Here is a 114059-nt window from a genome sequence, read left to right on the forward strand (position 1 = left end):
GGCCATGGGCGGGTGCCTCCTCGATCGCGGCGGGGGAAGTGGAGCGGCCCCGGCGCCCGCACCGAGGTGCTGGGCTCCGGGGCCGGTCCGGCGTGCCGAGACTACGCGGAGAAGCGCGGGAAGGCGGAGCGACCCGCGTAGGTCGCCGCACCTCCCAGGATCTCCTCGATGCGCAGCAGCTGGTTGTACTTCGCGACGCGGTCCGAGCGGGCCGGGGCGCCGGTCTTGATCTGGCCGCCGTCCACCGCGACCGCGAGGTCGGCGATGGTGGTGTCCTCGGTCTCGCCGGAGCGGTGCGAGAGGATCGCGGTCATGCCGTTGCGCTGGGCGAGGGCCACGGCGTCGAGCGTCTCGGTGAGCGTGCCGATCTGGTTCACCTTGACCAGGATCGAGTTGCCGGCCTTCTCGGCGATGCCGCGGGCGAGCCGCACCGGGTTGGTGACGTACAGGTCGTCTCCGACGAGCTGCACCTTGTCGCCGATGGCCGCGGTGAGGTGGGTCCAGCCGGCCCAGTCGTCCTCGTCCAGCGGGTCCTCGATCGAGACCAGCGGGTAGTTGGCGACGAGGTCGGCGTAGTAGGACGAGAGCTCCTCGGCCGAGAGCTTCTTGCCCTCGAACGTGTAGGCGCCGTCCTCGTAGAACTCCGAGGAGGCGACGTCGAGCGCGAGCCCGATGTCCTTGCCGGGGGTGAAGCCGGCGGCCTCGACGGCCTTGAGGATGAAGTCGAGCGCCTCGCGGTTGGTGGGCAGGTCGGGGGCGAAGCCGCCTTCGTCGCCGAGGCCGGTGGCGAAGCCGGCCTTCTTCAGCTGCGCCTTGAGCGCGTGGTAGATCTCGACGCCCCAGCGCAGGCCCTCGGAGAAGGACTCGGCGCCGAGCGGGACGGCCATGAACTCCTGGATGTCGACGCCGGTGTCGGCGTGCGCGCCTCCGTTGATGATGTTCATCAGCGGCACGGGCAGGGTGTGCGCGTTCGGGCCGCCGACGTAGCGGAACAGGTCGAGGTCCGACGACTGCGCGGCGGCCTTGGCCACGGCGAGGCTGACGCCGAGGATCGCGTTCGCGCCCAGGCGGGACTTGTTCTCGGTGCCGTCGAGCTCGATCAGCTCGGCGTCGACGAGGCGCTGGTCGGTGGCGTCGAAGCCCTCGATGGCCGGGCCGATCTCGTCGATGACGGCGTCGACGGCCTTCTGCACGCCCTTGCCGAGGTAGCGGTCGGAGTCGCCGTCGCGGAGCTCGTACGCCTCGAACGCGCCGGTGGAGGCGCCGGACGGGACGGCCGCTCGCGAGGACGCGCCGTCCTCGAGCAGGACCTCGACCTCGACCGTGGGGTTGCCACGGGAGTCCAGAATTTCTCGGGCGACGACTGCCTCGATAAGGGCCACAACTATCTCCTCTTGACGGGTGGGCTCCCGGAGACGGGAGCGGTCGGGAAGGAGTCTACTGACCGCCTCCGAAGCGCAGGAGACCGCGGCCGGTCGTAGACTCCCAGGGCCCGATCGCCGGACGGCCCGGGCGCACCCGCCGACCCGGAGGTTCCCCGTGACCACGACCGCCGCCGACCACGTCGACCGTCTCACCGCCGTCGTCCCGGACTTCCCGAGCCCGGGCATCCTGTTCCGCGACCTCACGCCGGTCTTCGGCGACGGCGAGGCCCTGCGGGCGGTGGCCGACGCGCTGATCGAGCCCTACCGCGGCCGGATCGACGCGATCGCGGGCGTGGAGGCGCGCGGCTTCCTGCTCGCCGCAGCGGCCGCCTACTCGGCGGGTCTCGGCGTCGTCACCATCCGCAAGCCCGGCAAGCTCCCGCGGGCCGTGCTGCGCGAGCAGGCGACCCTCGAGTACGGCGAGACGATGCTGGAGGTGCACGAGGACGCGGCGCCCCGCGGCTCGCGGCTGCTGCTGGTCGACGACGTGCTGGCGACCGGGGGCACGCTCGACGCGAGCCGCCGCCTGATCGAGCGCGCAGGGTGGAGCCTCGAGGGGATCGCGGTGGTCATGGAGCTCGACGGGCTCGGGGGCCGCGAGGTGCTGGCCGGCCACCGCGTCGACGCGATCGTCACCGTCTGACCGGGCCCCGTCGCTCCGCTCCCCCTGCCCTCCCCTTCCCGCGAGACGCCACCCGGGTATGCGACCCACCGGGCGAGCCGCACTCGAGTGGCGTCCCGCGGAAGGGGGAAAGCGACGGGGTCAGGTGAGGGAGAGGGACATCCGGGAGAGGACGAAGGTCTCGAGCACCTGCACGAGCATGTAGAGCACGAGCGAGACGCCGGTCACGAGCACGACCGCCGACCAGACGTCCGCGAACCGGGCCTGGGCGGACCAGGCGTTGATCGCCCCGCCGATGCCCGCACCGGTGGAGAGCCACTCGGCGAGCAGCGCGCCCGTGATCGCTCCGGGCACCGAGATGCGGATCGCGGCGAAGAGCGAGGGCAGCGAGCCGGGGATGGCCACCTTGCGGATCGCGGTGAGAGTGCTGCCGCCGTAGACCGCGACCACGTCGAGCATCTGCGGGGAGGCGTTGTTGAGGCCGAAGGCGATCGTCACCAGCGCGGGGAACAGGACGACGATCCCGCCGATGACCGCGACCGAGGCGATCGAGCCGGTCCCGAAGACCAGGATGATCAGCGGCGCCATCGCGATCAGCGGCACCGAGCGCAGCAGCATCGCGAACGGCATCAGCGCGTGCTCGATGCCCTTCGACAGGCGGAACAGGATCGCGCCGAGGATCGCCACGACCAGGCCGGCCGCGAAGCCGATCAGTGCGTCGCCCATGGTCACGGCGAAGAGGCCGCCCAGCTCGGCGCGGTGCTCCGCGGCCTTCGCATCGGTCACCAGGTGCTGCCAGACGTCCCACGGGCCCTTGACCACGTAGGGCGAGACCCCGCTGAAGAGGACCACGCCGATCCAGATCGCCAGCACGATCACGATCGTCGACAGGGCGACGAGCAGGCTCTTGCGCAGGCTCTTGAGAGTCGCGCCGAGGGCGGCCGTGCGCAGCTGGCGGCGCAGCTCGTCGACCGCGAGGATCGACGTGGCCGTGGACTGCTCCGTGCGGTCGGGAACGGTGGTCGTCATGGTCATGCCCGCTTTCCGGAGGACCAGGGCGCGATGAGGCGCCCGATCAGTCCGACGATGCCGTAGCCGAGGAGCGCGACGCCCGCGCAGAGGAGGAAGAGCGCCCAGACGCGGGGCGAGTTCAGCGAGACCTGCGCCGCGACCAGGATCGGGCCCACGCCCGTCTCGATCTTGCCGAAGTACTCGCCGAGGATCGCGCCGAGGAAGGCCGCGGGCACCGCGATCTGCAGCGCCGACAGGATGTTGGGCAGCGCCGCGATCAGACGCACCTTGCGCAGCTGGGTGAAGCGCGAGCCCCCGTAGACCGTGACGACGTCGAGCGCCGCCTTGTCGGCCGCCTTCAGCCCGAGGAGGCTGCCGACGACCGTGGTGAAGAACACCGAGAGGCCGGCCAGGAAGATCGCCGTCGCGCTCGCCTTCCCGGGAGCGTCCGCACCACCGAGGATCAGCAGCACGATCGCTCCGATGGCGACGATCGGCACGCAGTAGGTGATGACCGCGAGCTGCGAGACGACCCCCTCCAGCCAGGGCAGGACCAGCACGAGCGCCGAGAGCACCAGCGCGAGGAGGTTGCCCCAGAAGTAGCCGACGGCCGCCTCGCCGATCGTGACGGAGAAGTTGCGCCAGTAGAAGCCGGCGCCGTCCTCCATCGCGGTCTGCACGACCTGCACGGGAGTGGGGACGGGCGCGTAGGTCGCGGCGCCGGTGGGCGCGGTGACGAGCGCCACGATCCACCAGACGGCGACGATCGCGGCGACGCCGATCAGCCCGGTGAGCCACGGAGGCAGGGACAGGGCGCGGCGCGGGGCCGCGGGGAGCGTGGTGGCCACGGTGCCTCCTAGACGCGGTCGTCCGCGGCCGCGCCGCCGTCGCCGAACAGCAGCTCGGAGGCCTGGTCGACGTAGGCGTGGAACTCGGGGGTGCGCTGCATCTCGGGGGTGCGCGGGCGGGGGAGGTCGATGTCGATGATCTCCTTCACCCGTCCCGGGCGCGGGCTCATCACCGCGACGCGGTCCGAGAGGAAGATCGCCTCCGAGATGCCGTGCGTGACGAGGAGCGTCGTGGCGGGCTTCTCGGTCCAGATCCGCAGCAGCTCGAGGTTGAGCTTCTGCCGCGTCATGTCGTCGAGGGCGCCGAACGGCTCGTCGAGCAGCAGGACCTCGGGCTTGAGGATCAGGCACCGCGCGATCGACACGCGCTGGCGCATGCCGCCCGAGAGCTGGGCCGGCTTGGCCTTCTCGAAGCCGCGGAGGCCGACGAGGTCGATCAGCTCGTCGATGTAGGACTGGTCGACGCTCTTGCCCGCGATCTCGAACGGCAGGCGGATGTTCGCCATCACGCTGCGCCACGGCAGGAGCGCGTGGTCCTGGAAGGCGATGCCGAGCTTGTTGTCGCGGCGCAGCTCCTGGGGGGTCCGGCCGTCGACCCGGATGGAGCCGGACGTCGGCTCCTCCAGTCCCGCGAGGATGCGCAGGATGGTCGACTTGCCGCACCCCGACGGGCCGAGCAGGGCGAGGAAGCTGCCCTGGTCGGTGTGGAGATCGGTGTCCTGCAGCGCCGCGACGCTGCGCGAGCCCATCCGGAACGTCTTCGACAGGCCGTGGATCTGGATGCCGGTGCCGCCGGCACCCTGGTCGCGCAGGGTGCCGGCGTCGGTCGTGTCGGTCACGAGTGGTGCCCTTCGTGGATCAGGATCAGGCCGCGTACTTCAGCAGCTCGGGGTTCTCCTCGTAGACCTCGTCCAGGAGGGTCAGATCGAAGAGGTCCTCGGCCGTGACGTCGATCCCGGCGCCCGCGAGGGACGCGATGGTCTCGGACTGCAGCGTCTCGGAGATGGTGAAGAGGCCGTTCGAGACCGTCTCGTCCGAGACGACCAGTTCCTCGGCCTGGATGGTGGCGCCCTTCTTGGAGGACTCCTCGTTGAGGCCGAGGTCCTTGCCGTAGTTCTCGACGGCGAGCATCGCGCCCGCCTCCGGGTCGTTGACCGCGTCGGTCCAGCCCTTGATCTCGGCGACGAGGAACGCCTTCAGAGCGTCGCGCTTCTCGGCGATCGCCTGCTCCGACACCGAGAAGGTCTCGGCGACGAAGGGGAGGCCGTTGTCGGCGAAGGGCAGGTTGACGACCTCGTAGCCCTCGGCCGCGACCGTGATGGCCTCGTTCGTCAGGTAGGCGATGAAGCCGTCGACGGTGCCGTTGACGAGGACGGAGGGGTCGTACTCGACGGGGACGACCGTGAGGTCGGACTCGGAGAGGCCGTTCGCGGCGAGCAGCGCCTGGAACAGGGACGTGTTCGAGGCCTGGACGCCGATCTTCTTCCCGGCGAGGTCGGCCGGAGTGGCGATGTTCCCGGCGGTCTTGATCGAGAGGACCGTGAAGGGGTTCTTCTGGTAGGTCGCGCCGATGATCTTGAGCGGGGCCTCCTGCTGGGCGATCGCGGTGCCGATCGAGACGGCGTCGCTGAGCGCGACGTCCGCGCTGCCCGAGAGGAGCTCGGCCACGCCCGTCGAGGGGCCGGGGGTGAGCGTCACTCCTGCCAGGCCGGCCTCGGTGAAGTAGCCCTTCGAGTCGGCGAAGAACTCGCCCGCGAACTCCTCGTTCTTGATCCAGGAGAGCTGGACCTTGAGGGTGCCGAGGTCGCCGCCGTCCGCGGCGGACGCGCCGGAGGAGTCGGAAGCGCAGGAAGCGAGGACGGAGGCGCCGCCGATCGCGAGGCCGGCGACACCCGCCAGGCGGAGGAGGCTGCGGCGGTCGAAGGCCGGGAGGGAGCGGAGGGGCGACAGGGTCAAGGGGACTCCTCGGGTGGGGATCGTCAGGGCTGCTGCGGTGCGGTGCGCGGGGGTCGCGACGGGGTGCCCGTGCAGGCGCGCCAAGCCGCGCCGATCGGGTGCCTCGACGCTATCCGGGGGAGATTTCTCGGGTGTGTCCGCAGATTTCGCGGGTATTAAGGCTCTCACGGATCCGACAAGGATCCGACCAGATCGACATGATCCGCTGACGGATCATCTGAGACCCTGTTCAGGCCCGATGGGACGGCCCCGTCAGCACCCGGTCCCTCCCGCGGACATGGCCCAGCGCCGGCAGCCGGCGACGCTCATCCGGAACAGCCGGTGCGGCTCAGCCGAGGTCCTTGAAGGAGAGGTCGGCGGCGGAGGCGGCGTCCCGCGGGACGAGCGCGAAGCGGGTGAAGCCCGCGGCGGCCGCGCGGTCCAGCAGCGGGGTGAGGTTCTTCGCCCGGCGCTCGAGGCGCACGCGCGAGCCCCGGGCGATCAGCTCCTGCTTGAGCGCGAGCAGCAGCTCGGGCGCCGCGTCGCGCTCGTGGACGAGGACGACGGCGTCGGGACGCTCGACGACGGCACCGCCGATCAGCTCGACGATCCGCTCGAAGCCGATCGAGAAGCCGCAGGCCGGCACGTCCTGACCGAGGAAGCGGCCGATCATCCCGTCGTACCGCCCGCCTCCGCCGACCGAGGAGCCCGAGGACGGGTGCGCGATCTCGAAGATCGTGCCGGTGTAGTAGCCCATGCCCCGCACGAGCGTCGGGTCGAAGCGGAGCGAGACGCCGGCGGGCAGCGAGCGCAGCGACCGGGCCAGGGTCTCGAGCGCGAGCACCGCCTCCGGGTCGATGCCCTCGGGCAGCACGTCGAGGATCGCGGACTGCTCGAGCGCCACTCCCCCGGCGGCGACCGCCTGCTCGATCCGCGCGAGGTAGCCCCCGAGGACCGCGGCCGCGTCCGGCCCGTCGGCCTCGAGCTCGGCGACGACACCGGTGGCGCCGATCTTGTCGAGCTTGTCGATCGAGATCAGCGCCGGGCCGAAGCGCTCGGGGGCGAAGCCGCAGTGCTCGAGGATTCCGGTGAGGATGCGGCGGTCGTTGATCCGGATGGTGCAGTCCTCGAGGCCCAGGGCGTCGAGCGCCGCCGCGGTCGCCGTGATGAGCTCGACCTCGGCCAGCTGCCCGGGCTCGCCGATGATGTCGATGTCGCACTGCACGAACTGGCGGTACCGCCCCTTCTGCGGGCGCTCGGCGCGCCACACCGGCGCGATCTGCACCGAGCGGAAGACAGCCGGCAGCTCGGCGCGGTGCGAGGCGTAGAAGCGGGCGAGCGGCACCGTGAGGTCGAAGCGCAGGCCGAGGTCGGCGAGGGCGGACGCGTCGTCGACCGCCGCGAGGTCGTCGCGGGTGAGCCCGCGGCGCAGGACGCTGAAGGCGAGCTTCTCGTTGTCGCCGCCGAGCCCGGAGTGGAGGCGGTCGAAGTCCTCGACCACGGGCGTCTCGATCTCGTCGAACCCGTGGGAGGCGTACACGCGGCGGATGACGCCGAGCGCGTGCTCGCGCTTCGCCTTGTCGGCGGGGAGGAAGTCGCGCATGCCGCGGGGCGGGGTGATCGGGGAGGCCATGACGGCGATTCTCCCAGATCGGCCGGGGCGGGCCGGCGGACGCCTCAGTCCGCGCGCCGCTCCTGCTCCACCGCGCGGATCTCGTCCTGCAGGTCGCGCGTCGCGGTGCGGAGCGCACGCTCGGCGTCGAGCCCCCGGGCGCGGGCGGAGGCGACGATGGCCAGCAGCAGCGGGCCGAGGTCCTCCTCCGACTCGATGGGAAGCGGGCCCTGGCCGGCGTCCACGACGCCCAGCGAGGTCGCCTTGCCGATCACCTTGTCGGCGAGCGCGAGGGCGGGCATGCCCTGCGGGATCCCGTCGAGCACGCTGGTGCGGTGCGGCTTCTCGGTGCGCTTGAGCTCGTCCCACACCGCGATGACGTCGTCGGCCGTCTCGGCCGTGGCGTCGCCGAACACGTGCGGGTGGCGGCCGATCATCTTGGCGTTCATGTGCGCCGCGACGTCCTCGATGGTGAAGGGCTCGGCGCTCTCGGCCGCCAGGTCGGCGTGGAAGAGCACCTGGTAGAGGACGTCGCCGAGCTCCTCGATCAGGTCGGCCCGGTCCCCCGCCTCGATGGCGTCGACGAGCTCGTGCGACTCCTCGGTCAGGTAGCGCACGAGCGACTCGTGGGTCTGCTCGGCGTCCCACGGGCAGCCGCCCGGGGCGCGGAGGACGTGGACGGTGCGGATGAGCTCGTCGAGCCGGGGATGCGCGGTCACCCCGCCATCCTCGCATCCGGTCCGGCCGCCTCCGCGGACATCCGGGCGGCGCGGGCGCCCGGGAGCCTCAGGCCCGCGCGAGACGCCGCCGCGCGACGAGGAGGCAGCCGCCTGCGACGAGCGGCACCGCGGCGAGGAGCCCGGGTGACGCCGCGACGGACACCGCGGTCGAGGCGCTGACCAGTGCACCCGCCAGGTTCCAGAGGACCACCGCGACTCCCGCGCCGTCCCCGATCGGGAGCGGCACCGGGCTGAGCAGCTGCGGCGGCAGCGGACCCCGGGTCGCATCCATCGCCCGCGCGGCGACGGCGGCGACGGCGGTCGCGGCGGCCACCGGCACCGCCGCGCCCGGGAGCAGCAGCGAGGCGGCGAGGGCGCCGAGCACCGCGACTCCGACCGCGAGCACCAGCGGGAGGACGGCGTGCAGGAGGAGCAGCTCGAACGGGCCGGGGGCGAGGAGCGCCGGCTGCCCCGCGGTCGCGGCGGCGTGGCGGAAGCCGTCGCTCCAGACGCCGGCGCCGAGGTAGGCGAGCACGCCCGCCGCGGCGGCCGGGAGCGCGAGGAGGGAGGACGGCACGACCGCGGCGAGCACGGCGGCGGCGCCGGCGGCGGCCAGCGCGACGACCGCGACCGCCGAGCGTCCGGGAGTGCGCAGCGCGCCGATCGCGTCGCGCACCGGCACCGCGAGGGCGAACGGGGAGAGGCGGACCGCTCGGAGCCCCCGCCCGATCGCCGGGAGGGCGCGGTACCCGTCGAGCGACTCGGCGAGGTCGCCCGTCGCTCCGAGCCGGGCGGTCGCCGACCACTGCCGGGCCTGGGCGAGGAGGCGAGGCCCGCGCGCGGCGTCGAGCAGCCGGGGCGCCGCGGCCAGGAGGACCGCGGCCGACGCGAGCAGCACGGTCGCGGCGCGCACCTCCTCCGCTCCGCTCACGGCCGAGGCGAGGAGGCCGCCCGGCGTGGGCGCACCGGGCAGGAGGGCCCCGAGGACCGCGAGGGAGGCGAGGATGCCCGCCGCGAGCGCGGGGAGGCGCGAGGGCAGGCACTGACCGGCGAGCCAGGCGACGGCGAGGAGGCCGGCGAACGCGGCACCGCCGGCGACGGCCGCGAGGAGCGGCGCGGAGGCGGCGAGGGCGAGGAGCGACGCGCCGGCGGAGCAGCCCGCCACGAGACCGGCCGACGCCCGGACCACGGGTCGGCGGAGCACCGACCAGCGGCGCAGATCGGTCGCGAGCAGCACGGCCGTGGTGTGCGGCTCGCCCACCGCGGGTCCACGCACCCGGCCCAGGAGCACGGCGGCGGGCAGGGCGAGACCCGCGGCGAGGGCGACCAGCGGCTCCGGAGCGGCTCCCGCCTCGGCGGCGAGGAGTGCGAGGGCCCGGGCGACGGGGAGGACGACGACGAGGACGGTCATCGCGGCGAGGTAGCCCGCGTAGGCGCGCGGACTCGGCGGAGCCGCGGCGCGGTGCCGGTGCAGAGCCCGCACCTCGGCGACGCGGGCCCCCTCCGCGCGCGTCACGCCCGCTCCAGCTCGACGACCCGCGCGCCCAGGCCCTCGATCAGCACGGGGCTGTGGGTCGCGACGACGAGCGCCCGGGACGCGGCTGCGCGCCGCAGCACCTCCGCGACCAGCGGCACCCGCTCGACGTCGAGCCGCTGCTCCGGCTCGTCGAGCAGCAGCACCGCGGAGGGGCGGGCCAGCACGAGCGCGAGGGAGAACAGCTGCGTCTGCCCGGAGGAGAGCTCGTGCGGGAAGCGTCGGGCGAGCGGAGCGAGCGCGAGCGCGTCGAGACCTGCCGCGGCCTCGCGGCGGGCGTCGGCGACCGGCGCGCCCCAGGAGACGGCGACCATCGCGAGGTGCTCCTCGAGGGTCAGGTCCCGCTCGAAGGGAGGGGTGCCGATCAGGGCGGCGACGGCGCGGCGGTGGGCGGCGGAGCGCTCCTCCGGGGCGCGCCCGGCCACCGCCACGACTCCCTCGCTCGGAGCGGTGAGGCCGGCGATCACCCGCAGGAGCGTGGTCTTGCCGGTGCCGTTGCGGCCCGTCACCGCGACGCGCTCCCCCGCCTCCACCTCGAGCGAGCACGGCGCGAGCAGCTCGACGCCCGAGGCGCGCACCGCGACCCCGCGGACGGCGACCAGCGGGCCGGCGAGCGGCTCCGGCTCGCGGGGGCGTCGGGCGGCGAGGAGCGGCATGCCCTCCATCCTGCCAGCGGGCCCTCCCGCAGCGGCGACGGCCGCCGGAGCGGGACGGCGCTCCACCGGGGAGCGCCGCCCCGAGGACCTCAGACGGTGACCGGCTCCGGGAACAGCGCGTCCAGGAGCGACGCCACCCACTGGATCAGCGCCCGGTCGCCGAGCGGGACGCCGTCGAGCACGGGCATCGGCACGACGACCGCGTCGGCCTGCTGCAGGTACTTCGCGGTCGGGTACATCCGGCGCAGGCGCACCTGGATCGAGTCGGGCAGGTGAGCGGGAGCCACGCGGACGTTCGAGCCCATCGCGACCACGTCGCTGAGGCCCGCCTTCTGCGCGCGCATGCGCAGCCTCGACACCAGGATGAGGTTCTCGACCGCCTCGGGCAGCTCGCCGTAGCGGTCGGTCAGCTCCTCGACCACGAGGTCGATGCTCCCCTCCTTCGCCGTCGGCGACGACGCGGCCGACAGCTTCTGGTACGCCTCCAGGCGCAGCCGCTCGCTGTCGACGTACTCCTCCGGGATGCGCGCGTCGACCGGCAGCTCGAGCCGCAGCTCGGTCTGCCCCTCGGCGACCTCGCCGCGGAAGGTGTCGACGGCCTCGCCGATCATCCGCAGGTAGAGGTCGAAGCCCACGCCCTGGATGTGCCCGGACTGCTCGCCGCCGAGGAGGTTGCCCGCACCGCGGATCTCGAGGTCCTTCAGCGCGATCTGCATGCCGCCGCCGAGGTCCGAGTTGGCGGCCAGCGTCTGCAGCCGGTCGTGCGCGGTCTCGCTCAGCGGCTTCGTCTCGTCGTAGAGGAGGTAGGCGTAGGCGCGCTCGCGGCCGCGGCCGACCCGCCCGCGCAGCTGGTGCAGCTGCGAGAGACCGTACTTGTCGGCGCGGTCGACGATCAGCGTGTTCGCGTTCGGGATGTCGAGGCCGGTCTCGACGATCGTCGTCGACACCAGGACGTCGAACTTGCGCTCCCAGAAGTCGACGATGATCCGCTCGAGCTGCGACTCACTGAGCTTGCCGTGCGCGACCGCGATCCGCGCCTCGGGCACCAGCTCGGCGAGCTGCGAGGCGACGCGGTTGATCGTCGAGACGCGGTTGTGCACGAAGAACACCTGGCCCTCGCGCAGGAGCTCCCGGCGGATCGCGGCCGACACCTGCTTCTCGGAGTAGGGGCCGACGAAAGTGAGGATCGGGTGGCGCTCCTCCGGCGGGGTCGCGAGGGTCGACATCTCGCGGATGCCGGTCACCGCCATCTCGAGCGTCCGCGGGATGGGCGTGGCGCTCATCGAGAGGATGTCGACGTTCTTCTTCAGCGCCTTGAGCTTGTCCTTGTGCTCGACGCCGAAGCGCTGCTCCTCGTCGATCACGAGCAGGCCGAGGTCCTTGAAGACGATGTTGTCGCTGAGGAGCCGGTGGGTCGCGATGACCATGTCGACGGTGCCGTCGGCCAGGCCCTCGATCGTCTCCTTCGACTCCTTCGCGCTCTGGAACCGGCTGAGCGCCCGCAGGTGGACGGGGAAGCCGGCGAAGCGCTCTTTGAACGTCTCGAGGTGCTGGCGGACGAGCAGCGTGGTCGGCACGAGCATCGCGACCTGCTTCCCGTCCTGGATCGCCTTGAACGCGGCGCGCACGGCGACCTCGGTCTTGCCGAAGCCGACGTCGCCCGAGAGCAGGCGGTCCATCGGGATCGGCCGCTCCATGTCGGCCTTGACCTCGTCGATGACGGTGAGCTGGTCGGGGGTCTCGGCGAACGGGAACGCCTCCTCCAGCTCGCGCTGCCAGGGGGTGTCCGGCGGGAACGCGTGCCCGCGGGAGGCCATCCGGGCGGAGTAGAGCTTCACGAGCTCGACCGCGATGTCGCGGACCGCGCGGCGGGCCTTGCTCTTGGCCTGCGCCCAGTCGCTCCCGCCCATCTTGCTCAGCGCCGGAGCCTCGCCGCCGACGTAGCGGGAGAGCAGGTCGAGCTGGTCCGTGGGGACGAGCAGCTTGTCGCCCGGGAAGCCGCGCTTGCTGGGGGCGTACTCGAGCACGAGGTACTCGCGGCGGGTCTTGATCGCGTTGCGGCCCCCGCTTGAGACCTCGCGCTGAGAGAGCTCCACGAACCGGCCGATGCCGTGGGTGGCGTGCACCACGAAGTCGCCGGGCGTGAGCTGCAGCGGGTCGACGACGTTCTTGCGGCGCGAGGCGAGCTTCTTCACCGCTCGGGAGTCGTAGCCGACGGTGCGGCCGTAGAACTCCGTGTCGGTGAGCAGGGCGAGCTTCGCCTCCTCCACCTCGAAGCCGTGATCGACGGAGGCCTGGACCACGTAGGCCAGACCCGTCTCGAGCCCGGCGGGGAGGTCGGCGACGATGCGGGCGGCGACCTCGTGCTCGGCGAGGACCTGGTCGGTGCGCTCGACCGTGCCGGTGCCGGGCGCGGTCAGGACCACGGTCCAGCCGTCGGCCAGGCGCGCGCGGACGTGGGCGAGGGCGCCCTCGACGCTCGCTCCGAATCCGGGGACCGGCTCGCCCTCGACGCGGACGGCGAGGATCTCGTCGATCCCGAGCTCCTCCGGCAGCACCTCGGCCTCGCCCGCGGCGGGGCCCTGGCGGAACGTGCTCATCGTCCACCAGGGGTGGTCGGGAGCGTCGGCGCCCGGGGCGCTGAGCTTCACGGAATCGCGGAGCGCGCCGAGCGAGATGAACTCGCCCGAGGCGAGGTCGATGGGGGCCTCGGCGCCGGCGGTCGCCGCGCTCCAGGCCGCCTGCAGGAACTCGCGGTTCGTCTCGGCGAGGCTGATCGCCCGCGTCGCCACGCGCTCGGGGGCGAGGACAGCGACGGCCGCCCCCTCGGGGAGGTAGTGCGAGATCGGGACCAGCCGCTCCAGCAGCGCGGGGGCGAGCGACTCCATGCCCTCGACCGGGATGCCCTCGGCGATCTTCGCGAGCATCGCCGACAGGCTCGGGAACTCGTGCAGCATCTCGCGGGCCCGCTGCCGCACCGCGGGCACCAGCAGCAGCTCGCGGCTCGGCGGGAGGACCACCGAGTCGGCCTCGCCCGGAAGCGAGCGCTGATCGGCCACGGAGAAGCCGCGGATGGAGTCGACCTCGTCGCCGAAGAAGTCCACTCGGCTCGGATGCTCGGCCACCGCCGGGAAGACGTCGAGGATGCCGCCGCGCACGGCGAACTCGCCGCGGCGCGTGACCATGTCGACCCGGGCGTAGGCCAGGTCGACCAGCTCGGAGGAGATGCGGCCGAGGTCGTAGCCGCGGGCGCCCTTCACGAGTCGGATCGGCTCGATGTCGGCGAGGTTGTCGGCGACCGGCTGCAGCGCCGCGCGCACGGAGGCGACCACCACGAGGGGCCGCTCGCCGGACCACTGCTTCATCCGCCGCAGCGCGTCCAGGCGCCGCCCCACGATCTCGGCGCTCGGGCTGAGGCGCTCGTGCGGCAGCGTCTCCCACGCGGGGAACTCGACGACGTCCGCGTCCGGCAGCATGCAGCCGAGGGAGGCGCGCACGTTCTCGGAGTCGCGGCCCGTGGCCGTGACCACCAGCGCCGCCTGCGGGCGTCCCGCCTCCGCGCGCCTCTCGATCAGGCCCGCGAGCAGGGGGACCCGGAGGCCGTCGGCCACCGAGAAGTCGGCGTCCCGCACCGCGTACGCGAGAGCATCGTCGAACGTGGAGGCGCGCGACAGCGCCGAGATGATCTCGTTGAGGGGCACGGATCCAGTTTACGGCCGCCCCGCGGGCCGACCGCCGAGGGAAACCCGAACCGTCGAGGAAGCCCGGGGCTGCGGTCTCCCTCGCCGTCCGGGGTCCCCTCGGTGGAGGGCGGGTCAGGCGCTGGTGTGGAACTTCAGCTGGGCGGCGGAGAGGCCGGAGTCGGCGATGAGCTCGACGGCGTCGGCGGCGTCCGAGACCAGGATCGGGAGCGCCTCGCGCTCCGGGCCGGCGAAGTCCTTCAGCACGAAGTCGGCGGCCTGCTGGCGGCCCGGCGGGCGGCCGATGCCGACCCGCACGCGCAGGAACTCGGCTCCTCCGGTCGCCGCGAGGATGTCGCGGATGCCGTTGTGCCCTCCGTGACCGCCGCCCTGCTTGAGGCGCAGGGTGTCGAAGGGGATGTCGAGCTCGTCGTGCACGACGATCAGGTGCGCCGGGTCGACCGAGTAGAAGTCGAGCAGCTGCGCCGTCGGCCCGCCGGAGAGGTTCATGAAGCTGTTGGGCTTGCCCAGCACGAGCTTCGGTCCGCCCGGGCGGAGGAAGCCCTCGGCGACCACGGCGTTGGCGCGGTTGTGCCGGCGGAACGAGCCGCCGATCCGCGTCGCGAGCTCGTCGAGCACCATCTGGCCGACGTTGTGCCGGTTGCGCGCGTACTGCGCGCCCGGGTTGCCCAGTCCGACGACCAGCCAGGTGTCACCCATGTCGTTCCTCTTCCTCGGGGGCGGCGGAGGGGCTCCCCCGCCGGACGCGGAACGGGCCCGCCGCGGCTGCGAGCGGGCCCGTTCCCGGGGTGGTGCGGACTACTCCGCGGTCTCGGCGACGACGTCGCCCGAGGCCGGGGTCTCGTCGTCCTCGCCCAGGTCCTGCTCGACCTCGGCGGTGACGTTGACGATGAGCACCTCGGCGTCGGTGACCAGCGTGGCGCCCTCGGGGAGCGTGACGTCGGCGGCGGTGATCTGCGTGCCGGCCTCGAGGCCCTCGACGGAGACGACGATGTTCTGCGGGATGCGCGTGGCGTCGACCTCGAGCGAGAGGGTGTTCGACTCGATCGAGACGAGGGTGCCGGGAGCGGCGTCGCCCTCGACGTGCACGGGGATGTCCACCTCGACCTTCTCGCCCTTGTTGATGACGACGAGGTCGATGTGCTCGATGATCTGGCGCACCGGGTCGCGCTGGATGTCCTTCACCAGCGTCGTCTGCGCGGTGCCCTCGATGTCGAGCTCGAGGATCGCGTTCGCCTTGCGGGTGAGCAGGAGCACCTGGTGGCCCGGGAGGGTGAGGTGCTGGGGCTCGGTGCCGTGGCCGTAGAGGACCGCGGGGATCTTGTCCTGCGCGCGGATCTTGCGGGCGGCGCCCTTGCCGAACGAGGTGCGGACCTCGACGACGACCTTGTTGGTCAGTTCAGCCATGATGTTCTCCTTGGGCGGCGCGCACGCCACCGGATCGGGTCGTGGCCTGCGGCCACGGACGGTTTGTCGACTCGAACGCATGTCAGCGTGAGGAGAAGTCCGTGGCGCCCCGTGGGGGCCTCGCCTGCTTCCACCGCGTCGATCACGGATGCACGTGCATCCCTCGCCGAAGTTCAGCTGCCGATCCTACCCGGCATCGCGGCCGCCCGCCAGCAGGCGGTCGCCGCCGGACTCGGAGCCGGACGTCCAGGCGGACCGCCTACCGTGCGGGTATGACGAGCGACGACTTCGGCTCCTACGTCGAGAAGAACGGCTTCCACCGCGACACGAACTACATCCCGACGCGGATCACCGCCGACGGCCGCGACGGGTACCCGGTGGAGGCGGGGCGCTACCGCCTCGTCGTCTCCCGCGCCTGCCCGTGGGCGAACCGCGCCGTGATCGTGCGGCGCCTGCTCGGTCTCGAGGACGCCCTCTCGATGGGCATCTGCGGGCCGACGCACGACAAGCGCAGCTGGACCTTCGACCTCGATCCGGGCGGCGTCGACCCGGTGCTGGGCATCCCCCGCCTCCAGGACGCGTTCTTCGCCCGCTTCCCCGACTACCCGCGCGGGATCACCGTCCCGGCCCTCGTGGACATCCCGAGCGGCCAGGTCGTCACCAACGACTACCCGGTGATGACGCTCGACTTCTCCACCGAGTGGACCGCGTTCCACCGCGACGGCGCCCCCGACCTCTACCCCGAGGAGCACCGCGAGGAGATCGACGAGATCGCCGAGCTGGTCTTCCACGACGTGAACAACGGCGTCTACAAGTGCGGCTTCGCCGGCTCGCAGCGCTCCTACGACCGGGCCTACGACCGCCTCTGGGCGCGGCTGGACTGGCTGGAGGAGCGGCTGAGCACCCGCCGCTACCTGGTCGGCGACACCATCACCGAGGCGGACGTGCGGCTCTTCACGACGCTCGCCCGCTTCGACGCCGTCTACTACAGCCACTTCAAGGCCAACCGGAACCTGCTGTCGGCGATGCCCGCGCTCTGGGGCTACGCGCGCGACCTGTTCGCCACTCCGGGGTTCGGCGACACGATCGACTTCACCCACATCAAGTCGCACTACTACGAGGTACAGCGGGACATCAATCCGACCGGCGTCGTCCCCAAGGGCCCGGACCTCTCCGGCTGGCTCGTCCCCTCGCACCGCGGGGAGCTCGGCGGCCGCCCGTTCGGCGACGGCACTCCCCCGCCGCCGCCGATCCCGTCGGAGCGCGTCCCCCTCGGCCACGGCGCCTGACCGGTTCCGGTCGCGGTCGTGCGGCGCGCGCAAGACCGTGCGCGCGCCGCACGACCGATGTGCAGCCGGGAGACGGCTCGGACCCGGGCTCCCCGGAGCGACCCGGGGCTAGCCTGGGCTCGCCCCTGAACGCGAACGTCGAGGAGAACCGTGTCTGACAAGCCCACCGCCACAGCCAACATCGGAGTCGTCGGTCTGGCGGTGATGGGCTCGAACCTCGCCCGCAACCTCGCCAGCCGCGAGGGCAACACGGTCGCGGTGTTCAACCGCTCCTACGGCCGCACCGAGACCCTCATCACGGAGCACCCGGAGGCGGGCTTCGTCGCGTCCGAGACCATCGAGGACTTCGCCGCCTCGCTCGCCACCCCGCGCACCGCGATCATCATGGTCCAGGCCGGCCGCGGCACCGACGCCGTGATCGAGCAGCTGACGAAGGTCTTCGAGCCCGGCGACATCATCGTCGACGGCGGCAACGCGCTCTTCACCGACACCATCCGCCGCGAGAAGGCCGTCCGCGAGACCGGCATCCACTTCGTCGGCACCGGCATCTCCGGCGGCGAGGAGGGCGCGCTCAAGGGCCCGTCGATCATGCCCGGCGGCTCGGTCGAGTCCTACAGGACCCTCGGCCCGATCCTCTCGTCGATCGCCGCGGTCGCCGAGGGCGAGCCCTGCGTCACGCACATCGGCACCGACGGAGCCGGCCACTTCGTCAAGATGATCCACAACGGCATCGAGTACGCCGACATGCAGCTCATCGCCGAGGCGTACGACCTGCTCCGCACCGTCGGCGGACACGAGCCCGCCGCCATCGCCGAGGTCTTCGACGCCTGGAACAAGGGCGACCTCGAGTCGTACCTCATCGAGATCACCGCCGAGGTGCTCCGCCAGGTCGACGCCGACACCGGCAATCCCTTCATCGACGTCGTCCTCGACCAGGCCGGCTCGAAGGGCACCGGCGTCTGGACCGTGCAGAACGCGCTCGACCTCGGCGTCCCCGTCGGCGGCATCGCCGAGGCCGTCTTCGCCCGCGCCGTGTCCTCCCACCCGGAGCAGCGCGAGGCCGTGCAGGCCCGCGTCACCTCGCGCCCGACCCCGGTCGAGAAGTACGAGGGCTTCGAGGACGACGTGCGCGCCGCGCTCTACGCCTCCAAGGTCGTCGCCTACTCGCAGGGCTTCGACGCGATCATCGCCGGAGCCGAGAAGTACGGCTGGGAGATCGACAAGGGAGCGGTCGCCAAGATCTGGCGCGCGGGCTGCATCATCCGGGCCCAGTTCCTCAACCGCATCGTCGACGCCTACGACGAGAACGCCGGCATCACGACCCTCCTCGAGGACCCGTACTTCGCCGAGGCCGTCGCCAACGGCGAGGCCGCCTGGCGCCGCATCGTCTCGACCGCCGCGCTCTCGGGCGTGCCGATCCCCGGCTTCGGCGCCGCGCTGTCGTACTACGACTCGCTCGCCTCCAAGCGCCTCCCGGCCGCTCTCGTGCAGGGCCAGCGCGACTTCTTCGGGGCGCACACCTACAAGCGCGTCGACAAGGAGGGCACCTTCCACACGCTGTGGTCGGGCGACCGCACCGAGGTCGAGCAGGACCCCTCCACGCACTGACCCGCGTCGCACGGGAAGGCGCCCCCGCCCGCAGGATCCACGGATCCTCGGGCGGGGGCGCCTTCCTCGTCGCGGAGGGAGCTCCCCTGTCGTCAGCGCACCCAGGCGGTGGCGTCCGGCCCTCCGAGCACGCGCTCGACGCCCGGGCCGGCTGACCCCTCAGGTCCGGAACGCCCGCGCGATCAGGAGCGCCGCCAGGAGCACCGCTGCGGCGGCCGCCGTGGCCGCCGGGAGGGCGAGCAGGAGCAGCAGCGAGACCGCGGCCGACGCGAGGGCGGGGCCGCTCGCCCCGGCCGCTCCGTGGTCGAGGCGCCGCACGATGGTCGCCACCAGCAGAGCGGCCACGGCGAAGGCGAGCAGCGCGTCGGCGTCGAGGATCACGACCGCGAGCACGGCGACCAGGCAGAGGACGAGCTGGGCCGCCGCGGGCACGCCGGTCCTGCGGTTCCTGGCGGCGAGCACCGCCGGGATCTCCCCCGCGTCGGCGAGACGGACGAGGGCGCGCGCATCCCTCCTCCCGAGGTCGAGGAGCGCGAGCAGGACCGCAATCACCGCGGCGGCCCCGACGAGCCCGGACGCTGGCGAGCCTAGGGTGACAGCGCTCAGGGGGGCCTCCGAGGACGCGAGGACCTCGGGACCGGCCGCCAGGAGCAGACCGGTGCCGAGCGCGGCGGCGGCCGCCGTGGCGATCCCGATGCGCAGCAGGGCGGGGTGGAGAGCCGTCACCGCGCCGGAGCGGGACGTCGGCAGGAGGATCAGGAGCAGCGCCGCGGCGGTGCCGGCTCCCAGCGGCCCTCCGTCGCGCAGAGGGTCGAGCGGCGCGGGGTCGGGAGGGGATACCAGCACGAGCACGGCGGCGGCGGCCAGCAGAACGACGACCGCACCGACGAGGAGCAGGACCGGGCGGACGGGGAGGCGCCCGCCGCGCAGGCCGAAGAGCGCGACGGCCACGAGCAGCAGGACGGCCAGGGGCCGGGCCGCTCCCCCGAGGACCGACTGGGCCGCGGTCAGGGCCAGCGCGGCCGAGGCGAAGGCGCGCCCGACGATCCCGAGCCACTCGGAGGAGGGGCCGTCGTGGACGGTGCGCCCGGCATCGGCGACGGCGCTCAGGGCCGCGGCGGCCGCAGCGACAGCGAGCCCGAGGAGCAGCCACCAGCCCGCCGCGGCGGCGGCCGGCGACCAGACCAGGAAGACCGCCGCCAGGGCGAGGGTCGCATCCGAACGCTGGGGCACGGCCTCACCCTAGGCGGTGGAGCCGGGGCGGGACCCGGGGGCGCGGTGCAGGACGCACCCGGGGCGCGGGGTCCTACGCGTCGCCGTCGAACATCGACGTCACGGAGCCGTCGTCGAAGACCTCGTGGATGGCGCGGGCCAGCAGCGGAGCGATGGGCAGGATCGTCAGGCGGTCCCAGGTCTTCTCCGCCGGCAGCGGCAGGGTGTCGGTGACGACGACCGAGTCGATGAACTCGGAGCTCAGGAGCTCGACCGCCGGGTCCGAGAAGACGGCGTGGGTGGCCGCGACGACCACGCCGATCGCGCCCGCCTTCTTCAGCGCCTCGGCCGCCTTCGCGATGGTGCGCCCGGTGTCGATGAGGTCGTCGACGAGGAGGCAGACGCGGCCCTTCACCTCGCCGACGATCTCGTGGACGGAGACCTGGTTGGCGACCTTCGGGTCGCGGCGCTTGTGGATGATCGCCAGCGGGACGCCGAGCTTGTCGCTCCAGATGTCGGCGACGCGGACGCGGCCCATGTCGGGCGAGACGATGGTGAGGGTCGAGGGGTCGAGCTTCTCGCGGAAGTGCTCGAGCAGCACCGGCATCGCGAAGAGGTGGTCGACGGGGCCGTCGAAGAAGCCCTGGATCTGCGCCGCGTGGAGGTCGACCGACATGATCCGGTCGGCTCCCGCCGCCTTGAAGAGGTCGGCGACGAGGCGGGCCGAGATCGGCTCGCGGCCGCGGCCCTTCTTGTCCTGGCGCGCGTAGGGGTAGAACGGGGCGACCACGGTGATCCGCTTGGCGGAGGCGCGCTTGAGCGCGTCGACCATGATCAGCTGCTCCATCAGCCACTCGTTGATCGGGGACGTGTGCGACTGGAGGACGAACACGTCGCCTCCGCGGACCGACTCGCCGTAGCGGACGTAGAGCTCGCCGTTGGCGAAGGTGCGCCCCTCGGTCGTGACGAGCTCGGTCCCGAGCTCGGCGGCGACCGCTTCCGCCAGTGCCGGATGCGCCCTCCCCGAGACGAGGACCAGGCTCTTCTTGTTGCTGGCGGTGATGCCGGTCACTGTGCTCCGCTTCCTCCGGTGGGCGCCTGGTCGGATCCGGTGGGATCCGACGCCAGGGCCGCCTCGGCGGCGTCGGCCGCTGCGGTGCCCGGACGGTGGGTCTGCACCCACCCGGCCATGTTGCGCTGCGGAGCGACGGTGATCCCGAGGGCTCCGGCGGGGATGTCCTTGCGGATGACCGTGCCGGCGCCCGTGTACGCTCCGTCACCGATTCTAACGGGGGCGACGAAGACGTTGTGCGACCCCGCACGCACGTGCGAGCCCACCACGGAGGACGCCTTGCTCACCCCGTCGTAGTTGGCGAAGATCGAGCCGGCGCCGATGTTCGACTCCTCGCCGATGACCGCGTCGCCGACGTAGGAGAGGTGCGGGACCTTCGATCCCTCGCCGATGACGGCGTTCTTGGTCTCGACGTAGGTGCCGATCTTGCCGCGGGCGCCGAGCACGGTGCCGGGGCGGAGGAACGAGAACGGGCCGACCTGGGCCTTCGCGCCGATCACGGCGAGCGTCGCGTCGGAGCGCTTCACGACCGCGTCCTCGCCGACCTCGCAGGAGTCGAGCGTGGTGTCCGGGCCGATGACCGCGCCGGTGGCGATGACGGTCGGGCCCTTGATCTGCGTGCCCGGGAGGATCTCGACGTCCGGGGCGAGGACCGCGTCCACGTCGATCCAGGTGGTCGCCGGGTCCTGGATCGTGACGCCCTCGAGCTGCCAGCGGCGCACGATGCGCGCGTTGAGCTCGACCGCCGCGTCGGCGAGCTGGGCGCGGTCGTTGATCCCGGCCACGAGCCAGCGGTCCTGCACGGGGACGGCCTCGATCGCGCGGCCGGCGGCCTTGAGCGCGGCGGCGGCGTCGGTGAGGTACTTCTCCCGCTGGGCGTTCTCGGTGCCGATCGCGCCGATGACCGAGCGGAGCGCGGCGGCGTCGAAGGCGTAGACGCCGGCGTTGATCTCGGTGAGGTCGAGCTCGTCGGGGCTGGCGTCCTTCTGCTCCACGATGGAGGCGAAGGCTCCGTCGGCGCCGCGGACGATCCGGCCGAAGCCGGTCGGATCCTCGAGCACGCAGGAGAGCATGGTGAGCGCGTTCGCCGCGGCGAGGTGCTCGTCGAGCAGGCGGCGGAGGGTCGGCGCGTCCAGCAGCGGGACGTCGGCGCTCAGCACGACGACCGTGCCGGCGAAGGTCTCCGGGAGCGCCGCGAGGCCCTGCTCGACCGCGCGGCCGGTGCCGGGCGTCTCGTCCTGGTCCACCACCAGCGCGGAGGGCGTGTGCTCGAGGACGGCCTCGGAGACCCGGTCGCGCTCGTGGCGCACCACGGTGACGACGTGCGCCGCGTCGAGCGAGGCGGCCGTGTCGAGCACGTGCCCGAGCAGCGGCCTCCCGGCGAGGCGGTGCAGGACCTTCGGGGTGCGGGACTTCATGCGGGTGCCCTGGCCTGCCGCCAGGATCACGACGGCGAGCGTGCTGTCTGCCATGTTCTTCGCGTTCTCCTCCGTGAGCGCACCGTCCTGGTGCCGCTCCGCCACCAGGATTCGAACCTGGACCGGACAGCTCCAAAGGCTGCCGTGCTGCCGTTACACCATGGCGGACCGCGCGATCGCGCGCCGTCCATCCTGCCATCCCCGCGCCCCCGGCCCCGCCTCGGGCGCGGGCGGCCGCCGCTCGGGCGGGCGACGGCGGCCCGGGAGGCGGGGGCCTCCCGGCCCGTCCGCCTCCCGGCGTCCCCCGAGCCGCCCAGCCGCCACAATGGACGGGTGAGTGCGAATGACGAGGTCGACGGGATCGTCGACGCCTGGGTCCGGGAGCGGCCCGATCTCGATTTCACGCCGCTCCAGGTCTTCTCGCGGATGCGCCGGCTGGCCAAGCAGCTCGAGCGCGCGCGCGGCAGCGCCTTCGGCCGGTCGGAGCTCGAGACGTGGGAGTTCGACGTGCTCTCCGCGCTGCGGCGCGCGGGCGCGCCCTACCGGATGAGCCCCAAGCAGCTCCTCCAGGCGACCATGGTCACCAGCGGCACCATGACCAACCGCATCGACCGGCTGGTCGAGCGCGACCTGGTCGAGCGCCTCGACGACCCGAACGACGGGCGCGGCGTGCTGGTGCAGATGACGCCGTCGGGACTCGCCCGGGTCGACGCGGCGATCACCCGCCTGGTCGACGCGGAGCAGGAGCTGCTCGGCGCGCTCACCCACGCCCAGCAGGAGCGGCTGGCGCAGCTCCTCCGCAAGCTCTCCCTCGACTTCGGCTGAGCCGGTCGGCCCAGGCTCACGACAGCGTCCCGCCCAGGCGGTACGGGACAGCTGCCGGCGCCGCGGAGGAGAGCGGCGTCAGCCCTCGAGCTGCTCCGAGAGCTCCAGCCAGCGCATCTCGAGCTCTGCCGCCTCGTCCTCGTAGGCGCGGAGCGAGGCGTTGAGCGCCAGGATGCCGTCGTAGTCGTCCTGGTCGTGCGTCGCCATCTTCTCGTGCACGGTCTTCGTCAGCTGCGTGAGCTTGTGCAGGCGCCGGTCGATCGCCGACACCTCCTTCTCGGCGGTGCGGCGCTCGGCCCCCGCGAGCCCGCTCGACGCCGGCGCGGCGGAGGAGGAGCCCGACGAGGCCCCCGCGGGCGCGCCCTTCTCGAGCGCGCGGCGCAGATCGAGGTACTGCTCGACTCCGCCGGGCAGGTGGCGGAACGCGCCGTCCATCACGGCGTACTGCTGGTCGGTGACGCGCTCGAGCAGGTACCGGTCGTGCGAGACGACGAGGAGGGTGCCCGGCCAGGAGTCGAGCAGGTCCTCGATCGCGGCGAGCATGTCGGTGTCGAGGTCGTTGGTCGGCTCGTCGAGGATCAGCACGTTGGGCTCGCTGAGCAGGATGAGCAGGAGCTGGAGCCTCCGGCGCTGACCGCCCGAGAGGTCCTTCACCGGCGTCGAGAGTTGCGCGCTCGAGAAGCCGAGCCGCTCGAGCAGCTGGCCCGGAGTCATCTCCTTGCCGCCGATGGAGTAGCTGGTGCGCTGCTCCGCGATGATCTCGCGGACGGGCCGGTGCTGGACACCGGTCAGCTCGCGCAGCTGCTGGTCGAGAATCGCGACGCGCACGGTGGTGCCGCGCTTCACCCGGCCGCTCGTCGGCTCCACGCTGCCCGCGACCAGGCCGAGGAGGGTCGATTTGCCGGCGCCGTTCACGCCCAGGATGCCGGTGCGCTCGCCGGGCGCGATCCGCCACTCGATGCGGTTGAGGACGGTCCGCTCGCCGTAGCGGACGGTGACGTCGAGCAGGTCGACGACGTCCTTGCCCAGGCGCGAGACGGCGAGCTGCGAGAGCGAGACCGAGTCGCGCACCGGGGGCTCGTCCTCGATCAGCTGGTTCGCGGCGTCGATCCGGAACTTGGGCTTGGCCGTGCGGGCGGGGGCGCCGCGCCGGAGCCAGGCGAGCTCCTTCTTCATCAGGTTCTGGCGCTTGGCCTCCATGGTCGACGCCATCCGGTCGCGCTCGACGCGCTGCAGGATGTACGCCGCGTACCCGCCCTCGAACGGCTCGACGAGGCGGTCGTGCACCTCCCAGGTGGCGGTGCAGATCTCGTCGAGGAACCACCGGTCGTGGGTGACGACCGCGAGCCCGCCCGACGACGCCGCCCAGCGGCGCTTGAGGTGCTCGGCGAGCCAGGCGATGCCCTCGACGTCGAGGTGGTTGGTGGGCTCGTCGAGGAAGACGACGTCCCAGTCGCCGACGAGCAGCTTCGCGAGGGCGACCCGGCGCCGCTGGCCGCCCGAGAGGGAGCCGACCACTCCGTCCCAGGGGACGTCGCGCAGCAGGCCCGCGATCACGTCTCGGGTGCGCGCGTCGCCCGCCCACTCGTGCTCCTGGAGCCCGCCGACGACGGCCTGGGCGACGGTGAGGTCCTCGTCGACCGTGTCGGCCTGGTCGAGCATCCCGAGCGTGACGCCGCGGCGGTGCGTGACGCGGCCGCTGTCCGGCTCGATGCGCTGCGCGAGCAGGCGCAGGAGGGTCGACTTGCCGTCGCCGTTGCGTCCGACGATCCCGATGCGGTCGCCCTCCTCGATCCCCAGGGAGACGTCGTCGAAGATCACGCGTGTGGGGTACTCGAGTCGCAGCGCCTCGGCGCCCAGCAGATGTGCCATAGGGATCCAGCCTAGGCGGTGCCGCCTGAGCGGTCCGCCGCGGGTCGATCACAGTGCGGCCGGGTCGCGGCCCCCGGACCTCAGCCCGCGGGTGCCGGCTCCGAGACGGACACCGAGCGGCGGTGCAGTCCCGTGGCACCGTCGGGAGCGGGCGGGCGCTCGACCGTGGTCTGCACCGTGCCGTCCGCGTCGGTGGCGCGCACGGTCACGACGTGGTCGCCGACCGTCGCGTCCCACTCGAGGACCCACTGGATCCACGTGTCCGCGGTGACCTGCTCGGCGAGGCGCGCCTCCTGCCAGGCGCCGCCGTCGATCTGCACCTCCACCTTCGCGATGCCGGTGTGCGGCGCCCAGGCGACTCCCGCCACGGCGACCGTCCCCGCCTCGACGGGCTGGCCCTGGCGCGGCACATCGATCCGCGACTCGATCTTGATCGGCCCGCGCTCGGTCCAGCCGCGCGTCGACCAGTAGGCCAGGTCCTCCGCGAAGGTCGTGACCTTCAGCTCGACGACCCACTTCGTCGCCGAGACGTAGCCGTAGAGGCCGGGGACGACCATCCGGACGGGGAAGCCGTGCTCGACCGGAAGCGGCTCGCCGTTCATCCCGACGGCGAGCAGGCTCGCGCGGTCCTCGTCCAGCAGCACGTCGAGCGGGCTGGAGGCGGTGAAGCCGTCGATGCTCCGCGAGAGCACCATGTCGGCGCCGGCGGTCGGCCGGGCCCGGGCCAGCAGCTCGCGGATCGGGTAGCCCAGCCAGAGGGCGGTGCCGATCAGGTCGCCGCCGACCTCGTTGGACACGCAGGACAGGGTGACCAGGTGCTCCTCGAGCGGCAGTGCGAGCAGCTCGTCCCAGGTGATCTCGATCTCCTCCTCCACCATGCCGGTGATCTTCAGCGACCAGTCGGCGGGCTCGACCGACGGCACCGAGAGCGCGGTGTCGATCCGGTAGAACGAGGAGTTGGGAGTGACGTAGGAGCTGATGCCGTCGATGTCGTCGAGCACGGCGCCCGCCGGGACGGGCGCGGCGGCCGAGGCGGGAGCCGGCAGGGACACGGCCTCGCGCACGGCGGTGACGGCGGCGGAGGCGGACGTGAGGAAGCGGGCGCCGATGCCGGCGGCGACCGCGGCGACTCCGGCGATCCCGACCAGGCGGAGGAACGACCGGCGGTCCGGGGAGTCGCTCTCGCGCTCCTCCTGCCAGCCGCGGAGGCGGACGGAGGCCGAGCGCAGCACCGCGGCACCGGCCACCATGCCCACGACGCTCGGCGCCGCGTCGATCCCGGAGGCGCCCTCGCGGCTGACGGCGGCGAGCGCACCGGCGCCCGCGACGACGGCCAGCAGCAGCACGCCGAACGGCGGGCGGCGGTACTCGAGGACTCCCGCGCCGACGGCCAGCAGCGCGATCGCGAGGCCGATCGAGACCAGCAGCACGAGCTTGTCGCCGGTGCCGAAGAGCGCGATGACCGTGTCCTTCACGCCCGGGGGCACGATGTCGATGACGAAGCCGCCGACCGCGACCAGCGGACTGCCGCCCGCTCCGGTGAAGACCGCGACGACCTCGGCGGCCGCGAGGGCGACGACGGCGGCCACGATCCCGGAGAGGATCGCGAAGAGGGTGGCTCGGCGGGACATGAGCGGCACTCTAAGCCACGAGGTCGGAACTTCTCTGCGGACCGTCTGTGGAGGGCGCCGGGCGCGAGGCTCGCGGGCCCCGCTCCGGAGGCACCGCCTCCGCGACTAGGTCGAGAGCAGGCGAGCCCCGTGGACCGGGCCGGACACCCGCACGGCGCTCAGCCGCGCGGAGCTCAGCTCGCGCTGCAGGTCGGCCGCCGCATCGGCGTCCGGAGCGAGGAACGCGACGGTCGGGCCGGACCCCGAGACGAGGCCGCCGAGCGCTCCGCGGCCCTCGCCGAGCTCGAGGATGCGGGCGAGCCCTGGCTGCAGGTGCAGCGCCGGCGCCTGCAGGTCGTTGTGCATCGCGTCGGCGAGCATGGCGGCGTCGCCGGCGCGGAGGGCCTGCAGCACGTTGGGATCGATGGCGGGGGTCGCCGAGATCGGGCGGAAGTCGTGCAGGTGGCGCTCGCGGTGCCGGTCGAGCTCGCTGTAGACCTCGGGGGTCGACAGGCCCTCCTCCGAGAGGACCAGCACCCACTCGAAGCGGCCCTTGGCGAGCGCCGGGCTCAGCTCGTCGCCTCGGCCGACCCCGATCGCGGTGCCGCCGGTGAAGGAGAAGGGGACGTCGGCGCCGAGGCTCGCGGCGATGCCGAGCAGCTGCTCCCTCGTGCACGCCGTGCCCCAGAGCGCGTCGCAGGCGAGCAGGGTCGCGGCTGCGTCGGCCGAGCCGCCGCCCATGCCGCCGGCGATGGGGACGTTCTTCTCGATCTCGAGGTGCACGCCGCCGCGGTAGCCGGTCGCCCGGGCGAGCGCCCGAGCCGCCTTGATCGCGAGGTTGGAGCCGTCGACGGCCAGGCGGGAGGTGTCGATCGTGCCCGAGAAGGAGACCGAGAAGTCGGCCGCCTCCTCCGCGAACACGTCCTCGTAGAGGGAGAGCGACTGGAACGCGGTGGCCAGCTCGTGGTACCCGTCGTCGCGCACGGCGCCGACCTTGAGGAACACGTTGATCTTGCCTGGCGCCCGCGCGTGGACCCGGTTCGACGTCGCGCGGTGGGCCATGCATCCACGCTACAGGGTGGCGGAGGCGCCCTCGTCCGCACCCGGGGCGGGCTCCCCGTCGCCGTCCGCGTCGTCCCCGTCGGTCTCCGCCAGCGACCCGTCGGGCACCGCCGCGCCGCGCACGGGGACCCGCGCCGGATCGAGCTCGCGGCCCAGGCGGACGAAGGCGGCGACGTCCAGCTCCTCGCCGCGCGCGGTCTGCGGGACGCCGGCCCGCTCGAGCGCGACGATCGCCGCGGCGCTGTCGCCGAAGAGGGTCGCGAGCGACTGGCGGAGCATCTTCCTCCGCTGCGCGAACGCCGCGTCGACGACCGCGAAGACGGCGCGGCGCAGGGTCTCGTCGCCCGGCTCCTCGCCGCGGTCGAACGCGACGAGCACGCTGTCGACGTTCGGCACCGGCCAGAAGATCTGACGCGAGACCGCGCCGCCCGTCGTCCAGGAGCCGAACCACGCCGCCTTGACGCTCGGGCCGCCGTAGACCTTGGAGCCGGGACCGGCGGCGAGCCGGTGCCCGACCTCGGACTGCACCATCACCACTCCGGACCGGATGCTGGCGAAGTGCTCGAGGAAGTGCAGGAGCACCGGCACCGAGATGTTGTACGGGAGGTTGGCGACGAGCCGGACCGGCTCCCCCGGCAGGTCGAGCACCTTCATCGCGTCGGCGTGCACGACCGCGAGATCGGCGCCCGGCGCCATCAGCTCGACGGTGCGCGGCAGCTGCTCGGCGAGGCGCCCGTCGATCTCGACGGCCACGACCTGCGCGCCCGCCTCGAGCAGGCCGAGGGTCAGCGATCCGAGGCCGGGGCCGATCTCGACGACGGTCTCCCCCGGGCGCACCCGAGCGAGCTTGACGATGCGGCGGACCGTGTTGGCGTCGTGCACGAAGTTCTGGCCGAGCTTCTTGGTCGGCGTGACGTCGAGCAGGCCGGCGAGGTCGCGGATCTCGGCCGGGCCGAGCAGGCGCGGGATCGCGGCGGCCGTCGGCTCGGCGGCGTGGCGGCCGCTCATGCGAGGGGTCCGACCGGCTCCGTCGGCTCGGAGCCGACCTCGCCGCCCCACTCGCCGTACACGGCCTCCGTGTTCGAGGCGATCGTCGCGGCCAGGTGGCCGACGTCGGTCTCGAGGGTCGCGGCCATCGAGCGCAGGGTGTGCGGGAGGAGGTAGGGCGCGTTCGGGCGGCCGCGGAAGGGCGACGGAGTGAGGTACGGCGCGTCGGTCTCGACCAGGATGAGGTGCCGCGGGGTCGCGACGAGCGCCTCCCGCAGCGGCTCGGCGTTCTTGAACGTCACGGTGCCGGCGAAGGAGAGGTACCAGCCCTCGTCCGTGCACATCCGCGCCATCTCCGCGTCCCCGGAGAAGCAGTGGAAGACGGTGCGCTCGGGGGCGCCGACGCGGCGCAGGGTGTCGATGACCTCGCGGTGCGCGTCGCGGTCGTGGATCTGCAGCGCGAGGTCGTGCTCCTTCGCGATGCGGATGTGCTCCTCGAAGGAGCGGAACTGCGCGGCGCGGCCGCTCTCGCCGGTGCGGAAGAAGTCGAGCCCGGTCTCGCCGATGGCGCGCACCCGCGGCTGCTCCGCCAGCTCGGCGATCACGGCGAGGGCGGCGTCGAGCTCGCCGCGCTGCTCCAGCTCGGGCGCCTCGTTGGGGTGGATCGCGACGGCGGCCAGCATGCGCGGCTCGCTCGCCGCCTGCTCGGCCGACCAGCGGCTCGTCTCGACGTCCGTGCCGACCTGGACGACGCCGCGGACCCCGACGGTGGAGGCCCGGTCGAGCTGCTCGCGGTGGTCGAGCGGCTCGAGGCCGTCGGCGATCTCGAGGTGCGTGTGGTTGTCGTAGACGGGGACGACGAGCGCCTCGGGCAGCGGCGGGTACGTCAGGTCGCGGCCGGACGAGGCCTCGCGGGAGCGGACGTGCTGGCTGTCGGTCATGCGCTCCAGGCTACCGGGAGGGCTCGCGCGGACCGGAGTCCCGGGTGGACGAGGGCCGAGAGGCGGCCGCTGAGGCGCCCTGAGCGGATCGGGTCAGCACCCGATCGGATCGGGACAGCCCGCCTCCCGCGCCGCCGGGAGGCTGGAGCCATGACAGACACCGAGCTCCTCGCCCCTTCCGCACCCGGCTCCCTCGCCGGGCGCCACGCCCTCGTCACCGGATCCTCGAGCGGGATCGGCGCGGCCATCGCCCGCCGGCTCGCCGGGGCCGGCGCTCACGTCCTCGTGCACGGACGCGACCCCGAGCGGGTCGGGTCCGTCGTCCGCGGCATCCGCGCCGTCGGGGGCACCGCCTCCGCGCTCGTCGCCGACCTCGCGGGCACGCCGGAGGAGACCCGCGCCGTCGCCGCCCGGGCGCTGACCCTCCTCGACGGGCGGATCGACGTCCTCGTCAACAACGCCGGAGTGTTCCCGGTGGGGCCGACCGCCGACCTCAGCGACGCCGACGTCGAGTCCCTCCTCACCACGAACATCCGCGTGCCGCACCAGCTCGTCGCGGCGATCGCCCCGGCCATGGCCGAGCGCGGGAGCGGAGTGGTCGTCAACATCACCTCGTGGATGGGACGGGTGGGAACGCCCGGGACCGCGCTCTACCCCGCGACCAAGGCGGCGCTGGAGCACCTCACGCGGGCGTGGGCGGCCGAGTACGGCCCGAGCGGCGTGCGCGTGGTCGCCGTCGCGCCCGGCAACGAGCACGCCGCGGCGATCCTGGAGCAGATGACCGCGTCCGCCCCCGCCGGCCGGCCCGGACGTCCGGACGAGATCGCCCTGGCCGTGCGCTGGCTCGTCTCGGACGAGGCCTCGTACGTCCACGGCACGACGCTCGACGTCGACGGAGGGATCGTCGGCGCCCGCGTCTGATGCCGCGTCACGCGCCGCTCGGAGTCCCCGCGACAGCGCCCGCCGCTCAGTGGATCTGGACGAGCGGCCCGGGGTGGAGCGCGGCGTCGGCCGCGGGGGTCGTCTCGTAGGCGCGGCGGTAGTCGCGCCCGAAGTGCGACGCGCTCGCGTAGCCGACCGCGGCCGCGGCCTGCGCGGCGGTGTCGCCCCGGACCAGGAGCAGTCTCCTGGCCTCCCCCAGGCGGAGCCGCCGCAGGTAGCCCAGCGGCGACATCCCGGTCAGCTCGCGGAAGCGGCGGGTGAGCGTGGGCACGCTGGTGCCCGCCTCCGCGGCGAGCGCGCCGAGGGTCCAGCCGCGCGAGAGCGACGCGCTCATCGCCTCGACCGCACGGGAGACGGCCTCCGAGCGGACGGTGATGGACGCGGCGAGCAGCCGGGGCGCCTGGTCCGTCTGCAGCAGCCGCAGCACGAGCTCGCGCGTGATCGCGGGGGCCAGCACCGGGATGTCGGCGGGGGCGTCGAGCAGACGGAAGAGTCGGCGCAGCGAGTCGGCCATCTCCTCCGTGACCGTGCCGATCCGCGGGGCGGGAGCCCGCGGGGCCGTCCGGGGGGCGAGCGCCGCGATCTCGGCCACCACGAGCGGGTCGAGATGCCAGTTGGCCGACAGGAAGTCGCCGCGGTCGCCGGTCTCCACGACGGCCGCCACCACCGGCAGGTCGACGGGGGTGATCAGGAAGCGGCCGGCGCCCCACCGCTCGTCGGAGTCGCCGACCACAGAGCGCTTCCGGCCGGCCAGCACCAGGCTGAGGGTCGGCGGGAACCGGGTGTAGACGAGCTCGGTCGGAGCGGTCACCCGGTGCAGGCGCAGGGCGAGCGCGGCGGCGCGCTCGGGGTGCCCGACGTGGCGCCGGGTGAGCTCGGCCGCCTGCCCGAGAGCGTCGAGGACCTCGCGCGCCATCAGCGCCCCGCCGTCCACGGAGCGAAGGGCCGCTCGCACCCGGCCCCCCGCGGTCGGATCGCGGTCATCGGGCACTCTCCTGCGGATCCTCCGTCGGCGACTCCGCACCGCTCGGCTGCTCGGTCCACAATTCGAGGCGCGGCCGTCAGGACGCGGGAGCCTCGATGCGCGGGAAGAGCGCGGCGAGCGTGCCGACGGTGGTGCCGACGGGGAGGACTCCCCACCGGCCCGCCTCGCGGATCGGCTGGGCGGTGAGGGCGCCCAGCGACTCCGTCACGCCGAGCGCCTCCCAGAGGGACGCCGTCGCGCGCGGCACGACCGGCGAGAGCAGCACGGCCAGGGCGCGGAGCCCCTCCGTCGCGGTGTAGAGCACCGTGCCGAGGCGCTCCCGCTCCTCGCGCTTGGCCAGTGCCCACGGCTCCTGCTCGGTGATGTAGCCGTTGAGCTCCTCGACGATGCTCCACACGGCGGTGATCGCGTCGTGGATCGCGAGCGCGTCGATCGACCGGTCGGCCGACGCTGCGGCCTCGGCGACGGTGCGCTGCACTCGCTCCTCCGCCTCGGTCGGCTCGCCCGGCGCGGGCACGACGCCGTCGTAGTAGCGGTGCAGCATCGCGACGACCCGCGAGGCGAGGTTGCCGAAGCCGTTCGCGAGCTCGGACTGGTAGCGCGCCGACAGGTCCTCCCACGAGAACGAGCCGTCCTGGCCGAAGGTGATGGCCCGGAGGAAGTAGTAGCGGAAGGCGTCGGAGCCGAAGGTGTCGGTGATCTGCTCGGGCGCGATGCCGGTGAGCTTCGACTTCGACATCTTCTCGCCGCCGACCAGCAGCCAGCCGTGGCCGAACACCTGCCGGGGGACCTCGAGGCCCGCGGCCATGAGCATGGCGGGCCAGATCACCGCGTGGAACCGCAGGATGTCCTTGCCGACGATGTGGGTCGCCGGCCAGCGGCGCTCGAACTCCGCCTCGTCCTGGCCGTAGCCGACCGCGGTGATGTAGTTGAGCAGCGCGTCGAACCAGACGTAGACCACGTGCGAGTCGTCCCACGGGACCTTCACGCCCCAGTCGAAGCTGGAGCGCGAGATCGACAGGTCGGCCAGGCCCTGGCGGACGAAGCTGACGACCTCGTTGCGCGCCGACTCGGGCTGGACGAAGTCGGGCCGCTCCTCGTAGAGCGCGAGCAGCCGCTCGGTGTACTCGCTCATCTTGAAGAAGTAGTTCTTCTCCTTCAGCAGCTCGACCGGCTTCGAGTGGATCTTGCAGACGTACTGGCCGTCGTAGTCGCCGGTGCCCTCCTCGAGGTCGGACAGCTGCTTGTACTCCTCGCAGCCCACGCAGTAGTAGCCCTCGTACTCGCCGGTGTAGATCGCGTCCTCGTCGTACAGCTTCTGCAGGAACTTCTGGACGTTGACCTCGTGCCGCGCGTCCGTGGTGCGGATGAAGTCGTCGTTGGCGATGTCGATGGTCTCGAGCAGCGGCTGCCAGGCGGTCCTCACGAGGCGGTCGGCCCACTCCTGGGGGGTCGTGCCGTTGGCGGTGGCGGTGCGGAGGATCTTCTGGCCGTGCTCGTCGGTGCCGGTCAGCAGCCAGGTGTCGTCGCCCGCCTGGCGGTGCCAGCGGGTGAGCACGTCGGCGGCGACCTCGGTGTACGCGTGCCCGATGTGCGGGACGTCGTTCACGTAGAAGATCGGGGTCGTGAGGTAGAAGGAGGCGCCGTCGGACATGGCGACCATCCTATTCACCGTGCGGCACCGCTCCCGGCGTGTGACGGACGCTGTGGACGACCGGCCGCGGTCGCCGCCGGGGAGGGAGCCCTCAGCCGCGGCGGGAGGCGAGCGCCGCCTCGTAGAGCGCGCGGCGGGAGAGCCCGGTGATCTCGGCGACCTCGGCCGACGCCTCCTTGAGCCGCGATCCGGCCTCGACGCGGGCCAGCACGTCGGCCAGCGCGTCCTCCAGCGACGCCTCCCGCGCGGGGGCTCCCTCGACGACCAGGCAGATCTCGCCGCGCAGGCCGTCGGCCGCCCACTCGGCCAGCTCGGCCGCCGTGCCGCGCCGGACCTCCTCGAACATCTTGGTGAGCTCGCGGCAGACGACGACGCGCCGCTCCGGGCCCATCGCCTCGACCAGGTCGGCGAGCGCGTCGCCGATCCGGTGCGGGGACTCGAAGAAGACCATGGTGCGCCGCTCGTCGACGAGCGCCCGGAAGGTCGAGACCCGCTCGCCGTGCCGGCGGGGCAGGAACCCCTCGAAGCTGAAGCGATCCGTCGGGAGCCCGGACACGGCGAGCGCCATGAGCACCGCCGAGGGACCGGGCAGCGCGGTGACCGCGACTCCCGCCGCCACCGCCGCCTCGACCAGGTGGTAGCCCGGGTCCGAGACCGTGGGCATGCCAGCATCGCTCAGCACGAGCAGGTCCTCCTCGCGGGCCAGCTCCACCAGCTCGGCGGCGCGCTCGCGCTCGTTGTGGTCGTGCAGGGCGTAGAGGGCGGGCCGGTTCTCGACGCCCAGGGCGCGCATCAGCTGGATGGTCACGCGCGTGTCCTCGGCGGCGACGTGGCGGGCGGAGCCCAGCGCCTCCACGAGCCGGCGGGAGGCGTCGCCGAGGTTTCCGATGGGAGTGCCGGCGAGGATGATCATGCCGCCAGTCTCCCAGGCCGGGTCCGGGGCCTCCCGCCGCGGATCGCCGCCGTCCCGGGAGGAGGCGCCCCGTTAGCATGGCCGGGTGACGGACCGACCGCAGCGCGACTTCGACGACCTGCTCCTGGACGCGGCGGGATCGGCGCGCTCGGTCCCGGTGGAGCCCGCCGAGGCGTCCGCCCCGCGCGAGCGCACCCCGCTCCCGGACGTGCCGCGCGGCTCCTGGTTCGACGACCTGCACACCCGGCTCGTCGCCTCCCCCGCGCGCCGCCGGCTGTACGAGCTCGGACTGCCGCTGCTGGTGGTCGCCCTGGCCGCGGTGCTGCGGCTGTGGAACCTCGGCCACCCGCGCTCGCTCGTGTTCGACGAGACCTTCTACGTGAAGGACGCCTGGACCCTCTGGAACCTCGGGTTCGAGGGCGCCTGGCCCGAGAACCCGGACCCAGGCTTCGCGGCCGGCGACGTGGACACCTTCACGGGGGCGCCGTCCTTCGTGGTGCATCCGCCGCTGGGCAAATGGATCATCGGGCTCGGGATGGGCGTGTTCGGCGCGGACGACAGCGTCGGCTGGCGCGTCGCGACCGCCGTCGTGGGGATCCTCGCCGTCGCGCTGGTGATCGTGATCGGCCGCCTCCTGTTCCGCTCCACCCTCCTCTCCTCCTTCGCGGGGCTGATGCTCGCGCTCGACGGCCACGCGATCGTGATGTCGCGGGTGTCGCTCCTGGACGGGATCCTGATGTTCGTCGCGCTCTGCGGGGTCGCGGCGGTGCTGCTGGACCGGCGCTGGGCCGACCTGCAGCTGGCGCGGAAGGTGGCGGCGGGAGCGCTGCCGAGCTGGGGGCCGGTCCTGTGGTGGCGGCCCTGGCTGCTCGCGGCCGGCGTGCTCTTCGGCCTGGCCGCGGGCGTGAAGTGGACGGGCGTCTACTTCCTCGCGGCGTACGGCGTGTACGCGGTGGTCGTCGACGCGCTGATGCGGCGCCGCGCGGGCGTGCCGTTCTGGGGCAGCGGCGCGATCCTCAAGCAGGGTCCGGTCACCTTCCTCCTGGTCGTGCCGATCGCCCTGATCGCCTACCTCGTCACCTGGACGGGCTGGCTGCGCACCTCCGGCGGATGGGCCCGGCAGTGGGCGTCGGAGGCCCCCGGCAACGCCTGGACCGGGGCTCTGGCGTGGGTGCCGGACTGGGCGCAGAGCCTCTGGCACTACCACGTGCAGATGTACGACTACTCGATCAACCTGCGGGCCTCGCACCCCTACGAGGCGAACCCGCTCACCTGGCTGCTCATGCTCCGGCCGACCAGCATGTACTTCGTCGACCAGGCGACGGGCGTCGACGGCTGCACCGCCGCACGCTGCGACGAGGCGATCACCTCGGTCGCCAATCCGCTCATCTGGTACGCCGGAGTCCTGGCGCTGGTGTACCTCCTCTACCGGCTCGCGCGGTACCGGGAGTGGCGCACCGGCTTCGTGCTGATGGGGATCGTCGCGGGCTACCTGCCGTGGCTGCTCTACCTCGACCGCACGGTGTTCCAGTTCTACTGCGTCGTCTTCGAGCCCTACATGATGCTGGCGCTGGCGCTGACGGCCGGGATCGTGATCGGGAGTCCGGGCGACGAGCGGAGGCGGCGCACCCGGGGCGTCCTCGTGGTGCTCGTCTTCGCGGTGGCGGCGGCGGCGCTGACGGCCTACTTCCTGCCGCTCTGGATCGGCGCGCAGACCTCCTTCGCCTTCTGGCAGGCCCACATGTGGCTGCCCTCGTGGGTCTGATCCGGCGGCTGGGCCCGGGCGTCGCGGCCTGCGCCGTCGCGGCGATGATCGCGGCCCTGCTGCACGCGACGGTGCCGGCAGTGCCGATGCTGACCGCGGCGGTCGCGCTCGGGATCCTCGTGGCGCAGCTGCCCGCGGCGCGCCCCCTGCTGAGCGGGGCGCTGGCGCCGGGCCTGAAGTTCTCGTCCCGCTCGCTGATGCGCACCGGCATCGTCCTGCTCGGACTGAAGCTCTCGCTGATCGACATCGCTGCGCTGGGCTGGGGCGCGATCCTGGTCGTCGTCGCGATCGTCCTGACCACCTTCGGCCTGACCTGGGCGCTGGGCCGGGCGCTCCGGCTGCCCGGGCAGGAGCCGCTGCTGCTCGCGGCCGGCTTCTCGATCTGCGGCGCCTCGGCGATCGGCGCGATGGCCGGCGCGACCCGGGCGAAGGAGCAGGAGCAGGCGACGCCGGTCGCGCTGGTGACGCTCTGCGGCACGCTCGCGATCGCGGTGCTCCCCGCCCTGCAGCAGCCGCTCGGGCTCTCCGACGTGCAGTTCGGGCACTGGGTCGGCGCCTCGGTGCACGACGTGGGCCAGGTCGTGGCGACGGCCCAGGTGGCGGGAGCGTCGGCGCTGGCCGTGGCGGTCGTGGTGAAGCTCACCCGAGTGGTCATGCTGGCGCCGATGGTCGCGGTGGCGGCGGCGGTCACGAGGCGCGGCGGCGGGACCGGCGGGACGCGCCCGGCGATCGTGCCGCTGTTCGTGGTCGGGTTCCTCGCCGCGGTGCTGCTGCGCACGCTCCTCCCCCTGCCGGAGGGACTGCTCGCCGCCGCCGACACCGCGCAGACCTGGCTCCTCGCCGCGGCGCTCTTCGCGCTCGGCAGTGCCGTCCGGGTGCGCGCGCTCGTGACGACGGGGTGGCGCGCGCTGCTCGTCGCCCTGGTGTCGTGGGCGGCGATCGCGGCGATGGGACTGGCCGCGGTGCAGCTGGCGCTCTGATCGGCGCTCCGATCCGCTCGACCGCTCTGTCGCGCACGGTCGATCTGCTCCGCGCGGCCGCTCTGTTACGCGATGCGTCGCTCCGGCGCGGCGGTGTCGGCGGCTCCCGCTAGCGTCGATCGCATGGCAGATCGTGAGTACGGCTTCAAGACGCGTGCGATCCACGCGGGCAACATCCCCGACGCGGTGACGGGCGCCCGCGCTCTGCCGATCTACCAGACCAGCGCCTTCGTCTTCGACGACACCTCCGACGCCGCGGCCCGCTTCGCGCTGCAGAAGTACGGCAACGTCTACTCGCGCCTGTCGAACCCCACGGTCGCCTCCTTCGAGGAGCGCGTCGCGAGCCTCGAGGGCGGCCTCGGCGCCGTCGCCACGGCCTCCGGGCTCTCGGCGCAGTTCATCACCTTCGCGGCGCTCGTCGGCGCGGGCGACCACGTGGTGTCCTCCGCCAACCTCTACGGCGGATCGATCACCCAGCTCGACGTCACGCTCCGCCGCTTCGGAGTGGACACCACCTTCGTCCGCTCGAGCGACCCGGCCGACTACGCGGCGGCGATCACCGAGAAGACCAAGGTGCTCTACGCCGAGACGATCGCGAACCCCTCCGGCGAGATCGCCGACATCGAGGGCCTCGCCGCGGTCGCGCACGCCGCCGGCATCCCGCTGATCATCGACTCCACGGTCGCCACGCCCTACCTCGTCCGCCCGATCGAGTGGGGCGCCGACATCGTCATCCACTCGGCCACCAAGTTCCTCGGCGGACACGGCACCACGCTCGGCGGCGTCGTCGTCGAGTCGGGGCGCTTCCACTACTCCCCCGAGAAGTTCCCGCTGCTGCACGACCCGGTCGCCTCCTACGGAGACCTGTCGTGGGACGGCAACTTCGGGGAGTACGGCTTCCTCACGCGCCTGCGCGCGGAGCAGCTGCGCGACATCGGGCCGGTCCTCGCTCCGCACTCCGCGTTCCTGCTCGCCCAGGGCGTCGAGACGCTGCCGTACCGGATCCAGGCGCACGTCGACAACGCGCGCCGCGTCGCCGAATGGCTCGACGCCGACCCCCGCATCGAGGCGGTCTACTGGGCCGGGCTGCCCGCGCACCCGCACCACGACCGCGCGCAGAAGTACCTGCCGAAGGGACCGGGCTCGGTCTTCAGCTTCGTGGTCAAGGGCGGCCGCGCCGTCGGCCAGACCTTCATCGAATCGGTCGACCTCGCCAGCCACCTCGCCAACATCGGCGACGCGAAGACGCTGGTGATCCACCCCGCCTCGACCACCCACGCCCAGCTCACCGAGGACCAGCTCCTCCACGCGGGCGTCCTCCCCGGACTCGTCCGCCTCTCCGTCGGCATCGAGGACGCGGACGACATCATCTACGATCTCGACCAGGCGCTCGCCCGCGCGGTCGTGGAGCACGGCACCCCCGACGCTCCGACCGAGCTCCCCGAGGACACGACCACCACCCTGCACACCCCGGCCGTGGAGGTCTGAGCATGAGCACCACCGACACCGCCGACACGGTCGTCCAGCTGTCCAACGGGCTGAGCTGCTCGGTCCCGGCGAACTCGCCGCTGGCGAAGATGCTGCGCTCGCAGCGCACCTGGGTGGGCCCCGACGCCCGCAGGCGACTCGACATCCTCCGCCGCGCGAGGACCGTGGCGATCGTCGGCGCCTCGCCGAACCCGGCCCGCTCCTCCTACTTCGTCGCCACCTACCTGCAGCAGTCGAGCGACTACGAGCTCTACTTCGTGAACCCGAACGCCACCGAGATCCTGGGGCAGCCGGTCTACCGCAGCCTCGCCGAGCTCCCGGTCGTGCCCGACATCGTGGACGTGTTCCGCAAGGCGAGCGACATCCCCGCCGTGATCGACGACGTCCTCGCCGTCGGCGCGCCCACGGTCTGGGTGCAGCTGGGGATCTGGAACCAGGAGGCGGCCGAGTACGGCGAGTCGAAGGGCCTGACCGTCGTGATGGACCGCTGCATCAAGGTCGAGCACGCCCGCTTCCACGGCGGCCTGCACCTGCTCGGCTTCGACACCGGCCAGATCTCGGCGCGCAAGACGCTGCGCTGACCCGCCGCAGACCCTCGTCGACGCCGGATCTCCGTGGCTCCTCGTCGCGGGCGCGGCTCGGGCGGCGCACTCCGCCGGCCCCGGCGTAGTCTCGGTGGATGAGCGCCTACGTCTCCGTCCTCGACCTGTTCAGCGTGGGGATCGGCCCGTCCAGCTCGCACACCGTCGGGCCGATGCGCGCCGCCCTCGCCCTCGCCGAGCGGATCCGCGACGCCGGGCTCCTCGGCCGTGTGAGCCGGGTGGGCTGCACCCTCTACGGCTCGCTCGGCTCCACCGGGATCGGCCACGGCACCCCCGACGCGGTGGTCGCCGGTCTCGCCGGCCTGGACCCCGAGACGTGCGACCCGGCGCTGGTGCGCGGGGCCTGGCAGCGCCTCGACGCGGAGGGGACGATCCTCCTGGCCGGCGAGCAGCGCCTCGCGATGACGCGCGACGACGTCGTCTTCGAGCCGCGCACGAGGCTGCCGGAGCACCCGAACGCCCTCACCTTCAGCGTCTGGGTCGGAGACGACCCGCTGCCGGTGTGGGAGGAGACCTACTACTCGATCGGCGGCGGCTTCATCCGGCGCGCGGGCGAGCGCGCCGAGCTGGCTGCGCTGGCCCCGCACCCCTACCCCTTCGTCTCCGGGCTCGACCTGCTGGCGACCTGCGATCGGACCCGCTCCGGCATCGCCGAGATCGCCGCCGCGAACGAGCGCGCTCTGCACCCCGGGGTCGACATCGACGCCCGGCTCGACGCGATCTGGGATGCCATGGCCGCCTGCGTCGAGCACGGCCTGGCGTCCGACGGCGTGCTGCCGGGCGGCCTGGGCGTCCGCCGCCGCGCCTCGGTGCTGCGCGAGCGGCTCGAGGCCTTCGAGGAGGATCCGCTCGACCGCGCCCGCGCGACCTCGGTGGAGTGGCTCCACGCCTTCGCCCTCGCGGTGAACGAGGAGAACGCCGCAGGCGGGCGCGTCGTGACGGCTCCGACGAACGGAGCGGCGGGCATCATCCCCGCCGTCGGGCACTACTACCTCCGCTTCGTCCCGGGCGCCGACCGCGCGGGGCTGCGACGCTTCCTCCTCACCGCCACCGCGATCGGCTCGCTCTGCAAGACGAACGCCTCGATCTCCGGTGCGGAGGCGGGCTGCCAGGGCGAGGTCGGCTCGGCCTGCGCGATGGCCGCCGGAGCGCTCTGCGCGGTGCTCGGCGGCAGTCCGCGCCAGGTCGAGAACGCGGCCGAGATCGCGATGGAGCACCACCTCGGACTGACCTGCGACCCGGTCGGCGGCCTCGTGCAGATCCCGTGCATCGAGCGGAACGCGATCGCCTCCTCCACCGCGGTGAGCGCAGCCCGCCTCGCGCTGCACGGCGACGGCGACCACCGCGTCTCGCTCGACGCGGTCATCGAGACGATGCGCCAGACCGGCATCGACATGTCGTCGAAGTACAAGGAGACGAGCGAGGGCGGCCTCGCGGTCAACGTCATCGAGTGCTGAGCGCCCGTGGCGTCCGTGACCGTGCGTGACGCGCGGGGACGCACATGTCGGCGGTCGCGCCTAGCGTGGGGCGGGTGAGCACCTCCTCCGTCCCGTACCTCGCCCGGCCGATCGTCTCGACCCAGTGGCTCGCCGACCAGCTCGGCCGCGAGCACCTCGTCGTCGTCGACGCCAGCGTGCTGCTCGTGCCCGGCTTCGACGGGCGGCCCGGCTACCTCAGCGGCGACGAGCAGTACCTCCTCGAGGGGCATGTCCCCGGCGCCGTGTTCGGCGACCTGCTCGAGCAGCTGTCGGATCCGGCGGCTCCCCTGCCCTTCACCCGGCTCGACCCGGAGCGCTTCGCCGCCGCGACCGCCGCGCTCGGCATCGACGACGACTCGGTGGTCGTCGTGTACGACTCCGCGGTCGGCCAGTGGGCCTCGCGCGTGTGGTGGCTGCTGCGCTCGGCCGGGCACGACGCCGTCGCGGTGCTCGACGGCGGGCTCCCTGCCTGGCGGCGGGAGGAGCGCCCGATCGAGACGGGGCACGTCGAGCCCGCGGTGAGCGGAGGCATCAGCGTGCGCGAGGAGCGGCCGCTCTGGATCGACAAGGCCGGCGTCGAGAGCGTCGTGCGCGGCGAGGCTCCCGGGGCGCTGGTCTGCGCGGTCCCGCCGAAGGAGTTCACCGGGGAGGAGGGGCGCCGACCCCGCCTCGGACACCTGCCGGGCTCGCGGAGCGTCCCCGCCGGGCGGCTCGTCGACCGGGCCGACAACACGCTCCTGCCGCCGGAGCGGCTGCGGTCGCTGTTCGGAGACGCTCTCCAGGCCGAGCGGATCGTCCTCTACTGCGGCGGCGGGATCGCCGCGACGGCCGATGCGCTCGCCCTGGCGGTGCTCGGAGTCCACACGGCGGTCGTCTACGACGGCTCGCTCAACGAGTGGGCCGTCGACCCCGAGGCGCCGCTGGTGGTCACGGCCGCGTGAGCAGCTCCTCCGGGAGGCGGGTCGTCGGCAGGGCGCAGACGAAGGCCTCGCAGGAGTAGGCGGTCGGCAGCCCCTCCCGCGAGATCCGCCCCTCGAACAGCTCGAAGCCCGCGTCCGCCCAGTCCCGGGCGCCCTCGTCGGACACGCCGACCAGCACGCCGATCCCGGCGGACCGTGCGCCCTGCACCGCCTCCGCCGCTCCGGGGCCCACGACGACCAGCTGCCGCACCGGGCGAGCCAGCCGCGAAGCGAGCCCGAGCACGGCGCCGAAGCCCATCGGCCGGCGGACCGCGCCCGGAGCGATCGAGGCGACGACCGCCTCGGCCGCCTCCCGGTAGCGCTGCGATCCGGTGAGCAGGTACAGCTCGTGCGCCGCGTCCGCCGTCGCCGACAGGCCGGAGGGGTAGGCGCCCTCGGAGGGATCGGCCGCGAGCAGGAGTCCCCGCGCGGTCAGCGCCGGGTCTCCTCCCCCGGGCAGCGCGAACGGCAGCGGGCCGTCGGCCGCGTCGAGCGCGCCGTCGATCAGGGTGCGCGCCGCGACCGCGTAGCGCGGGCGGCCCTCCGCCAGGGCGAGCTCGAGGAGCCCGCCGGCCAGCATCCCGAGGTCCTCCAGCGCCGGGCGGGCCGCCGAGACGGCACCGTCGAGGGAGGCGCGCACCGCGACGCGGCCGTCGACGAGGTGCCGCTGCAGCACCGCGTCCGCCGCGCGCCGGGCGGCGTCGATCCACTCCTCCCGTCCGAGCACGCGTCCGGCGCGGGCGAGCGCGCGGATCGCCAGGCCGTTCCAGCCGGTGACGACCTTCTCGTCGAGAGCGGGAGGCGCGAGGCGGGACCGGTCCTCGGCGAGGTAGTAGCCGCCCTCCGAGCGCTGGCCGTCGACGATGCTCTCCGAGTCCTGCGCCGATGCGAAGCCGCCGCCCGGCCGCTCGAGAGTGGTCAGGAGGAACGCGGCGACGCCCTCCGCGATCCCGGTCAGCTCCTCCACCCGGGCGCCGTCGTGCCCGAGCAGGACGGCCGCGACGTCGAGCAGCTGCGCGTTGTCGTACAGCATCCGCTCGTAGTGCGGATCGCTCCAGTCGGCCTGCGTCGCGTAGCGGAAGAAGCCCCCGTCGCGGTCGCGGAGCGGGGACGCGGCCAGCGCGAGCAGCGTGCGCTCGGCGAGCGCCGCTCCCGAGGGCCGCGAGGCCAGGAACCCGAGCACGGGGGCCACCGGGAACTTCGGGGCGCCGCCGAAACCGCCGTGCACCCGGTCCTCCTCGTCCTCGAGTGCGCGGACGGCGCCGTCGAGCTCGGCGTCGCCGGGCAGCGCGGAGTCGGCGGGCAGCGCCGCGGTCGCCTCGCGCAGGGCCGCGGCCAGGCCGCCCGCCGTCGCCTGCACCTCGTCGCGCCGCAGCCGCCACGCCTCCGAGACCGCGTCGAGGACGTCCGAGAAGGCGGGCACGCCGCCGACGGCGCGCGGCGGGAAGTAGGTGCCGGCGAAGAAGGTCTCGCCGGCGGGGGTGGCGAAGGCCGTCAGCGGCCAGCCGAGCTGTCGGGTGAACGCGCTCGCGGCCGTCAGGTAGGCCGTGTCGACGTCCGGGTGCTCCTCGCGGTCGACCTTCACCGCGACGAAGTCCGCGTTCAGCCGCGCGGCGAGCACCGGATCCGAGAACGACTCCCGCGCCATCACGTGGCACCAGTGGCAGGTGGAGTAGCCGATCGACACCATCACCGGGACGTCGCGGCGCACCGCCTCGGCGAACGCCTCCTCGCCCCAGGGGAACCAGTCGACCGGATTGTCCGCGTGCGAGCGGAGGTAGGGGCTGACACTGGAGCGCAGACGATCGGCCATGCGCTCCACGCTAGACGCGGGCGGAGCCTGCGGTGAGGGGGTTGCCGCGGGTCGGAGGGTCAGGAGGTCCGCGGAGCGCCGACGTCCGCGGGTCTCCCCCGCCGTAGGGCCACCCGACCGCTCAGCGCTCGAAGAACCAGCCCGACGGCCGCTCCGTGCCGCGCACGACCGTGCCGCCTCCGCCGCTCCCGCCGCGACGGCCCACCGCCAGGTAGGCGAGGCTGCCGATGAACGGCGCGATCACGATGAACGCCACCCAGGAGACCTTCGCGACCTTCGAGAGCCTCGGGTTCGACAGCACGCCCCGGATCGCGAAGAGCAGCAGCACGATGTTCAGCACGACCAGCAGGGACTGCGGATTCATCGGGGTGCTCCACGGGATCGTGCGCCGCGGTCGACCGGCGCCGGAGCGCCCGACCGGGCAGGGTGGCCCGCGATGTTTCACGAGACAGGGCATTGTCGCACGCGGCGTAGGATGGAGGGCTCATGTCAGACGTGCTCAGCATCCACTACCCGCCCGAACTCCCCGTGTCGGCGCGGCGCGAGGACATCGCCGCCGCGATCCGCGACCACCAGGTGGTCATCGTCGCCGGCGCGACCGGATCGGGCAAGACGACCCAGCTGCCGAAGATCTGCCTGGAGCTCGGCCGCGAGAGCATCGCGCACACGCAGCCCCGGCGCATCGCCGCGCGCACCATCGCCGAGCGCATCGCGGAGGAGCTCGACGACGAGGTCGGCGGGCTGGTCGGCTACCAGGTCCGGTTCACCGACAAGGCGTCCGCCTCGACGCGGATCAAGCTGATGACCGACGGCATCCTGCTCAACGAGATGAACCACGACCGGATGCTCAGCCGGTACGACACGATCATCATCGACGAGGCGCACGAGCGCAGCCTCAACATCGACTTCCTCCTGGGCTACCTGCACCGCCTGCTGCCGCAGCGCCCCGACCTGAAGGTGATCATCACCTCGGCGACGATCGACCCGCAGAGCTTCGCGGCCCACTTCGCCGACGCCGCCGGCGAGCCCGCGCCGATCATCGAGGTCTCCGGCCGCACCTACCCGGTCGAGATCCGCTACCGCCCGCTGGTCGCCGAGGAGCCGGAGGAGGACGACGACACCGACGTCCCCGACGCGACGAGCGGCAGCCGCGACCTGATGACCGGCATCGCCGACGCCCTGGCCGAGCTGGCGCGCGAGGATCCGGGCGACGTCCTGGTGTTCCTCTCGGGCGAGAACGAGATCCGCGACGCCGAGGACGCCATCCGGGGCCGGAATCTGCCGGGCACCGAGGTGCTCCCCCTCTACGGGCGCCTGTCGGCGGCCGATCAGCACCGCGTCTTCGAGAAGGGGCGCACCCCCGGCGTCCGCCGCCGCGTCGTGCTCGCGACCAACGTGGCGGAGACGAGCCTCACCGTCCCCGGGATCCGCTACGTGATCGACGGCGGCACGGCCCGCATCTCGCGCTACAGCGCGCGCTCGAAGGTGCAGCGACTGCCGATCGAGGCGGTGTCGCAGGCCTCCGCGAACCAGCGCTCCGGCCGCTCGGGCCGCACCAGCGCGGGCATCGCGATCCGCCTCTACTCCGAGGAGGACCACCTCCGCCGCCCCGAGTACACCGATCCCGAGATCCTGCGCACGGGCCTGGCCGCGGTCATCCTGCAGATGATCTCGCTCGGACTGGGCGACATCGCCTCGTTCCCGTTCCTCACTCCGCCCGACTCCCGCGGCATCAAGGACGGCCTCGACCTGCTCACGGAGCTCGGCGCCCTCCGCGTACCCGGCTCCCCCTCCGCCGCCTCCGCTGCTCCACGGGATGCCGCTCCGGTGCGCGGCACGCCTCCGAGCGCACACTCGAGCGGCATCCCGCGCAAGGGGGCGGAGGCCGCGCCGCAGCTCACGCGCATCGGGCGCGACCTCGCGCGGCTCCCCATCGATCCGCGCTTCGGCCGGATGGTGATCGAGTCGCGCCGCCACGGCGTCAGCCGCGAGGTGATGGCGATCGTCGCGGGCCTCACGATCCAGGACGTCCGCGAGCGCCCTCTCGAGCGCCGCGCGCAGGCCGACCAGCAGCACGCGCGCTTCGTCGATCCCACCAGCGACTTCCTCACCCTGCTGAACCTCTGGAACTACGTGGAGGAGAAGCAGGAGGAGCTCTCCTCGAGCGCCTTCCGGCGCCTGTGCAAGGCCGAGTACCTCAACTACCTGCGCGTGCGCGAGTGGCAGGACGTGTTCCGCCAGCTGCGCCAGCTCGCGCGCCCCCTCAAGCTCGAGCTGGGCGAGCCGAAGGTCGACCCCGACGGGATCCACCGGAGCCTCCTGGCCGGCCTGCTCTCGCACCTGGGCATCAAGGACACCACCTCGCAGCAGGCGCAGCGCGCGGCGAAGAGCCGCGAGCGCCAGAACGTGCAGTACATCGGCGCCCGCAACGCGAAGTTCTCGATCTTCCCCGGCAGCACCCTGGCCAAGAAGCTCCCCGACGCGGTGATGAGCGCCGAGCTGGTCGAGACCAGCCGCCTCTTCGCCCGCTCGAACGCCGCGATCGATCCGGCCTGGGCCGAGGCGATCGCGGGCGACCTCGTGAAGCGGCAGTTCAGCGAGCCGCACTGGGAGAAGTCGCAGGGCGCGGCCGTCGCCTACGAGAAGGTCACGCTCTACGGCGTGCCGATCATCGCCCGCCGCCGCGTCCAGTTCTCGCGGATCGACGCCTCGTACGCCCGCGAGCTGTTCATCCGGCACGCCCTCGTCGAGGGCGAGTGGGAGTCGCGCCACGCCTTCGACCGCAAGAACCGGGCCCTGCGGGCCGAGCTCGAGCGGCTGGAGGAGCGCACGCGCCGCCGCGACCTGCTCGTCGACGACGAGGCCGTGTTCGACTTCTACGACCGCCGACTCCCGCGCGACATCACCTCGGTGCGCTCGTTCGACTCCTGGTGGCGGACGACCCAGCACGACGAGCCCGACCTGCTGACGATGACGCAGGAGACGCTCCTCCCCGAGGACGCGGAGCAGATCGACGAGACCGCGTTCCCCACGCAGTGGCGCCAGGCCGACCAGCGCTTCCGCCTCTCGTACCGGTTCGAGCCGGGGACGGAGGAGGACGGAGTGACGGTGCACGTGCCGCTCGCCCTCCTGCCCCGCGTGACGCCCCTCGGCTTCGACTGGCTGGTGCCGGGACTCCGGGCCGAGCTGGTCACCGCGATGATCAAGGCGCTGCCCAAGCACCTGCGCCGGAACGTGGTGCCCGCGAACGACTGGGCGCGCAAGCTCACCGCGTCCCTGCCGCACGACGTGCCGAACCCGCCGACGGAGTCGTTCGCGGCGACCCTGGCCGGAGCGATCCGCCGCGAGGCCGGCGTGGTGGTGCAGCCCGAGGACTTCGACCTCGAGCGCATCCCCTCGCACCTGCGGGTCACCTTCGCCGTCGCCGACGAGCGGGGTCGCACGATCGCCGCCGGCAAGGAGCTCGCCCCGCTGGCCGAGCGCCTGCGCGGCCGGGTCCGCGACGAGGTCGCCCGCGTGGTCGAGGCCCGGGTCCCCGACGCGCTCGAGCGCCGGGGCCTGAAGACCTGGGACATGCCGGAGCTGCCCCGCGTCACCGACAGCCGGCAGGGCGGGAACACCATCCGCGCCTACCCCGCCCTGATCGACGACGGCGACTCGGTCTCGATCCGCCTGCTCGCCACGGCCGAGGACCAGGCGCGCGAGCACCCGAGAGGCGTCCGCCGCCTCCTCCTGCTCGCGACGCCGAGCCCCGTCGCCTACGTGCAGCAGCACCTCACCTCGAACGAGAAGCTCGTGCTCGCGCAGAGCCCGTACCAGAACACGACCGCGCTCTTCACCGACTGCCTGCTCGCCTGCGTCGACGCGGTCCTCTGGCGGATGAAGCCCGACGGGATGCTCTTCCTCCGCGCCGAGTTCGACGCCGTGCGCGACCGGGTCTCGGCGAGCGTCATGGACGCGATGTTCGAGACCGTGAAGACGGTCACGACGATCCTCACCACCGCCCGGGGCGTCGAGAAGGCGCTCAAGGCCTCGACGAGCATGGCTCTCCTGCCCGCTCTCACGGATGCGCGGGAGCAGCTCTCGGGCATGGTCTACCCGGGCTTCGTCTCGGCGACCGGAGTGGAGCGGCTGCGGCACCTCCCGCGCTACCTCGGCGGGATCACCGAGCGCTTCGGAAAGATCGCCGAGAACGTCGGGCGCGACCGCGTCTGGCTGAACGAGGTGCAGGCGGCCCAGGAGCTCTACCGCTCGGCAGGCGGCGTCGTGCCGCTGCCCGCGCACGCCCCGGAGCGGATCGCGCGCGCCCGCTGGATGATCGAGGAGCTGCGGGTGAGCTTCTTCGCGCAGTCGCTCGGCACCGCCGAGAGCGTGTCGCTGCAGCGGATCCGCAAGGTGCTGGCCGGCTGACGCGCTCCTCCGCCGAGGGAACCGCGACCCGTCGAGGGACCCTCGGGCAGCGGTCTCCCTCGACGAACCGCAGTCCCCTCCGGAGCGCTAGTGTCGTCCGGTGGGCAGCTACACCGATCTCCTGAAGACCCCCGGGGTGGGGCGCATCATCCTCGCGCAGCTGACCGCGCGCTTCCCGTTCGGGATGCTCTCGCTGGCGTTCCTCCTGCACGTGGAGCGGGTGCACCACTCCTACGCCGCCGCCGGCCTGGTGCTCGGCTCGATGTCGATCGGGCAGGCCATCGCCGGGCCGCTGACCAGCCGCCTGATGGGGCGGCTCGGGATGCGCCGCGTGCTGACGATCACCCTCGTGGTCTGCGCGGGCGCGATCATCGCGATGGCCGTGCTCCCGCTCGAGGTGTGGCAGTTCGTCGTGATCGGGTTCGTCGCCGGCCTGAGCATGCCGCCGGTGCAGCCGGCCGTGCGGACCATCTACCCCAAGATGGTCACCAGCTCGCAGCTGACCCCGCTCTTCTCGCTCGACGCCTCCGCGCAGGAGATCATCTGGGTGCTCGGCCCGGTGCTGGCGACGCTCGTGTCGATCCAGGTGTCGACGGTCGCGGGCATCCTGACCGCCGCCGCGTTCCTGATCGGCGGCGGGATCTGGTTCATCGCCTCGCCCGAGGTGGGCCGCGTCCGCATCCCGCGCTCGAAGCGCCGCCTCGGCGTGGTGCTCACGAAGCCCCCGGTGCTGCTGGCCACGGTCGTCGGCTTCCTCCTGATCGGCGCCTGCTCGGCGGTCGAGGCGGGCGTCGTCGCGGTGTTCGGCGAGGGCGGAGTCGAGTCGGGCGTCGTGCTCGCCGTCTTCGCGGCGGGCTCCCTGGTCGGCGGCCTCGCCCTCGGCCACATCCCGATCAGCCGGTGGGCGACCGCGCGACGGATGCTGATCGTCACGGTCGGCATGGGCCTGGCGGCGGTCTCGACCGACTTCTGGTGGCTGTGCGTCACGCTGTTCCTCGCCGGCATCGGCATCGCCCCCGCTCTCGCGGCGCTGTTCGCGATCACCGCCTCGAGCGTGCGCTTCTCGGACACGGCGGAGGCCTACGGCTGGGTCGGCACCGGTCAGCTGATCGGCGCGGCGCTGGGCTCCGCGATCGCCGGCGTGCAGATCGACCAGGCCGGGCCGACCGCCGCCATCGTCGTCGCCGCAGCCTTCGCCCTGGTCGGCTTCCTGGTGCCCCTGCTCGGCCGCCGGTACCACCCGGATCTCCGCGGGCGCGACGCAAGCCCGCTCCCCGACACCGAGCCGGTCACCCTGCCCTCCTAGGCCGCCACCCCGGTTGTCCGGCGCGTGTCGGGCACCCTAGGGTGAAGGCCCACGACGGCGAGGGGGCGGCATGGGACTGCGGGAGGACGCGGAGGAGCTGGTGCGCGAGCACCGGCGCGCCGCCGCCCGGACCGACCTCCTCGACCCCTGGTCCGATCCGGAGACTCCGGAGTGGTGCACCGAGCTCGCCGCCGCGCTCTGGCAGGGGTCCTTCCGCCCGAGTCCCGTCTACTTCCGCCGCGAGGAGTCCTCCCACGCCTGGCGCGGCCCGCACTCGACCCGCCTGCACCACCTCGGCTACGGGTGGCAGCTCACCGCGCACCGCGAGCAGCACGGGGTCGTCGCCTCCGAGACGGCGGTGGTCCTCGAGACGGGCTCCCTCTGGCGCGGACTCGGCATCGGCCGGCGCCCCGTGCGCGCGCTCCGCGGCCGGCTCGGCGTCGAGGGCCTGCAGGCGGGCCACGACGTGCACTTCGCCGTGCGCGGCATCGACGAGCGCAGCGACGCGGAGCGCGCCGAGCGGCGCCTCCTCTTCGGGGTGGCCGGTCTCGCGGCGCTGATCGAGGACGACGTGCACGTGGGACCGCACGGCGAGCTCGACTGGAGCGTCTGAGGCGCGTGCCAGCATGGGAGGCATGAGCGTCCCCTTGATCCCCCTCAACGACGGCCGCGCGATCCCCCAGCTCGGGCTCGGCGTCTACAAGATCGGCGACGAGGAGGCGGCCCGCACGGTCGCCGTCGCCCTGGAGGCCGGCTACCGGCACGTCGACACCGCCACCCTCTACGGCAACGAGCGCGGAGTCGGCGAGGGGATCCGCGCGAGCGGCCTCCCCCGCGAGCAGGTCTTCGTGACGACTAAGGTCTGGAACGACGACCACGGCTTCGACGAGACGCTCGCCGCCTTCGACCGGAGCCTCGAGCTGCTCGGCACCGACTACGTCGACCTCTACCTCGTGCACTGGCCGATCCCCTCGCGCGACCGCTACGTCGACACCTACCGCGCCCTCGAGCGCCTGCAGAGCGAGGGGCGGGCCCGCTCGATCGGCGTCTCGAACTTCGCCGAGGAGCACGTGCAGCGCCTGCTCGACGAGACGGGAGTGGTGCCGGCGATCAACCAGGTCGAGCTGCACCCGCGGCTGCCCCAGGAGGAGCTGCGCACCTTCGACACCGCCCACGGGATCGTCACCGAGGCGTGGTCGCCGCTGGCCCGCGGGCGCCTCCTCGACGAGCCGGCCCTGGCCCGCGTCGCCGCGAAGCACGGCGTCTCGCCGGCGCAGGCGGTGCTGCGCTGGCACGTGCAGCTCGGCGTCGTCGTGATCCCGAAGTCGGTGACGCCGGAGCGGATCCGCGAGAACCTGGACGTCTTCGGCTTCGCCCTCGACGACGAGGACCTCGCCGCGATCGCCGGGCTCGCGACCGGTGAGCGCACCGGGCGCGACCCGCGCTTCGACTGAGGCTCCGGCGATGACGGCGGGCAGGGTCCTGCTCCTGCACGGCCTGGGCGGCTCGGGCCGCACCTGGTGGCGGCTGAGCCGCGAGCTGACCGCGGCGGGCTGGAGCGTCTCCGCTCCCGACCTGCGCGGACACGGCGACGGGCCGCGCGGCGGCTCCTCCCGCCACGACGCCTACGCCGACGACGCCCTCGCGCGGGGACCGTTCGACCTCGTCGTCGGGCACTCGCTCGGCGGAGCGGTCGCGGTGCGCGCCGCCGCCCGCGACTCCGGCTGGGCGGGGCGCCTGGCGCTGCTGGACCCGGTGCTCCGGCTCGCCCCGGAGCAGCGGGCCGCCGTCCGCGCGGGCGAGCTCGCCGGTCTCGCGGTCTCGGCCGAGGAGCTCGCTGTCGCGCAGCCGCTCTGGGACGAGCGGGACCGGGCCGAGAAGCTCGCCGCGGTGCGGGCCGCCGATCCGGCCGCGGTCGCCGCGACGATCGACGACAACGACCCGTGGGACCTGCTGGCGGACCTGCCGGGCCTCCGCCCGCCGGTCCTCGTGCTGGCCGGCGACCCGCAGGTCGAGACGCTGCTCCCTCCCTCCCTCGCCGCCCTGGTGCTGCGCGCGGATCCGCGCATCCGGTACGCGGTCGTGGCCGGCGCAGGTCACAGCCCCCACCGCGACCGCCCGGAGGAGACGCTCGCGATGCTCCGCGAGTGGGCGGAGAGCCCGGCGACGGCCTGATCCGCTCGCCGACCCGGTCCGTGTTTCGTGCGGATGAAATCTGGCAGGGGGGACTGGGCCGCACCGTTTCCTGTGAATACCCTCGCAGAGGACGCGATCCCCTCCCAGTCTTCGGGAGGTGCGCGTCGGGGCCGCCGACGCGGCGGCCCGTTCTCGAGGAGAGGGAGCCCCAGTGGCGCGAACCACCACGAACACCCCGAGCGGCCGCCGACGCCGCTCGCTGATCGGCTCGAGCGCGATGATCGGAGCGGGCGCCCTCGTCGCCGGCTTCGCCTTCGCGCCGACGGCGAGCGCCGTCGAGCCGGTCGACTTCGCCGACACCGTCACCGTCGACGGCATCATGACCCACTTGGAGGCGTTCCAGTCGATCGCGGACGCCAACGGCGGCACCCGCGCTATCGGCACCCCGGGCTACGAGCTGAGCGGCGAGTACGTGGAGAAGGTCCTCGCGGACGCCGGCTACACGACGCAGCGCCAGGACTTCACCACCGCGACGCAGACGATCGACGCGTTCACGCTGACCACCGGGACCGGCGCCGTCGGCACCCCGATGGAGTTCACTCCGTCGACGCCCGAGGGCGGCGTGACCGGCGAGCTCATCGCCCCCGTCGATCCGCTCGGCTGCACCACGGACGCCTGGACCGGCCTCGACGCCACCGGGAAGGTCGCGCTCGTCAGCCGCGGCTCCTGCAGCTTCCTCGAGAAGTCGGTCGCCGCCGGTGCCGCCGGCGCCGCCGCGATCATCATCTACGACAACGCGCCGAGCGACGCCCTCAACGGGACGTTCGGCGGACAGGACGAGGCCGCCGTCCCCGGCGTCGGCGTCACGCAGGCCGAGGGGCAGGCGCTGCTGGCGTCGCTCCCCGCGAGCGTCTCGGTCCTCATCGACCAGACGACGACCGAGGTGGAGACCTTCAACATCGTCACGGAGACCCCGGGCGGCGACCACGACAACGTGGTCATGCTCGGCGCGCACCTCGACAGCGTGCCCGCCGGCCCCGGCATCAACGACAACGGCTCCGGATCCGCGACGCTGCTCGAGACGGCCGTGCAGCTGGCCGCCGCGGGCGACACGACCAACGCGGTCCGCTTCGCCTGGTGGGGCGCCGAGGAGGTGGGCCTGGTCGGCTCCTACACCTACGTCGACTCCCTGACGGAGGACGACGCCTCGAAGATCGCGACCTACATGAACTTCGACATGGTCGCCTCGCCGAACTACGTGATCTCCGTCTACGACGCGGACCAGTCCACCTACGAGGCCCCCGTGGACGTGCCCGCCGGCTCGATCGCGACCGAGAAGGCGTTCACCGACTACTTCGACTCGATCGACCAGCCCTGGATCGACACCGCGTTCGACGGCCGCAGCGACTACGACGGCTTCATCTCGGTCGGCATCCCGTCCTCGGGCGTCTTCACCGGCGCCGACGACGTCAAGACGGAGGAGGAGGTCGCGCTGTTCGGCGGCACCGCCGGCATCACGCACGACCCGAACTACCACTCCGCCGCCGACGACATCGACAACATCAACCAGGAGGCGCTCGGCATCACGTCGAAGGCCATCGCCTTCGTGACCGCGTCGTTCGCCGCGGACACCTCCGCGATCGACGCCGAGAAGGACCCGACCACGCCGACCCCGACGCCGGAGCCCACCGTGGCCCCGACCGCCGAGCCGACCGTCGCTCCGACCGCGCAGCCGACCGTCGCCCCGACGACCGCGCCCACCACCGCGCCGACGGCTGCTCCCACCCCGAGCAGCACGCCGACCGCCGTGGCGCCGCACCCCGGCGGCCGCCCGCCCCTGGCCTCGACGGGAGCCGACATCGGCCTGCCTCTGGGCCTCGGCGGACTGCTGATCGCGGGCGGCGGCGGCGGGCTCCTGCTCGCCGCGCTGCGCCGCCGGAGCGCCGAGCGCGGCTAGCCGCCACCGCCCCGGAGCCGTCCGGCCGTCGCTCCGCGACGACCGGGCGGCTCCGTCGTTCCGCCCTGAAGGGACCCCGGACCGTCGAGCTGCGGCGGGTCCCTTCGACGGTCGGGGGCTCCCTCACGTCCGACAGGGCTTCCGGCGGCCGGGGGACACGGTGTTCACTGGGCGCATGCGAGCCATCTGGAAGGGCGCGATCACCTTCGGCCTGGTCAACGTGCCGGTGAAGATCTACAGCGCGACCGAGGACCACGACATCCCGCTGCACCAGGTCCACGACAAGGACGGCGGACGGATCCGGTATCAGCGCAAGTGCGAGATCTGCGGCGAGGTCGTCACCTTCGACCACATCGACAAGGCCTACGACGACGGCGAGCGCACCGTGGTCCTGTCCAAGGACGAGCTCAAGGCGCTGCCGGAGGAGCGCGACCGTGAGATCGACGTCGTGCAGTTCGTGCCCAGCGAGCAGGTCGACCCGATCATGTTCGACCGCGCCTACATCCTGGAGCCCGACTCCTCCTCGCCCAAGGCCTACGTCCTGCTGCGGCGCACCCTCGAGCAGACGGACCGCACCGCGATCGTCGAGTTCGCGCTGCGGCAGAAGACCCGCCTCGCCGCGCTGCGCGTGCGCGGCAAGCTCCTGATGCTGCAGACCCTGCTCTGGGCGGACGAGGTGCGGGAGGTCGAGTTCCCGTCGCTGGAGGGCAGCACCCGGATCGCGGCGCGCGAGCTCGAGATGTCGGCGCACCTGGTCGACTCCTACTCCGAGGACTTCGACGCCGCGAAGTTCCACGACGCGTACCAGGAGGAGCTGCGCACGCTGATCGACGCCAAGATCGAGCAGGGCGACGCCCTCGACACCGCCGCGACCTTCGGCGAGGCGCCGGAGGAGGAGGGCGGCGGCGAGGTGCTCGACCTGATGGAGGCGCTCAAGCGCTCGGTCGAGCGCAGCCGCGGGGCGAAGGGCGCGCCGGCGGAGGAGGCCTCTGCCGAGAAGAAGGCCGCGACGAAGCCCGCCCCGAAGAAGGCGGCGAAGGCTCCGGCGACGACCGCCGCGAAGAAGAAGCCCGCGGCGAAGAGAGCCGACCCGGAGAAGGGCGCCGACGCGCCTGCGAAGAAGCGGACCCCGAAGAAGACCGCGGCGGCGGAGAAGGCGGCGTCCTAGCCCCGCCGGATGCGGAGGGTCGGGGTCGGACGGAGCCTCAGGCCCGCTCGGCCGCCCGGTCGGGCTCGTCGGCCGCGTCCAGCTCGTCCACGTCGTCGAGGTCGACCGCGACCGAGCTGACCAGCGCGAGCAGAGCCTCCGCATAGGCGTTCTCGGCCGCCGCGTCCTCGAAGGTCCGCGCCCGGCCGCCGAGCTCGACCTCGACGGCGAACCGCGTCTCCGGCTCGGCGAGGCGACGGAGGGAGCGGAAGGTCCCGCGGAGGAGCTCGCGCAGCTGGTCCTCCCGCGGCAGCCAGAGCGAGTCCTCCAGGGAGACGGAGTCGAGCGCCCATTCCGTGGTGCCGTTGAAGCCGAGGACGGTCCCGCTCGGGTACTCGTGCGCCTCGATGGTCATGTCGCTGACGGTGAAGACGTCGCCGTCGAAGCCCTCCCGCTCGATGCGGAAGCGGTCACCGGTGCGGGGCGTCCAGCGCACGCCCGCCGTGCGCAGGGCACGGGCCAGCTCGAAGGAGATCATCCGACGAGTGTGGCCCGCGAAGCCGCGAACGCGCCGCGAGCGGCACCCGCGCGCCCCGATGTCGGTGGATGAGTTTACGTTCATGAAACGTCCGGTTCACAGGCCGGGCACCCGCACTGCATAGCGTGACCATGCGTGCCCCTTCCGGGGGTGCGCTGGCCGCGCCGCGCGGCGACGACGCTGCGACCGCTCTTCCGAGCGGCGATCGAGAGGACCACCATGCCCGACTCTCCCACCCCGCCCGACCGCCGCCGGAGGCGCGGGCTCGGCCTGGCGGCCCTGACCGGACTGGCCCTGGCGGCCGCTCCGCTGGTCGCGACCTCCGCCGCGGCCGCGCCCTCGGGCGACGAGCTCGTCATCAGCGAGGTCTTCGCCCGCGGAGGCTCCGCCGGTGCCGCGTTCAGCAACCGCTACGTGGAGCTCTACAACCCCACCGCCGCCGAGATCGCCCTCGGCGGCCTCTCGATCCAGTACCGCTCGGCGACCGGCACCGCGAACCCCACCACGACCGTGCCGCTCACCGGCTCGGTGCCCGCCGGCGGCCACTTCCTGCTCGCCGGCGCCAGCAACGGCACCAACGGCGCGGCCCTGCCGACGCCCGACCAGAGCGCGAACGGCCTCAACATGGCCGCCGCGGGCGGCACCCTCTTCCTCGTCGACGGGACCTCGGCGCTCGTGGCGCCGCCCACCGGCGCCGCCGCCCAGCCGGACGCGGTGATCGACCTCGTCGGCTACGGCACCTCGAACACCTTCGAGTCGTCCGTCGCCACGGTGCCCTCCCTCACCCAGACGATCGCCCGCGCGGACACCGCCACCGGCGACACCGACGTCAACTCGGCCGACTTCGCGCTCGGCGCACCGACCCCGCAGGCCGCGGGCGGAGGATCCGAGCCCGAGCCCACGACCCCGCCGACCACTCCCCCGACGACCCCTCCGGCCGAGACCCCGGCCGTCTCCATCGCGGAGATCCAGGGCACCGGCGACGCGTCGCCGCTCGTCGGCAGCACCGTCACCACCTCCGGCGTCGTCACCGCGCGCTACCCGTCCGGCGGCTACAACGGCTACGTCATCCAGACCCCCGGCACCGGCGGCGAGAGCTCGCGCACGGCCTCCGACGCCGTCTTCGTCTTCTCCTCCGCCTCCGTCGGGTCGGTCGCGATCGGCGACCACCTGCGCATCACCGGCGAGGTGAGCGAGTACAACGGCCTGACCGAGCTCACCCCGACCTCGGCCGCGACCGTCGTGAAGCTCGACGGCGCCGCCGCAGCGCCGGTCCCGGCCGCTGTCGCGCTCCCCCGCACCGCCGCCGAGCGCGAGGTGCTCGAGAGCATGCTGATCGCTCCGCAGGGCGCCTACACGGTCACCGACACCTTCGACCTGAACAGCTTCGGCTCGGTCGGCCTCGCCGCCGGCACGTCCCCGCTGCTCACGCCGACCGAGGTCGCCCGCCCCGGCTCGCCGGAGCTCGCGGCCGTCGTCGCCGACAACGCCGCCCGCGCGATCACCCTCGACGACGGCGCCTCGATCAACTTCCTCGGCGCCGCCGCGAACAAGGCGATCCCGCTGCCCTACCTCACCACCACCGCGCCGATCCGCGTGGGTGCTCCGGCGACCTTCACCCGCCCCGTCGTCCTCGACTACCGCAACGGCGGCTGGGCCTTCCAGCCCACCACGCAGCTGACCGTCGAGAACGCCGGCGACGTGCAGCCCGCGACCTTCGCGAACACCCGGACCGCGAAGCCCGAGGCCGTCGGCGGCGACCTCTCGATCGCGTCCTTCAACGTGCTCAACTACTTCTCCACCACCGGCGACTCGATCACCGGCTGCACCTTCTACACCGACCGCGACGGCGACCCCGTCACGGTCAACAGCGGCTGCGACGCCCGCGGAGCGGCGAACGCCGATGACCTCGAGCGCCAGCAGGCCAAGATCGTGACCGCGATCAACACCCTCGGCGCAGGCGTCGTCTCGCTCGAGGAGATCGAGAACTCGGCCAAGTTCGGCAAGCCGCGCGACGAGGCCCTCGCCACCCTGACCGCCGCGCTGAACACGGCGGCCGGCTCCGAGGTCTGGGCCTACGTACCCTCCCCCGCAGCGCTCCCCGCGCTGGCGGACGAGGACGTCATCCGCACCGCCTTCATCTACAAGAAGGCCGTCATCGAGCCGGTCGGCGAGTCCGTCGTGCTCAACGACACGGTGAACTTCTCGAACGCCCGCAAGCCCCTCGCCCAGGAGTTCCGCCTCCTCGGCGACAGCGCCAGCGAGTTCGTCGCGATCGTGAACCACTTCAAGTCGAAGGGCTCCGGATCCGGCGCCGACGCCGACCAGGGCGACGGCCAGGGCGCCTCGAACGCCTCGCGCGTGAAGCAGGCGACCGCCCTCGTCGCCTTCGCCGACCGCCTCCGCACCGAGAAGGCCACCGAGCTCGTCTACCTGCTGGGCGACTTCAACGCCTACTCGAAGGAGGACCCGGTGAAGGTGATCACCGACGCCGGCTACATCGACCAGGGTGCGAAGGACGGCAAGTACTCGTACTCGTTCGACGGCGCGGTCGGCTCGCTCGACCACGTCTTCGCCTCGCCCGCGGCCGACAGGACGGTCACCAGGGTCGACACCTGGAACATCAACAGCGGCGAGTCCGTGGCACTGGAGTACAGCCGCTACGACTACAACGCGACGATCTTCTACGACACCTCGGCGTACCGCTCCAGCGACCACGACCCGGTCGTCGTCGGCCTCGACCTGCCCGAGACCCAGACGGACCCGGAGCCCGAGCCCGTCACGGTCATCGACGTCGCGACCACCGCCTCCACCAAGCGCCTCGCCGTCGTGCGGACGCTGACGGTGTCGGCGGTGAACAACGGCGACGAGACGGTCTCGATCGAGATCACGACGGCGTACGGCAGCAAGACGAAGAAGACGGTCAAGCCCGGCCAGTCGTTCACGGTGAAGACCGTGACCGTCTTCAAGCCCATCAAGGCCGGCACGGCGACCATCGAGGTCACCGCGCCCGACGGCACCGAGCGCGTCTACAAGCAGGCGTACCGCGGCGCCTGATCCCGCGCGACCCCTGACCTCGACGAGCTCCGGCTCCTAGAGTTCGGGGATGCCCGAGGGAGACAGTGTGCACCGTCTCGCCGCCCGCCTCAGGCGGGCGGCGGACGGTCGCACCGTCCTCGAGGGCGAGCTGCGCTCCGGGGACGCGGCCGGCACCTCCCTCGCCGGGCTGAGGATCCTCGAGCACGACACCCACGGCAAGCACCTCCTCACCCGCTTCTCCGGCGGAACGACCCTGCACACCCACCTGCGGATGCAGGGCTCCTGGACCGTGACCGCTCCCGGCCGAGCGGTCCCCCGCTCGGTGCAGAAGGACACCCGCGTCCGCCTCCGCCTCGACGACGACTCGACCGTGTGGGGCATCGACCTCCCGGTCGTCGAGCTCCTCGCCACCCGCGACGAGCCGCGCGCCGTCGGGCACCTCGGGCCCGACCCGCTCCGCGCGGACTGGGACGCCGACGAGGCCGTCCGGCGCCTCTCCCGCCTCCCGGACCGGCCCGTCGTCGCAGCACTCCTCGACCAGCGCTGCCTCGCGGGTCTCGGCAACCTCTGGGCCAACGAGGTCTGCTTCCTCCGCGGGGTCTGGCCCTGGCGGCCGATCGGCTCCCTCGACGTCCGCGCCCTCGTGGCGACCGCGGCGAGAGGCCTCCGCGCCTCCGTCACGATCCCGGGGATGTTCCAGACCACCACCGGTGACACCCGCCGCGGCGAGCGGCACTGGGTCGCGGGGCGCGCCGGGCGCCCGTGCCTGCGCTGTGGCACGACGGTGCTCGTCCGCGACGAGGTCCGCGACGACCCCGAGCAGCGCCGCACCTGGTGGTGCCCGCACTGCCAGCCGGAGCAGGCGACCGCCCCCTGAGCCCGCGTACCGCCGCCTGAAGCCCGCGTACCGCTGCCGACGGCCCGTGCGTATCCTGGCCGCATGACGAACGAGTGGGGAACTCCGGATCCGTCCGCCCGGCGAGACCGGTCCGCGGAGGTCGTCCCGGCGGCCGCCTCCGGCGAGGAGGTGGAGACCGCCCGCGTCGAGGACGCCGAGCGCGCGCTCGCTGTGCGCGAGGTCAAGCGGCGCCGCGACTTCCTGGGATCGGTCGGCGGATGGGCGAGCGTCTCGGCGATCACGACCGCCGTCTGGGTCGGCACAGGGGCCGACGGCTACTTCTGGCCGATCTGGCCGATGATCGGGATCGGGATCGGCGTCGTCGGCCAGGCCGCGTCGATCTGGGGTCCCGCCCGCAAGGAGATCACCGAGGCGGACATCGCCGCCGAGATGCAGCGCCGGGAGAAGCGCGGCCGCTGATCAGTCCAGGCGGCCGACCGAGGTGACGCGGACGACGGCCGCACCCTGCTCGTCCGACTCGGCGAGGTCGACGGTCGCCGAGATCCCCCAGTCGTGGTCGCCGGCCGGATCGTCGAGGATCTGCCGCACGAGCCACTGCGTCGGCTCCTCCGTGACGAGCAGCATCTTCGGCCCCCGGGCGTCGGGCCCGATGCCGATGCTGTCGTGCTCGTCGTAGTAGTCGTCCAGCGCGGCGCCCCACGCGTCGGCGTCGAAGCCGGCGGCGGCGTCGAGCTCGCCGAGCGCCTCGTGGTCGTCGAGGGCGGCGAGGGTCACCCGGCGGAACATCTCGTTGCGCACCAGCACGCGGAAGGCGCGGTGGTTCGCGGTGAGGCGGCGCGGAGCGGGCGGCACGATCGCCTGGTCCGCCGCGTGGAGCGCCGGATTGACCAGCTCCTCCCACTCGTCGACCAGCGAGGAGTCGACCTGGCGCACGAGCTCGCCCAGCCACTCGATCAGGTCGTGCAGCTCCTCGTTCTTCAGCTCGTCGGGGATGGTCTGCCGGGCCGCGCGGAACGCGTCGGACAGGTAGCGCAGCACCAGTCCCTCCGAGCGGGAGAGCTTGTAGAACGCGGTGTACTCGCCGAAGGACATCGCCCGCTCGTACATGTCGCGCACGACCGACTTCGGCGAGAGCTCGAAGTCCTTCACCCACGGCTGCGCCGCGGTGTAGGTCTCGAAGGTCGCCTCGAGGAGCTCCTCGAGCGGCTTGGGGTGCGTGACGGACTCGAGCAGCTCCATCCGCTCCTCGTACTCGATCCCGTCGGCCTTCATCGCGGCGACGGCCTCGCCGCGGGCCTGGAACTGCTGGGCCCCCAGGATCGGGCGCGGGTCGTCGAGGGTCGCCTCGAGCACCGAGATCACGTCGAGCGCGAAGCTCGGCGACTCCGGGTCGAGAACGTCGAACACGGCCAGCGCGAACGGCGAGAGCGGCTGGTTGAGCGCGAAGTTCGGCTGCAGGTCGACGGTCAGGCGGATGCGGGTCACGCCGTCGGCGCCGACGCTCTGCTCGACCACTCCCGCCTCCCGCAGCGTCCGGTAGATGCCGAGCGCCCGGCGGGCCAGCTGCAGCTGCCGCTTCCACGGCTCGTGGTTGTCGAAGATCAGGGCGTGCACGTTCGCGTAGGCGTCGCCGCCGCGGGCGATCACGTTCAGCAGCATCGCCGAGGTGATCGTCATGTGCGAGGTCAGCGTCTCGGGCTCGGCGTCGACGAGCTTGCGGAAGCTCGGCTCGCCCCAGCTGACGAAGCCCTGCGGCGCGCGCTTGGCGACCCACTTCCTCCGCTTCTTCGGGTCGTCGCCCATCTTGTCGAGAGCCTTCCGGTTCTCGGACTCGTGCTCGGGGGCCTGCACGACCACGGTCCCGGCGGTGTCGTACCCCGCGCGACCGGCGCGGCCGGCGATCTGGTGGAACTCGCGGGCCGAGAGCTGGCGGGTCCGGGTGCCGTCGTACTTGGTCAGCGCGGTGAGCAGCACGGTGCGGATCGGGACGTTGATGCCGACGCCGAGGGTGTCCGTGCCGCAGATCACGCGCAGCATGCCCTGCTGGGCGAGCTGCTCGACCAGGCGGCGGTACTTCGGCAGCATGCCCGCGTGGTGCACGCCGATCCCCAGCCGGAGCAGCCGGGAGAGGGTCTTGCCGAACGCGGTGGTGAAGCGGAAGCCGCCGATCACCTCGGCGATGCGGTCGCGGTGCTCGCGGGTGGCGATGTTCGCGCTGGTGAGCGCCTGCGCACGCTCGAGAGCGGCCGCCTGCGAGAAGTGCACGACGTAGACCGGCGACTGGTTCGTCGAGAGCAGCTCCTCGATGGAGTCGTGGATCGGCGCGATCTCGTAGAAGTAGTGCAGCGGCACCGGGCGCTCCACGCCGGTGACCCGGGCGGTCTCCCGGCCCGTACGGCGGCTGAGGTCGGCGGCGAGCGCCGTCACGTCGCCGAGGGTGGCCGACATCAGCACGAACTGCACGTGCGGGAGGGTGAGCAGCGGCACCTGCCACGCCCAGCCGCGCGCCGGGTCCGCGTAGAAGTGGAACTCGTCCATCACGACCTGGTCGACCGGGGTGTCCTCGCCGTGCCGGAGCGCGAGGTTCGCGAGGATCTCGGCCGTGCAGCAGATGATCGGCGCGTCGGCGTTCACCGAGGAGTCGCCGGTGACCATCCCGACGTTGGAGGCGCCGAAGACGTCGACCAGCGCGAAGAACTTCTCGGAGACGAGCGCCTTGATCGGCGCCGTGTAGAAGCTGCGGCGTCCGGAGGCGAGCGCCGCGGCGTGCGCGCCGATCGCGACGAGCGACTTCCCGGTGCCGGTGGGCGTCGAGAGGATCAGGTTGGAGCCGGAGGCGATCTCGAGCATGGACTCGTCCTGCGCCGGGTAGAGCGGGAGGCCGCGCGACTCCGCCCACTCGGTGAAGGCCAGGTAGACCGCGTCGTCGTCGACGCGCCCGTCCGCGTCGGGCGTCGGCATCCGGTCGAGCAGCGTCGAGGTCATCCCCCCATCCTCCCAGCCCGCGGCCCGTCGCTCAGGTGCGATCCGTCACGGACGGCCCGTGCGCCCCCGCCTCACGGGCCGCGGGTGACGGATCGGTCCGCCGGAGCGAGGGCCCCGTCGACGAGTCCGACGACGCGGTCGGCATCGGCCAGCACGGAGGGGTCGTGCGAGACGCAGACCACGGTCGCGCCGCGGTCCGCCTCCGCGCGCAGGACCGACCGGATCCGCTCCGCGCTCGCCGAGTCGAGGCCGGTGGTGGGCTCGTCCAGGAGCAGCAGGCCGGCCCCGCGGGCGAGCCCCTGGGCGAGGAGCGCCCGCTGCCGCTGACCGCCGGAGAGCACCGCGAAGGGCTCCCGGGCGAGCGCGGCGATCTCCATCCGCTCGAGCGCGGTGGCGATCGCGTCCGCCGCGTGCGCGTCGCTGCGGCGGAGGCGGCCGAGCCGGCCCCAGGTGCCCACCGCGACCACGTCGCGCACCGTCACCGGGAGGCGGTCCGGGATCGACGCCCGCTGCGGCACGAAGGCGATCGCTCCGGTGACGTCCCGCGTGCCGGACGTCAGTGGACGCACTCCCGCGATCACCTCCAGGAGCGTCGACTTGCCGGCGCCGTTCGGCCCGGCGATCACGGTGAGCGAGCGCGCGGCGACGTCGAGATCGACCCCCGCGAGAGCGCGGCGGGAGCCGAAGTCGACGTGAGCGCCTCGGAGGCGGACCGGGGGCTCGGGCAGCGGTGAGACGTCCATACCGACGAGCGTACAGGAGTGATAACTGTTCTCATTATCGTGTACGGTCGGGCACCATGCCCAGCCTCCTCGCCGGAATCCTCGAGCCGTTCGCTCTCGACTTCCTCCAGCGCGCCCTCCTCGGCGGCGTCCTCGTCGCGGTCCTCTGCGGCGTCGTCGGCACCTGGGTGGTCCTCCGCGGGATGGCCTTCCTCGGCGAGGCGCTCGCCCACGGGATGCTCCCCGGCGTCGCCCTCGCGACGGTGCTCGGCGCGCCCGTCCTCGTGGGCGGCGCAGCCAGCGCGGTGCTGATGAGCCTCGGCATCGCGGCCCTGCAGCGGCGCGGACGACTGTCCTACGACACCAGCATCGGCCTGCTCTTCGTCGCCATGCTGGCGCTGGGGGTCATCGTGATCTCGCACTCGGGCAGCTTCGCCACGGACGCGACCTCGATCCTCTTCGGCGACATCCTCGCGATCACCCCCGTCGACATCGGGCTGCTCGCCGCAGCCGCCGGAGCCGGCCTCCTCGTCGCGGCGGCCTTCCACCGCCCGCTCGTCGCCCTGGCACTGGATCCGCGCATCGCCGCGGTGCTCGGGCTCGGTCCGCGCTCGGCTCAGGCCGCGCTGGTCGGCCTGGTGACCCTCGCCGTCGTCGCCTCCTACCAGGCGGTCGGCTCGCTCCTCGTCGTCGGGCTCCTGCTGGCTCCCGCGGTGGCCGCAGGGCACTGGACCACCCGCATCCCGACCCGGATGCTGCTCGCGTCGATCCTCGGCGCGGCCTCCGTGCTCGTCGGCCTGCTCGTCTCCTGGCACGCGGCCACGGCCGCGGGCGCGTCGGTCGCCGGCACGGCCATCGCGGTCGCCGCGGTGTCGTGGGCGGTCCGCTCGGCCGCGTCGGCCCTCGCGTCCCGGTCGGGCCCTCAGCCGGTCGCTGCATGAGGCCCTGCCGGCACCGCTCCTCCCCCGCTCACCCTCGAAAGGACTCCGTGCACTCCCGAACCACCGCCTCCACCGTCCTCCTGGGCGCTCTCGCGCTGGGCCTTGCCGCCTGCTCGACCGATGCCTCCGCGCCGGCCGCGGACGACACGGGCTCCGGCCACGGCGCCGTCGCGAACGCCGCCGAGCTCGCCGAGCCGCGCCTGGGGCTGACGTCGATCGACCCGTCGGGCGCCGTGTCGCACCTCGACCTCCTCGACGAGACGGTCACCGGCCTCGGCACCATCGGCGCACCGAGCGCGATGACGACCGACGGCCGCTACCTCTTCGCCCAGACCGATGCGGGCGTCGAGATCGTCGACAGCGGCGTGTGGACCTGGGACCACGTCGACCACTTCCACTACTACCGCGCGGACCCCCGCCTGATCGGCACGGTCGAGGGCTCCGGGACGGCCGTCGTCGCCACGACGAACCTCTCGACCACCGGCGGAACCGGACTCTTCTTCCCCGACTCCGGCGAGGCGGTCCTCCTCGACACCGAGGCGCTGTCGAAGGGCGCGATCGTCGAGCGGTTCCGGAAGGACGTCGAGCCCGGACCCGGGATGGTCGTGCCCGTCGGCTCGTCCGCACTGGTGACCGAGGGGTCCGGATCCGGAGCGGCCGTCGCCGGCTACGACTCGGACGGCGAGCCGACGGGCCTCCGCGAGGCCTGCCCCGACCCCGCCGGGACGATCACCACCCGCGTCGGCGCCGTCATCGGCTGCTCCGACGGCGCACTCCTGGCGTCGATCGAGGACGAGGAGCTCGTCGTCGAGCGGATCCCCTACCCCGCCGGCACCACCGCGCCACCCGCCGCCTCCTTCGACAACCGCGAGGGCCGCCCCACGGTCGCCGGCCTCGCCGGGGACGCGGGCATCTGGCTCCTCGACACCCGGGAGCGCTCCTGGAGCCTCCTCCCCTCTCCCGCCTCGCTGGCGCAGGTCACCGCGGTGGACGACGCGGACGAGACCCTCCTCGCCCTCGCCGCCGACGGCCGCGTGCTGGTGCTCGACGGCTCCGACGGTGCGGTCCTCGCCGAGACCGCGCCCCTCGTCGCGGACACGACCGCGGACGGCTCGCGGCCCGTCCTGATCGCCGACCAGCAGCGGGCCTACCTCAGCGCACCCGCCGAGCGGAAGCTGCACGAGATCGACTACGCGGACGGCGCGCGCCTCGCCCGCACCTTCGAGACCGCCACCGAGCCGGCCTTCACGGCGGAGACGGGCCGATGAGGCGCCGCTGGGCCCTCGCGTCCGCCGCGGCGGTCCTGCTCCTGTCGGGCTGCACGTCCGCGGAGGAGGACGAGAGGCCCCTCGTCATCGTCTCCACCAACATCCTCGGCGACGTCGTGGGCGAGCTCGTCGGCGACGAGGCGCAGGTCGTCACGCTGATGAAGCCCGACGCCGACCCGCACTCCTTCGAGATCTCGGCGCAGGAGGCGGCGCGCCTGCGCTCCGCCGACCTCGTCGTCTCGAACGGGCTCGGACTCGAGGAGGGCCTGCAGCAGCACCTCGACGAGGCCTCCGGTGAGGACGTCCCCGCGTTCGTCGCCGGCGACGCCGTCGACGTCCTCGACTACAGCGAGGGCGACGCGGAGGGGAGCCCGGACTCGCACTTCTGGACGGACCCCGGCCGGATGATCGACGTCGTCGACTCCCTCGGGCCCGTGCTCGCCGCGCTCGACGGCGTCGATCCGGCCGCCGTCCGGGACCGGACGGCCGGCTACCGCGCCGAGCTCGAGCGGCTCGACTCCGAGATGGCCGCGGCGTTCGCCGCGATCCCCGCCGAGCGCCGCGCCCTCGTCACCAACCACCACGTCTTCGGGTACCTCGCCGACCGCTTCGACTTCGACGTCGTCGGCGCCGTCATCCCGGGAGGCACGACCCTCGCGGCGCCGTCCGCCTCCGACCTCGCCGATCTCGTCGACGCGGTCGAGCAGACCGGCGTCCCCACGATCTTCGCGGAGTCCTCGTCTCCCGACCGCCTGGTCCAGGCGCTCGCGAGCGAGGCCGACATCCGCGTGGAGGTGGTCGAGCTGTTCACGGAGTCCCTGACGGGGCCCGAGGGCGGCGCTCCCGACTACCTCGCCATGATGCGCGTCAACACGCAGCGCATCGCCGCCGGGCTCTCCCCGTGAGCCCTCCGATCCACCACCAGGAAGAAGAAGCACCCATGCAGAATCCCCACGTCCGGCGGGCGGGCCTCGGCCTTATCGCCGCCTGCTCGATCACGGTCCTCGCGGCCTGCTCGTCGAGCTCGACCCCGGCCGCCGAGTCCTCCGCGTCCACCGCGCCGGCCACCGAGGCCGCGGCGGCCGCCGGCGCCCGCGTCGCCGTCGCCTACGAGGGCGGCATCCTCGTCCTCGACGGCGAGACCCTCGAGACCGTCGCGGACCTGGACTCCGAGGAGTTCACCCGCCTCAACCCCGCCGGCGACGACCGCCACGTCATGGTCACCACGAGCGAGGGGTTCCAGCTCCTCGACACCGCCGCCGGCACCAGCGGCGAGCCGGAGCTGACGGACATCGTCTTCCCCGCGGACACCCCGGGCCACGTCGTCCGGCACGCCGGGAAGACCGTCCTCTACGCCGACGGCACGAGCGACACGACCGTCCTCGAGACCGCCGACCTGGCGTCCTCGGACGGGATGCCCGAGACCGAGACCATCCCGGGAGTCGAGGCGCACCACGGCGTCTCTATCGTCCTCGAGGACGGCACCTTCCTCACCACGGTCGGTGACGCCGACGGGCGCACCGGCATCGAGGTGCGCGACGCCTCCGGCGCCGTGACGGCCACGAACGACCAGTGCCCCGGTGTCCACGGAGAGGGCACGGCCGAGAACGAGGTCGTCGTCTTCGGCTGCGAGAACGGCGCCCTGGTCTACGACGGCGGCGAGATCACGAAGCTCGAGGCGCCGGACCAGCCGTACGGCCGCATGGGCAACGCCTGGGTCAGCGAGACCAGCCCGATCATCGTCGGCGACTACAAGGACGACCGCGACGCCGAGGGCTACCTCCTGCACCGCGTGGCGCTGATCGACACCGAGGCGAAGACCCTCGACGTCGTCGACCTGCCCGAGGGCGTCGAGTACACCTTCCGCGGCGTCGCCCGCGGCCCCGACGACCTGGCGTACATGATCGCCTCGGACGGCGCGATCCACGTCCTCGACCCCGGGACCGGCGAGCTGACCGCCTCCTACCCCGTCGTCGACGCCTGGGAGAGCCCGGTCGAGTGGCAGGACCCGCACCCCGCGATCACGGTCGCCGGGGACATCGCCTACGTGACCGACCCGGCCGCCGACAGCATCCACGCCGTCGACCTCACCACGGGAGAGGTCGTCGCCACGGGCGAGCTCGACGTCACGCCGAACGAGATCGCCGTCGCCGCGAGCTGACCATCGGCACGGAGGAGGGGCGCGGGGCCGTGTGCTCCGCGCCCCTCCTGTTCACCTGGAGGGGCCAGGATCTCCGCATGACGACCGACTTCGATCTCGACCAGGTGGTGCGCGACGTGACCGCGAACGTGCGCAAGAAGTTCCCCGACCACTCCGAGGAGCAGGTCGCGCCGCTCGTGCGCGAGGAGCTCGCGGACCTGCAGGACCGGCCCGTGCAGGACTACCTGACGGTGCTGACGGAGCGAGCGGTCAAGCGCCGCCTCAAGCGCGAGGCGCGCGGGGAGTAGACCGGGTCAGGCGAGCGCCCGCTCGATCGACGCCCGCAGCGCCGGAGCCGGCCGGAGCGCACCCGCCTCCTCCGCTTCGAGGAGCGCCTGCGCGTCCGCCGGGCTGTGCTCGCGGTACCAGCGGTCGACCGGGACGCCGTGCCCGGGCCGGCTCAGCATCTCGACGGCGTCGCCCGCCTCCACCGATCCGCGGTGCAGCACCCGCAGGTACGCGCCGGTGCGCCCCTCGTCGGCGAAGCGCTTCACCCACTGGGGCTCTCCGAGGGCCCGCTGGAACGTCGCACACGGCGTCCGCGGCATCGTCACCTCGACCTCGACCGCCTCGCCGATCCGCCAGCGCTCGCCGATCACGGCTCCGCTCACGTCGAGGCCCGCGATCCGCAGGTTCTCGCCGAACATCCCCGCGGCCACCGGCCGCCCCAGGCGCTCCGCCCACCAGACGGCGTCCTCGTCGGAGTAGGCGTAGAGCGCCTTGTCGAGGCCGCCGTGGTGCGCGCGATCGGCCTGCACGTCGCCATAGAGGCCCAGGTCGCGCACTCCGACGGGACCCTCGACCGGCCGCTTGTCGATCGCGGTCACGCCGACCGTGCCGGAGTCGGGCAGGAGGCGGGCGACGCGGCACACGGCGAGCAGGCGGGGCATGCCGCCATGGTGCCAGCACTAGGCTCGCCGCGTGCGCGACGCGACCGCTCCTCCCCGGCTCGACCCCCTCCTCCTCGACGGCCTCGCCGAGGGGTACGCCGGGGACACGGGCGCCCGGGAGCACGCCGAAGGACTGCGCTTCGCCGGCACCGACCTCACCGGCGCCGATCTCACCGCGGCCTCCTTCAGCGAGTGCGTGCTGGAGGGAGTGGTCCTGGACGGCGCCCAGCTGCGGGCCGCGTCGATCGCGGAGTCGCGGCTCGAGCGGCTGGACGTCCCCGGGCTCTCGGCGCCGCGGAGCCGGCTCCGATCCGTCGAGCTGCTCGCCTCGCGGCTGGGCTCGGCCGAGCTCTACGAGAGCACCTGGGAGCAGGTGCGCGTGGCCGACTGCAAGCTCGGCTACCTGAACCTCCGCGGCGCCGCGGTGCGCGACGTGCTGCTCGAGCGCTGCACGATCGACGAGCTCGACCTGGCGGGTGCGACCGGCACGCGGCTGCGCCTGGTCGACTGCGACGTCCGCTCCCTCGATCTCTCCCGGGCCCGGATCGAGCAGCTCGATCTGCGCGGCGCCGAGCTGCACGTGCTCACCGGGCTGGACGGCCTCCGCGGCGCCACCCTCTCCGAGCTGCAGCTCAGCCTGCTGCTGCCGCTGTTCGCGGAGCACTTCGGGGTGCGGGTGGGCTGAGCCGGCGGTCCGCCTAGCGCCGGCGGGCGATCAGCCGCGTCAGAGCGCGGCGGCCGAGGAGGAACACGGCCAGCACGACGGCCGTCACGATCACGAAGCTCCACTGCACGCCCTGCCCGGAGGCGATCCGCAGGAGCATCCCGCCCGCAACGGTCACCGCCCAGACGACGAGCCCGGCGGGCACGATCCGGTCCGGGGAGCGCCACGAGCGCGTGACGACCCAGCCGAGCAGGAGCGCCGCCAGGAACGGCCAGAGCGTGGTGAGCAGGCCGATCAGCGCCGACCCCTCGTCGTGGCTCCCGCGGCCGATCAGCACGAAGACCAGGACGAGCACGGCGTCGAGGGCGAGGCCGAGCCCCGCGTGCCGGGTCATGCGGGCTCCGTCACGAAGTCGATGAGCTGCTCGACCCGGCCCAGCAGCGCCGGCTCCAGGTCCTGGAAGGTCCGCACCCGGCCGAGGATGCGCTGCCAGGCGCGCGCGATATCGGCCTGCTCCTCGTGCGGCCAGCCGAGCGCCTCGCAGATCCCGTGCTTCCACTCGGTGCCGCGCGGGATCTCGGGCCAGCGCTCCAGGCCGATCCGGCCGGGCTTCACGGCCTGCCAGACGTCGATGTAGGGGTGGCCGACGACGAGGACGTGGGCGCCGTGCGGACCGGCGGCGACCTGGTCGGCGATCCGCGACTCCTTCGAGCCGCGCACCAGGTGGTCGACGAGCACGCCGATGCGGCGCCCCGGACCGGGCCGGAACCCGCGCACCAGCTCGTCGAGGTTGTCGACGCCCTCGATGTACTCGACGACGACGCCCTCGACCCGCAGGTCGTGGCCCCAGACCTTCTCGACCAGCTCTGCGTCGTGCCGGCCCTCGACGTAGATGCGGCTGGGCAGGGCGACCCGCGCCTTCGCGTCGGCGACGTGGAAGGAGCCGGAGGCGGAGCGCGCGCGACCGAGGCCGGCGTCGCGCTTCAGCCCGGGCGCCTTGAGCGACACGGGCTTCCCCTCGAGGAGGAACCCGGGCCCCAGCGGGAACACGCGGACCTTGCCGAACCGGTCCTCCAGCCGCACCATCCGCAGCTCCACTCCGAGCACGGCGCCCACGAAGCCGGAGGCGACCTCCTCGACCACCAGATCGCGCTCGGCCTCGACCACCGCCACCTCGACCCTGCCGCGGGCGCGCCAGTCGCCGGCGAGCACGTCCTGCCCGTACCTGTCCTCGTCCATCGCACCGAGGGTAGCCGGAGGCGCGCGGGGCGCCGCGCGGACACGGCGCATGCGCCTCTGCTTACATGAGCAGATGACCGAGGACCTCGAACCCGCCGCCGAGCTCTTCAAGGTGCTGTCCTCCTCCTCCCGGCTGCGCCTGCTCCGGGCCCTCGCCGAGGAGACGTCGACGGTCGGGCGGCTGGCCGAGGTGACCGGGCTCTCGCAGCCGCTGGTCTCGCAGCACCTGCGGATGCTCCGCACCGCCGGGCTGGTCGCGGTCGAGCGCGTGGGCCGTGAGGCGCACTACTCCGTCGCCGACACCCACGTCACGCACATCGTCGACGACGCTGTCCGGCACGCCTTGGAGGGGTGACCTCCGTCCTTGTCGGGAACGATGATCGCTCTCGATTAGGCGCATCCATTGCAATGCGTTTATGGATCTGGTCGACTGGAGCCCGTCGCGTCCGCGGCCCCCGCATCCGGAAAGGCAGCACCATGAGCACCACCGATCTCCACGCCGAGCACCCCGTCACCGAGCACGAGCACGGCGAGGGCTGCGGCCACCCGGCCGTGCAGCACGAGGACCACGTCGACTACGTCCACGGCACGCACCACCACGCCCTGCACGGCGACCACTACGACGAGCACGAGTCGGAGGCCGAGCACTCGACCGCCGACCACGAGCACGGCGACGCCTGCGGCCACGAGACCGTGCAGCACGACGACCACGTGGACTTCGTCCACGACGGCCACAAGCACGCCGCTCACGCCGGCCACTACGACGAGCACTGAGGCCGTGCGCGACGGGAGGGCTCGCACCCTCCCGTCGGCACTCAGCCCTGACGTGCCTTGAAGCGCGGGTTCAGCTTGTTGATCATGAAGACGCGGCCGCGGCGGCGGACCACCTGCGAGCCGGGCTGCGCCTTCATCGACCTGAGGGAGTCGCGGACCTTCACGGATGCTCCTGTCGTTAATGAGAACTGTTATCGATAGAGTAGCGGTCCATGGAGCCCCACCACCCCGCACCCCCCGTCCTCGCCGTCACCCTCGTCAGCGCGACCGACCCCCGCGACGCCGGGCGGACCGCCGCACTCCTCGCCGGCAGGCCCGAGTCCCGGATCGACCTCGAGGTCGATCCGCCCGGCGCCGACGGTCCCGCTCTCGCCGAGGAGCTCCACCGGCGCCTCGCGGCCGACGCCGACGACGGCCACCGCGGTCACACGGTCGTCGCCCTCGATGGCCAGGCCGACCCGCTCGAGATCGGACTCGTGCTCGAGCACCTCTGCGCGCAGCGGCATCCCGCCGACACCCGCATCGCGATCCTCGACGTGGTCGCCGTGACGTCGACGGAGGAGATCCTGCGCGTGCTCTGCGGCGGCGCGGGCCCCTCCTTCGACTCGGCGGAGCGCCTCGCCGCCCGCCTGGAGTTCTCGAGCCTCATCGCCCTCGCCGAGCCCCTCTCCGACAGCGACCCCGAGCGGACCGCACTCGTCCGCGACCTCCTGCGAGCACTCGCCCCCACCGCCGATCTCCTCCCCGCCGGTGAGCTCCCGGCGGAGCCACGGAGGCTCCACCCCCGGCGCGCGCACGCGATCGCCTCCTCGATGGGCTGGCAGTGCGCCCTCAACGGGACCTCGCGGCGCCGCGCCTCGGGCACGACCGTCGAGGAGTTCGTGTTCCGCGATCCGCTGCCCTTCCACCCCGGCCGCCTGAGCACGGCGGTCCACGGGGAGCTGGTGGCGGAGAAGGTGGGCCGCATCCTCCGCTCCCGCGGCCTGGTGTGCCTGGCGACGCGCGCCGACCGGGTCGGCTCGTGGTCGGTCGCCGGCGACGTGCTGACGCTGGACCCGACCAGCCTGCTCAGCTGGGACGAGGACGCGCCTCTCGGCCAGGAGCTCGCCTTCTTCGGGACGGGCCTGGACACCGGGAGGCTGACCGCCGTCCTGCAGAGCTGCCTGCTCACCCCCGAGGAGCTGCTGGCCGGCCCCGCCGCCTGGGCGGAGTACGCGGACCCCTTCCCGCGCTGGGTGGACGAGCACCGGCACTGAGCCGGGCGTCCTTTGCCGCGCGGGACTCGACGAGCGCGACCCGGCCCCTGCGTCCGAGCGCCGCCCGCCCGCGCCAGCCGACCGTGCGCCGGGAGTGTGACGCGCGGAGGCTCCCGCCGGGCGGCGGGTGGGTAGGCTGACTGAACAGCACGTGCTCCGGGGTCGGTGGGAATTCCGAACCGGCGGTCACAGTCCGCGAGCCGCAGCCCCTCGAGAGGGGCGGCGGTTGACCTGGTGGAACTCCAGGACCGACGGTGAAAGTCCGGAGGAGAGGCAGCACGAGCGTCGCGCATCACCGCGCGATGCTGAGCGACGGTGCCCGCGCACCGTCGATCGAGACCCCGGAGTTCGGCGACGAACGGAAGAACCGGGAATGACGATCGACTACGAGCACGCGATGCGCCGGGCGCTGGCGCTCGCCGAGCGCGGGCCCGCCCGCGGACCCAACCCGCGCGTGGGCTGCGTGATCCTCGCGCCCGACGGCACCGTCCTCGGCGAGGGCTGGCACCACGGAGCCGGCACCGCGCACGCCGAGGTCGACGCCCTGTCGCACGTCGCGGCGGGCGCCGCCGAGGGCGCGACGGCCGTCGTCTCGCTCGAGCCGTGCGACCACACCGGGCGCACGGGCCCCTGCAGCCGCGCCCTGATCGAGGCGGGCGTCTCCCGCGTCGTCTACGCCGTGCCGGACCCGGGCGAGCGCTCGGCCGGCGGCGGTCGCACCCTCCGCGGGGCCGGCGTCGAGGTGATCGAGGGCGTGCTCGCCGAGGAGGGAGAGCAGTTCCTCCACCCGTGGCTCACCGCGACCCGCCTGCACCGCCCCTTCGTCACGCTCAAGTGGGCCTCGACCCTCGACGGCCGCACCGCGGCGGCGGACGGCAGCAGCCGCTGGATCACCGGAGCGGCGGCCCGTCAGCGCGTGCACGAGCAGCGTGCCGCGCACGACGCGATCCTCGTCGGCACCGGGACCGTCCTCGCCGACGATCCCGCGCTCACCGCCCGCGGCGACGGAGGCGAGCTCCTCGCCCACCAGCCGGTGCCCGTCGTCGTCGGCACGCGCCCCGTGCCGCCAGGCGCCCGCCTGCACGAGCACCCCCGCGCCGTCGTGGTCGAGCGCACCCGCGACCTCGCCGCGGTCCTCGCGCACCTCTACTCCGCCGAGATCCGCAGCGTCTACGTCGAGGCCGGACCGACCCTCGCCTCCGCGCTCGTCGCCGCCGGACTGGTCGACGAGTACCTCGTGTTCCTCGCGCCCGCGCTCCTCGGCGGCCCCCGCCTCGCGCTCGGCGACCTCGGCGTGGAGAGCATCGGCGGGGCCCGGCGCCTCTCCCTCCGCTCGGTCGAGATCGTCGGCGACGACCTCCTCGTGACCGCGCGCCCCGACGTCCTCCCCGCGGGCGGTGCCGGCACCCCGGCCCGCCTCCCCCACGCCCTGCAGATGGAGACCCACTGATGTTCACCGGAATCATCGAGGAGAAGGGCGTCGTGACCGCCGTCGAGGCGGGCGCCGACGCGATCCGCCTCAGCATCCGCGGGCCCCTCGCCGTCGAGGGCGTGCGGCACGGCGACTCGATCGCGGTCTCGGGCGTCTGCCTCACCGTGGTCGAGCACACCGACCAGGGCTTCACCGCCGACGTCATGGCGCAGACCCTGCGGATGTCGACCCTCGACACCGTGGGCGTCGGCGACCCCGTGAACCTCGAGCGCGCCGCGCTGGTCGGCGACCGGCTCGGCGGCCACATCGTCCAGGGCCACATCGACGGCACGGCGACGCTGCTCGCGATCGCACCGGGCGAGGCCTGGCGGGTGCTGCGGTTCTCGCTGCCGGCGGAGATCGCTCCGCTCGTCGTCGACAAGGGCTCGATCGCGGTCGACGGCGTCTCGCTGACCGTCTCGGCGATCAGCCCCGCCGCCGAGCCGGAGCAGTGGTTCGAGGTCTCGCTGATCCCCGAGACGCTCGCCGTCACCACGCTGGGCGCGCGCGCGATCGGCGATCAGGTCAACATCGAGACCGACGTCCTGGCCCGCCACGTCGAGCGGATGCTCGCGCTGCGCTCGATCGCGGAGGCCCGCTCATGAGCCTCGCCACCATCCCCGAGGCCGTCGAGGCGCTGCGCGCCGGGCGCCCGATCATCGTCGCGGACGACGAGGGCCGCGAGAACGAGGGCGACGTCATCGTCTCGGCCCAGCTCGCCAGCCAGGAGACGATCGCCTGGATGGTCCGCCACTCCTCCGGGTTCATCTGCGCGCCGATGACCAACGAGATCGCCGACCGCCTCGCCCTGCCGCTGATGGTGGTCGAGAACGAGGACCCGCGCGGCACCGCCTACACGCTGTCCGTCGACGCGGCCGACCGGCTCTCCACCGGCATCAGCGCCTCCGACCGCGCGCACACCCTCCGCGTGCTGGCCGACCCCGAGGCGACCCCCTCCCGCCTGAACCGCCCCGGCCACATCCTGCCGCTGCGCGCCGTCGACGGCGGCGTGCGCGAGCGCGACGGGCACACGGAGGCGGCCGTCGACCTGATGAAGCTCGCCGGCCTGTACCCCGTGGGCGCGATCTCCGAGATCGTCGCCGAGGACGGCGAGATGATGCGGCTGCCCGGCCTGATCGCCCTCGGCGAGCGCGAGGGCGTGCCGGTGACCACGGTCGCGGCCCTCATCGCGTACCTGCAGGAGTTCCACTGCGACGCGGAGGTGCCCGTCACGGTCGCGGTCCCGGAGAGCGCGCGGGTGAGCTTCGAGGTCGAGACCACGGTGCCGACCACCCACGGCCCGTTCCGCATCCGCGCCTACCGCGACCGGCAGACCGGAGCGGATCACGTCGCGATCCTCGCGGGAGAGGTCGCCGCGGGGCGGCCCGCACTGGTGCGCGTGCACTCCGAGTGCCTGACCGGCGAGGCGTTCGGCTCGCTGAAGTGCGAGTGCGGGCCCCAGCTCGACGCCGCCCTCGACACGATCCAGCGGGACGGCGGCGTCGTCGTCTACCTCCGCGGTCACGAGGGCCGGGGCATCGGCCTGATCAACAAGCTGCGCGCGTACCGCCTGCAGGAGGACGGACTCGACACCCTCGACGCGAACCTCGCCCTCGGGCTCCCCGCCGACGCGCGGGACTACGGAGCGGCGGTCGGGATCCTCGAGGACCTCGGCCTCACCGAGGTCCGCCTGCTCACCAACAACCCCGAGAAGGTCCGCCAGCTCACCGACCGCGGCATCGTCGTCGCCGAGCGCGTGCCGCTCGTCGTCGGAGTCGGCGCCTTCAACGAGGGCTACCTCGAGACCAAGCGCGACCGCATGGGCCACACCCTCGACAGCGTCCTCGACCACGACCCCCTCGACGCCGGGATCTCCGGCCTCGCCCTCGACGCCGGGATCGCCGGCGCCACCACGAAGGAGTAGCAATGGCCGGTAGCGGCGCCCCCACCACCTCCCCTCTCGACGGCGCGGGACTGCGCGTCGTCGTCATCGCGGGCACCTGGCACGAGCAGATCAGCGACGGCCTGATCGCCGGAGCGGGCCGAGCCCTCGACGAGGCCGGAGCGTCCTGGTCGCTCGTGCGCGTGCCCGGCTCGTTCGAGCTGCCCGTCGCCTCGAAGGCGGCCCTGGAGGCGGGGGCCGACGCGGTCGTCGCCCTCGGCGTGATCATCCGCGGCGGCACCCCGCACTTCGAGTACGTCTCGGACGCCGCCACCTCCGGGCTCACCACCGTCTCGATCCTGACCGGCAAGCCGGTCGGCTTCGGCGTGCTCACCCTCGACACCGAGCAGCAGGGCATCGATCGCGCGGGCCTTCCCGGCTCGAAGGAGGACAAGGGGCGCGAGGCGGCCGAGGCGGCGGTCTCGACCGCTCTGCTCCTCCGCTCGCTGCGCGGCTGAACCACTGCGGGCGGCCCCCGTCCTGGGGCCGCCCGCACACGAACCTGGGAGAACACGGAGTAAAGTGGTCGGGTCGTCACGAGCGACCCCTCTCTCCTCCCCCTCGCCCCAGCGATCCGCGACGCCCGATCGACGCCCCGCCCCGCCGGCTCGGGGGGAGCCGCCGTCCACACGGAGCCCCTCCCTCATGTCTTCTCCCGCCGTCTCCGACGCGCCAGCAGCCGCCCCGCAGAACTCCCGCGGCCGCGTCATCCTCGCCAGCCTCATCGGCACCTCGATCGAGTTCTACGACTTCTACGCCTACGCGACCGCCGCCGTCCTGGTCTTCCCGTCGCTCTTCTTCGTCAACGAGGACCCGGCCACGGCCCTCCTCGCCTCCTTCGCCGTCTTCGGCGTCGCGTTCATCGCGCGCCCGATCGGGTCGATCATCTTCGGCCACTTCGGCGACCGCGTCGGCCGCAAGGGCACCCTCGTCGCCTCACTGCTCACCATGGGCGTCGCGACCTTCCTGATCGGCTGCCTGCCCACCGCGCTCACGCCCGGCTGGGAGTTCCTCGCTCCGTTCCTGCTCGTGGTGATGCGCTTCTGCCAGGGCCTCGGCCTCGGCGGCGAGTGGTCCGGAGCCGCGCTGCTCGCGACCGAGAACGCACCGGCCGGCAAGCGCGCCATCTACGGCACCTTCCCGCAGCTGGGCGCACCGATCGGCTTCATCGTCGCCAACGTCCTGTTCCTGGTGCTCGCGAGCACGATGAGCGACGAGACGTTCGCGGCCTGGGGCTGGCGCGTGCCGTTCCTGGCGAGCGCCGTGCTCGTGATCATCGGGCTCTACGTGCGGTTCAAGCTCGTCGAGACGCCCGCGTTCCAGAAGGTCGTCGAGAAGGGCGAGGTCGCCAAGCTGCCCCTCGCCCGCGTCTTCGTCACCAGCTGGCGCCCGCTCATCCTGGGCACCTTCATCATGCTGGCGACCTACGTGCTCTTCTACCTGATGACCACGTTCACGCTGACCTACGGCACCTCACCCGTCGACGGCGCGGTTCCGGGCCTCGGCTACACGCGCAACGACTTCCTCGTCATGCTGATCGTCGGCGTGGTGTTCTTCGGGATCTTCACGCTCGTCTCCGGCCCGCTCGCGGAGCGCTTCGGCCGCCGGCGCACGCTGCTCGTGGTGACCGCGGCGATCCTCGTCTTCGGCCTGCTCTTCGTGCCCCTGTTCAGCGCCGGCTTCGCGGGCGTCATGGCCGTCCTGATCCTCGGCTTCACGCTGATGGGCCTGACCTTCGGCCCGATGGGCGCCGTCCTCCCCGAGCTGTTCCCGACCAACGTCCGCTACACCGGCTCGGCGATGGCGTACAACCTCGCATCGATCCTCGGAGCGGCCCTCGCGCCGATCATCGCGGTCGCGCTCTGGAGGGCGGCGGGCGGCAGCACCGTGCTGGTCGGCCTCTACCTCAGCGCCGCGGCCGTGCTGACGCTGATCGCGCTCCTGCTCTCCAAGGAGACGAAGAACGCGTCGTACCACGACAACGTCTCGTAGGACTCCCTGCGGAGGACGGCCCGTCGGGATCCCCCGGCGGGCCGTCCGCGTCTCCGCTGCCTCCCTGAGCACCGGGCCCGCCCTCTGGCGGCCTGCTCGCAGCGACGACGGGGCAGAATGGACGGCGATGAGCACCACCACCTCCCGGCGCGGCGGACGACGACCCTCCCGCGACGACGGACCCCGCGCCTCCTTCTCGCAGCTCGTGCCCTACCTGCTCGAGCACCGCGGCATCCTCTCGGTCGTCGTGGTCCTCAGCCTGTTCGGAGCGGCGGCGAGCCTCGGCCAGCCGCTGCTCGTCGGCCAGGTCATCACCCGGGTCCAGTCCGGTCTCGATCTCGGCCCGCTCGTGTGGGCCCTCGTCGGCCTGGTCGTGGCCTCCGGGCTCATCTCGGGCTTCGCGCACTACCTGCTCCAGCGCACCGGCGAGGGGATCGTGCTCTCGAGCCGCCGCCGCCTCGTCGCACGGCTGCTGCGCCTCCCCATCCGGGAGTTCGACGCGCGCCGCACCGGCGACCTCGTCTCCCGCGTCGGCTCCGACTCCACGCTCCTGCGCGCCGTGCTGACCCAGGGGCTCGTCGACTCGATCGCGGGCTCCCTCGTCTTCGTCGGCGCGATCATCGCGATGGCCGTCATCGACTGGGTGCTGCTGCTGATCATCGTGGCGGTGGTGGCGGTGGCCCTCGGGCTCGCGCTGACCCTCGGCCGCGGCATCCGCACCGCCAGCCGCAAGGCGCAGGAGAAGGTCGGCGATCTGGCCGCGGCCGTCGAGCGCGCCATCAGCGCCGTCCGGACGATCCGTGCCGCCGGAGCCACCGACCGTGAGATCGCGGTCGTCGACCAGCACGCGACGGAGGCGTACCGCCTCGGGATCCGCGTCGCGCACGTCTCGGCCCTCGTGGTGCCGGTGGCGGGGATCGCCATGCAGGTCGCCTTCCTCGCCGTCCTCGGCGTCGGCGGCTACCGCGTCGCATCCGGCGCGATCGACATCGCCCAGCTGGTCTCGTTCATCCTCTTCCTCTTCATGATGGTGATGCCGCTCGGCAACTTCATCGGCGCCATCACCTCGGTGAACTCGGCGCTGGGCGCCCTCGGCCGCATCCAGGAGATCATCGATCTGCCGATCGAGGGCGACGGCGACGCCTTCGCGGGCGGCCTCGGCGCCGGCGTGGCGGAGGAGGCCATCTCCTTCGAGGACGTGGTGTTCTCCTACGAGGAGGGCGCCGTGCCCGACGCGGCGGCCGTAGCGGACGAGCGCGACCGCACCGTCCTGCGCGGCGTCTCCTTCACCGTGCCGCGCGGCAAGCGCACCGCCCTGGTCGGGCCGTCGGGAGCGGGCAAGAGCACGATCCTCGCCCTCATCGAGCGGTTCTACGACCCGGAGGCCGGCGTCGTCCGACTCGGCGGTATCGATATCACGGCCATCGACCGCGACGCGCTCCGCGCGCAGATCGGCTACGTCGAGCAGGACGCCCCGGTCCTGGCCGGCACCATCCGCGAGAACCTCGTCCTCGGCCGCCCCGACGCCGACGACGCCGACTGCCTCCGGGTGCTCGAGGCGGTGAACCTGACCGACGTGCTCGAGCGCAACCCGCTCGGACTGCACGCGCCGGTGGGCGAGAGCGGAGTGATGCTCTCGGGCGGTGAGCGTCAGCGCCTCGCGATCGGCCGCGCGCTCCTGGCGGCCCCGCCGATCCTGCTGCTGGACGAGTCCACGTCGAGCCTCGACGGCCTCAACGAGCAGCGCCTGCGCCTGGCGATCGACGCGGTCGCCGAGAACCGGACCCTGCTGGTGATCGCGCACCGCCTGTCGACGGTGGTCGATTCCGACCGCATCGTCGTGCTGCAGAAGGGCGAGGTCGTGGGAGTCGGCACCCACTCCGAGCTCGTCGAGTCGACGCCGCTCTACCGGGACCTCGCCAAGCACCAGCTGCTCGTCTGACCGACGCCGCAGCGGCGTCTCGCGACCGCCGCTGCCTCATGCCGGTCGACCAGCCGCGCAGCGGCGTCTTGAGACGCCCGCACGTCTCCACCAGCAGCCTGCGCCCGCTCGTGCCTCAGCGCGGCGGCAGCCGCAGGGCCCCGTCGAGCCGGATGGTCTCGCCGTTGATCATGGGGTTCTCGACGATGTGCCGCACCAGGGCCGCGAACTCCTCGGGGCGTCCGAGGCGGGCCGGATGCGGCGTCGCCGAGCCGAGCGCCTCGCGGGCCCTGTCCGGCAGCCCGGCGAGCAGGGGCGTGTCGAACGTGCCCGGTGCGATCGACACCACACGCACGAGCCGGGCCGCGAGCTCGCGCGCGAGCGGCAGGGTCATCGCCGCCACGGCTCCCTTCGACGCGGCGTAGGCCGCCTGCCCGATCTGCCCCTCGAAGGCGGCGACGGAGGCGGTCGTCACCAGGACTCCCCGCTCCCCGTCGACCGGCTCCCGCTCGGCGATCGACGCCGCGGCGAGGCGCAGCACGTTGAGCGTCCCGGTCGTGTTGATCCGCAGCACCCGCTCGAACTGCTCGAGCGGCAGCGGCCCGTCGCGTCCGAGCAGCCGCCCGGGTGTGGCCACGCCCGCACAGCTCACGGCGACGCGCAGCTCCCCCGCCGCCGCCACGGCGCGCGAGACGGCGTCCGGATCGAGGACGTCCCCGGCGATCAGCTGCACGGAGGCGGGCAGACGCGCGGCCTCCACCGCGTGCGGCAGGTCGAGCACGACCACGTGCGCTCCTGCGGCGTCGAGCGCCGTCGCCGTCGCGGCTCCCAGTCCGGATGCTCCCCCCGCGACCAGCGCGGACGTCCCCTCGAGTCGCACGGTCAGCCCGCCGGAGCGGGGGTGGAGTCGGCGTCGGGCTCGTCGGTCGGCTCGCTGCCGGGCTCCCCCGTCGGATCACGGCTCGGCTCTCCGGACGCGAGCGCCTGCGCCGAGCAGTCGGTCAGGGTGGCGTCGTAGGCGTCACGGGCGCGCTGCGCCGCCAGGCGGACCTCCTCCTCCGCGAGCGGGCTCGCGAGCGGCGGCCGGTCGCTCAGGCCGTAGCGGGCGAGGCAGTCGCTGATCAGGCGGGTCATGCGCGCGCCGCTCTCGGGATCGGCTGTGCCGGTGGGCGCCGGGGCGGCGGTCGCGACGGAGCCCGAGTCGCGCACGGACCCGTCCGGCACCTCCGCGGCGGGACCGGAGCAGGCGGTGAGGCTCAGTGCGAGCGCGACTCCGACGAGCAGCGCGACGGGCGGGCGGAGCGTCGTGCGCAGGAGCATGGACGACCTCGTTCGTGACGGCTGCGGGCAGGAGTGCGGCCACGGTAGCGCAGTCGATGCTTCCGGCGAGCGCTGGGCGCGCTCTCACGCCCGAGTGGCACCCCCAACGGGGCACAGGCGCGCCTCTCGGGAGGGCTCGGCGAGCGCCCACATCGCGACCGCCGACGCCGCAGCGACGTTGAGCGAGTCGATTCCGTGCCGCATCGGGATCTGGACGGCGACATCGGCGGCGGCGAGCGCTTCGGCGGTGAGACCCTGCCCCTCGGTGCCGAGCACGAGGGCGACGCGCTCCGGAGCGCGGGCGGCGAAGTCCCGCAGGGGCACCGCCTCCGTGGTCAGAGCCATCGCCGCGATCGTGAAGCCCGCTCCGTGCAGGAGCCGCTGCGTCGACGGCCAGTCGCCGACGCGCGTCCAGGGCACCTGGAGGACCGTTCCCATGCTCACGCGGATGGCGCGGCGGTAGTACGGATCGGAGCAGCGCGGCGTCACCAGCACCGCATCGGCTCCGATGGCCCCGACGGAGCGGAAGATCGCGCCTACGTTGGTCGGGTCGACCACGTCCTCGAGCACGACGACGCGGCGCGCTCCCGCGAGCAGGCCGGCCGGGTCGGGCAGCACGGGCCGGTCCATCGCCGCGATCAGGCCGCGGTGCAGGGTGTACCCGGTGAGCTCGGCCAGGAGCTCACCCGGGCCCGTGAAGACGGGGACGTCGAAGCGGCCGACCAGGCGCTCGGCCTCGCCTGCCGACCCGCCGAGGGCGAGCACCGAGCGCGGCCGGTGCCCGGCGGCGATCGCGCGCTCGAGCACGAGCGCCGACTCCGCGATGTACAGGCCGTGCGGGCCGCGGGCGTTCTTCAGCGCGACGTCGGTCGCGTGCGCGTAGTCGCGCAGCCGCGGGTCGTCGAGCGCGGTGACCTCGATCCGCTCCACCGGATCAGGCGAAGGGGTCGGGGGTGAGCGTGTACTTGGTGCTGAGGTACTCGTGGATCCCCTCGAGTCCGCCCTCGCGGCCGAGGCCCGACTGCTTCACCCCGCCGAAGGGCGCCGCCGCGTTCGACACCACGCCGACGTTGAGGCCCATCATCCCGGTGGCGAGCCGCTCGATCATCCGCTGACCGCGGGCGAGATCGCGCGTGAAGACGTAGGACACCAGTCCGTACTCGGTGTCGTTGGCGAGCGCGACGGCGTCGTCCTCGTCGGTGAACGGCACGATCGCGAGGACCGGGCCGAAGATCTCGGTGCGCAGGATCTCGCTCTCCCGGTCGACCCCCGCGAGCACGGTCGGCCGGTAGAAGTGGCCGGCCCCCTCAATCCGATCGCCGCCGGTGAGCAGGCGCGCGCCGCGGGAGACGGCGTCCTCCACCAGCGCGGACGCCTTCTCGACCGCGCGCTCGTCGATCAGCGGGCCGATGGTCACTCCGTCCTCGGTGCCGCGGCCGACGCGCAGAGCGCTCACGCGCTCCACGATCCGCGCGGCGAACTCCTCGGCGATCGACTCGTGCACGAAGAAGCGGTTGGCGGCCGTGCAGGCCTGGCCGATATTGCGGAACTTCGCGAGCATCGCGCCCTCGACCGCCCGGTCGAGGTCGGCGTCCTCGAACACGACGAAGGGCGCGTTGCCGCCCAGCTCCATCGAGGTCCGCAGCACGTTCTCGGACGCCTGCTGCAGCAGCGTGCGCCCGACGGGAGTGGAGCCGGTGAAGGACACCTTCCGCAGGCGGGGATCCGACAGGATCGGAGCCGACACGGCTCCCGCCGAGGACGTGGTGACCACGTTGAGTACGCCGTCGGGGAGCCCCGCCTCGGCGAGCAGCGCCGCGAAGGCGAGCGTGGTGAGCGGAGTGAGCTCGGCCGGCTTCACTACGACGGTGCAGCCCGCCGCCAGCGCCGGAGCGATCTTCCGCGTCGCCATCGCGAGCGGGAAGTTCCAGGGGGTGATCAGGTAGCAGGGGCCCACCGGGTGCTGCGAGACGATCATCCGGCCGCTGCCCTCGGGCGAGACTCCGTAGCGTCCGCTGATGCGCACCGCCTCCTCGCTGAACCAGCGGAGGAATTCGCCGCCGTACACGACCTCGCCCCTCGCCTCCGCGACCGGCTTGCCCATCTCGAGCGCCATCAGGAGCGCGAACTCCTCGGTGCGCTCCTGCAGGAGGTCGAACGCCCGCCGGAGGATCTCGCCCCGCTTCCGCGGCGCCGTCGCGGCCCACGACGGACCGGCGGCGACGGCGGCGTCGAGCGCCCGGACCCCGTCCTCCGGAGTCGCGTCGGCGATCGAGACCAGGACCGCTCCGGTGGCCGGGTCCTCGACGTCGATCGAGCCGCCGCCTGAGGCGTCCACCCACTCACCGCCGATCAGCAGCTGCGTGGGGATGCGGGCGAGCAGAGCGGTCTCGGCGGCGCGGGACGCGACGGAATCAGTCACAGGAGGGAACCACTTCTTCGGATCGGAGCGCGCAGACCGCGCCAGGAGGAGCTTCTCGTCCTCCCAGTGTAGGACGGGCGATCGCTCCGGGGGCGGGGTCGCCGGGAGCCGCGAGGACCTGCGCCTCCCTGAGCCCTGTGGAGGGACGAGCCCTCAGACGGACCGCTCGACGCGGATTCCCGCCTCCGTGAGCTCGCGCAACGCCGCGGCACTCGCCTCCTCGGAGACGCCTGCGACCAGGTCCTCGAGCACGCGGACCTCGAGCCCCGCCCGTCGCGCGTCGAGTGCCGAGGCGCGCACGCAGTGGTCGGTCGCGAGTCCCACGACGTCGAGCGCGGTGACGCCCCGCTCCGCGAGCACGGCGCCGAGCTCCTCGCCCGCCTCCGTCGTGCCCTCGAAGGCCGAGTAGGAGGGACGGCCCTGTCCCTTGAGGATCTGCACGTCGATCCGAGCGGTGTCCAGGGCCGGATGGAACCGCGCGCCGTCCGTGCCGGCGACGCAGTGGACGGGCCAGCTGTCGACGAAGTCCGGCTCCACCGCGAAGTGGCCGCCGTTGTCGGAGTCGCCCTCGTGCCAGTCGCGGGAGGCCAGCACCGCGGAGTACCGGTCGGCGTGCGCCGCCAGATGCGCGGTGATGCCCTGGGCGACGGCCGCGCCGCCTGTGACGGCGAGCGCGCCGCCCTCGGTGAAGTCGTTCTGCACGTCGACGATCAGGAGTGCGGTGGTCATCGTGGGCCTTCCGGGAGGAGGTGGAGGAGGAGGAGGAGCGGGAGGTCGACCCGCCCGCGTCAGGAATCGGAGAGCGAGGATCCGCAGCGGTAGACGCCCGTCACGAGGGTGTCGATCGCGGTCTTCGCCGAGTCGGAGACGTCGCCGAGAGCGTAGACCGCGAAGGTCAGCTCGGTGCCGTCCGCCGCGGTGACCACGCCGGCCAGTGTGTAGCCGGTGTCGATCCAGCCCGTCTTCGCGCGCACCGCGCCGTCGGCCGCGGCGTTGTCGCCGGCGAAGCGGTCGGAGTAGGAGAGCGAGCCCGTCCGGCCCGACACCGGCAGGCCGTCCAGGAGGATCCCCAGCTGCCCCTCGCGGGCCTGCACCTTCCGGAGTAGCTCGGTGAAGTACGCCGGCGCGACCGCGTTGTCGTCGCTCAGGCCGGAGCCGTCGACGATCGCGATCCCGGACGTGTCGACGCCGTAACCGGCGAGCCCCTGCAGCACACCGGCCTGCTCGGCAGCGAAGTCGCTGCCCGCGCCGGTGCGGATCGCGACGAGCAGCGCGAGCATCTCGGCGATCGCATTGTCGGAGACGAGCAGCATCTGCTGCACGAGCGTGCCGACCGGAGCCGACTCCACCGTGCCGAGAACCGCGGCGCCCGCGGGAGCGGTCCCGGTGGAGACCACGGGCGAGCCGTCCAGCTCGTCGGCGAACGCCTCTCCGGCCCGGCCGACCGGATCCGTGCCGCGCTCGGAGGTCGAGGCCGTGGGGTCCTCGCGATCGCCGTCCACCTGGAGCGCCGTGATCTCGGGCATGTAGCCGTCGACCTGCTCCTTGCGGTTCCAGCTCGGCTGCCAGGTCTCGCCCGAGTAGAGGGAGGAGTCGAGCACCAGCGACGTGATCGGCGTCCCGGCGGTGGACGGGTCCGCCTCCCAGGCGCTCTCGACCTGCGCCGCGAGATCGTCGAGGTGGGCCGCTCCGGCGTAGGTCGACTCCCGGCCGGTCGGGAGCCGGGTCAGGGTGAGGTCTCCCCCGCCGACGAGGACGACGCTCCCGGGCTCGCTCCCGCGGACCACGGTGGTGGCGATGCGCGTGTCCGGGCCGAGGACCGCGAGCGCCGACGCGGCCGTGAGGATCTTGAGGGCGGAGGCGGTGCGGGACGCGGTCCCGCCCCCGCGGTCGAACAGGACCTCGCCCGTCGCGGCGTCGACCACACGCGCCTGCATCGAGCCCAGGCGCGGGTCGGCGGCGAGCCCCGCCACCGAGCAGGTGCGGAGCGCCTCGGCCGCCGCTTCGGCGGTGGGCCGCGCCGTGGCCGTCGGCGTCGGGGTGGGAGTCGCGGTGGCGGTCGGGGTCGAGACGACGGGCAGCGCCCCGGGCTCCGTGGCGCTGCCGAGGGCCGTCCCCACGCCGAAGGCGCCGCCACCGAGCACGGCGGCCACGAGCACCGCGGCGACCACGAGAGTGCGGCGACGGCGGGGAGGAGGCGTGTCGGTCATCCGCAACAGGGTAGCGACGCGAGTTCGACGCGACCTGGACGTCGCGGATGAGGCCGGGAACTCGCGGATCCGGCCGGGACGTCGCGGATGACGGGAGAGGGAGCCGCCTGTGGGAATCGAACCCACGACCTTCTCATTACGAGTGAGACGCTCTGCCGACTGAGCTAAGGCGGCGTGCACGCGGGGCCTGAGCCCCGGACACGATTACACAGCATAGCCTGCTCGCGCCCCCGTGCGTGAATCAGGACGGCGCGGTCGAGCAGAGGCTCCGCGACGGCGGCGGCGACCGCCGCGCTCGGCTCAGGCGAGCGCGCCGCGGAGCTCCTCGAAGGAGCGGGCGATGCGTCCGGGCAGGGCCTCCCGGCCGTCGTGATCGACCCAGGCCGCCCAGGCGTGGCGGACGGCGGCGAGCCCGAGGAGCGTCAGCATCCGCGCCCGGCTGCGCACCCGCTCCGCGTCGTCGTCCTCCTGTCCGAGACGCTCGGCGACGAGCCCCTCGACCGCGAGCTCGAACTCGCGCATGCCCGCGATCTTCAGACCGACCAGATGCGGGTGCTCGCGGAAGAGCGCGCGGCGGAGGACGTGCAGCTCCCGGTCCTCCTCGAGCGGCTCCTCCATCGCGGCGACGAAGACCCGCTGCAGGTCCTCGAGCACGGCGCCCCGGCCCGCGACGAAAGCCGCCGCCGTCTCGTCGGCGATGACCGGGAGCCCGCCGACCAGCGCGTCCTCCTTCGAGGCGAAGTAGTTGAAGAAGGTGCGCGTGGAGACGTCGGCGGCGCGCGAGACGTCGTCGATGGTCACCCGCTCCGGCCCGCGCTCGCTAGCGAGGCGGAGGACGGCGATCTCGATCGCCCGCCGCGTGGCCAGGCGCTTGCGCTCGCGGAGCCCGGGCTGCTGCTCGCGGGACCGCTCCTGCTCGGTCAGCACTGCGGATCCACCTCCGGAACGGTCCCCTCGAGCAGGTACGCGTCGACCGCGTCGTTCACGCAGGACGTCGACTTGTTGTAGGCCGTGTGGCCCTCGCCGTCGTAGGTGACCAGGTGACCGGCGGAGAGCTCGCCCGCGAGCGCCTGCGCCCACACGTAGGGCGTCGCGGGATCGTTCGTGGTGCCCACGACCAGGATGGGCGCCGAGCCCTCCGCGGTGATCGGCTCGCGGGAGCCCTCGAACGCCGCCGGCCACTCGCTGCAGAGGATGTCGCCGTAGGCCATGTAGCGGCCGATGGTCGGCGCGGCCTGCTCGAGAGCGGCCTCGTCGGCGCGCATCGAGGCGGTGTCGGCGTCGTAGGAGTAGTCGACGCAGTTGATCGCGAGGAACGCCTCGGTGGTGTTGTCCGCGTACCGGCCGTCCGCGTCGCGCCCGTTGTAGGCGTCCGCATACTGGAACGCGACCGCGGGGTCGCCCCGGCGCACGCCGGCCAGCATCTCGCTCAGCGCTCCCCACGCCGTGGCGTCGTAGAGCGGGTAGACGATCGCGGTGAACAGCGTGCTCGCGCCGAGCTCCCGGCCGTCGGCGGCGCGGATCGGCGAGGCGTCCACGTCCTCGAGCATGCGCTTCAGCTGGGCCATCCCCGCGTCGACGGTGCCGGTGAACGGGCAGTCGTCCGAGCGGAGGCAGTCGGCGAGGTAGGCGCGCAGTGCGCTCTCGAACCCCTTCGCCTGCTCGCGCACCACGTCGAACGAGGTGGCCGCCGGGTCGATCGCGCCGTCGAGGACGAGGCGGCCGACCCGGTCCGGGAACAGCCCGGCGTAGGTCGCTCCGAGGAACGTGCCGTAGGAGTAGCCGAGGTAGTGCAGCGTCTCGTCGCCGAGCGCCGCGCGCAGCACGTCGAGATCACGGGCGGCGCTCGGGGTGCCGACCTCGGGCAGCAGCGGCCCGCTGCGCTCCTCGCAGGCGGCGGCGAACGCGGCAGCGGTCGTGCGCTGCGCCTGGATCCACTCGTCGCTGCCCCGCTCCCCCGGCGTGATGTCGTAGAGGTAGGAGTCGAGCCCCGCGGCGTCGAGGCAGGAGACCGCGGTGGAGGCGCCCACTCCGCGCGGATCGAAGCCGACGACGTCGTACCGGGCGGCGAGCGCGGAGTCGACCGCGTAGTCGGCGCTGTCGCGGATGAAGTCGACGCCCGACGCTCCCGGCCCGCCCGGATTCACGAGCAGGGACCCGATCGCCGGGCCCTTCGTCGCGGGTCGGCGCACCAGAGCGATCGACGCGGTCTCCCCCGAGGGGTCGTCCCAGTCGAGCGGGACGGTCGCGTCGGTGCAGAGAGCGCCGTCACCGCAGTCGTCCCAGACCAGCACCTGCGAGTAGTAGCGCTCCAGGGAGTCGTCAACGGTCTGCGGGTAGGGGGTGGAGGTCCGGTCGACGCTCGGGCCGGGCGCGAAGCAGCCGGTCAGGAGGGACGCGGCCGCGACGAGCGCGACGACGGCGGCCGACCGGCGCCCCCGCCTCACGCGGCCACCGGACGGCGCGCCGCGACGACGAGCAGCGCCTCGAGAGCGAGGACCGGGGAGACGTTCGCGTCGATCCGCTGCCGGGCTGTCGCGATCGCGTCGAGGACGGCGAGCGTGCGGTCGGGCGGAGTCGCGTCGGCGAGCGCGGTCATCTCGGTCCGGACCTCCTCGTTGATGACGCCGCCGGGCGCTCCGAGCTGGAGGCGCACCACGTCGCGGTAGAGGGAGAGCAGGTCGACGAGGATCCGGTCGAGGCCGTCGCGGAGGCTCCGGGTCGCGCGTCGCTTCTGGTCCTCCTCGAGCGCCCGCAGCTGCGAGCGGAGCTGCGCGGGCACGGTGCCCCCGGGCTCGACGCCGAGTGAGCGCAGCGCCTGCTGCCGCTCGGCCTCGTCGCGCTCGAGGGTGATCGCCTTGGCGTCCTCGGTCGCGACCTCGATCATCCGCGCAGCGCCGAGCACCGCGTCCGAGACGCCGCGGAGGCGCAGGGCGATGCGGAGCGTCTCCTCGCGGCGCTCGCGCGCGTTCGCGTCGGTCGCCAGGCGGTGCGCCATCCCAATGTGGCTCTGAGCCTGGCGGGCGGCGCGCTCGGCGGTCTCGGGGTCGACCCCGTCGCGGCGCTCGAGGAGACCGGCGACGTCCTCGACGCTCGGCACGCGGAGCCGCACGGAGCGGACGCGGGAGCGGATGGTGGGGAGCAGATCGGCCTCGCTCGGGGCGCACAGGATCCAGACCGTGCGCTCCGGCGGCTCTTCGAGCGCCTTCAGCAGCACGTTGGACGTGCGCTCGCTCATCCGGTCGGCGTCCTCGATGACCATGACGCGGTAGCGCGACACCGAGGGCGAGTACTGCGAGCTGCTGACCAGCCGCCGCACCTCGTCGATCGAGATGATCACGCGCTCGGTCGTCAGCACGGCGAGGTCGGGATGGGAGCGGGCGGCGACCTGGCGGCAGTCGGGGCACTCCCCGCAGCCGCCGTGGCGGCAGAGCAGTGCGGAGGCGAACGCGTAGGCGAGGTTCGAGCGGCCGGACCCGGGAGGGCCGGTGATGAGCCAGGAGTGCGTCATCGACGACGACTCCCGGCCACGGTCGTCCCGGGGCGTCGAGGCGTCCTGCAGGGCGCCGATGGCGTGCTCCTGCCCGACGAGCTGGCTCCAGACGGTCATGCCACCAGGCTAACCGCGAGCACCGACAGCCGACGCGCCGTCGAGGAGGACGGCGACCCGCTCCCGCACCGCGGCCGCGATCTCCTCGACGGGGAGAGCGGCGTCCAGGACGAGGAAGCGCTCGGCGTCCGTCTCGGCGATCGCCAGGAACGCCTCGCGCACGCGCCCGTGGAACTCCGCCTTCTCGGCCTCCAGCCGGTCGAAGCGGGTGCGGGCCGCGTCGAGCCGGCCCCGCGCGACGGCGGGGTCGAGGTCGAGCAGGACGGTGAGGTCGGGCCTCAGGTCGTGGGTGGCCCACTCCGAGAGCCGCCGGACCTCGACGGCGTCGAGGACCCGCCCGGCTCCCTGGTAGGCGACGGAGGAGTCGATGTAGCGGTCCTGCACGACGACCTCGCCGCGCTCGAGCGCCGGTCGCACGAGCGTCCCGATGTGCTGGGCGCGGTCCGCCGCGTAGAGCAGGGCCTCGGCCCGCGGATCGATCTCGCCGCGGTGGTGCAGAACGATCTCGCGGATCTGCAGGCCCACCTCGGTGCCCCCGGGCTCGCGGGTGCGGACGACGGTCTCGCCCCGCGTGCCCAGCCACTCCTCGAGCAGCCGGGCCTGCGTGGTCTTGCCCGCGCCGTCCCCGCCCTCGAGGGTGACGAACAGCCCGGTCACGACTCGGTCGCGTCCGACGTCTCGGCGGCGGCCGCCGCGGCCGCGCGGCTCGCGGCGGTGGCGCGGGGCGTGGCGGTGGCGCGGGGCGTGGCGGGCTTCTTCGCTGCGGTCGTCTTCTTGGCGGCCGCGGCCGTCTTGGCCGCGGTCGTCTTGGCCGCCGTCGTCTTGGCCGCCGTGGTCTTGGCCGCGGTCGTCTTCGCCGCGGGCTTCCTGGCCGGCGCGCGCTTGGCCGGAGTCTTCTTGGCCGGGCCCTTCGCACGCTTGTCGGCGAGCATCTGGACCGCCTGCTCGAAGTCGATCTCCTCGATCGTCAGGCCCTTGGAGATCGTGACGTTGGTCTCGCCGTCGGTCACGTAGGCGCCGAAGCGTCCGTCGCGGATCCGGATCGGCTTGCCGCTGACGGGGTCCGCCTCGAACTCCTTCAGCGCGCTCGACGCGCGTCGCGCCCCGTACTTCGGCTGAGCGAAGATCTCGAGCGCCGTCGGCAGGTCGACCTCGAAGATCTGGTCCTCGCTGGTGAGCGACCGGCTGTCGGTGCCCTTCTTGATGTACGGGCCGTACCGGCCGTTCTGAGCCGTGATCGGCTCGCCGCTCTCGGGGTCGTCACCGACCGTGCGCGGCAGGTCGAGCAGGCGCAGCGCCGTCGCCAGGTCGATCGACGCGACGTCCATGGACTTGAAGAGGGAGGAGGTGCGCGGCTTCACGACAGCGGGCTTCTTCGCGCCGCGCTTCGCGGGCACGGGCTCGACGACCTCCCCGGTGGCGGGATCCGCCGCGGTCTCCGGCTCCGGATCGACCTCGGTCACGTAGGGGCCGAAGCGCCCGTCCTTGACGACGACGTTCTTGCCCGAGTCGGGGTTGCTTCCCAGCACGCGGTCGGTCTGCACCGGGGCGTCGACGAGCTCCTGCGCCTTGGCGGGCGTGAGCTCGTCGGGAGCCAGCTCGAGCGGCAGGTTGACGCGACGCGGCGTCTCCTGCCCCTCCTCCTGGGCCACCTCGAGGTAGGGGCCGTACTTGCCGATGCGCAGGGTGATGTCGTCCGTGATCCGGACGGAGTTGATGCTCTTCGCATCGATCTCGCCGAGGTTGTCCACGACGTGTCGGAGCCCGGGGTGCGTGCCTCCGCCGAAGTAGAAGCGGTTGAGCCAGGCGACGCGGTCCTCCTCGCCGCCGGCGATGCGGTCGAGGTCGCCCTCCATCTCGGCGGTGAAGTCGTACTCCACCAGGTCGGAGAAGAAGTCCTCGAGCAGCCGGACCACCGAGAAGGCGATCCAGTTGGGCACGAGGGCGGTCCCGCGCGGAGTGACGTAGCCGCGGTCGACGATGGTGGAGATGATCGACGCGTAGGTCGAGGGCCGGCCGATGCCGAGCTCCTCGAGCGCCTTGACCAGGCTCGCCTCCGTGTAGCGCGGGGGCGGCGAGGTCTCGTGGCCCTTGGCCTCGACCTCGGCGACGACCAGGCTCTGGCCGACCTCGAGCACCGGCAGCTTGGCGTCTTTCTCGTCGCGGGCGCCGTGACGCTCCTCGTCGCGCCCCTCCTCGTAGGCGAGCAGGAATCCGCGGAAGGTGATGACGGTTCCGGAGGCGGTGAACTCGGCGGTCTTCGCGACGTCGCCGGCCGGCTCGGCGAGCAGCGTCACGGTGGCGGTCGAGCCCTTGGCATCGGCCATCTGCGAGGCGACGGTGCGCTTCCAGATGAGCTCGTAGAGGCGGAGGTCGTTGCCGCGGAGGGTGCCCGAGAGCTGGTCCGGGGTGCGGAAGGTCTCGCCCGCGGGCCGGATGGCCTCGTGCGCCTCCTGCGCGTTCTTGTTCTTGCCGGAGTACAGGCGGGGCTTGTCCGGGACGGTCTCGGCTCCGTAGAGGGACGCGGCCTGGGTGCGTGCGGCGTTCAGCGCCTGCTGCGAGAGCCCGGGTGAATCGGTCCTCATGTAGGTGATGAAGCCGTTCTCGTAGAGCGACTGCGCGACGCTCATCGTCTGGCGCGCCGAGAAGCGGAGCTTGCGCGCCGCCTCCTGCTGGAGCGTGGACGTGGTGAACGGGGCGGCGGGGCGGCGCGAGTACGGCTTGGACTCGAGGTTCGAGACCCGGACCGTGGTGGCGGGGTCGCGCAGCGCCTCGGCGAGGGCACCGGCGGTGGACTCGTCGAGGACGGTGACGTCGCCCTTCAGCTGACCGCGGTCGTCGAAGTCGCGGCCGCTTCCGATCCGCTTGCCGTCGAGCCGCGCCAGGCGGGCGTCGAAGCCCGCCGCGGCGTCCGACTCGGGTGCGAGCACGGTGGCGAGGTCCCAGTAGCTCGCCGACACGAACGCCAGGCGCTCCCGTTCGCGGTCGACCACCAGGCGGGTCGCGGCCGACTGCACCCGACCGGCCGAGAGCCCGGGGCCGACCTTGCGCCACAGCACGGGCGAGATCTCGTAGCCGTAGAGGCGGTCGAGGATGCGGCGGGTCTCCTGGGCGTCGACCAGGGAGGTGTCGATGTCCCGGGTGTTGTCGCGCGCCTTCTGGATCGCGTCCTTCGTGATCTCGTGGAAGACCATGCGGTGCACGGGGACCTTGGGCTTGAGCTCCTCGAGGAGGTGCCACGCGATGGCCTCGCCCTCGCGGTCCTCATCTGTGGCGAGGTAGAGCTCGTCGGCGTTCTTCAGCGCGCGCTTGAGGTCGGCGACCGTCTTCTTCTTCTGGTCGGAGACGACGTAGTAGGGCTCGAAGCCGTTGTCGACGTCGACGGAGAACTTGCCCAGCGGGCCCTTCTTCAGCTCCGGGGGGAGGTTCTTCGGCTCGATGAGGTCGCGGATGTGCCCGACGGAGGCGAGCACCTCGTAGCCGTCGCCCAGGTACTGGGCGATGGTCTTGGCTTTCGCCGGCGACTCGACGATCACCAGCTTCTTCGTGCCGGACACAGTTCTCCTCGATTGGTGCTGTCGGGTCGGACGACCAGTGGTCCGACGTCCCCTGCTGCGGGGAGACGGTGCGCGGCGACGTGGTGCGGGGAACGGCGACGCGTCCCCATCGGCGGGGGCGCCCGACAGGCACACCATACACACTGACCCCGGACGTCCTGCCCCCTCCCGAGGACACGGGGACCTCGGGAGGACGCTGGACACGGCCTCGGAGCCGCCTGCCCGGCCTGCCGTCGGCGGGGGTGACGCGCGGCGCCGATCGGCGCATGATGAGGCATGGCAACGACGCACACCACCACGACCGCCGCCTACACGGCCAAGCTCCTCGACGGACCGCTGGAGGGCAAGACCCTCCGCCGGGGATACGGCGACGATCAGGCCCCCGCTGCACGCCTCGAGATCCCCGGGGCGAGGGCGGGCTCCCGCTACATCTACCTCCTCGCCGGCGGCCTCGAGCACGACGAGGGCGCGGGCGCCCTGCCGACCGCCGCCGCGTACCGGTACCAGCGACTCTCCTCCGACTGACGCGCTCCCGCGGCGTCGTCCGGACCTCGGTCCGGACGACGCCCGCTGCTGCCCCCGCCCTCAGGGCGGCGGGCCGGCCCTCGACCGCGCCGTGAGGGAGAGCGGACCCGCGGCGACGGCCGCCTCCGTTCTCGCGACGCCGCCGTCGACGTCGCAGAGGACGAGCTCGGCGCCGTTCGCGCGGGCCACGGCGGCGGCACGTCCGCACGGATCCCCGGCCAGCAGGCCGGAGGCGACGTCGGCCGCCGCCAGGGACGAGGCGTCCGCGGCGGCGACCGCTCGCTGGTGCCCGACGACTCCTGCGCAGCCGGCGAGCACGGCGGCCGTCACCAGGATCGTGCCCGCGACGACTCCGATCGCCACGACCGCGGCCGAGCCCTCCTCCCGGTCGCGGACAGCCCCGGGGAGCCGGCGGATCATCCGCCCCCGCCCAGCGCGCAGGACCGGACCGAGACCGGGAGCGAGACCGCCGGGAGCGGGCGCAGCCGGGCCGCGACGTCGACGCAGACCAGTCCGTCCTGCTCCCCCGCCGTGAGCGACGCCCCCGTCACCCGGGCGAGCGGCGCGCGGGGGTCGTCGCCCCGGGCCGCGGACCGGGCCGCGTCGGCGGCCGCGTCGACGAGCCGGACGTACTGCGCCGAGGCCGCCACCGACCCCAGGCACAGCGCCAGCACCGCGACCACCGCCGGGAGCACGAGCGCGAGCTCGGCAGTGGCCGAGCCCTCCTCCTGGACGAGCCGCCCGCGCAGCAGCGGAAGGCCTCTCATCCCGCCGCGGTGAGCGCGCGGGTCACCAGGTCGGTCAGGATGCTCCGCACCTCGTCGCCCTTGAGGATGACCACCAGCAGCCCGGCGAAACCGACCGCGGCCATCGTCGCGATCGCGTACTCCGCCGTCGCCGACCCCTCCTCGTCGCCCAGAGCGCCGAGACCTCCCCACCCGGGTCGGCGCCACTCGACGCGCCCCGCGGAGACGTCGATGCCCGTTCCTCCGCCGGACGCCGCACCTCCGCCGCTCCTCGAGCCCCGGCTCGTTCCGGGCACACCACTTCCCGCATTCCTGCTCCTACCGAGTCCTCGACTCCGGGAGACTCCCCCGCCGCTGATCGCCGTGTCACTGCTCATGTGTCCTGCTCCGTTCCGCCCCGCTCCGTGCCCCTCCTCCGAGGATCGCTGACTCCCGATCCCACCGATCGACCCTCCGGCCGATCCGTGGAAACGCCTCCCGATCCCGCCCCTGTGGAGGAGCGGTCGACCGCGTCACGCCGCCACCGAGAACGTCGAGAGCAGCACCGAGACGACCATCGGAGCCACTCCGAGCAGCAGGAACGCCGGCAGCACGCAGATCCCGAGCGGCAGCATCAGGGTCACGCCGAGCCGAGCGGCTCGCTCCCGCGCCCCGGTGGACGCCCGTGCCCGGACCAGAGCCGCCTCGCTCCGGAGCAGGCGTCCGGCCGGCACGCCCGCCGCCGCGGAGAGGGCGAGCACCGGGTCCGCGTCGGAGAGCACGCGCTCGCCCGAGTCGAGCCCGCACTCGGCGAGCGCCGCCACGACCCGGGCGCGCGACGACTCGATCGAGCCGCCACCGGCCAGCGCCACCGAGAGGAGGTCGAGCGCGAGCCCGGGCGCCGGATCGGCCGGGGCCGCGCTTCGGACGAGGCGCCGCGTCCACGCGTGCGCGGCCGCCATCAACCCGGCTCCCCCGACCAGGCAGACCGCACCGGGCACCGTCCCGAGGAGCACGCCGACCACGTCGAAGCCCAGCAGTGCCCCCAGACCCAGCGCCGCCAGCGGCAGCGCGCTCACGACCCTCCCGGTGGCGGAGGGACCGGCCAGAGCCACCTCGATGTCCCGGCGGGCGCGCGCCAGCTCGCGCAGGGACTCCGCCAGCTCGCCGAGAGCGGCGGCGACCGGCGCGCCGGAGTCGGCGGCCACCCGCCACGCGGCGGCCAGCGCCGCCCACGCGGTCACCTCACCGGTGTCGGGCGCTCGCCGTCGCGGCCGCTTCCGCTCCGAGCCGCTCCGCCGCGAAACCGGCGTCCCGCGCAGCAGCGCCTCCGTCACGTCGCCCCCGCGGCCGGCCTCCTCCGACACCGCCCGGAGCAGTCGCCGCCGCCGCGCGTCCCCGCTGTCCGCCCCCTCCGTCCCCGCGAGATGCCCGAGGGCCGACGCGGGAGCCACTCCCGCCGCGAGGAGGACGGCCAGTCGGTGCACGACGGCCGCGACCTCGTCCAGCCCGTCGCGGCCCGTCACGCGCTCGACCTCGAGGCGCTCGGGAGCGACCCGTCCTCGACCCTCAGGCGGCCGGCCGCGTCGAGCGCGAACGTCCCGAATGCCGCCAGCCGCCGCCGCCCGTCGCGGCGCTCGAGGTGGAGCACCAGGTCGATCGCGCTGACCGTCTGGCGGGCGATCGCCTCGGACTCGAGTCCCGCGAGGACCCCGAGCGCCTCGAGACGCGCGGGCACGTCCTCGAGGGAGTTCGCGTGGAGGGTCCCCGCACCACCGTCGTGCCCGGTGTTCAGCGCGGACAGCAGCTCGCGCAGCTCGACGCCGCGGCACTCGCCGAGGACCAGGCGGTCCGGACGCATCCGCAGCGCCTCCCGCACGAGCCGGTCCAGGCCCACGGCACCGGCGCCCTCGAGGTTGGGCTGCCGCGCCTCGAGCGAGACGACGTGCGGGTGCGCCGGCCGGAGCTCGCCGACGTCCTCGATGGCGACGATCCGCTCGGTCGGCGCCGCGCACCCGAGCAGGGCGCCGAGCAGGGTGGTCTTGCCTGATCCACCGGCTCCCGTGATCAGCAGGTTCCACCGCTCGCGGACCGCCCGGCGTAGAAGCCGCACTCCGTCGTCGTCCAGCATCCCGGCCGCCTGCAGCTCCCCGAGCGTCCAGGAGTCCGACCGCGGCACCCGCACCGACACGAGCGCTCCCCCTGTCGCCACCGGCGGCAGCACGACGTGCACGCGGACCCCGTGGCGGAGCCTGACGTCCACGCACGGGCTCGCCTCGTCGACGTGCCGCCCACCGGCCGCGACCAGCGCGACGGCCAGCCGCCGTGCTCCGGCGGCGTCGAGCGTCCACTCCGGAACGCGCTCCGCACCACCGCCCCGGTCGATCCAGAGGCCCGCGCCGCCGTTCACGAAGAGGTCGGTCACCGCGGGATCCGCGGCGTGCGGCGCGAGCAGCCCGAGACCGGCGGCGGCGGGCCGCACCGGCAGCGGGTCGCGGCGGTGCTCGGCGGGGACGAGGGGGACGAAGTCGCGGGTCATCCCGGCACGCTAGGAGCCCGTTCCGCGCGCCGGGGCGCTCCCTGCCCGATCGGAGGAGAGACGCCCGCGTCGGCGCCTGTGGAGGAACGACCCGGGCCGGACGCGCGCGCAGGGGCGGCCCGGGGCTCTCGGCAGGGAGCCCCTCCGAGGAGGGTCCCCACGGCGCAGAGAAGCCCAGTCGACGAGGAGACGTCCCGGCATCGCGGAAACGCCCCCGCGAGCGGGCTCGAGCGGGGGCGTCCCTCCGCCGGATCCGGCGGGAAGAAGGGGGCGGCACCCATTGGGGGGAACAGGTGCCGCCTCGGCGGCGCTGGATTGGGGGGAATCACTTGCGCCGCTGGGCCGAAGTTCATTCGGCCGTATGCAACTGTAGGGGACGGATCGCGATTCGCCAAGCCCGGATCCTGTTCTCTGCGGACTCTTATCCGACACCCGCCCCGCACCCAGCTTGCGGCGCTCGGCGATCCGCGCTGGAGGCGGGCGCTACGGTGGTGCGACGCCGACCGCGCGGGCCGGCGAACGTCTCACTCGCGAAGGAGCGAATCGCAGATGTCCACTCCCCCCGACGCCCCGGCCGCCGACCGGAACGCCATCGACAACCTCCTCCACGAGACCCGCCGGTTCCCGCCGCCGGCCGATCTCGCCGCCGGAGCGGTCGCGACCGCCGCGCTCTACGACGAGGCCACGGCCGACCGCCTCGCCTTCTGGGCCGACCGGAGCCGCGAGCTCCTGCACTGGCACCGGCCGTTCACGCGCACCCTCGACTGGAGCGAGCCCCCGTTCGCGAAGTGGTTCGACGACGGCGAGCTGAACGTGGCCTACAACTGCCTCGACCGCCACGTCCTGGCCGGCCACGGCGACCGCGTCGCCCTGCACTGGGAGGGCGAGCCCGGCGACTCCCGCTCGATCACCTACGCCGAGCTCACCGCCGAGGTGAAGCGCGCCGCGAACCTGCTCACGAGCCTCGGCGTCCGCGCCGGCGACCGCGTGGCGATCTACCTGCCCATGATCCCGGAGGCGGTCATCGCGATGCTCGCCGTCGCCCGGCTGGGGGCGGTCCACTCCGTCGTCTTCGGCGGCTTCAGCGCCGAGAGCCTCCGCGCGCGGATCGACGACGCGGAGGCGACACTCGTCATCACCGCCGACGGCGGCTGGCGCAAGGGCGCCGTCTCGCCCCTGAAGCCGGCGGTCGACGCCGCGCTCGCCCTCGGCGGCGAGTCCAGCGTCCAGCACGTCCTGGTCGTGCGCCGCGGAGGCAACGAGGTCGCCTGGCACGAGGGGCGCGACCTCTGGTGGCACGAGGAGATCGTGGCGGTCGACGCCGACCACGTCGCCAAGCCGTTCCCCGCCGAGCAGCCCCTCTTCATCCTCTACACGAGCGGCACGACCGGGAAGCCCAAGGGCATCCTGCACACCAGCGGCGGGTACCTCACCCAGGTCGCCTTCACGCACCGCGCGGTCTTCGACCTGCACCCCGAGTCGGACGTCTACTGGTCGACCGCGGACGTGGGCTGGATCACCGGACACAGCTACGTCGTCTACGGCCCGCTCGCCAACGGCGCCACCCAGGTGATGTACGAGGGCACTCCCGACAGCCCGCATCCCGGCCGCTGGTGGGAGATCGTCGAGAAGCACGGCGTGACGATCCTCTACGCGGCGCCCACGGCGATCCGCTCCTTCATGAAGCTCGGCCGTCAGATCCCGCAGCGCTTCGACCTCTCGAGCCTGCGCCTGCTCGGATCGGTCGGCGAGCCGATCAACCCGGAGGCGTGGGTCTGGTACCGCGACGTCATCGGCGGCGGCCGCACCCCCATCGTCGACACCTGGTGGCAGACCGAGACCGGCGCGATGATGGTGTCCCCCCTGCCCGGGGTGACGACTCTCAAGCCCGGGTCGGCGCAGGTCGCTCTGCCGGGGATCTCGATCGACGTGGTCGACGACTCCGGGACGCCGGTCGGCGCCGACGAGGGCGGACTGCTCGTGATCACCGAGCCCTGGCCGGCGATGCTGCGCGGCATCTGGGGCGACCCGGAGCGGTACGTCGAGACCTACTGGTCGAAGTTCGGCGACCGCTACTTCGCGGGCGACGGGGCGCGTCGTGATCAGGACGGCGACCTCTGGCTCCTGGGGCGCGTGGACGACGTGATGAACGTCTCCGGCCACCGCCTCTCGACCGCCGAGATCGAGTCGGCCCTCGTCTCGCACCCGGTCGTCGCCGAGGCGGCCGTCGTGGGAGCCGCGGACGAGACCACCGGCCAGGCCGTGGTCGCGTTCGTGATCGCGAAGGCGAGTCAGGCCGAGGCGCTGGCCCACGGGCACGACGAGCTCGAGGCCACCCTGAAGGCGCACGTCGCCGAGCACATCGGCGCGATCGCCCGCCCGAAGCGGATCTTCGTGGTGCAGGAGCTGCCCAAGACCCGCTCGGGGAAGATCATGCGCCGGCTGCTGCGCGACGTGGCGGAGGGACGTGCCGTGGGCGACACGACGACGCTCGCGGACACGCAGGTGATGGCGGTGATCTCCTCCGCGATCGCCGCGGACTGATCGGGCGCCGCCCCCTCCCGCCGCGTGGGCCGGAGGGGGCGGTGCGTCAGTCGAAGGCGACGATCAGCTCGACCTCGACGGGAGCGCCGAGGGGCAGCTCCGCCACCCCGACGGCCGAGCGCGCGTGACGGCCGGGCTCGCCGAACACGTCGCCGAGCAGCTCCGAGGCGCCGTTGATCACGCCGGGCTGCCCGGTGAAGCCGGAGGCGGACGCGACGAAGCCGGTGAGCTTCACGATCCGCGTCACCCGGTCGAGCGATCCGATCGCGTCGGCGACGGCCGCGAGCGCGTTGAGGGCGCAGGTGCGGGCCAGCTCCTTCGCCTGCTCGGGCGACACCTCGTCGCCGACCTTGCCGACCAGCGGCAGAGCGCCGTCGACGAAGGGGATCTGCCCCGCCGTGTAGACGAGGCCGCCGTGCACGACGGCGGGGACGTAGGCGCCGGCGGGGACCGCCACGGCGGGCAGCTCGACGCCGAGCTCCGCGAGGCGCTCGGCGATCACGCGCCGGCCTCGGCGACGGGGCGCTTGAGGTACGCGACGAGGCCGCCCTCGGGACCGGTCACGATCTGGACCAGCTCCCAGCCCTCGGATCCCCAGGTGTTCAGGATCGCCGTGGTGTTGTGGATCATCAGCGGGGTGGTGATGTACTCCCAGCGCGGGACGGACATGGCTCTCCTCGGGTGCGGCCGGTGCGGGACGACTGCTGAGCGCCGCGCGTCGGCGGGATGAGCGCCGCGGCTCGTCCGAGCGCGGCGACTACGCTGATTCTATGTCGGGGCAGGGCGGGACCAGAGTCGTGAAGACCATCGGGGGCGCCGTCGGCGGTCTGATCGGCATCGTCGCCATGAGCGTCGTCGCGGGAGTCCTGGTGGCCGCCTCGGTGACGCCGGCGATCGCGCTGAGCGGCATGGCCGCCGGCAACACGGTGGAGATGTTCGACAACCTCCCCGAGTACCTCGAGATCGGCACGCTCGCCGAGAAGAGCGACGTGTACGCGAAGGACTCCTCCGGCGGCGACGTGCTGCTCGCCTCCTTCTACGCCCAGAACCGCGTCGAGGTGGGCTGGGACGAGATCTCGCCGTTCGTGAAGGACGCCGTGGTCGCCTCCGAGGACCCCCGCTTCTACGAGCACGGCGGCATCGATCTGCTCGGCACCGTCCGCGCGGCCGCGACGACGGCCATGGGCGGGGACGTCCAGGGCGGCTCCTCCATCACGCAGCAGTACGTCAAGAACGTGCTCGTGCAGAAGGCGGAGGCGCTCAGCGATCCGATCGAGCGCGACGCGGCCTACCGCGAGGCCACGGAGACCACTCCGGAGCGCAAGGTCGCCGAGATGCGGCTCGCCATCGGGCTCGAGAAGGAGTACCCGAAGAACGACATCCTGCTGGGCTACCTCAACATCGCCCTGTTCGGCGGCACCGTCTACGGCGTCGAGGCGGCCGCCCGCTACTACTTCGGAGTGAGCGCGAAGGACCTCTCGCTCGCGCAGTCCGCCGCGCTCGTCGCGATCGTGAACAACCCCGAGAAGTTCCGCTTCGACCGGCCCGGCGACCCGGCGAACCCCGCCGCGGAGGGCTACCCGCAGACCCGGGACCGGCGCGACTACATCGTCACCCGCATGGACCTCGAGTCGAAGGTGACGTCCGAGCAGGCGCAGGCGGCCGTCGCCGAGCCCGTGACGCCGAACATCACCGAGCCGAGCACCGGCTGCCAGACGGCCGGAGTCGCGGCCTTCTTCTGCGACTACGTCACCTGGGTCATCAAGAACGACGACGCGTTCGGTGCGAGTCAGGACGAGCGCGACGCCACCTTCAAGCGCGGCGGCTACCGGATCTACACGACCCTCGACTCCGACCTGCAGCAGGCCGCCGTCTCGGCCACCGACGACTGGGTGCCCAAGTCGATGGCGAACGTGAACATCGGCAGCGCGAGCGTCTCGGTCGAGGTCGGCACCGGCCGCATCCTCGCGATGACCCAGAACAAGGACTACTCCAACGATCCGGACCTGACGGGCCCCAACTACACGAGCGTCAACTACAACACCGACTTCGGGTACGGCGGCTCCTCGGGATTCCAGGTCGGCTCGACCTACAAGGTGTTCACCCTCGCGGAGTGGCTGCAGGAGGGGCACTCGCTCGGCGAGAGCGTCGACGGCACCCGCCGCGCCTACACGACCTTCCGTGACAGCTGCGAGCCTGACGGCGTCTACTACGGCGAGTCCTGGGACCCCGGGAACGACGAGGGCGGCAACGGAGGAGTGACCACGGCCCTGCAGGCCACGACCGGCTCGATCAACACCTCGTTCGCCGCCATGGCCCAGCAGCTGGACCTCTGCGGCATCCGCAACACGGCGCTGGCGATGGGCGTGCACCGTGCCGACGGGACCGAGCTGCAGAAGCTCGCGCCGACCATCCTCGGCACCAACGAGATCGCTCCGCTCACGATGGCCACGGCCTTCGCCGGCTTCGCGAACAAGGGCACCGTCTGCACGCCCATCGCGATCGACCGCATCGTCGACCGCACGGGCGCCGACGTCGCGCCGCCCGCCTCCGAGTGCAGCCAGGGGATGTCCGAGGAGGTGGCCGCGACCGCCGGCTACGCCCTGCAGCAGGTGGTGACGGGCGGCACCGGCGCCCCATCCAACCCCCGCACCGGGGTGCCGCACATCGGCAAGACCGGCACCACGGACGACGCGCTGCACACGTGGATGGTCGGCGCGAGCACCGAGGTCGCCACCGCCACCTGGGTCGGCAACGTGACCGGCTTCACCTCCATGCGCGGATTCAGTCTCAACCGGGTGAACGCCGGTCAGGTGCGCCACCAGATCTGGCCGCGCATCATGCGCATCGCCGACGCCAAGTACGGCGGGACGGCGTTCCCGGCTCCGGTCCGCTCGCTCGTCGACGCTCCGCAGGAGGCCGTGCCCCAGGTCACCGGCCAGAGCCCCTCTGCGGCGGCCTCACGCCTGCGCTCCGTCGGCTTCACGGTCCGCGTCGACACTTCTCCGGTCCCCTCCGACCGCCCGGCAGGGACGGTCGCGCAGACGAACCCGCCCGCCGGGTCGCGCGTCTCCCGGGGCGCGGAGATCACCCTGCAGATCAGCGCCGGACCGGGCGCCCCGCCCCGCGCGGGCTGAGCCCCCGCACCCCCGGCTGCTCCCGAGGGAGCGTCCGGCAGAATGAACGCGGCCGCGCTCGCGGCCGACGTGCGAGAGAAGGACCCATGACCGGACGCACCCGTCGCCCCCTCACCACCGCCCTCGCGACCGTCGCCGCGGCCGGAGCCGTCGCCGCGGCCTGGGGCATCGGCGTCGAGCGGACGCTGTTCACCGTCCGGCGCACGTCGTTCCCGGTGCTGCCCGCCGGTTCCGAGTCGATCCGCGTCCTGCACGTGTCTGACCTGCACATGGCCCCGTGGCAGAGCAAGAAGCAGGAGTGGATCCGCTCGCTCCTCGCCCTGGCGCCCGACGTCGTGGTCGACACCGGCGACAACCTCGGCCACCGCGACGGCGTGCTCGGCATCCGCCGGGCTCTGGAGCCCTTCGCCGGGATCCCCGGCGCCTTCGTCAACGGATCCAACGACTACTTCGGCCCTCGGATCAAGAACCCGCTCCGCTACTTCGTCGGCCCCTCCAAGAACCCCAAGCAGCACGAGGCCGATCTCGACACCGACGGGCTGACCGGCTTCTTCTCGGACGGGCTCGGCTGGGTGGACCTCAACAACCGCGCCGAGAGCATCACGGTGAAGGGGACGCGCATCGAGTTCTTCGGCGTCGACGACCCGCACATCGGCCTCGACCGCATCGACCTCGTCGCCGGAGCCGTGGACGAGCTGCGCGGCGCGGAGGACGGACCGGCCGGGGTCAGCATCGGCGTGGCGCACGCGCCCTACCAGCGCATCCTCGACGACTTCGTCGCCCGCGGCGCCGAGGTGATCCTCGCTGGGCACACGCACGGCGGGCAGGTCTGCGTCCCGGGCTTCGGCGCCCTCGTCACCAACTGCGACATCCCGCGCGACAAGGTCGCCGGCTCGACGACGTGGGACAACGGACTGCGCAGCTCGTTCCTCAACGTGTCCGCCGGAGTCGGCACCTCGATCTACGCACCGGTGCGCTTCGCCTGCCGGCCCGAGGTGACCCTCGTCACGCTCACTCCGGCGGCCTGACGAGGGGTGTCCGACGGCGGTCCGGAAATCGGCTACTATTGTCGAGGCTCGTGAGCGGTTCTCCGTGATGAGCACACCGGGGTGTGGCGCAGCTTGGTAGCGCGCCTCGTTCGGGACGAGGAGGTCGTGGGTTCGAATCCCGCTACCCCGACCGGTGAGAAGCCCGGCCAGGATCGATGATCCGGCCGGGCTTCGTCGTTCCCGGGGCGTTCTCGGGATTCTGCTGTGGCGGGGCTCGCCCGCAGGCGGATGCTCGCCCGGGCCGGAGCCCGGTCGACGACGGAGCCGGCGCGATCACCGCCCCGCGCTCTCCGGCTCGAGCACCCCTGTCGGCGTCCCGAGCGTCCTGCGCACGGGCGTGCCTCCAGCCCACTCCCCCGCGCCTCCCGGCCCGATCCCAGCAGCCGGGAGCGAGACTGTTCTTCCGCCGTCGTCGCCGCCCCCGCCCGACGACCGACGAGAGGAGCACCGTGACCCGGTCGCTCACCCGCCTCACCCTCGCCATCGGCGTGCCCTACGTGGTCGCGCTCGCAGCGATCGCCTTCTGGCCGACGCCCGTCGATGCGGGAGTGCGGGGAGATCTCGGCCGGGTGACCTCCTGGTTCGCCCGGCACGGCCTCCCGATGGTCGACTACGCGTTCATCGAGTCGACTGCCAACATCGCCCTGTTCGTGCCCCTGGGGCTGCTCCTGGCCCTCAACCTGCGGCTCCGGAGGGCGTGGGTCGCCGTCGCCGTCGGCGCCGTCGTGAGCTCGCTCATCGAGGCGGGCCAGCTGCTCTTCCTCTCGGCGCGCTTCGCCACCGTCGACGACGTCGTGATGAACACCTCCGGCGCGCTTCTCGGCGCGGTCGCCGGCGTCCTGCTCCGGATGGTCGTCCGCGCACGACGACGCCGGAGGGCGGCGGAGTGGGACGACGCCTTCGCGCACATCCCGCTCCGCGGCACCTCCGGCGTCGTGGCGGATCAGCCGAGCCGCGTCCGCTGAGACGACGGCTCTGCCGCGTCAGCGGCCGAGGCCGCGGTACTCCCAGCCGGCCGCACGCCAGGCGGCGGGGTCGAGGCAGTTGCGACCGTCGACGAGGAAGGTGTTGGCCACTCTCGCCGCCGTGGCCGCGGGGTCGAGGGCGCGGAACTGCTTCCACTCCGTCACGACGACCACGGCGTCGGCACCGGCCAGCGCCTCGTCGACGTCGGTCGTGTAGGTGATCTCGGGGTAGCGGCGGCGCGAGTTCTCGATCGCCTCGGGGTCGGTCGCGACCACGGTCGCACCGAGGTCGTGCAGGCGCGCGGCGACGTCGAGCGACGGCGAGTCGCGGATGTCGTCCGACTCCGGCTTGAACGCCAGACCGAGCACCGCGATGCGGCGGCCCTCGACGGAGCCGCCGAGGCCCTCGGTGACGAGGTCGACGACGCGCTGGCGGCGACGCAGGTTGATCGCGTCGACCTCCTTGAGGAAGGCGACGGACTCGCCGACGCCGAGCTCGTCGGCGCGGGCCGAGAAGGCGCGGATGTCCTTCGGGAGGCAGCCGCCTCCGAAGCCGATGCCCGCGTTCAGGAAGCGGCGGCCGATCCGCACGTCGTAGCCGATGGCGTCGGCGAGCTGTGTGACGTCCGCGCCGGTCACCTCCGCGATCTCGGCGATCGCGTTGATGAACGAGATCTTGGTCGCGAGGAAGGCGTTGGCCGAGACCTTCACCAGCTCGGCGGTGGCGTAGTCGGTGACCACGAGCGGGGTCTCGGCCGCGAGCGCCGTCGCGTAGACCTCGTCGAGGGTCGCCTTCGCCGCTGCTCCGGCCTCGCCCGCGGGCACGCCGTAGACGAGGCGGTCGGGGCTGATCGTGTCCTTGACGGCGAAGCCCTCGCGGAGGAACTCGGGGTTCCAGGCGAGGGTCGCACCGGAGGAGGCGATGCGGTCGGCCAGGCGGGCGGCGGTGCCGACGGGGACGGTCGACTTGCCGACGACGAGGGAGTCCGCCTCGAGGTAGGGCAGGAGACCGTCGATCGCCGAGTCGACGTAGGTCATGTCCGCGGCGTTCTCGCCCGGCTTCTGCGGGGTGCCGACGGCGACGAAGTGCACGGCCGCACCGGCGGCGTCGGCCATGTCGGTCGAGAAGCGCAGGCGCCCGGAGGCGACGCCGGAGGACAGCAGCTCCGGGAGGCCGGGCTCGAAGAACGGCGCGGTGCCGGCGGCCAGGGCGTCGATCTTCTTCTGGTCGACGTCGATGCCGATGACGTCGTGGCCGAGCTCGGCCATGGCGGCAGCGTGGACGGCACCGAGGTAGCCGCAGCCGATGACAGAAAGCTTCACAGGGGTTCTCCGAATCGTGGCGGGTTCGTGTCGCGGTCGCGACGGTGAGGAGGAGCGATGCGATGCGGCGAGGCGTCAGCGCGCCCGCGGACGCGCGACTACCGCCGCGCCAATGCTCTCAGATCACGGGAGACGTCGGCGACAGCCGCCGCGATCTGCGCCGCCACGCGCTCGTGCACGGCCTCGCTGCGGCCGATCGGGTCCTCGATGTCGTCGCCGCCCTCGCCCCGCGGGGCGCGCCCGCGGTGGGCGGCGGCGAGCCGCACGACGGCGCGGAGCCGCGCGGCGGGGTCCTCGACCGTCGGCAGCGGCACCTCCCGCAGCACGAACGGCAGCACGCGGGCGAACTCGAGCAGCGTGAAGCCTCGGAGGAGGAGCGACGGGAAGCGCCGGGAGGCGTCGACCAGGTGGTCGCGCGTCATCGTGAGCAGGAGGTCGGCGTCGCCGACGATCGCGTCGCCGAGCACCGCGCTCGTGTGCGCGGCCGGGTCTCCCCCGTGCTGAGCCGAGAAGCGGGCCGAGACCGGGTCCATCGGCAGTCCGTCGCGCGTCCTCACTCCGGCGCTCGTGAACGCGAAGAGCGGACCTCCCGCGGGTGATGTCGCGTCGGCGAGTGCGGCGCGCAGCAGCTGCTCCGCCATCGGCGACCGGCAGATGTTGCCGGTGCAGACCGAGAGCACGGTGAAGACGGGGGCGGCGGAGGCGGCGACCGGTTCGTCCGGTCGCCAGCTCCGGCGGGCGGGGCGGGCGGAGTCGTCTCCCGGGAAGATCATCGCGGGGCGCTCAGGCCGAGGTCGACGCGGGCTCGGGCTCGACGGCCGTGTCCGGGCGGGCGCCCGATCGCTCGGAGCCGTAGTAGCTCGTGTAGTAGTACCCGTAGCCCCGGCCGACCTGGCCGCGCGCGGGCACGCGGTTGAGGATCACGCCGAGGGTGTGGCCGCTGACCCGCTCGAGGTTCTGGATCGCCTTGCCCAGCTCGTCGGTCGTCGTCCTGCCCGCGGAGATGACCACGAGCGCGCCGTCGGTGCGGGCGGTGAGGATGGCGCCGTCCGTGACGGGCAGGAGCGGCGGCGCATCGACGATCACGATGGCCTCGCGAGCGATCTCGTGCAGGAGGATGTCCATGCCGTTGGAGCCGAGCAGCTCGGACGGGTTCGGCGGGATCGACCCGGCCCCGAGCACCCAGAGGTTGCCGGACGGGCCCCACGGCTGCAGGACGTCCTGCAGCTCCGCCTTGCCGATCAGCAGGTCGGTCAGGCCGACGCCGGGCACGAGGCCGAACGACTTGGCGACGGTGGGCTTGCGGAGGTCGCCGTCGACGACGACGGTGCGCTGACCGGAGGCGGCGAGCGTCACCGCGAGGTTCGCGGTCACCGTCGACTTGCCGTCCGAGGGCAGCGGGCTCGTCACGACGATGATGCGCGGCGGGCTGTCGATGTTCATGAACTGCAGGTTCGTGCGGAGCTCGCGCAGCGCCTCGGCGAGTGCGTGCTTGCCGTCGGCCTTGATGTAGTCGGTCGTGTCGGCTTCGGGGACGATGCGGTTGGTCTCGCTGAGGCGCTTGTCGACGGGGAGGGTGCCGACCACGGGGAGGTCGAACAGGCGCTCGACCATCTCGGCGGTGCGGATGCGCCGGTCCAGCGTGTTGCGGACGAACGCGTAGACGAGGCCGAGGACGAGGCCCGCGAGCGCGCCGACCGCGAGGACGAGGCGCAGGTTCGGGAACGCCGGCGAGGACGGGAGCGCCGCGGTCTGCAGGACGGTGAGGGAGACCGTGTCGCCGACGCCCGTCTCCTGGTTGACCTGCTGCACCTTGGTGGCGATGGCCGCGACCCAGGCATCGGCGAGCTTCTGCGCGCCCTCGGGGGTGGAGGCGGTGGCGCTGACCTTCATCACCGGGGCGACCGTGTCGGCCTGCACCGCGATCGCCGAGATCAGCGTGGCGGGCGAGACGTCGAGGCCGAGGCTGTCGATCGCGATCTGCGCCACGTCGCGCGAGGTGGCGATCGGGACGTAGGTGGCGAGGCTCGACTTGGCGACGGACTGCGCGATCTGCTGCGTGTAGATCGCCTGGCTGTCGTCGGCACCGGTGGTGGCGACGGAGACGAGGCCCTGCGAGTCGGCGACGTACCGCGGCTTCTGCGTCAGCGACCAGCCGAAGGCGACGAGAGTGCCGAGGAGGATCGCCGCGACGATCGGGATCCAGTGGTCGCGCAGCAGCCGGAGGACGTCTCGAAGTTCCACAGAGTCAGATTTCCTTCGCTGGTACGGATCACGCGGCGGGCGCCGGAGACGGGTTCTTCCGAATTCTGACACAGCGCTTCCGCGCCCTCGGCGCCAGGCGCGTCAACCGTGCCACCCGTCGGGGGTGGGCTCCGGCGGAGTCCCTCTCGTGATCACTCCGAGGCCCTCGAGCTCGACCAGGGCGGACTCGACGACCGCCGCCGCATCGACGCCGGCGGGCGGCGGGCCCGCATCCTCGAGCACCGCGGCGACGAGACCGGGCAGATCGGGGCCCTGGCCGGCGTGCCGCCAGATCGTCGGGCCGATCCCGGACAGGCGCACGAGGGTGCCGCCGCAGAACACGAGCAGCTGGCCGTCGGCGAGCTCCACCGCGTCGTCCGCAGGGGTGCGCAGGACGGTGCCGGGCAGGGCCTCGCCCACAGCGTCGAGCTGCACGGAGACCACCTCGGACCAGGCGGACGGGGCCTCTGCGCCGAGGGACGCGAAGACCTCCTCGACCAGGTGCACCACGCTCGCGGCCTCGGAGTAGACCAGTCGCCGGACGCCGCCCAGCGCCGAGAGGGTGCGGACGAGATCGGCGATCGGCCGCGGGCGGGCCGAGAGGTACGAGGTCTGCGGCACCAGATCCTCGATCGCGTCGACCGGGTCGACGTGCTCGAGGAAGGGCGTCCCGACGCCGTCGCGGCGCTCGAGCAGGAGGACGCCCGCCAGACGCAGGGGCGCCTCCGGGAGCGGTCGGAGGGCGAGCGACCCGGGGGCCAGCTGCGCCTTCGGCGCCGATCCGGTCAGCGGCTTCACCGACAGCGGCTTGGGATAGGGCAGGACGCGCCCCTCCGGGGTCACGCCGACCGTCTCGTCGGTGACGTAGCCGAAGCGGGACCCGAGCGTCCGGGCGATGGTGGTCTTGCCGGTCCCGGAGGCGGCGACGAAGGCCAGCACGCGGCCGGACTCGTCGGAGATCCCGCAGGCGTGGAGCATCAGCAGGTCGGCGCGCCGGGCGCCGATCGCCTCGAGGGTCAGGGTCGAGGTCAGGGACTCCTCGAGCTGCGCCAGCGTGGCGCTCGAGACCCGGGGCGAGCCGTCGACCGGGACGGAGGGATCGTGCCCCACCTCGGCGAGGACGTCGCGTGCTCCCGCGTCGGGCTCGGACGCGCAGGCGGCCCAGCTGTCGGCGATCCGCGCCGCGTCCTCGTCGCCGACGCCGCGTCCGAAGACCACGCGGAACGGGGTCTCGAGGACCGAGACGGACAGGGTGCGGGGCTCGGCGCCCCTCCCCCCGGCGATCAGTACGCCCCGTCGCGGGCGAGGACGGCGCGCGCGGTCTTGAAGAGGATGACGATGTCGCCGGTCATCGACCAGTTCTCGACGTAGTACAGGTCGAGGCGGACGGTGTCCTCCCACGAGAGGTTCGAGCGTCCGCTGACCTGCCAGAGCCCGGTGATGCCCGGCTTCATCAGGAAGCGGCGGTGCACGTGCTCCTCGTACTGCTCGACCTCGCGGGCCAGCGGCGGGCGGGGGCCGATCAGGGACATGTCGCCGCGGAAGACGTTCAGGAACTGGGGCAGCTCATCGAGGCTGAAGCGCCGGAGGATCGCGCCCACCCGGGTGACGCGCGGGTCCTTCGCCATCTTGAAGAGGATCGAGTTCCCCTCCGCACGCTGCTGCGACGCGAGAGCCGCCAGTCGCGCCTCCGCGTCGACGACCATCGAGCGGAACTTCAGCATCTCGAAGGTCGCGCCGTTCAGGCCGATGCGCTCCTGCCGGAAGAGCACGGGCCCGGGGCTGGTGACCTTGACCAGCACGGCGACGACGACGAGCACCGGCGCGCTGAGGATGATCAGCATGGTCGACGCGAGGATGTCGAAGAGCCGCTTGGCGAACCGCTGGCGGCCGTCGAAGCGCGGGGTCTCGACGTGGATCAGCGGAAGGCCCGCGACGGGGCGGGTGTGGATGCGCGGACCGCCGATGTCGGTGAGGCTCGGCGCCACGACGAGGTGCTCGCGCCCGGGCTCGAGCGTCCAGCTCAGCTCGCGGATCCGCTGCGGCGCCAGCTCGTCGGAGCTCGTGACGACCACCGTGTCGGCACCGGTGGCGTCCATCACGGCGCGGACGCCGTCGATCCCGGTGAACCCGTGGACCGCGAGGCCCGAGAGCTCCTGCTCGCTCCGCAGCGCGTCCGCACCGCCGACCGAGGTCGAGACGGCGCCGACGAGCTTGTAGCCGGCCTCGGTGCCGCGACGCAGCTCGCGCGCGGTGTGCAGGACGCTCGCGCGGGAGCCGAGGAGCACGACCTGGCTCGAGAAGCGGCCCGCCCGGCGCTGCCGGGTGAGCCAGGAGCGCCAGACCAGGCGGCCGACGCAGATCAGCACGATCCCGGCGGGGAACGCCGTGATGATGTAGCCGCGCGCGAGCAGGATCTGGAGCAGGTAGGCGATGATCGCGACGATGCCGAAGAGCCAGATGGAGGCGTCGACGACGCGGCGGTACTCGACGTAGCCGGTGCCGACGATCCGGCGGTCGCGCGTGTCGAAGACCTGGAGGGCGAGGAGCCAGCCGACCGACAGGGCGACGGACACCCAGGTGTAGCTGACCGCGATGTCGGCGGGGTTCTTGAACCCCAGATCCGAGTTCAGGTTCAGGTCGAACCAGAAGAGCTGCGTGCCGAAGACGGAGAGGACGATCGCGACGACGTCCGTGATGAGCAGCCGTCGCCGGTAGTCCTGCTCCCACGACGGCCGACGCCTCAGCGGTGCCCCTTGCGCCGTCATCGTTTCCCCCGACCTTTCCTGCTGCTTCGAAAGGCGTAATTCCGTTTCCGGTGTTGTCACGTCGTCAGGCTACCCACTTCCTCGTTTCGGAGGGGTGTCGCACCGGTGAGGAACGCTCGACCGGTCAGCCGCGGAGCCGGCCGCGGCTCTCCTGGAGGTAGCACGCGCCGCACAGCGACTCGTAGGTGACCGCCGTTCCGTCGATCGCGACCTGATCGCCGTCGAAGACGAAGCGGCGGTCCACGACGCGCCCGTTGAAGATCGCTTTGCGCCCGCACCGGCAGATCGTCTTCAGCTCCTCGAGGCTGTGGGCGATCTCCAGGAGCCGCCTGCTGCCCGGGAACGCGGCGGTGCGGAAGTCCGTGCGGATGCCGTACGCCAGGACGGGCACGTTCTCGAGGATGGCGATCCGGAGCAGATCGTCGACGTGCGACTCCGGCAGGAACTGCGCCTCGTCGACGAGCAGAGCGCTCACGTCGCGCTTCGACTCGGCCAGGACGCGGGCCCGGGCCGCGGTGAAGACGGCCACCGGGTCCCCGTCGGGCTCGAACAGGACGTCCACCGGACGGGTCACGCCGAGCCGCGACACGATCAGCTCCTCGCCCTTCGTGTCGACGGCCGGCTTGGCCAGCAGCACCCGGTGCCCGCGCTCCTCGTAGTTGTGCGCGGCCTGCAGGAGCGACGTGCTCTTCCCGCTGTTCATCGCTCCGTAGCGGAAGTACAGCTTGGCCATCAGGTCTCCTCGGGGCGGGTCCGGAGGCGGGGCCCCCGGGGTGAGCAGGGGCCGGTCACGGGAGGAACCCGTCCTCGCCGGCGCGGCGGATCAGATCGGCCCGGCGGCTCGCGGGCCTGCCGACGGCGACGTACTTGCGGCGCACGCGCTGCAGGTAGGTCTTCGCGGTCTCGAACTGCACGTTCATCTTGGCGGCGACCTCAGGGGTGCTCGATCCGGACGCGTAGAGGCGCAGCGCCTCCAGCTCGCCGGCGCTGAGCCGTGGGCGCTGCTGCGCCGCGACTCCGGACGGCAGGGGCCGCCACTGCGCGGACGAGACGTCGGCCGAGCGCATCTCGAGAGCGGCGCGGGTCTGCTCCATCACCTCGGCGAGCGGGCGCGACTTCGCCAGGTGCCGCACCGCTCCGGCCTTCAGGGCGCGCTCGCGGACCTCGTCGTCCTCGCTCGCGGAGAGCGCCACGACCGCGGCTCCGGCCGCCCGGCAGGTCCGGATCCGCGCCTCGATCGAGATCGGCTCGCGCAGCTCGACGTCCATCACGACCACCTGGGTGGGGAAGACATCGCTCGTCACCAGGTCGTGCCAGGTGGAGGCGGCCACGACGACCTCGAAGTCCGGGGCGTGGGTGCGGATCCACGCGCTCGTCGCCGCGAGCAGGTCCTCGCGCGGGTCGAGCAGGCCGAGCCGGACCGCACGGGGTGCCGCGTCGCGGGTGCTCCGGGCGGAGGAGCCCGAGGGCTCACCGGAGCGGGTGACCATGCGGACGATCCTAGCCGCGGCCGGGCCCGCCCCCGGCTCAGAACAGCGTCGGCTGCCCGACGCCGGGCAGGATCGCAGCGCGCTCCGGCCCGAGCTCCCCGACCAGCAGCCCGTCGTGCTGGAGGGAGCGCCGCTCGCCGCCGAGGGTCCGCAGCGTCCCGAGCGAATTCAGGGCGGAGGACTTGACGGAGCCGGTGGCCGGGTCCTCTTCGCCGCGCTCGAGCCCGTGCGCGCGCATCAGCGGGCGGATGCGCGCGGAGAGCCAGCGCCGGTACTCGAGAGGCGCGTAGGCGTCGCGGCCCGGGTAGAGCGCTCGGTACTTGTCGACCAGCTCGGGGTGCTCCTGCCCGAGCCACTGCAGGAACCACTCCTTCACCCCGGGCTTGAGGTAGAGGGTCGAGTACATGATCGTGCTGGCGCCCGCCTCGCGGCAGGCCCGGAGCGACTCGTCGAGGTGCGCCCGTGTGTCGGTGAGGAACGGCAGGATCGGCATCAGGAACACCGAGCAGTCGAAGCCGGCCTCCCGTGCCGCGGTCACCGTCGCCAGCCTGGCCGCCGCGGTCGGCGCACCCGGCTCGACGGAGCGCTGGAGGCCCTCGTCGTAGACGGCGATCGAGACTCCGAGGTCGACCGGGACGTGCTCGGCGGCCTCGCGGAGCAGCGGCAGGTCTCGCCGCAGCAGCGAGCCCTTCGTGAGGATCGAGATCGGGGTTCCCGAGGCGGCGAGCGCTGCGATGATGCCCGGCATCAGCCGGTAGCGGCCCTCGGCGCGCTGGTACGGATCGGTGTTGGTGCCGAGTGCCACGGGGTGCCGCTCCCAGCTCGGCTTGGCGAGCTCCCGGGTGAGGACCTCGGCGACGTTCACCTTCACGACGATCTGCGAGTCGAAGTCGCGGCCGCCGTCGAACTCGAGGTACTCGTGCGTGGGCCGGGCGAAGCAGTAGGTGCAGGCGTGGGTGCAGCCGCGCATCGGGTTGATGCTCCAGCCGAACGGCATCTTCGAGGAGGTGTGCACGCGGTTGAGCGCCGACTTCGCGAGCACCTCGTAGAAGGTGATGCCCTCGAACTCCGGCGTGCGCACCGTCCGCACCAGGTCTGTGAGCTTGACGAGCCCGGGCAGCGCGGCCTCGTCGGCCGTGCCGATCGACTGCCCGCTCCACCTCATGGAGCCATTAGAACATATGTTCGAACGGGTCGCACCCGATCAGACCGAGGCGGACAGCTCCAGCGTCTCGGCGGTCGCGGTGACCGTCTGCTCGGCCTTCTCGGGCGCGTCGTTGAGCGTCGAGCCGTAGCTCGGCACCAGCGCGCGGATCCGCGGCTCCCAGGCCTTCATCCGGTCGGGGAAGCACTTCTGCACGATGTCGAGCATGATCGGCACGGCGGTCGAGGCTCCGGGCGAGGCGCCGAGCAGGCCGGCGATCGTGCCGTCTCCTCCGGTGATGACCTCGGTGCCGAACTGCAGCACGCCGCCCTTCTTCTCGTCCTTCTTCATCACCTGGACGCGCTGGCCGGCGGTGATCAGGTACCAGTCCTCGTCGCGGGCGGTGGGCAGGAACTCGCGCAGGGCCTTCATCTTCTTGCCGCGGCCCGCGAGCACCTCGCCGATCAGGTACTTCATCAGGTCGAGGTTGTCGCGGGCGACCGCGAGCATCGGGCCGATGTTGTGCGGCCGGATCGACAGGGGCAGGTCGAGCCACGAGCCCCGCTTCAGGAACTTGGGCGTGAAGCCCGCGTAGGGGCCGAAGAGGAGGGACGACTCGCCGTCGACGACGCGCGCATCGAGGTGCGGCACCGACATCGGGGGCGCACCGACCGCGGCCTTGCCGTAGACCTTCGCCTTGTGCCGGGCGACCAGCTCGGGGTTGTCGGTGCGGAGGAACTGCCCCGAGATCGGGAAGCCTCCGAAGCCCTTGATCTCGGGGATGCCCGACTTCTGCAGGAGGTGCAGCGCACCGCCGCCGGCGCCGACGAAGACGAAGCGGGCGGTCACCGACTGGGGCGTGCCTCCGACGACCTGCTTGAGGTCGAGGCGCCAGGTGCCGTCCTTCTGCCGGGTGATGTCGGTGACCTCGCGGCCGGTGTCGAGCGTGCCGCCGTGGGCGACGACGTGGTCGAACAGCTGGTGGGTCAGCGAGCCGAAGTCGACGTCGGTGCCGGCCGGCATGCGCGTCGCCGCGTAGGGGCCGCCGCCGGCGGGACGCTGCTCCATCAGCAGGGGCGCCCACTCGTGGATGGTCTTGACGCTCTCGGTGAACTCGATGCCGGCGAACAGCGGCTGGTCCTTGAGCGCCTCGTAGCGCTTCCGGAGGTACTCGACGTTGGCCTCGCCGTGCACGAAGGTCATGTGCGGCGCCGGGTTGATGAAGCTGGAGGGCTCGCGGATGTCGCCGGACTCCACCAGGCTCGACCAGAACTGGCGCGAGATCTGGAACTGCTCGTTGATCTGGATCGCCTTGGCCGGGTCGACGGAGCCGTCGGCCGCCTCGGGCATGTAGTTCAGCTCGCAGAGGGCCGCGTGACCGGTGCCCGCGTTGTTCCACGGGTTCGACGACTCCTGCGCCACGTCGCCGAGGCGCTCGAAGGCGGCGATCGTCCAGTCGGGCTGCAGCTGGGTGATGAGTGCGCCGAGCGTGGCGCTCATGATGCCCCCACCGATGAGGGCGACGTCGACCGGTTCCGAGGAGTTCACGAGAGTCGAGTTTACGCTCGCCCGCGGACGCCGCGGCCGGGAGGGGCCCCGCTCCCCCATCAAATTCGCGGCTTTTCCACCCGGAGGGGGCCGGAGCGCTCGGCGCCGGCCCCGTCCACGCCGGTCAGGAGACGGGCTGCTTCGCCGCGATGAGCTCGGCGATCTGCACGGCGTTCAGGGCCGCGCCCTTGCGGAGGTTGTCGTTGCTGATGAAGAGCGCGAGGCCGCGTCCCTCCGGGGCGCCCTCGTCGGCGCGGATGCGGCCGACGAAGCTCGGGTCCTTGCCCGCGGCCTCCAGCGGAGTCGGCACCTCGCGCAGCACGACGCCGGGCGCGTCG

Annotated in this window: 101 protein-coding genes, 3 tRNA genes and 1 riboswitch (1 of these 105 running past the window's edge); of the genes, 42 read left to right on the forward strand and 62 right to left on the reverse strand. The window is 73.1% G+C overall.

The window, feature by feature from the left end:
• Window positions 1-101: 101 nt before the first annotated feature.
• Window positions 102-1382: a phosphopyruvate hydratase gene (gene eno, locus C5C49_RS08560; RefSeq protein WP_104222361.1), complete on the reverse strand. Its 1281-nt coding sequence runs from the start codon at window positions 1380-1382 to the stop codon at window positions 102-104.
• Between the two features lie 157 nt (window positions 1383-1539).
• On the opposite strand from eno, the gene C5C49_RS08565 reads away from it, so the two are divergent.
• Window positions 1540-2067, forward strand: a complete 528-nt coding sequence (locus tag C5C49_RS08565) for an adenine phosphoribosyltransferase (protein WP_104222360.1) — start codon at window positions 1540-1542, stop codon at window positions 2065-2067.
• A 120-nt stretch (window positions 2068-2187) separates the two neighbouring features.
• On the opposite strand, the gene C5C49_RS08570 is transcribed toward C5C49_RS08565, so the two are convergent.
• The 11 genes from C5C49_RS08570 to C5C49_RS08615 all read right to left on the reverse strand — a co-directional run bounded on the left by C5C49_RS08570 (window position 2188) and on the right by C5C49_RS08615 (window position 15469).
• Window positions 2188-3081: an ABC transporter permease gene (locus C5C49_RS08570; RefSeq protein ID WP_104222359.1), complete on the reverse strand. Its 894-nt coding sequence runs from the start codon at window positions 3079-3081 to the stop codon at window positions 2188-2190.
• Window positions 3078-3905, reverse strand: coding sequence for an ABC transporter permease (locus tag C5C49_RS08575; RefSeq protein ID WP_244229606.1), 828 nt, complete (start codon window positions 3903-3905; stop codon window positions 3078-3080). The genes C5C49_RS08570 and C5C49_RS08575 overlap by 4 nt, the downstream gene beginning before the upstream one ends.
• Before the next feature lie 8 nt (window positions 3906-3913).
• Complete coding sequence (locus tag C5C49_RS08580) at window positions 3914-4654, reverse strand: ABC transporter ATP-binding protein (protein ID WP_104222373.1); 741 nt, start codon at window positions 4652-4654, stop codon at window positions 3914-3916.
• 115 nt (window positions 4655-4769) lie between these two features.
• Complete coding sequence (locus tag C5C49_RS08585) at window positions 4770-5861, reverse strand: ABC transporter substrate-binding protein (RefSeq protein WP_244230661.1); 1092 nt, start codon at window positions 5859-5861, stop codon at window positions 4770-4772.
• Between the two features lie 328 nt (window positions 5862-6189).
• Window positions 6190-7473: a histidine--tRNA ligase gene (gene hisS, locus C5C49_RS08590; protein WP_104268004.1), complete on the reverse strand. Its 1284-nt coding sequence runs from the start codon at window positions 7471-7473 to the stop codon at window positions 6190-6192.
• 44 nt (window positions 7474-7517) lie between these two features.
• Entirely contained in the window at window positions 7518-8171 is a 654-nt protein-coding gene (locus C5C49_RS08595) for a MazG family protein (protein ID WP_258068419.1), read from the reverse strand.
• A 67-nt stretch (window positions 8172-8238) separates the two neighbouring features.
• Window positions 8239-9687, reverse strand: a complete 1449-nt coding sequence (locus C5C49_RS17345; RefSeq protein ID WP_258068420.1) for a hypothetical protein — start codon at window positions 9685-9687, stop codon at window positions 8239-8241.
• Window positions 9684-10361 (reverse strand): ATP-binding cassette domain-containing protein, encoded by a 678-nt coding sequence (locus C5C49_RS08600; RefSeq protein ID WP_104256567.1) that lies wholly within the window; start codon window positions 10359-10361, stop codon window positions 9684-9686. The genes C5C49_RS17345 and C5C49_RS08600 overlap by 4 nt, the downstream gene beginning before the upstream one ends.
• A gap of 89 nt (window positions 10362-10450) precedes the next feature.
• A complete protein-coding gene (gene mfd, locus C5C49_RS08605; RefSeq protein ID WP_104345950.1) occupies window positions 10451-14062 on the reverse strand; it encodes a transcription-repair coupling factor in 3612 nt (1203 codons plus the stop codon).
• Between the two features lie 114 nt (window positions 14063-14176).
• On the reverse strand, window positions 14177-14761 hold the full coding sequence (gene pth / locus C5C49_RS08610; RefSeq protein WP_104233681.1) for an aminoacyl-tRNA hydrolase: 585 nt from the start codon (window positions 14759-14761) through the stop codon (window positions 14177-14179).
• Window positions 14762-14860: 99 nt separating this feature from the next.
• Complete coding sequence (locus C5C49_RS08615) at window positions 14861-15469, reverse strand: 50S ribosomal protein L25/general stress protein Ctc (RefSeq protein ID WP_104345951.1); 609 nt, start codon at window positions 15467-15469, stop codon at window positions 14861-14863.
• 272 nt (window positions 15470-15741) lie between these two features.
• Here C5C49_RS08615 and C5C49_RS08620 point away from each other — a divergent pair, with 272 nt between their 5' ends.
• Window positions 15742-16758 carry a glutathione S-transferase family protein gene (locus tag C5C49_RS08620; RefSeq protein WP_104250641.1) on the forward strand — a complete coding sequence of 339 codons (1017 nt, stop codon included), beginning with the start codon at window positions 15742-15744 and terminating at the stop codon, window positions 16756-16758.
• Between the two features lie 150 nt (window positions 16759-16908).
• On the forward strand, window positions 16909-18366 hold the full coding sequence (gene gndA, locus C5C49_RS08625) for an NADP-dependent phosphogluconate dehydrogenase (protein WP_104233684.1): 1458 nt from the start codon (window positions 16909-16911) through the stop codon (window positions 18364-18366).
• A 159-nt stretch (window positions 18367-18525) separates the two neighbouring features.
• On the opposite strand, the gene C5C49_RS08630 is transcribed toward gndA, so the two are convergent.
• From C5C49_RS08630 to C5C49_RS08645, 4 genes are all read right to left on the reverse strand, one after another.
• The gene (locus tag C5C49_RS08630) at window positions 18526-19599 is read right to left on the reverse strand and encodes a hypothetical protein (RefSeq protein WP_104345952.1); all 1074 of its coding nucleotides are present in this window, start codon (window positions 19597-19599) and stop codon (window positions 18526-18528) included.
• A 73-nt stretch (window positions 19600-19672) separates the two neighbouring features.
• Window positions 19673-20650 carry a ribose-phosphate diphosphokinase gene (locus tag C5C49_RS08635; protein WP_104250639.1) on the reverse strand — a complete coding sequence of 326 codons (978 nt, stop codon included), beginning with the start codon at window positions 20648-20650 and terminating at the stop codon, window positions 19673-19675.
• A complete protein-coding gene (gene glmU / locus C5C49_RS08640) occupies window positions 20647-22122 on the reverse strand; it encodes a bifunctional UDP-N-acetylglucosamine diphosphorylase/glucosamine-1-phosphate N-acetyltransferase GlmU (RefSeq protein WP_104345998.1) in 1476 nt (491 codons plus the stop codon). Before glmU ends, C5C49_RS08635 begins: the two co-directional genes overlap by 4 nt.
• 42 nt (window positions 22123-22164) lie before the next feature.
• Window positions 22165-22236, reverse strand: a tRNA-Gln gene (locus C5C49_RS08645).
• Between the two features lie 165 nt (window positions 22237-22401).
• On the opposite strand from C5C49_RS08645, the gene C5C49_RS08650 reads away from it, so the two are divergent.
• The gene (locus tag C5C49_RS08650; protein WP_104222340.1) at window positions 22402-22893 is read left to right on the forward strand and encodes a MarR family winged helix-turn-helix transcriptional regulator; all 492 of its coding nucleotides are present in this window, start codon (window positions 22402-22404) and stop codon (window positions 22891-22893) included.
• Window positions 22894-22971: 78 nt separating this feature from the next.
• Here C5C49_RS08650 and C5C49_RS08655 read toward each other — a convergent pair whose 3' ends face one another.
• The 5 genes from C5C49_RS08655 to C5C49_RS08675 form a co-directional block, all read right to left on the reverse strand.
• A complete protein-coding gene (locus tag C5C49_RS08655; RefSeq protein WP_104345953.1) occupies window positions 22972-24765 on the reverse strand; it encodes an ABC-F family ATP-binding cassette domain-containing protein in 1794 nt (597 codons plus the stop codon).
• Between the two features lie 80 nt (window positions 24766-24845).
• Window positions 24846-26396 carry a molybdopterin-dependent oxidoreductase gene (locus C5C49_RS08660; protein WP_104345954.1) on the reverse strand — a complete coding sequence of 517 codons (1551 nt, stop codon included), beginning with the start codon at window positions 26394-26396 and terminating at the stop codon, window positions 24846-24848.
• Window positions 26397-26501: 105 nt separating this feature from the next.
• Window positions 26502-27437, reverse strand: coding sequence for a 4-(cytidine 5'-diphospho)-2-C-methyl-D-erythritol kinase (locus tag C5C49_RS08665; protein WP_104345955.1), 936 nt, complete (start codon window positions 27435-27437; stop codon window positions 26502-26504).
• Between the two features lie 9 nt (window positions 27438-27446).
• Complete coding sequence (rsmA, locus tag C5C49_RS08670) at window positions 27447-28445, reverse strand: 16S rRNA (adenine(1518)-N(6)/adenine(1519)-N(6))-dimethyltransferase RsmA (protein WP_181073461.1); 999 nt, start codon at window positions 28443-28445, stop codon at window positions 27447-27449.
• Entirely contained in the window at window positions 28442-29365 is a 924-nt protein-coding gene (locus C5C49_RS08675; protein ID WP_104276383.1) for a TatD family hydrolase, read from the reverse strand. Before C5C49_RS08675 ends, rsmA begins: the two co-directional genes overlap by 4 nt.
• A gap of 150 nt (window positions 29366-29515) precedes the next feature.
• Here C5C49_RS08675 and C5C49_RS08680 point away from each other — a divergent pair, with 150 nt between their 5' ends.
• The gene (locus C5C49_RS08680; protein WP_104345956.1) at window positions 29516-30286 is read left to right on the forward strand and encodes an SDR family NAD(P)-dependent oxidoreductase; all 771 of its coding nucleotides are present in this window, start codon (window positions 29516-29518) and stop codon (window positions 30284-30286) included.
• Window positions 30287-30332: 46 nt separating this feature from the next.
• Here the strand turns inward: C5C49_RS08680 and C5C49_RS08685 are convergent, their stop codons facing one another.
• From C5C49_RS08685 to rsmI, 3 genes are all read right to left on the reverse strand, one after another.
• The gene (locus C5C49_RS08685) at window positions 30333-31298 is read right to left on the reverse strand and encodes an AraC family transcriptional regulator (protein WP_258068421.1); all 966 of its coding nucleotides are present in this window, start codon (window positions 31296-31298) and stop codon (window positions 30333-30335) included.
• 70 nt (window positions 31299-31368) lie between these two features.
• Window positions 31369-32946: a methionine--tRNA ligase gene (metG, locus tag C5C49_RS08690; protein WP_104345957.1), complete on the reverse strand. Its 1578-nt coding sequence runs from the start codon at window positions 32944-32946 to the stop codon at window positions 31369-31371.
• Between the two features lie 91 nt (window positions 32947-33037).
• Window positions 33038-33859 (reverse strand): 16S rRNA (cytidine(1402)-2'-O)-methyltransferase, encoded by an 822-nt coding sequence (gene rsmI / locus C5C49_RS08695; protein WP_104226923.1) that lies wholly within the window; start codon window positions 33857-33859, stop codon window positions 33038-33040.
• 85 nt (window positions 33860-33944) lie between these two features.
• On the opposite strand from rsmI, the gene C5C49_RS08705 reads away from it, so the two are divergent.
• From C5C49_RS08705 to C5C49_RS08730, 6 genes are all read left to right on the forward strand, one after another.
• Complete coding sequence (locus tag C5C49_RS08705) at window positions 33945-35624, forward strand: dolichyl-phosphate-mannose--protein mannosyltransferase (RefSeq protein WP_258068422.1); 1680 nt, start codon at window positions 33945-33947, stop codon at window positions 35622-35624.
• The gene (locus tag C5C49_RS08710) at window positions 35615-36604 is read left to right on the forward strand and encodes a YeiH family protein (RefSeq protein ID WP_258068423.1); all 990 of its coding nucleotides are present in this window, start codon (window positions 35615-35617) and stop codon (window positions 36602-36604) included. The genes C5C49_RS08705 and C5C49_RS08710 overlap by 10 nt, the downstream gene beginning before the upstream one ends.
• 123 nt (window positions 36605-36727) lie before the next feature.
• Window positions 36728-38092 (forward strand): O-acetylhomoserine aminocarboxypropyltransferase/cysteine synthase family protein, encoded by a 1365-nt coding sequence (locus tag C5C49_RS08715; RefSeq protein ID WP_104345958.1) that lies wholly within the window; start codon window positions 36728-36730, stop codon window positions 38090-38092.
• Between the two features lie 2 nt (window positions 38093-38094).
• Window positions 38095-38673: a CoA-binding protein gene (locus tag C5C49_RS08720; protein ID WP_104233696.1), complete on the forward strand. Its 579-nt coding sequence runs from the start codon at window positions 38095-38097 to the stop codon at window positions 38671-38673.
• A 98-nt stretch (window positions 38674-38771) separates the two neighbouring features.
• On the forward strand, window positions 38772-40151 hold the full coding sequence (locus C5C49_RS08725) for an L-serine ammonia-lyase (protein WP_104345959.1): 1380 nt from the start codon (window positions 38772-38774) through the stop codon (window positions 40149-40151).
• Window positions 40152-40225: 74 nt separating this feature from the next.
• Window positions 40226-41113, forward strand: coding sequence for a sulfurtransferase (locus C5C49_RS08730; RefSeq protein WP_181135743.1), 888 nt, complete (start codon window positions 40226-40228; stop codon window positions 41111-41113).
• On the opposite strand, the gene C5C49_RS08735 is transcribed toward C5C49_RS08730, so the two are convergent.
• A complete protein-coding gene (locus C5C49_RS08735) occupies window positions 41100-42944 on the reverse strand; it encodes a thioredoxin domain-containing protein (RefSeq protein WP_104345961.1) in 1845 nt (614 codons plus the stop codon). The two genes, C5C49_RS08730 and C5C49_RS08735, sit on opposite strands and share 14 nt — an antisense overlap.
• A gap of 121 nt (window positions 42945-43065) precedes the next feature.
• On the reverse strand, window positions 43066-43308 hold the full coding sequence (locus tag C5C49_RS08740; RefSeq protein WP_160033960.1) for a PLDc N-terminal domain-containing protein: 243 nt from the start codon (window positions 43306-43308) through the stop codon (window positions 43066-43068).
• Window positions 43309-43430: 122 nt separating this feature from the next.
• Here C5C49_RS08740 and hrpA point away from each other — a divergent pair, with 122 nt between their 5' ends.
• The 7 genes from hrpA to C5C49_RS08775 all read left to right on the forward strand — a co-directional run bounded on the left by hrpA (window position 43431) and on the right by C5C49_RS08775 (window position 53921).
• The gene (hrpA, locus tag C5C49_RS08745; RefSeq protein WP_104345962.1) at window positions 43431-47354 is read left to right on the forward strand and encodes an ATP-dependent RNA helicase HrpA; all 3924 of its coding nucleotides are present in this window, start codon (window positions 43431-43433) and stop codon (window positions 47352-47354) included.
• 100 nt (window positions 47355-47454) lie between these two features.
• A complete protein-coding gene (locus C5C49_RS08750; protein ID WP_104222308.1) occupies window positions 47455-48660 on the forward strand; it encodes an MFS transporter in 1206 nt (401 codons plus the stop codon).
• A 70-nt stretch (window positions 48661-48730) separates the two neighbouring features.
• On the forward strand, window positions 48731-49273 hold the full coding sequence (locus C5C49_RS08755) for a hypothetical protein (RefSeq protein ID WP_104226914.1): 543 nt from the start codon (window positions 48731-48733) through the stop codon (window positions 49271-49273).
• 22 nt (window positions 49274-49295) lie between these two features.
• The gene (locus C5C49_RS08760) at window positions 49296-50114 is read left to right on the forward strand and encodes an aldo/keto reductase (RefSeq protein ID WP_104345963.1); all 819 of its coding nucleotides are present in this window, start codon (window positions 49296-49298) and stop codon (window positions 50112-50114) included.
• A 10-nt stretch (window positions 50115-50124) separates the two neighbouring features.
• Window positions 50125-50835, forward strand: a complete 711-nt coding sequence (locus C5C49_RS08765) for an alpha/beta fold hydrolase (RefSeq protein ID WP_104345964.1) — start codon at window positions 50125-50127, stop codon at window positions 50833-50835.
• A gap of 172 nt (window positions 50836-51007) precedes the next feature.
• Entirely contained in the window at window positions 51008-52753 is a 1746-nt protein-coding gene (locus C5C49_RS08770; protein WP_104345965.1) for a M28 family peptidase, read from the forward strand.
• 175 nt (window positions 52754-52928) lie between these two features.
• Window positions 52929-53921: a Ku protein gene (locus C5C49_RS08775; protein ID WP_104345966.1), complete on the forward strand. Its 993-nt coding sequence runs from the start codon at window positions 52929-52931 to the stop codon at window positions 53919-53921.
• A gap of 37 nt (window positions 53922-53958) precedes the next feature.
• Here C5C49_RS08775 and C5C49_RS08780 read toward each other — a convergent pair whose 3' ends face one another.
• Window positions 53959-54438 (reverse strand): pilus assembly protein CpaE, encoded by a 480-nt coding sequence (locus tag C5C49_RS08780; protein ID WP_244229602.1) that lies wholly within the window; start codon window positions 54436-54438, stop codon window positions 53959-53961.
• 219 nt (window positions 54439-54657) lie between these two features.
• Between C5C49_RS08780 and C5C49_RS08785 the strand changes: the two genes are divergently transcribed.
• The 3 genes from C5C49_RS08785 to C5C49_RS08795 all read left to right on the forward strand — a co-directional run bounded on the left by C5C49_RS08785 (window position 54658) and on the right by C5C49_RS08795 (window position 58795).
• On the forward strand, window positions 54658-57495 hold the full coding sequence (locus C5C49_RS08785) for an ExeM/NucH family extracellular endonuclease (protein WP_104345967.1): 2838 nt from the start codon (window positions 54658-54660) through the stop codon (window positions 57493-57495).
• 49 nt (window positions 57496-57544) lie between these two features.
• A complete protein-coding gene (locus C5C49_RS08790) occupies window positions 57545-58354 on the forward strand; it encodes a DNA-formamidopyrimidine glycosylase family protein (protein ID WP_104345968.1) in 810 nt (269 codons plus the stop codon).
• A gap of 63 nt (window positions 58355-58417) precedes the next feature.
• Window positions 58418-58795, forward strand: coding sequence for a 2TM domain-containing protein (locus C5C49_RS08795; protein ID WP_104222259.1), 378 nt, complete (start codon window positions 58418-58420; stop codon window positions 58793-58795).
• On the opposite strand, the gene C5C49_RS08800 is transcribed toward C5C49_RS08795, so the two are convergent.
• Window positions 58796-61321 carry an RNA helicase gene (locus C5C49_RS08800; protein ID WP_104250621.1) on the reverse strand — a complete coding sequence of 842 codons (2526 nt, stop codon included), beginning with the start codon at window positions 61319-61321 and terminating at the stop codon, window positions 58796-58798.
• Window positions 61322-61392: 71 nt separating this feature from the next.
• Window positions 61393-62064, reverse strand: a complete 672-nt coding sequence (aztA, locus tag C5C49_RS08805; protein WP_104345969.1) for a zinc ABC transporter ATP-binding protein AztA — start codon at window positions 62062-62064, stop codon at window positions 61393-61395.
• A gap of 56 nt (window positions 62065-62120) precedes the next feature.
• Between aztA and aztB the strand changes: the two genes are divergently transcribed.
• From aztB to C5C49_RS08830, 5 genes are all read left to right on the forward strand, one after another.
• Window positions 62121-62984 carry a zinc ABC transporter permease AztB gene (gene aztB / locus C5C49_RS08810; protein WP_104288198.1) on the forward strand — a complete coding sequence of 288 codons (864 nt, stop codon included), beginning with the start codon at window positions 62121-62123 and terminating at the stop codon, window positions 62982-62984.
• Between the two features lie 47 nt (window positions 62985-63031).
• Window positions 63032-64252, forward strand: a complete 1221-nt coding sequence (locus C5C49_RS08815) for an ABC transporter (protein ID WP_104345970.1) — start codon at window positions 63032-63034, stop codon at window positions 64250-64252.
• Complete coding sequence (gene aztC, locus C5C49_RS08820; protein WP_104345971.1) at window positions 64249-65157, forward strand: zinc ABC transporter substrate-binding protein AztC; 909 nt, start codon at window positions 64249-64251, stop codon at window positions 65155-65157. The genes C5C49_RS08815 and aztC overlap by 4 nt, the downstream gene beginning before the upstream one ends.
• A gap of 35 nt (window positions 65158-65192) precedes the next feature.
• On the forward strand, window positions 65193-66413 hold the full coding sequence (gene aztD / locus C5C49_RS08825; RefSeq protein ID WP_104345972.1) for a zinc metallochaperone AztD: 1221 nt from the start codon (window positions 65193-65195) through the stop codon (window positions 66411-66413).
• Window positions 66414-66490: 77 nt separating this feature from the next.
• Window positions 66491-66700, forward strand: coding sequence for a three-helix bundle dimerization domain-containing protein (locus C5C49_RS08830; RefSeq protein ID WP_104262881.1), 210 nt, complete (start codon window positions 66491-66493; stop codon window positions 66698-66700).
• A gap of 6 nt (window positions 66701-66706) precedes the next feature.
• On the opposite strand, the gene C5C49_RS08835 is transcribed toward C5C49_RS08830, so the two are convergent.
• A complete protein-coding gene (locus tag C5C49_RS08835) occupies window positions 66707-67342 on the reverse strand; it encodes an MOSC domain-containing protein (RefSeq protein WP_104345973.1) in 636 nt (211 codons plus the stop codon).
• A gap of 31 nt (window positions 67343-67373) precedes the next feature.
• On the opposite strand from C5C49_RS08835, the gene C5C49_RS08840 reads away from it, so the two are divergent.
• Complete coding sequence (locus C5C49_RS08840; RefSeq protein WP_104345974.1) at window positions 67374-68027, forward strand: pentapeptide repeat-containing protein; 654 nt, start codon at window positions 67374-67376, stop codon at window positions 68025-68027.
• 13 nt (window positions 68028-68040) lie between these two features.
• Here the strand turns inward: C5C49_RS08840 and C5C49_RS08845 are convergent, their stop codons facing one another.
• Window positions 68041-68400, reverse strand: a complete 360-nt coding sequence (locus C5C49_RS08845) for a DUF3054 domain-containing protein (protein ID WP_104233715.1) — start codon at window positions 68398-68400, stop codon at window positions 68041-68043.
• Entirely contained in the window at window positions 68397-69245 is an 849-nt protein-coding gene (locus C5C49_RS08850; protein ID WP_104237706.1) for a DUF3097 domain-containing protein, read from the reverse strand. The genes C5C49_RS08845 and C5C49_RS08850 overlap by 4 nt, the downstream gene beginning before the upstream one ends.
• Before the next feature lie 73 nt (window positions 69246-69318).
• On the opposite strand from C5C49_RS08850, the gene C5C49_RS08855 reads away from it, so the two are divergent.
• Together C5C49_RS08855 and C5C49_RS17350 are read left to right on the forward strand one after the other, a co-directional pair.
• Complete coding sequence (locus tag C5C49_RS08855) at window positions 69319-69600, forward strand: helix-turn-helix transcriptional regulator (protein WP_104222235.1); 282 nt, start codon at window positions 69319-69321, stop codon at window positions 69598-69600.
• Window positions 69601-69722: 122 nt separating this feature from the next.
• Entirely contained in the window at window positions 69723-70019 is a 297-nt protein-coding gene (locus C5C49_RS17350) for a hypothetical protein (protein ID WP_104222233.1), read from the forward strand.
• A gap of 41 nt (window positions 70020-70060) precedes the next feature.
• Here the strand turns inward: C5C49_RS17350 and ykgO are convergent, their stop codons facing one another.
• A complete protein-coding gene (gene ykgO / locus C5C49_RS08865; RefSeq protein WP_104345975.1) occupies window positions 70061-70183 on the reverse strand; it encodes a type B 50S ribosomal protein L36 in 123 nt (40 codons plus the stop codon).
• A 48-nt stretch (window positions 70184-70231) separates the two neighbouring features.
• Here ykgO and C5C49_RS08870 point away from each other — a divergent pair, with 48 nt between their 5' ends.
• The 7 genes from C5C49_RS08870 (at window position 70232) to C5C49_RS08900 (ending at window position 78622) form a co-directional block, all read left to right on the forward strand.
• Complete coding sequence (locus tag C5C49_RS08870; protein ID WP_104345976.1) at window positions 70232-71275, forward strand: GTP-binding protein; 1044 nt, start codon at window positions 70232-70234, stop codon at window positions 71273-71275.
• Window positions 71276-71424: 149 nt separating this feature from the next.
• A riboswitch (FMN riboswitch) is annotated at window positions 71425-71557 on the forward strand.
• Window positions 71558-71648: 91 nt separating this feature from the next.
• Entirely contained in the window at window positions 71649-72725 is a 1077-nt protein-coding gene (ribD, locus tag C5C49_RS08875; protein WP_258068424.1) for a bifunctional diaminohydroxyphosphoribosylaminopyrimidine deaminase/5-amino-6-(5-phosphoribosylamino)uracil reductase RibD, read from the forward strand.
• Complete coding sequence (locus tag C5C49_RS08880; protein WP_104268884.1) at window positions 72725-73351, forward strand: riboflavin synthase; 627 nt, start codon at window positions 72725-72727, stop codon at window positions 73349-73351. The genes ribD and C5C49_RS08880 overlap by 1 nt, the downstream gene beginning before the upstream one ends.
• A complete protein-coding gene (gene ribA / locus C5C49_RS08885) occupies window positions 73348-74670 on the forward strand; it encodes a GTP cyclohydrolase II (protein ID WP_104222225.1) in 1323 nt (440 codons plus the stop codon). Before C5C49_RS08880 ends, ribA begins: the two co-directional genes overlap by 4 nt.
• Before the next feature lie 2 nt (window positions 74671-74672).
• Window positions 74673-75146, forward strand: coding sequence for a 6,7-dimethyl-8-ribityllumazine synthase (gene ribH, locus C5C49_RS08890; protein WP_104292283.1), 474 nt, complete (start codon window positions 74673-74675; stop codon window positions 75144-75146).
• Between the two features lie 187 nt (window positions 75147-75333).
• A complete protein-coding gene (locus C5C49_RS08895) occupies window positions 75334-76680 on the forward strand; it encodes an MFS transporter (protein WP_104222221.1) in 1347 nt (448 codons plus the stop codon).
• A 127-nt stretch (window positions 76681-76807) separates the two neighbouring features.
• Complete coding sequence (locus C5C49_RS08900; RefSeq protein WP_104345977.1) at window positions 76808-78622, forward strand: ABC transporter ATP-binding protein; 1815 nt, start codon at window positions 76808-76810, stop codon at window positions 78620-78622.
• A 115-nt stretch (window positions 78623-78737) separates the two neighbouring features.
• Here C5C49_RS08900 and C5C49_RS08905 read toward each other — a convergent pair whose 3' ends face one another.
• From C5C49_RS08905 to topA, 12 genes are all read right to left on the reverse strand, one after another.
• On the reverse strand, window positions 78738-79481 hold the full coding sequence (locus C5C49_RS08905) for an SDR family NAD(P)-dependent oxidoreductase (protein WP_104345978.1): 744 nt from the start codon (window positions 79479-79481) through the stop codon (window positions 78738-78740).
• A gap of 2 nt (window positions 79482-79483) precedes the next feature.
• Entirely contained in the window at window positions 79484-79921 is a 438-nt protein-coding gene (locus tag C5C49_RS08910) for a hypothetical protein (protein WP_104345979.1), read from the reverse strand.
• An 84-nt stretch (window positions 79922-80005) separates the two neighbouring features.
• A complete protein-coding gene (locus C5C49_RS08915) occupies window positions 80006-80851 on the reverse strand; it encodes an RNA methyltransferase (RefSeq protein WP_104345980.1) in 846 nt (281 codons plus the stop codon).
• A gap of 4 nt (window positions 80852-80855) precedes the next feature.
• Window positions 80856-82343, reverse strand: a complete 1488-nt coding sequence (locus tag C5C49_RS08920) for an NAD-dependent succinate-semialdehyde dehydrogenase (protein ID WP_104345981.1) — start codon at window positions 82341-82343, stop codon at window positions 80856-80858.
• Window positions 82344-82496: 153 nt separating this feature from the next.
• Window positions 82497-83072 carry a nicotinamidase gene (locus tag C5C49_RS08925; protein WP_104233726.1) on the reverse strand — a complete coding sequence of 192 codons (576 nt, stop codon included), beginning with the start codon at window positions 83070-83072 and terminating at the stop codon, window positions 82497-82499.
• A gap of 59 nt (window positions 83073-83131) precedes the next feature.
• Complete coding sequence (gene dacB / locus C5C49_RS08930; RefSeq protein WP_104345982.1) at window positions 83132-84553, reverse strand: D-alanyl-D-alanine carboxypeptidase/D-alanyl-D-alanine-endopeptidase; 1422 nt, start codon at window positions 84551-84553, stop codon at window positions 83132-83134.
• A 101-nt stretch (window positions 84554-84654) separates the two neighbouring features.
• A tRNA-Thr gene (locus tag C5C49_RS08935) sits at window positions 84655-84727 on the reverse strand.
• Window positions 84728-84853: 126 nt separating this feature from the next.
• Entirely contained in the window at window positions 84854-85480 is a 627-nt protein-coding gene (locus C5C49_RS16965; RefSeq protein WP_181027157.1) for a TetR/AcrR family transcriptional regulator, read from the reverse strand.
• Complete coding sequence (locus C5C49_RS08945; RefSeq protein ID WP_104327795.1) at window positions 85474-87000, reverse strand: alpha/beta hydrolase; 1527 nt, start codon at window positions 86998-87000, stop codon at window positions 85474-85476. The genes C5C49_RS16965 and C5C49_RS08945 overlap by 7 nt, the downstream gene beginning before the upstream one ends.
• Window positions 86997-88163 carry a DNA polymerase III subunit delta' gene (locus tag C5C49_RS08950; RefSeq protein ID WP_104222203.1) on the reverse strand — a complete coding sequence of 389 codons (1167 nt, stop codon included), beginning with the start codon at window positions 88161-88163 and terminating at the stop codon, window positions 86997-86999. The genes C5C49_RS08945 and C5C49_RS08950 overlap by 4 nt, the downstream gene beginning before the upstream one ends.
• A 9-nt stretch (window positions 88164-88172) precedes the next feature.
• Window positions 88173-88820, reverse strand: coding sequence for a dTMP kinase (gene tmk, locus C5C49_RS08955; RefSeq protein WP_104237717.1), 648 nt, complete (start codon window positions 88818-88820; stop codon window positions 88173-88175).
• On the reverse strand, window positions 88817-91720 hold the full coding sequence (gene topA, locus C5C49_RS08960; RefSeq protein ID WP_104345983.1) for a type I DNA topoisomerase: 2904 nt from the start codon (window positions 91718-91720) through the stop codon (window positions 88817-88819). The genes tmk and topA overlap by 4 nt, the downstream gene beginning before the upstream one ends.
• A gap of 276 nt (window positions 91721-91996) precedes the next feature.
• Between topA and C5C49_RS08965 the strand changes: the two genes are divergently transcribed.
• Window positions 91997-92245, forward strand: a complete 249-nt coding sequence (locus tag C5C49_RS08965; RefSeq protein ID WP_104345984.1) for a hypothetical protein — start codon at window positions 91997-91999, stop codon at window positions 92243-92245.
• A gap of 60 nt (window positions 92246-92305) precedes the next feature.
• Here C5C49_RS08965 and C5C49_RS08970 read toward each other — a convergent pair whose 3' ends face one another.
• From C5C49_RS08970 to C5C49_RS08990, 5 genes are all read right to left on the reverse strand, one after another.
• Complete coding sequence (locus tag C5C49_RS08970; protein ID WP_104222195.1) at window positions 92306-92665, reverse strand: Rv3654c family TadE-like protein; 360 nt, start codon at window positions 92663-92665, stop codon at window positions 92306-92308.
• Window positions 92662-93012: a TadE family type IV pilus minor pilin gene (locus tag C5C49_RS08975; RefSeq protein ID WP_104222193.1), complete on the reverse strand. Its 351-nt coding sequence runs from the start codon at window positions 93010-93012 to the stop codon at window positions 92662-92664. Before C5C49_RS08975 ends, C5C49_RS08970 begins: the two co-directional genes overlap by 4 nt.
• Window positions 93009-93287 (reverse strand): DUF4244 domain-containing protein, encoded by a 279-nt coding sequence (locus tag C5C49_RS08980; protein ID WP_244229600.1) that lies wholly within the window; start codon window positions 93285-93287, stop codon window positions 93009-93011. The genes C5C49_RS08975 and C5C49_RS08980 overlap by 4 nt, the downstream gene beginning before the upstream one ends.
• 216 nt (window positions 93288-93503) lie before the next feature.
• Entirely contained in the window at window positions 93504-94496 is a 993-nt protein-coding gene (locus tag C5C49_RS08985; RefSeq protein ID WP_104345986.1) for a type II secretion system F family protein, read from the reverse strand.
• Window positions 94493-95509, reverse strand: a complete 1017-nt coding sequence (locus C5C49_RS08990) for a TadA family conjugal transfer-associated ATPase (protein ID WP_104345987.1) — start codon at window positions 95507-95509, stop codon at window positions 94493-94495. The genes C5C49_RS08985 and C5C49_RS08990 overlap by 4 nt, the downstream gene beginning before the upstream one ends.
• A gap of 549 nt (window positions 95510-96058) precedes the next feature.
• Between C5C49_RS08990 and acs the strand changes: the two genes are divergently transcribed.
• Window positions 96059-98053, forward strand: a complete 1995-nt coding sequence (gene acs / locus C5C49_RS08995) for an acetate--CoA ligase (RefSeq protein WP_104345988.1) — start codon at window positions 96059-96061, stop codon at window positions 98051-98053.
• A 46-nt stretch (window positions 98054-98099) separates the two neighbouring features.
• On the opposite strand, the gene C5C49_RS09000 is transcribed toward acs, so the two are convergent.
• Window positions 98100-98555, reverse strand: coding sequence for a RidA family protein (locus C5C49_RS09000; protein WP_219812178.1), 456 nt, complete (start codon window positions 98553-98555; stop codon window positions 98100-98102).
• Window positions 98552-98722, reverse strand: coding sequence for a hypothetical protein (locus C5C49_RS16970; RefSeq protein ID WP_164861113.1), 171 nt, complete (start codon window positions 98720-98722; stop codon window positions 98552-98554). Before C5C49_RS16970 ends, C5C49_RS09000 begins: the two co-directional genes overlap by 4 nt.
• A 101-nt stretch (window positions 98723-98823) precedes the next feature.
• Between C5C49_RS16970 and C5C49_RS09005 the strand changes: the two genes are divergently transcribed.
• The 4 genes from C5C49_RS09005 (at window position 98824) to C5C49_RS17355 (ending at window position 103204) form a co-directional block, all read left to right on the forward strand.
• The gene (locus C5C49_RS09005; RefSeq protein WP_104345989.1) at window positions 98824-101190 is read left to right on the forward strand and encodes a transglycosylase domain-containing protein; all 2367 of its coding nucleotides are present in this window, start codon (window positions 98824-98826) and stop codon (window positions 101188-101190) included.
• Window positions 101191-101276: 86 nt separating this feature from the next.
• A complete protein-coding gene (locus tag C5C49_RS09010) occupies window positions 101277-102218 on the forward strand; it encodes a metallophosphoesterase (RefSeq protein WP_104345990.1) in 942 nt (313 codons plus the stop codon).
• Between the two features lie 77 nt (window positions 102219-102295).
• Window positions 102296-102369 (forward strand) — tRNA-Pro (locus C5C49_RS09015).
• Window positions 102370-102688: 319 nt separating this feature from the next.
• Window positions 102689-103204 (forward strand): VanZ family protein, encoded by a 516-nt coding sequence (locus tag C5C49_RS17355; RefSeq protein WP_244229599.1) that lies wholly within the window; start codon window positions 102689-102691, stop codon window positions 103202-103204.
• 18 nt (window positions 103205-103222) lie between these two features.
• Here C5C49_RS17355 and C5C49_RS09025 read toward each other — a convergent pair whose 3' ends face one another.
• From C5C49_RS09025 to C5C49_RS09070, 10 genes are all read right to left on the reverse strand, one after another.
• Window positions 103223-104527 carry a UDP-glucose/GDP-mannose dehydrogenase family protein gene (locus tag C5C49_RS09025; RefSeq protein ID WP_104345992.1) on the reverse strand — a complete coding sequence of 435 codons (1305 nt, stop codon included), beginning with the start codon at window positions 104525-104527 and terminating at the stop codon, window positions 103223-103225.
• A 98-nt stretch (window positions 104528-104625) separates the two neighbouring features.
• Window positions 104626-105300 (reverse strand): low molecular weight phosphatase family protein, encoded by a 675-nt coding sequence (locus tag C5C49_RS09030; RefSeq protein WP_104227254.1) that lies wholly within the window; start codon window positions 105298-105300, stop codon window positions 104626-104628.
• Window positions 105301-105310: 10 nt separating this feature from the next.
• Entirely contained in the window at window positions 105311-106771 is a 1461-nt protein-coding gene (locus C5C49_RS09035; protein WP_159939611.1) for a polysaccharide biosynthesis tyrosine autokinase, read from the reverse strand.
• A gap of 102 nt (window positions 106772-106873) precedes the next feature.
• Window positions 106874-107989 carry a hypothetical protein gene (locus C5C49_RS09040; protein ID WP_104345993.1) on the reverse strand — a complete coding sequence of 372 codons (1116 nt, stop codon included), beginning with the start codon at window positions 107987-107989 and terminating at the stop codon, window positions 106874-106876.
• A 65-nt stretch (window positions 107990-108054) separates the two neighbouring features.
• Window positions 108055-109539, reverse strand: a complete 1485-nt coding sequence (locus tag C5C49_RS09045) for a sugar transferase (RefSeq protein WP_104222171.1) — start codon at window positions 109537-109539, stop codon at window positions 108055-108057.
• Between the two features lie 124 nt (window positions 109540-109663).
• A complete protein-coding gene (locus C5C49_RS09050; RefSeq protein ID WP_104345994.1) occupies window positions 109664-110272 on the reverse strand; it encodes a thymidine kinase in 609 nt (202 codons plus the stop codon).
• A 55-nt stretch (window positions 110273-110327) separates the two neighbouring features.
• Window positions 110328-111029 carry a LuxR C-terminal-related transcriptional regulator gene (locus C5C49_RS09055; RefSeq protein WP_104345995.1) on the reverse strand — a complete coding sequence of 234 codons (702 nt, stop codon included), beginning with the start codon at window positions 111027-111029 and terminating at the stop codon, window positions 110328-110330.
• A 37-nt stretch (window positions 111030-111066) separates the two neighbouring features.
• Window positions 111067-112194, reverse strand: coding sequence for an Rv2578c family radical SAM protein (locus C5C49_RS09060; RefSeq protein WP_104222165.1), 1128 nt, complete (start codon window positions 112192-112194; stop codon window positions 111067-111069).
• A gap of 39 nt (window positions 112195-112233) precedes the next feature.
• Window positions 112234-113781 carry a malate:quinone oxidoreductase gene (locus C5C49_RS09065; RefSeq protein ID WP_104345996.1) on the reverse strand — a complete coding sequence of 516 codons (1548 nt, stop codon included), beginning with the start codon at window positions 113779-113781 and terminating at the stop codon, window positions 112234-112236.
• Between the two features lie 64 nt (window positions 113782-113845).
• A protein-coding gene (locus C5C49_RS09070) for an aspartate-semialdehyde dehydrogenase (protein WP_104227259.1) crosses the window boundary here: on the reverse strand, window positions 113846-114059 show its end. Its footprint extends 845 nt past the window's final position; only the last 214 of its 1059 coding nucleotides appear in the window; its start codon lies beyond the right edge, outside the window; its stop codon occupies window positions 113846-113848.

The sequence above is a fragment of the Rathayibacter sp. AY1E2 genome (genome assembly GCF_002932325.1).
In the GTDB taxonomy this organism is placed as follows: domain Bacteria; phylum Actinomycetota; class Actinomycetes; order Actinomycetales; family Microbacteriaceae; genus Rathayibacter.

Bases quoted from the DNA above. Each gene is read 5' to 3' on its own strand.
- C5C49_RS08570 (WP_104222359.1), bottom strand. From the start codon at position 3,081: ATGACCATGACGACCACCGTTCCCGACCGCACGGAGCAGTCCACGGCC.
- C5C49_RS08580 (WP_104222373.1), bottom strand. From the start codon at position 4,654: ATGGGCTCGCGCAGCGTCGCGGCGCTGCAGGACACCGATCTCCACACC.
- hisS (WP_104268004.1), bottom strand. From the start codon at position 7,473: ATGGCCTCCCCGATCACCCCGCCCCGCGGCATGCGCGACTTCCTCCCC.
- C5C49_RS08600 (WP_104256567.1), bottom strand. From the start codon at position 10,361: ATGCCGCTCCTCGCCGCCCGACGCCCCCGCGAGCCGGAGCCGCTCGCC.
- pth (WP_104233681.1), bottom strand. From the start codon at position 14,761: ATGGGTGACACCTGGCTGGTCGTCGGACTGGGCAACCCGGGCGCGCAG.
- C5C49_RS08615 (WP_104345951.1), bottom strand. From the start codon at position 15,469: ATGGCTGAACTGACCAACAAGGTCGTCGTCGAGGTCCGCACCTCGTTC.
- C5C49_RS08620 (WP_104250641.1), top strand. From the start codon at position 15,742: ATGACGAGCGACGACTTCGGCTCCTACGTCGAGAAGAACGGCTTCCAC.
- glmU (WP_104345998.1), bottom strand. From the start codon at position 22,122: ATGGCAGACAGCACGCTCGCCGTCGTGATCCTGGCGGCAGGCCAGGGC.
- C5C49_RS08655 (WP_104345953.1), bottom strand. From the start codon at position 24,765: ATGGCACATCTGCTGGGCGCCGAGGCGCTGCGACTCGAGTACCCCACA.
- C5C49_RS08660 (WP_104345954.1), bottom strand. From the start codon at position 26,396: ATGTCCCGCCGAGCCACCCTCTTCGCGATCCTCTCCGGGATCGTGGCC.
- C5C49_RS08665 (WP_104345955.1), bottom strand. From the start codon at position 27,437: ATGGCCCACCGCGCGACGTCGAACCGGGTCCACGCGCGGGCGCCAGGC.
- rsmA (WP_181073461.1), bottom strand. From the start codon at position 28,445: ATGAGCGGCCGCCACGCCGCCGAGCCGACGGCCGCCGCGATCCCGCGC.
- C5C49_RS08675 (WP_104276383.1), bottom strand. From the start codon at position 29,365: ATGACCGACAGCCAGCACGTCCGCTCCCGCGAGGCCTCGTCCGGCCGC.
- C5C49_RS08680 (WP_104345956.1), top strand. From the start codon at position 29,516: ATGACAGACACCGAGCTCCTCGCCCCTTCCGCACCCGGCTCCCTCGCC.
- metG (WP_104345957.1), bottom strand. From the start codon at position 32,946: ATGTCCGACGGCGCCTCCTTCTACCTCACGACCCCGATCTTCTACGTG.
- rsmI (WP_104226923.1), bottom strand. From the start codon at position 33,859: ATGATCATCCTCGCCGGCACTCCCATCGGAAACCTCGGCGACGCCTCC.
- C5C49_RS08715 (WP_104345958.1), top strand. From the start codon at position 36,728: ATGGCAGATCGTGAGTACGGCTTCAAGACGCGTGCGATCCACGCGGGC.
- C5C49_RS08720 (WP_104233696.1), top strand. From the start codon at position 38,095: ATGAGCACCACCGACACCGCCGACACGGTCGTCCAGCTGTCCAACGGG.
- C5C49_RS08725 (WP_104345959.1), top strand. From the start codon at position 38,772: ATGAGCGCCTACGTCTCCGTCCTCGACCTGTTCAGCGTGGGGATCGGC.
- C5C49_RS08735 (WP_104345961.1), bottom strand. From the start codon at position 42,944: ATGGCCGATCGTCTGCGCTCCAGTGTCAGCCCCTACCTCCGCTCGCAC.
- C5C49_RS08740 (WP_160033960.1), bottom strand. From the start codon at position 43,308: ATGAATCCGCAGTCCCTGCTGGTCGTGCTGAACATCGTGCTGCTGCTC.
- hrpA (WP_104345962.1), top strand. From the start codon at position 43,431: ATGTCAGACGTGCTCAGCATCCACTACCCGCCCGAACTCCCCGTGTCG.
- C5C49_RS08755 (WP_104226914.1), top strand. From the start codon at position 48,731: ATGGGACTGCGGGAGGACGCGGAGGAGCTGGTGCGCGAGCACCGGCGC.
- C5C49_RS08760 (WP_104345963.1), top strand. From the start codon at position 49,296: ATGAGCGTCCCCTTGATCCCCCTCAACGACGGCCGCGCGATCCCCCAG.
- C5C49_RS08765 (WP_104345964.1), top strand. From the start codon at position 50,125: ATGACGGCGGGCAGGGTCCTGCTCCTGCACGGCCTGGGCGGCTCGGGC.
- C5C49_RS08775 (WP_104345966.1), top strand. From the start codon at position 52,929: ATGCGAGCCATCTGGAAGGGCGCGATCACCTTCGGCCTGGTCAACGTG.
- C5C49_RS08780 (WP_244229602.1), bottom strand. From the start codon at position 54,438: ATGATCTCCTTCGAGCTGGCCCGTGCCCTGCGCACGGCGGGCGTGCGC.
- C5C49_RS08785 (WP_104345967.1), top strand. From the start codon at position 54,658: ATGCCCGACTCTCCCACCCCGCCCGACCGCCGCCGGAGGCGCGGGCTC.
- C5C49_RS08790 (WP_104345968.1), top strand. From the start codon at position 57,545: ATGCCCGAGGGAGACAGTGTGCACCGTCTCGCCGCCCGCCTCAGGCGG.
- C5C49_RS08795 (WP_104222259.1), top strand. From the start codon at position 58,418: ATGACGAACGAGTGGGGAACTCCGGATCCGTCCGCCCGGCGAGACCGG.
- C5C49_RS08800 (WP_104250621.1), bottom strand. From the start codon at position 61,321: ATGACCTCGACGCTGCTCGACCGGATGCCGACGCCCGACGCGGACGGG.
- aztA (WP_104345969.1), bottom strand. From the start codon at position 62,064: ATGGACGTCTCACCGCTGCCCGAGCCCCCGGTCCGCCTCCGAGGCGCT.
- aztB (WP_104288198.1), top strand. From the start codon at position 62,121: ATGCCCAGCCTCCTCGCCGGAATCCTCGAGCCGTTCGCTCTCGACTTC.
- aztC (WP_104345971.1), top strand. From the start codon at position 64,249: ATGAGGCGCCGCTGGGCCCTCGCGTCCGCCGCGGCGGTCCTGCTCCTG.
- aztD (WP_104345972.1), top strand. From the start codon at position 65,193: ATGCAGAATCCCCACGTCCGGCGGGCGGGCCTCGGCCTTATCGCCGCC.
- C5C49_RS08830 (WP_104262881.1), top strand. From the start codon at position 66,491: ATGACGACCGACTTCGATCTCGACCAGGTGGTGCGCGACGTGACCGCG.
- C5C49_RS08835 (WP_104345973.1), bottom strand. From the start codon at position 67,342: ATGCCCCGCCTGCTCGCCGTGTGCCGCGTCGCCCGCCTCCTGCCCGAC.
- C5C49_RS08845 (WP_104233715.1), bottom strand. From the start codon at position 68,400: ATGACCCGGCACGCGGGGCTCGGCCTCGCCCTCGACGCCGTGCTCGTC.
- C5C49_RS08850 (WP_104237706.1), bottom strand. From the start codon at position 69,245: ATGGACGAGGACAGGTACGGGCAGGACGTGCTCGCCGGCGACTGGCGC.
- C5C49_RS08855 (WP_104222235.1), top strand. From the start codon at position 69,319: ATGACCGAGGACCTCGAACCCGCCGCCGAGCTCTTCAAGGTGCTGTCC.
- C5C49_RS17350 (WP_104222233.1), top strand. From the start codon at position 69,723: ATGAGCACCACCGATCTCCACGCCGAGCACCCCGTCACCGAGCACGAG.
- C5C49_RS08870 (WP_104345976.1), top strand. From the start codon at position 70,232: ATGGAGCCCCACCACCCCGCACCCCCCGTCCTCGCCGTCACCCTCGTC.
- ribD (WP_258068424.1), top strand. From the start codon at position 71,649: ATGACGATCGACTACGAGCACGCGATGCGCCGGGCGCTGGCGCTCGCC.
- C5C49_RS08880 (WP_104268884.1), top strand. From the start codon at position 72,725: ATGTTCACCGGAATCATCGAGGAGAAGGGCGTCGTGACCGCCGTCGAG.
- ribA (WP_104222225.1), top strand. From the start codon at position 73,348: ATGAGCCTCGCCACCATCCCCGAGGCCGTCGAGGCGCTGCGCGCCGGG.
- ribH (WP_104292283.1), top strand. From the start codon at position 74,673: ATGGCCGGTAGCGGCGCCCCCACCACCTCCCCTCTCGACGGCGCGGGA.
- C5C49_RS08895 (WP_104222221.1), top strand. From the start codon at position 75,334: ATGTCTTCTCCCGCCGTCTCCGACGCGCCAGCAGCCGCCCCGCAGAAC.
- C5C49_RS08900 (WP_104345977.1), top strand. From the start codon at position 76,808: ATGAGCACCACCACCTCCCGGCGCGGCGGACGACGACCCTCCCGCGAC.
- C5C49_RS08910 (WP_104345979.1), bottom strand. From the start codon at position 79,921: ATGCTCCTGCGCACGACGCTCCGCCCGCCCGTCGCGCTGCTCGTCGGA.
- C5C49_RS08925 (WP_104233726.1), bottom strand. From the start codon at position 83,072: ATGACCACCGCACTCCTGATCGTCGACGTGCAGAACGACTTCACCGAG.
- dacB (WP_104345982.1), bottom strand. From the start codon at position 84,553: ATGACCGACACGCCTCCTCCCCGCCGTCGCCGCACTCTCGTGGTCGCC.
- C5C49_RS08950 (WP_104222203.1), bottom strand. From the start codon at position 88,163: ATGACCGTCTGGAGCCAGCTCGTCGGGCAGGAGCACGCCATCGGCGCC.
- C5C49_RS08965 (WP_104345984.1), top strand. From the start codon at position 91,997: ATGGCAACGACGCACACCACCACGACCGCCGCCTACACGGCCAAGCTC.
- C5C49_RS08970 (WP_104222195.1), bottom strand. From the start codon at position 92,665: ATGATCCGCCGGCTCCCCGGGGCTGTCCGCGACCGGGAGGAGGGCTCG.
- C5C49_RS08975 (WP_104222193.1), bottom strand. From the start codon at position 93,012: ATGAGAGGCCTTCCGCTGCTGCGCGGGCGGCTCGTCCAGGAGGAGGGC.
- C5C49_RS08990 (WP_104345987.1), bottom strand. From the start codon at position 95,509: ATGACCCGCGACTTCGTCCCCCTCGTCCCCGCCGAGCACCGCCGCGAC.
- acs (WP_104345988.1), top strand. From the start codon at position 96,059: ATGTCCACTCCCCCCGACGCCCCGGCCGCCGACCGGAACGCCATCGAC.
- C5C49_RS16970 (WP_164861113.1), bottom strand. From the start codon at position 98,722: ATGTCCGTCCCGCGCTGGGAGTACATCACCACCCCGCTGATGATCCAC.
- C5C49_RS09005 (WP_104345989.1), top strand. From the start codon at position 98,824: ATGTCGGGGCAGGGCGGGACCAGAGTCGTGAAGACCATCGGGGGCGCC.
- C5C49_RS09010 (WP_104345990.1), top strand. From the start codon at position 101,277: ATGACCGGACGCACCCGTCGCCCCCTCACCACCGCCCTCGCGACCGTC.
- C5C49_RS09030 (WP_104227254.1), bottom strand. From the start codon at position 105,300: ATGATCTTCCCGGGAGACGACTCCGCCCGCCCCGCCCGCCGGAGCTGG.
- C5C49_RS09045 (WP_104222171.1), bottom strand. From the start codon at position 109,539: ATGACGGCGCAAGGGGCACCGCTGAGGCGTCGGCCGTCGTGGGAGCAG.
- C5C49_RS09050 (WP_104345994.1), bottom strand. From the start codon at position 110,272: ATGGCCAAGCTGTACTTCCGCTACGGAGCGATGAACAGCGGGAAGAGC.
- C5C49_RS09055 (WP_104345995.1), bottom strand. From the start codon at position 111,029: ATGGTCACCCGCTCCGGTGAGCCCTCGGGCTCCTCCGCCCGGAGCACC.
- C5C49_RS09060 (WP_104222165.1), bottom strand. From the start codon at position 112,194: ATGAGGTGGAGCGGGCAGTCGATCGGCACGGCCGACGAGGCCGCGCTG.
- C5C49_RS09065 (WP_104345996.1), bottom strand. From the start codon at position 113,781: ATGGGGGAGCGGGGCCCCTCCCGGCCGCGGCGTCCGCGGGCGAGCGTA.